Origin of the sequence: Amycolatopsis marina, from assembly GCF_900111885.1 — a bacterium.
GTDB lineage: Bacteria > Actinomycetota > Actinomycetes > Mycobacteriales > Pseudonocardiaceae > Amycolatopsis > Amycolatopsis marina.
The window spans coordinates 1-105,516 of the sequence record NZ_FOKG01000020.1; the positions used below are offsets into that span (position 1 = coordinate 1).

General features: G+C 66.0%; 115 protein-coding genes, 1 tRNA gene and 4 pseudogenes. 53 read left to right on the plus strand and 67 right to left on the minus strand.

Going from position 1 to position 105,516, the window contains the following annotated elements:
* Window positions 1-669: 669 nt before the first annotated feature.
* Together BM199_RS26255 and BM199_RS26260 are read left to right on the plus strand one after the other, a co-directional pair.
* Window positions 670-1,482, plus strand: a complete 813-nt coding sequence (locus BM199_RS26255; protein WP_425425598.1) for a class E sortase — start codon at window positions 670-672, stop codon at window positions 1,480-1,482.
* Window positions 1,482-1,664: a hypothetical protein gene (locus tag BM199_RS26260; protein WP_091676842.1), complete on the plus strand. Its 183-nt coding sequence runs from the start codon at window positions 1,482-1,484 to the stop codon at window positions 1,662-1,664. The genes BM199_RS26255 and BM199_RS26260 overlap by 1 nt, the downstream gene beginning before the upstream one ends.
* Window positions 1,665-1,974: 310 nt before the next feature.
* On the opposite strand, the gene BM199_RS26265 is transcribed toward BM199_RS26260, so the two are convergent.
* Window positions 1,975-2,322, minus strand: coding sequence for a four-helix bundle copper-binding protein (locus BM199_RS26265; protein ID WP_091676845.1), 348 nt, complete (start codon window positions 2,320-2,322; stop codon window positions 1,975-1,977).
* Window positions 2,323-2,588: 266 nt separating this feature from the next.
* Between BM199_RS26265 and BM199_RS26270 the strand changes: the two genes are divergently transcribed.
* Window positions 2,589-3,470 carry a F510_1955 family glycosylhydrolase gene (locus BM199_RS26270; RefSeq protein WP_091676849.1) on the plus strand — a complete coding sequence of 294 codons (882 nt, stop codon included), beginning with the start codon at window positions 2,589-2,591 and terminating at the stop codon, window positions 3,468-3,470.
* Between the two features lie 18 nt (window positions 3,471-3,488).
* Here BM199_RS26270 and BM199_RS26275 read toward each other — a convergent pair whose 3' ends face one another.
* The 11 genes from BM199_RS26275 to BM199_RS26335 all read right to left on the minus strand — a co-directional run bounded on the left by BM199_RS26275 (window position 3,489) and on the right by BM199_RS26335 (window position 16,092).
* A complete protein-coding gene (locus BM199_RS26275; protein ID WP_177242800.1) occupies window positions 3,489-4,583 on the minus strand; it encodes a M23 family metallopeptidase in 1,095 nt (364 codons plus the stop codon).
* A 1,005-nt stretch (window positions 4,584-5,588) separates the two neighbouring features.
* Window positions 5,589-6,998, minus strand: coding sequence for an NADH-quinone oxidoreductase subunit N (locus BM199_RS26285; RefSeq protein WP_245788728.1), 1,410 nt, complete (start codon window positions 6,996-6,998; stop codon window positions 5,589-5,591).
* 13 nt (window positions 6,999-7,011) lie between these two features.
* Window positions 7,012-8,508 (minus strand): complex I subunit 4 family protein, encoded by a 1,497-nt coding sequence (locus BM199_RS26290; protein ID WP_091677097.1) that lies wholly within the window; start codon window positions 8,506-8,508, stop codon window positions 7,012-7,014.
* Window positions 8,509-8,563: 55 nt separating this feature from the next.
* Window positions 8,564-10,411 (minus strand): proton-conducting transporter transmembrane domain-containing protein, encoded by a 1,848-nt coding sequence (locus BM199_RS26295; RefSeq protein ID WP_091676860.1) that lies wholly within the window; start codon window positions 10,409-10,411, stop codon window positions 8,564-8,566.
* A gap of 4 nt (window positions 10,412-10,415) precedes the next feature.
* The gene (gene nuoK / locus BM199_RS26300) at window positions 10,416-10,721 is read right to left on the minus strand and encodes an NADH-quinone oxidoreductase subunit NuoK (RefSeq protein WP_091676864.1); all 306 of its coding nucleotides are present in this window, start codon (window positions 10,719-10,721) and stop codon (window positions 10,416-10,418) included.
* Window positions 10,718-11,281, minus strand: coding sequence for an NADH-quinone oxidoreductase subunit J (locus tag BM199_RS26305; protein ID WP_091676867.1), 564 nt, complete (start codon window positions 11,279-11,281; stop codon window positions 10,718-10,720). The genes nuoK and BM199_RS26305 overlap by 4 nt, the downstream gene beginning before the upstream one ends.
* Before the next feature lie 12 nt (window positions 11,282-11,293).
* Window positions 11,294-12,220, minus strand: coding sequence for an NADH-quinone oxidoreductase subunit H (locus BM199_RS26310; protein ID WP_091676869.1), 927 nt, complete (start codon window positions 12,218-12,220; stop codon window positions 11,294-11,296).
* The gene (locus BM199_RS26315; protein ID WP_091676872.1) at window positions 12,213-13,433 is read right to left on the minus strand and encodes a hypothetical protein; all 1,221 of its coding nucleotides are present in this window, start codon (window positions 13,431-13,433) and stop codon (window positions 12,213-12,215) included. Before BM199_RS26315 ends, BM199_RS26310 begins: the two co-directional genes overlap by 8 nt.
* The gene (locus tag BM199_RS26320; RefSeq protein WP_091676875.1) at window positions 13,424-13,771 is read right to left on the minus strand and encodes an NADH-quinone oxidoreductase subunit A; all 348 of its coding nucleotides are present in this window, start codon (window positions 13,769-13,771) and stop codon (window positions 13,424-13,426) included. The genes BM199_RS26315 and BM199_RS26320 overlap by 10 nt, the downstream gene beginning before the upstream one ends.
* Window positions 13,772-13,975: 204 nt before the next feature.
* On the minus strand, window positions 13,976-15,292 hold the full coding sequence (locus BM199_RS26330) for an MFS transporter (RefSeq protein WP_091676881.1): 1,317 nt from the start codon (window positions 15,290-15,292) through the stop codon (window positions 13,976-13,978).
* A gap of 86 nt (window positions 15,293-15,378) precedes the next feature.
* Complete coding sequence (locus BM199_RS26335) at window positions 15,379-16,092, minus strand: hypothetical protein (protein WP_091676884.1); 714 nt, start codon at window positions 16,090-16,092, stop codon at window positions 15,379-15,381.
* 165 nt (window positions 16,093-16,257) lie between these two features.
* Here BM199_RS26335 and BM199_RS26340 point away from each other — a divergent pair, with 165 nt between their 5' ends.
* Window positions 16,258-17,022, plus strand: coding sequence for an alpha/beta hydrolase family protein (locus tag BM199_RS26340; protein ID WP_091676887.1), 765 nt, complete (start codon window positions 16,258-16,260; stop codon window positions 17,020-17,022).
* Window positions 17,023-17,081: 59 nt separating this feature from the next.
* Here the strand turns inward: BM199_RS26340 and BM199_RS26345 are convergent, their stop codons facing one another.
* From BM199_RS26345 to BM199_RS26360, 4 genes are all read right to left on the minus strand, one after another.
* Window positions 17,082-17,324 carry a CDGSH iron-sulfur domain-containing protein gene (locus tag BM199_RS26345; RefSeq protein ID WP_091676889.1) on the minus strand — a complete coding sequence of 81 codons (243 nt, stop codon included), beginning with the start codon at window positions 17,322-17,324 and terminating at the stop codon, window positions 17,082-17,084.
* Window positions 17,325-17,326: 2 nt separating this feature from the next.
* Window positions 17,327-17,533, minus strand: a complete 207-nt coding sequence (locus BM199_RS26350; protein WP_091676892.1) for a heavy-metal-associated domain-containing protein — start codon at window positions 17,531-17,533, stop codon at window positions 17,327-17,329.
* A 295-nt stretch (window positions 17,534-17,828) separates the two neighbouring features.
* Window positions 17,829-18,992 (minus strand): NAD(P)/FAD-dependent oxidoreductase, encoded by a 1,164-nt coding sequence (locus BM199_RS26355; RefSeq protein ID WP_091676895.1) that lies wholly within the window; start codon window positions 18,990-18,992, stop codon window positions 17,829-17,831.
* Window positions 18,989-19,189, minus strand: coding sequence for a ferredoxin (locus tag BM199_RS26360; RefSeq protein WP_091676898.1), 201 nt, complete (start codon window positions 19,187-19,189; stop codon window positions 18,989-18,991). The genes BM199_RS26355 and BM199_RS26360 overlap by 4 nt, the downstream gene beginning before the upstream one ends.
* A 132-nt stretch (window positions 19,190-19,321) precedes the next feature.
* On the opposite strand from BM199_RS26360, the gene BM199_RS26365 reads away from it, so the two are divergent.
* The 13 genes from BM199_RS26365 (at window position 19,322) to BM199_RS35015 (ending at window position 30,452) form a co-directional block, all read left to right on the plus strand.
* Entirely contained in the window at window positions 19,322-19,603 is a 282-nt protein-coding gene (locus BM199_RS26365) for a metal-sensitive transcriptional regulator (protein WP_091676901.1), read from the plus strand.
* A 39-nt stretch (window positions 19,604-19,642) separates the two neighbouring features.
* Complete coding sequence (locus BM199_RS26370; RefSeq protein WP_091676904.1) at window positions 19,643-19,849, plus strand: heavy-metal-associated domain-containing protein; 207 nt, start codon at window positions 19,643-19,645, stop codon at window positions 19,847-19,849.
* A 47-nt stretch (window positions 19,850-19,896) separates the two neighbouring features.
* Complete coding sequence (locus tag BM199_RS26375; protein WP_091676907.1) at window positions 19,897-20,796, plus strand: hypothetical protein; 900 nt, start codon at window positions 19,897-19,899, stop codon at window positions 20,794-20,796.
* 26 nt (window positions 20,797-20,822) lie between these two features.
* The gene (locus BM199_RS26380) at window positions 20,823-23,156 is read left to right on the plus strand and encodes a heavy metal translocating P-type ATPase (protein ID WP_091676910.1); all 2,334 of its coding nucleotides are present in this window, start codon (window positions 20,823-20,825) and stop codon (window positions 23,154-23,156) included.
* Between the two features lie 410 nt (window positions 23,157-23,566).
* The gene (locus tag BM199_RS35260; RefSeq protein WP_425425596.1) at window positions 23,567-24,262 is read left to right on the plus strand and encodes a class I SAM-dependent methyltransferase; all 696 of its coding nucleotides are present in this window, start codon (window positions 23,567-23,569) and stop codon (window positions 24,260-24,262) included.
* Between the two features lie 195 nt (window positions 24,263-24,457).
* On the plus strand, window positions 24,458-25,228 hold the full coding sequence (locus tag BM199_RS26390) for a M23 family metallopeptidase (protein WP_245788730.1): 771 nt from the start codon (window positions 24,458-24,460) through the stop codon (window positions 25,226-25,228).
* 229 nt (window positions 25,229-25,457) lie between these two features.
* Window positions 25,458-25,796, plus strand: a complete 339-nt coding sequence (locus BM199_RS26395) for a hypothetical protein (protein WP_245788732.1) — start codon at window positions 25,458-25,460, stop codon at window positions 25,794-25,796.
* 598 nt (window positions 25,797-26,394) lie between these two features.
* A complete protein-coding gene (locus BM199_RS26400; RefSeq protein ID WP_245788734.1) occupies window positions 26,395-27,129 on the plus strand; it encodes an ABC transporter substrate-binding protein in 735 nt (244 codons plus the stop codon).
* A gap of 10 nt (window positions 27,130-27,139) precedes the next feature.
* On the plus strand, window positions 27,140-27,787 hold the full coding sequence (locus BM199_RS26405; protein WP_091676916.1) for an amino acid ABC transporter permease: 648 nt from the start codon (window positions 27,140-27,142) through the stop codon (window positions 27,785-27,787).
* On the plus strand, window positions 27,784-28,596 hold the full coding sequence (locus tag BM199_RS26410; protein ID WP_091676919.1) for an amino acid ABC transporter ATP-binding protein: 813 nt from the start codon (window positions 27,784-27,786) through the stop codon (window positions 28,594-28,596). The genes BM199_RS26405 and BM199_RS26410 overlap by 4 nt, the downstream gene beginning before the upstream one ends.
* The gene (locus tag BM199_RS26415; RefSeq protein ID WP_091676921.1) at window positions 28,593-29,810 is read left to right on the plus strand and encodes an aminotransferase class V-fold PLP-dependent enzyme; all 1,218 of its coding nucleotides are present in this window, start codon (window positions 28,593-28,595) and stop codon (window positions 29,808-29,810) included. The genes BM199_RS26410 and BM199_RS26415 overlap by 4 nt, the downstream gene beginning before the upstream one ends.
* Before the next feature lie 329 nt (window positions 29,811-30,139).
* The gene (locus BM199_RS33465) at window positions 30,140-30,319 is read left to right on the plus strand and encodes a hypothetical protein (protein WP_143101924.1); all 180 of its coding nucleotides are present in this window, start codon (window positions 30,140-30,142) and stop codon (window positions 30,317-30,319) included.
* 10 nt (window positions 30,320-30,329) lie between these two features.
* Entirely contained in the window at window positions 30,330-30,452 is a 123-nt protein-coding gene (locus BM199_RS35015; protein WP_281245760.1) for a hypothetical protein, read from the plus strand.
* A gap of 96 nt (window positions 30,453-30,548) precedes the next feature.
* On the opposite strand, the gene BM199_RS26420 is transcribed toward BM199_RS35015, so the two are convergent.
* The 8 genes and pseudogenes from BM199_RS26420 to BM199_RS26455 form a co-directional block, all read right to left on the minus strand.
* Window positions 30,549-31,505, minus strand: coding sequence for a M56 family metallopeptidase (locus BM199_RS26420; protein WP_091676924.1), 957 nt, complete (start codon window positions 31,503-31,505; stop codon window positions 30,549-30,551).
* A complete protein-coding gene (locus BM199_RS26425) occupies window positions 31,502-31,864 on the minus strand; it encodes a BlaI/MecI/CopY family transcriptional regulator (RefSeq protein WP_091676926.1) in 363 nt (120 codons plus the stop codon). Before BM199_RS26425 ends, BM199_RS26420 begins: the two co-directional genes overlap by 4 nt.
* A 90-nt stretch (window positions 31,865-31,954) precedes the next feature.
* Window positions 31,955-32,272, minus strand: a complete 318-nt coding sequence (locus tag BM199_RS33470) for a hypothetical protein (protein ID WP_143101925.1) — start codon at window positions 32,270-32,272, stop codon at window positions 31,955-31,957.
* 285 nt (window positions 32,273-32,557) lie between these two features.
* The gene (locus BM199_RS26435) at window positions 32,558-33,724 is read right to left on the minus strand and encodes a VldE C-terminal domain-containing protein (protein WP_091676930.1); all 1,167 of its coding nucleotides are present in this window, start codon (window positions 33,722-33,724) and stop codon (window positions 32,558-32,560) included.
* Window positions 33,725-34,000: 276 nt separating this feature from the next.
* A pseudogene (locus BM199_RS34700) lies at window positions 34,001-34,219 on the minus strand (ergothioneine biosynthesis glutamate--cysteine ligase EgtA); the annotation flags it as partial.
* A 59-nt stretch (window positions 34,220-34,278) separates the two neighbouring features.
* Complete coding sequence (locus BM199_RS26445) at window positions 34,279-35,697, minus strand: multicopper oxidase family protein (protein ID WP_245788735.1); 1,419 nt, start codon at window positions 35,695-35,697, stop codon at window positions 34,279-34,281.
* Between the two features lie 283 nt (window positions 35,698-35,980).
* Window positions 35,981-37,753: an aa3-type cytochrome oxidase subunit I gene (ctaD, locus tag BM199_RS26450; protein ID WP_091676936.1), complete on the minus strand. Its 1,773-nt coding sequence runs from the start codon at window positions 37,751-37,753 to the stop codon at window positions 35,981-35,983.
* A 125-nt stretch (window positions 37,754-37,878) separates the two neighbouring features.
* Window positions 37,879-38,421 (minus strand): DUF2269 family protein, encoded by a 543-nt coding sequence (locus BM199_RS26455; protein WP_245788737.1) that lies wholly within the window; start codon window positions 38,419-38,421, stop codon window positions 37,879-37,881.
* Between the two features lie 129 nt (window positions 38,422-38,550).
* Between BM199_RS26455 and BM199_RS26465 the strand changes: the two genes are divergently transcribed.
* A complete protein-coding gene (locus BM199_RS26465; protein ID WP_245788739.1) occupies window positions 38,551-39,399 on the plus strand; it encodes a TetR/AcrR family transcriptional regulator in 849 nt (282 codons plus the stop codon).
* Between the two features lie 20 nt (window positions 39,400-39,419).
* Here the strand turns inward: BM199_RS26465 and BM199_RS26470 are convergent, their stop codons facing one another.
* From BM199_RS26470 to BM199_RS26480, 3 genes are all read right to left on the minus strand, one after another.
* Window positions 39,420-40,373: a M56 family metallopeptidase gene (locus BM199_RS26470; protein ID WP_091676944.1), complete on the minus strand. Its 954-nt coding sequence runs from the start codon at window positions 40,371-40,373 to the stop codon at window positions 39,420-39,422.
* Window positions 40,370-40,735 (minus strand): BlaI/MecI/CopY family transcriptional regulator, encoded by a 366-nt coding sequence (locus BM199_RS26475; RefSeq protein ID WP_091676947.1) that lies wholly within the window; start codon window positions 40,733-40,735, stop codon window positions 40,370-40,372. Before BM199_RS26475 ends, BM199_RS26470 begins: the two co-directional genes overlap by 4 nt.
* Window positions 40,736-41,076: 341 nt before the next feature.
* Window positions 41,077-41,877: a class I SAM-dependent methyltransferase gene (locus BM199_RS26480; RefSeq protein WP_091676949.1), complete on the minus strand. Its 801-nt coding sequence runs from the start codon at window positions 41,875-41,877 to the stop codon at window positions 41,077-41,079.
* 120 nt (window positions 41,878-41,997) lie between these two features.
* Here BM199_RS26480 and BM199_RS33480 point away from each other — a divergent pair, with 120 nt between their 5' ends.
* Window positions 41,998-42,321: a hypothetical protein gene (locus BM199_RS33480; protein ID WP_143101927.1), complete on the plus strand. Its 324-nt coding sequence runs from the start codon at window positions 41,998-42,000 to the stop codon at window positions 42,319-42,321.
* Between the two features lie 541 nt (window positions 42,322-42,862).
* Here the strand turns inward: BM199_RS33480 and BM199_RS26490 are convergent.
* The 5 genes from BM199_RS26490 to BM199_RS26510 form a co-directional block, all read right to left on the minus strand.
* Entirely contained in the window at window positions 42,863-43,912 is a 1,050-nt protein-coding gene (locus BM199_RS26490; protein ID WP_245788741.1) for a C40 family peptidase, read from the minus strand.
* Window positions 43,913-44,108: 196 nt separating this feature from the next.
* On the minus strand, window positions 44,109-44,720 hold the full coding sequence (locus BM199_RS26495) for a DUF305 domain-containing protein (RefSeq protein WP_342741741.1): 612 nt from the start codon (window positions 44,718-44,720) through the stop codon (window positions 44,109-44,111).
* A 474-nt stretch (window positions 44,721-45,194) separates the two neighbouring features.
* Window positions 45,195-46,496, minus strand: coding sequence for an MDR family MFS transporter (locus BM199_RS26500; RefSeq protein WP_091676957.1), 1,302 nt, complete (start codon window positions 46,494-46,496; stop codon window positions 45,195-45,197).
* Window positions 46,493-47,635, minus strand: coding sequence for a PLP-dependent cysteine synthase family protein (locus BM199_RS26505; protein ID WP_091676960.1), 1,143 nt, complete (start codon window positions 47,633-47,635; stop codon window positions 46,493-46,495). Before BM199_RS26505 ends, BM199_RS26500 begins: the two co-directional genes overlap by 4 nt.
* A gap of 1,029 nt (window positions 47,636-48,664) precedes the next feature.
* On the minus strand, window positions 48,665-49,462 hold the full coding sequence (locus BM199_RS26510; protein ID WP_091676962.1) for a helix-turn-helix transcriptional regulator: 798 nt from the start codon (window positions 49,460-49,462) through the stop codon (window positions 48,665-48,667).
* 149 nt (window positions 49,463-49,611) lie between these two features.
* Between BM199_RS26510 and BM199_RS26515 the strand changes: the two genes are divergently transcribed.
* Window positions 49,612-51,048 (plus strand): MFS transporter, encoded by a 1,437-nt coding sequence (locus tag BM199_RS26515; protein WP_091676965.1) that lies wholly within the window; start codon window positions 49,612-49,614, stop codon window positions 51,046-51,048.
* A gap of 199 nt (window positions 51,049-51,247) precedes the next feature.
* Here the strand turns inward: BM199_RS26515 and BM199_RS26520 are convergent.
* Together BM199_RS26520 and BM199_RS26525 are read right to left on the minus strand one after the other, a co-directional pair.
* Window positions 51,248-51,453 (minus strand): annotated as a pseudogene (locus BM199_RS26520) (metal-sensing transcriptional repressor).
* Window positions 51,454-51,496: 43 nt separating this feature from the next.
* Entirely contained in the window at window positions 51,497-53,404 is a 1,908-nt protein-coding gene (locus BM199_RS26525; RefSeq protein ID WP_245788745.1) for a heavy metal translocating P-type ATPase, read from the minus strand.
* On the opposite strand from BM199_RS26525, the gene BM199_RS34705 reads away from it, so the two are divergent.
* Window positions 53,393-53,635 carry a hypothetical protein gene (locus tag BM199_RS34705; RefSeq protein WP_245788747.1) on the plus strand — a complete coding sequence of 81 codons (243 nt, stop codon included), beginning with the start codon at window positions 53,393-53,395 and terminating at the stop codon, window positions 53,633-53,635. The genes BM199_RS26525 and BM199_RS34705 overlap by 12 nt on opposite strands.
* Before the next feature lie 130 nt (window positions 53,636-53,765).
* Here BM199_RS34705 and BM199_RS34710 read toward each other — a convergent pair whose 3' ends face one another.
* Window positions 53,766-54,188, minus strand: coding sequence for a YHS domain-containing protein (locus BM199_RS34710; RefSeq protein WP_245788749.1), 423 nt, complete (start codon window positions 54,186-54,188; stop codon window positions 53,766-53,768).
* Between the two features lie 86 nt (window positions 54,189-54,274).
* Here BM199_RS34710 and BM199_RS35020 point away from each other — a divergent pair, with 86 nt between their 5' ends.
* Window positions 54,275-54,397, plus strand: coding sequence for a hypothetical protein (locus BM199_RS35020; protein ID WP_281245761.1), 123 nt, complete (start codon window positions 54,275-54,277; stop codon window positions 54,395-54,397).
* A gap of 1,066 nt (window positions 54,398-55,463) precedes the next feature.
* On the opposite strand, the gene BM199_RS26540 is transcribed toward BM199_RS35020, so the two are convergent.
* The gene (locus BM199_RS26540; protein WP_091676969.1) at window positions 55,464-56,174 is read right to left on the minus strand and encodes a DUF6544 family protein; all 711 of its coding nucleotides are present in this window, start codon (window positions 56,172-56,174) and stop codon (window positions 55,464-55,466) included.
* Window positions 56,175-56,243: 69 nt separating this feature from the next.
* On the opposite strand from BM199_RS26540, the gene BM199_RS26545 reads away from it, so the two are divergent.
* Window positions 56,244-56,870 (plus strand): TetR/AcrR family transcriptional regulator, encoded by a 627-nt coding sequence (locus tag BM199_RS26545; protein WP_091676972.1) that lies wholly within the window; start codon window positions 56,244-56,246, stop codon window positions 56,868-56,870.
* A 766-nt stretch (window positions 56,871-57,636) separates the two neighbouring features.
* Here the strand turns inward: BM199_RS26545 and BM199_RS26555 are convergent.
* Complete coding sequence (locus BM199_RS26555) at window positions 57,637-59,025, minus strand: MFS transporter (RefSeq protein WP_245788751.1); 1,389 nt, start codon at window positions 59,023-59,025, stop codon at window positions 57,637-57,639.
* Window positions 59,026-59,036: 11 nt separating this feature from the next.
* Here BM199_RS26555 and BM199_RS26560 point away from each other — a divergent pair, with 11 nt between their 5' ends.
* Window positions 59,037-59,387 (plus strand): ArsR/SmtB family transcription factor, encoded by a 351-nt coding sequence (locus tag BM199_RS26560; protein ID WP_091676980.1) that lies wholly within the window; start codon window positions 59,037-59,039, stop codon window positions 59,385-59,387.
* A 307-nt stretch (window positions 59,388-59,694) separates the two neighbouring features.
* The gene (locus BM199_RS35265) at window positions 59,695-59,979 is read left to right on the plus strand and encodes a GNAT family N-acetyltransferase (RefSeq protein ID WP_091676983.1); all 285 of its coding nucleotides are present in this window, start codon (window positions 59,695-59,697) and stop codon (window positions 59,977-59,979) included.
* Window positions 59,980-59,982: 3 nt separating this feature from the next.
* Here the strand turns inward: BM199_RS35265 and BM199_RS34020 are convergent, their stop codons facing one another.
* Window positions 59,983-60,216, minus strand: a complete 234-nt coding sequence (locus BM199_RS34020) for a hypothetical protein (RefSeq protein ID WP_177242799.1) — start codon at window positions 60,214-60,216, stop codon at window positions 59,983-59,985.
* Complete coding sequence (locus BM199_RS34715; protein ID WP_245788752.1) at window positions 60,213-60,464, minus strand: ArsR/SmtB family transcription factor; 252 nt, start codon at window positions 60,462-60,464, stop codon at window positions 60,213-60,215. The genes BM199_RS34020 and BM199_RS34715 overlap by 4 nt, the downstream gene beginning before the upstream one ends.
* Before the next feature lie 46 nt (window positions 60,465-60,510).
* On the opposite strand from BM199_RS34715, the gene BM199_RS35270 reads away from it, so the two are divergent.
* The 8 genes and pseudogenes from BM199_RS35270 to BM199_RS35330 all read left to right on the plus strand — a co-directional run.
* The gene (locus BM199_RS35270; protein ID WP_245788754.1) at window positions 60,511-61,089 is read left to right on the plus strand and encodes an FAD-dependent oxidoreductase; all 579 of its coding nucleotides are present in this window, start codon (window positions 60,511-60,513) and stop codon (window positions 61,087-61,089) included.
* The gene (locus tag BM199_RS35275) at window positions 61,086-61,565 is read left to right on the plus strand and encodes an NAD(P)/FAD-dependent oxidoreductase (RefSeq protein ID WP_245788756.1); all 480 of its coding nucleotides are present in this window, start codon (window positions 61,086-61,088) and stop codon (window positions 61,563-61,565) included. The genes BM199_RS35270 and BM199_RS35275 overlap by 4 nt, the downstream gene beginning before the upstream one ends.
* Before the next feature lie 21 nt (window positions 61,566-61,586).
* The gene (gene merB, locus BM199_RS26580) at window positions 61,587-62,234 is read left to right on the plus strand and encodes an organomercurial lyase MerB (RefSeq protein ID WP_091676985.1); all 648 of its coding nucleotides are present in this window, start codon (window positions 61,587-61,589) and stop codon (window positions 62,232-62,234) included.
* A gap of 76 nt (window positions 62,235-62,310) precedes the next feature.
* Window positions 62,311-62,820, plus strand: coding sequence for a DUF1440 domain-containing protein (locus BM199_RS26585; protein ID WP_091676988.1), 510 nt, complete (start codon window positions 62,311-62,313; stop codon window positions 62,818-62,820).
* 116 nt (window positions 62,821-62,936) lie between these two features.
* Window positions 62,937-63,692 carry a MerR family transcriptional regulator gene (locus BM199_RS26590; protein WP_091676991.1) on the plus strand — a complete coding sequence of 252 codons (756 nt, stop codon included), beginning with the start codon at window positions 62,937-62,939 and terminating at the stop codon, window positions 63,690-63,692.
* Window positions 63,693-63,750: 58 nt separating this feature from the next.
* Window positions 63,751-64,083, plus strand: coding sequence for a YnfA family protein (locus BM199_RS26595; RefSeq protein WP_091677117.1), 333 nt, complete (start codon window positions 63,751-63,753; stop codon window positions 64,081-64,083).
* A 30-nt stretch (window positions 64,084-64,113) separates the two neighbouring features.
* Window positions 64,114-64,305, plus strand: a pseudogene (locus BM199_RS35325) (four-helix bundle copper-binding protein); the annotation flags it as partial.
* Window positions 64,244-64,390, plus strand: a pseudogene (locus BM199_RS35330) (four-helix bundle copper-binding protein); the annotation flags it as partial. The pseudogenes BM199_RS35325 and BM199_RS35330, both read left to right, overlap by 62 nt.
* Before the next feature lie 16 nt (window positions 64,391-64,406).
* Here the strand turns inward: BM199_RS35330 and BM199_RS26605 are convergent.
* Window positions 64,407-64,820: a MerR family transcriptional regulator gene (locus tag BM199_RS26605; protein ID WP_091676993.1), complete on the minus strand. Its 414-nt coding sequence runs from the start codon at window positions 64,818-64,820 to the stop codon at window positions 64,407-64,409.
* Between the two features lie 113 nt (window positions 64,821-64,933).
* On the opposite strand from BM199_RS26605, the gene BM199_RS26610 reads away from it, so the two are divergent.
* The 3 genes from BM199_RS26610 (at window position 64,934) to hypF (ending at window position 70,230) form a co-directional block, all read left to right on the plus strand.
* Complete coding sequence (locus BM199_RS26610; protein WP_091676995.1) at window positions 64,934-65,155, plus strand: heavy-metal-associated domain-containing protein; 222 nt, start codon at window positions 64,934-64,936, stop codon at window positions 65,153-65,155.
* Window positions 65,152-67,632 carry a heavy metal translocating P-type ATPase gene (locus BM199_RS26615; protein ID WP_091676998.1) on the plus strand — a complete coding sequence of 827 codons (2,481 nt, stop codon included), beginning with the start codon at window positions 65,152-65,154 and terminating at the stop codon, window positions 67,630-67,632. Before BM199_RS26610 ends, BM199_RS26615 begins: the two co-directional genes overlap by 4 nt.
* A 321-nt stretch (window positions 67,633-67,953) precedes the next feature.
* On the plus strand, window positions 67,954-70,230 hold the full coding sequence (gene hypF / locus BM199_RS26620) for a carbamoyltransferase HypF (protein ID WP_245788758.1): 2,277 nt from the start codon (window positions 67,954-67,956) through the stop codon (window positions 70,228-70,230).
* On the opposite strand, the gene hypE is transcribed toward hypF, so the two are convergent.
* From hypE to BM199_RS26660, 8 genes are all read right to left on the minus strand, one after another.
* Window positions 70,227-71,330, minus strand: a complete 1,104-nt coding sequence (hypE, locus tag BM199_RS26625) for a hydrogenase expression/formation protein HypE (RefSeq protein WP_091677000.1) — start codon at window positions 71,328-71,330, stop codon at window positions 70,227-70,229. The genes hypF and hypE overlap by 4 nt on opposite strands.
* Window positions 71,317-72,453, minus strand: a complete 1,137-nt coding sequence (gene hypD / locus BM199_RS26630) for a hydrogenase formation protein HypD (protein WP_091677003.1) — start codon at window positions 72,451-72,453, stop codon at window positions 71,317-71,319. The genes hypE and hypD overlap by 14 nt, the downstream gene beginning before the upstream one ends.
* Window positions 72,454-72,465: 12 nt before the next feature.
* On the minus strand, window positions 72,466-72,738 hold the full coding sequence (locus tag BM199_RS26635; protein ID WP_091677006.1) for a HypC/HybG/HupF family hydrogenase formation chaperone: 273 nt from the start codon (window positions 72,736-72,738) through the stop codon (window positions 72,466-72,468).
* Between the two features lie 5 nt (window positions 72,739-72,743).
* Window positions 72,744-73,448, minus strand: a complete 705-nt coding sequence (locus BM199_RS26640) for a D-sedoheptulose-7-phosphate isomerase (RefSeq protein ID WP_091677008.1) — start codon at window positions 73,446-73,448, stop codon at window positions 72,744-72,746.
* Window position 73,449: 1 nt separating this feature from the next.
* Complete coding sequence (locus tag BM199_RS26645; protein ID WP_177242801.1) at window positions 73,450-73,668, minus strand: HypC/HybG/HupF family hydrogenase formation chaperone; 219 nt, start codon at window positions 73,666-73,668, stop codon at window positions 73,450-73,452.
* Window positions 73,665-74,288 carry a D-sedoheptulose-7-phosphate isomerase gene (locus BM199_RS26650; protein ID WP_091677126.1) on the minus strand — a complete coding sequence of 208 codons (624 nt, stop codon included), beginning with the start codon at window positions 74,286-74,288 and terminating at the stop codon, window positions 73,665-73,667. Before BM199_RS26650 ends, BM199_RS26645 begins: the two co-directional genes overlap by 4 nt.
* A gap of 235 nt (window positions 74,289-74,523) precedes the next feature.
* Window positions 74,524-74,946, minus strand: coding sequence for a hypothetical protein (locus BM199_RS26655; protein ID WP_143101930.1), 423 nt, complete (start codon window positions 74,944-74,946; stop codon window positions 74,524-74,526).
* A gap of 16 nt (window positions 74,947-74,962) precedes the next feature.
* Window positions 74,963-75,403: a hypothetical protein gene (locus tag BM199_RS26660; protein WP_091677014.1), complete on the minus strand. Its 441-nt coding sequence runs from the start codon at window positions 75,401-75,403 to the stop codon at window positions 74,963-74,965.
* A gap of 188 nt (window positions 75,404-75,591) precedes the next feature.
* Here BM199_RS26660 and BM199_RS26665 point away from each other — a divergent pair, with 188 nt between their 5' ends.
* Both BM199_RS26665 and BM199_RS26670 read left to right on the plus strand, forming a co-directional pair.
* A complete protein-coding gene (locus BM199_RS26665; RefSeq protein ID WP_177242802.1) occupies window positions 75,592-76,473 on the plus strand; it encodes a nucleotide-binding protein in 882 nt (293 codons plus the stop codon).
* A 9-nt stretch (window positions 76,474-76,482) separates the two neighbouring features.
* Window positions 76,483-77,226 carry a nucleotide-binding protein gene (locus BM199_RS26670; RefSeq protein ID WP_091677020.1) on the plus strand — a complete coding sequence of 248 codons (744 nt, stop codon included), beginning with the start codon at window positions 76,483-76,485 and terminating at the stop codon, window positions 77,224-77,226.
* 182 nt (window positions 77,227-77,408) lie between these two features.
* Here BM199_RS26670 and BM199_RS26675 read toward each other — a convergent pair whose 3' ends face one another.
* Window positions 77,409-78,182, minus strand: a complete 774-nt coding sequence (locus tag BM199_RS26675) for a nucleotide-binding protein (RefSeq protein ID WP_091677022.1) — start codon at window positions 78,180-78,182, stop codon at window positions 77,409-77,411.
* 115 nt (window positions 78,183-78,297) lie between these two features.
* On the opposite strand from BM199_RS26675, the gene BM199_RS26680 reads away from it, so the two are divergent.
* Window positions 78,298-79,062: an ATP-binding protein gene (locus BM199_RS26680; protein ID WP_177242803.1), complete on the plus strand. Its 765-nt coding sequence runs from the start codon at window positions 78,298-78,300 to the stop codon at window positions 79,060-79,062.
* Between the two features lie 8 nt (window positions 79,063-79,070).
* Here the strand turns inward: BM199_RS26680 and BM199_RS26685 are convergent, their stop codons facing one another.
* Genes BM199_RS26685 through BM199_RS26695 form a run of 3 tightly spaced genes read right to left on the minus strand, consistent with a single transcriptional unit; the run spans window position 79,071 to window position 79,929 of the window.
* Window positions 79,071-79,358 (minus strand): hypothetical protein, encoded by a 288-nt coding sequence (locus BM199_RS26685; protein ID WP_091677026.1) that lies wholly within the window; start codon window positions 79,356-79,358, stop codon window positions 79,071-79,073.
* On the minus strand, window positions 79,355-79,669 hold the full coding sequence (locus BM199_RS26690) for a hypothetical protein (protein WP_091677029.1): 315 nt from the start codon (window positions 79,667-79,669) through the stop codon (window positions 79,355-79,357). Before BM199_RS26690 ends, BM199_RS26685 begins: the two co-directional genes overlap by 4 nt.
* A 2-nt stretch (window positions 79,670-79,671) precedes the next feature.
* Window positions 79,672-79,929: a hypothetical protein gene (locus tag BM199_RS26695; RefSeq protein WP_091677032.1), complete on the minus strand. Its 258-nt coding sequence runs from the start codon at window positions 79,927-79,929 to the stop codon at window positions 79,672-79,674.
* 169 nt (window positions 79,930-80,098) lie between these two features.
* Here BM199_RS26695 and BM199_RS26700 point away from each other — a divergent pair, with 169 nt between their 5' ends.
* From BM199_RS26700 to BM199_RS26710, 3 genes are read left to right on the plus strand one after another with little or no spacing between them, the layout of a single operon-like run.
* On the plus strand, window positions 80,099-81,475 hold the full coding sequence (locus BM199_RS26700; RefSeq protein ID WP_245788760.1) for an NADH-quinone oxidoreductase subunit B family protein: 1,377 nt from the start codon (window positions 80,099-80,101) through the stop codon (window positions 81,473-81,475).
* Between the two features lie 11 nt (window positions 81,476-81,486).
* On the plus strand, window positions 81,487-83,385 hold the full coding sequence (locus BM199_RS26705) for a nickel-dependent hydrogenase large subunit (protein ID WP_091677034.1): 1,899 nt from the start codon (window positions 81,487-81,489) through the stop codon (window positions 83,383-83,385).
* A 7-nt stretch (window positions 83,386-83,392) separates the two neighbouring features.
* Entirely contained in the window at window positions 83,393-84,142 is a 750-nt protein-coding gene (locus tag BM199_RS26710; protein ID WP_091677037.1) for a hypothetical protein, read from the plus strand.
* On the opposite strand, the gene BM199_RS26715 is transcribed toward BM199_RS26710, so the two are convergent.
* On the minus strand, window positions 84,139-84,876 hold the full coding sequence (locus BM199_RS26715; RefSeq protein WP_091677039.1) for a biotin--[acetyl-CoA-carboxylase] ligase: 738 nt from the start codon (window positions 84,874-84,876) through the stop codon (window positions 84,139-84,141). The two genes, BM199_RS26710 and BM199_RS26715, sit on opposite strands and share 4 nt — an antisense overlap.
* A complete protein-coding gene (locus BM199_RS26720) occupies window positions 84,867-86,093 on the minus strand; it encodes a tetratricopeptide repeat protein (RefSeq protein WP_091677042.1) in 1,227 nt (408 codons plus the stop codon). Before BM199_RS26720 ends, BM199_RS26715 begins: the two co-directional genes overlap by 10 nt.
* Window positions 86,094-86,114: 21 nt before the next feature.
* Here BM199_RS26720 and BM199_RS26725 point away from each other — a divergent pair, with 21 nt between their 5' ends.
* Window positions 86,115-86,609 (plus strand): hydrogenase maturation protease, encoded by a 495-nt coding sequence (locus BM199_RS26725; protein WP_177242804.1) that lies wholly within the window; start codon window positions 86,115-86,117, stop codon window positions 86,607-86,609.
* Here the strand turns inward: BM199_RS26725 and BM199_RS26730 are convergent, their stop codons facing one another.
* From BM199_RS26730 to BM199_RS26745, 4 genes are all read right to left on the minus strand, one after another.
* Window positions 86,610-86,795: a DUF1059 domain-containing protein gene (locus BM199_RS26730; protein WP_091677045.1), complete on the minus strand. Its 186-nt coding sequence runs from the start codon at window positions 86,793-86,795 to the stop codon at window positions 86,610-86,612.
* Window positions 86,796-87,059 carry a hypothetical protein gene (locus BM199_RS26735; RefSeq protein ID WP_091677048.1) on the minus strand — a complete coding sequence of 88 codons (264 nt, stop codon included), beginning with the start codon at window positions 87,057-87,059 and terminating at the stop codon, window positions 86,796-86,798.
* The gene (locus tag BM199_RS26740; RefSeq protein ID WP_091677052.1) at window positions 87,056-87,343 is read right to left on the minus strand and encodes a hypothetical protein; all 288 of its coding nucleotides are present in this window, start codon (window positions 87,341-87,343) and stop codon (window positions 87,056-87,058) included. The genes BM199_RS26735 and BM199_RS26740 overlap by 4 nt, the downstream gene beginning before the upstream one ends.
* Before the next feature lie 83 nt (window positions 87,344-87,426).
* Window positions 87,427-87,963, minus strand: coding sequence for a NifU family protein (locus BM199_RS26745; RefSeq protein WP_091677055.1), 537 nt, complete (start codon window positions 87,961-87,963; stop codon window positions 87,427-87,429).
* 77 nt (window positions 87,964-88,040) lie between these two features.
* Between BM199_RS26745 and BM199_RS26750 the strand changes: the two genes are divergently transcribed.
* Complete coding sequence (locus BM199_RS26750) at window positions 88,041-88,475, plus strand: non-structural maintenance of chromosomes element 1 family protein (RefSeq protein WP_091677057.1); 435 nt, start codon at window positions 88,041-88,043, stop codon at window positions 88,473-88,475.
* 8 nt (window positions 88,476-88,483) lie between these two features.
* Window positions 88,484-88,855, plus strand: a complete 372-nt coding sequence (locus BM199_RS26755; protein WP_143101931.1) for a PadR family transcriptional regulator — start codon at window positions 88,484-88,486, stop codon at window positions 88,853-88,855.
* An 87-nt stretch (window positions 88,856-88,942) separates the two neighbouring features.
* Here the strand turns inward: BM199_RS26755 and BM199_RS26760 are convergent, their stop codons facing one another.
* The gene (locus tag BM199_RS26760) at window positions 88,943-89,176 is read right to left on the minus strand and encodes a hypothetical protein (protein ID WP_143101932.1); all 234 of its coding nucleotides are present in this window, start codon (window positions 89,174-89,176) and stop codon (window positions 88,943-88,945) included.
* A 534-nt stretch (window positions 89,177-89,710) separates the two neighbouring features.
* Here BM199_RS26760 and BM199_RS26765 point away from each other — a divergent pair.
* Window positions 89,711-91,006 (plus strand): IS256 family transposase, encoded by a 1,296-nt coding sequence (locus BM199_RS26765; protein ID WP_091677065.1) that lies wholly within the window; start codon window positions 89,711-89,713, stop codon window positions 91,004-91,006.
* A 337-nt stretch (window positions 91,007-91,343) separates the two neighbouring features.
* Here the strand turns inward: BM199_RS26765 and BM199_RS26770 are convergent, their stop codons facing one another.
* The 3 genes from BM199_RS26770 to BM199_RS26780 are packed head-to-tail and all read right to left on the minus strand — an operon-like array spanning window position 91,344 to window position 94,011.
* The gene (locus BM199_RS26770) at window positions 91,344-91,652 is read right to left on the minus strand and encodes a hypothetical protein (RefSeq protein ID WP_091677067.1); all 309 of its coding nucleotides are present in this window, start codon (window positions 91,650-91,652) and stop codon (window positions 91,344-91,346) included.
* On the minus strand, window positions 91,649-93,619 hold the full coding sequence (locus BM199_RS26775; protein ID WP_091677070.1) for a heavy metal translocating P-type ATPase: 1,971 nt from the start codon (window positions 93,617-93,619) through the stop codon (window positions 91,649-91,651). Before BM199_RS26775 ends, BM199_RS26770 begins: the two co-directional genes overlap by 4 nt.
* Window positions 93,616-94,011, minus strand: coding sequence for an ArsR/SmtB family transcription factor (locus BM199_RS26780; protein WP_091677073.1), 396 nt, complete (start codon window positions 94,009-94,011; stop codon window positions 93,616-93,618). The genes BM199_RS26775 and BM199_RS26780 overlap by 4 nt, the downstream gene beginning before the upstream one ends.
* 48 nt (window positions 94,012-94,059) lie before the next feature.
* Here BM199_RS26780 and BM199_RS26785 point away from each other — a divergent pair, with 48 nt between their 5' ends.
* On the plus strand, window positions 94,060-94,677 hold the full coding sequence (locus tag BM199_RS26785; protein WP_091677075.1) for a class I SAM-dependent methyltransferase: 618 nt from the start codon (window positions 94,060-94,062) through the stop codon (window positions 94,675-94,677).
* Window positions 94,678-94,961: 284 nt separating this feature from the next.
* Entirely contained in the window at window positions 94,962-95,192 is a 231-nt protein-coding gene (locus tag BM199_RS26790) for a DUF305 domain-containing protein (protein WP_091677078.1), read from the plus strand.
* A gap of 400 nt (window positions 95,193-95,592) precedes the next feature.
* Here BM199_RS26790 and BM199_RS26795 read toward each other — a convergent pair whose 3' ends face one another.
* Window positions 95,593-96,648: a tyrosine-type recombinase/integrase gene (locus BM199_RS26795; protein ID WP_218160447.1), complete on the minus strand. Its 1,056-nt coding sequence runs from the start codon at window positions 96,646-96,648 to the stop codon at window positions 95,593-95,595.
* Window positions 96,649-97,231: 583 nt separating this feature from the next.
* Window positions 97,232-97,318 (minus strand) — tRNA-Leu (locus BM199_RS26800).
* 145 nt (window positions 97,319-97,463) lie between these two features.
* On the opposite strand from BM199_RS26800, the gene BM199_RS26805 reads away from it, so the two are divergent.
* Window positions 97,464-98,786: a M20/M25/M40 family metallo-hydrolase gene (locus tag BM199_RS26805; protein ID WP_091677083.1), complete on the plus strand. Its 1,323-nt coding sequence runs from the start codon at window positions 97,464-97,466 to the stop codon at window positions 98,784-98,786.
* Between the two features lie 7 nt (window positions 98,787-98,793).
* Here the strand turns inward: BM199_RS26805 and BM199_RS26810 are convergent, their stop codons facing one another.
* The 3 genes from BM199_RS26810 to BM199_RS26820 all read right to left on the minus strand — a co-directional run bounded on the left by BM199_RS26810 (window position 98,794) and on the right by BM199_RS26820 (window position 101,099).
* On the minus strand, window positions 98,794-99,027 hold the full coding sequence (locus BM199_RS26810; RefSeq protein WP_091677086.1) for a DUF5703 family protein: 234 nt from the start codon (window positions 99,025-99,027) through the stop codon (window positions 98,794-98,796).
* Entirely contained in the window at window positions 99,024-100,040 is a 1,017-nt protein-coding gene (locus tag BM199_RS26815; RefSeq protein WP_091677134.1) for a YncE family protein, read from the minus strand. Before BM199_RS26815 ends, BM199_RS26810 begins: the two co-directional genes overlap by 4 nt.
* Before the next feature lie 93 nt (window positions 100,041-100,133).
* A complete protein-coding gene (locus tag BM199_RS26820) occupies window positions 100,134-101,099 on the minus strand; it encodes an aldo/keto reductase (RefSeq protein WP_177242806.1) in 966 nt (321 codons plus the stop codon).
* A 165-nt stretch (window positions 101,100-101,264) separates the two neighbouring features.
* Between BM199_RS26820 and BM199_RS26825 the strand changes: the two genes are divergently transcribed.
* The 4 genes from BM199_RS26825 to BM199_RS26840 all read left to right on the plus strand — a co-directional run.
* Complete coding sequence (locus BM199_RS26825; RefSeq protein WP_091677089.1) at window positions 101,265-102,101, plus strand: undecaprenyl-diphosphate phosphatase; 837 nt, start codon at window positions 101,265-101,267, stop codon at window positions 102,099-102,101.
* 47 nt (window positions 102,102-102,148) lie between these two features.
* Window positions 102,149-102,865: a histidine phosphatase family protein gene (locus BM199_RS26830; RefSeq protein ID WP_091677139.1), complete on the plus strand. Its 717-nt coding sequence runs from the start codon at window positions 102,149-102,151 to the stop codon at window positions 102,863-102,865.
* The gene (locus tag BM199_RS26835) at window positions 102,862-104,919 is read left to right on the plus strand and encodes a M3 family metallopeptidase (RefSeq protein WP_091677092.1); all 2,058 of its coding nucleotides are present in this window, start codon (window positions 102,862-102,864) and stop codon (window positions 104,917-104,919) included. Before BM199_RS26830 ends, BM199_RS26835 begins: the two co-directional genes overlap by 4 nt.
* A 125-nt stretch (window positions 104,920-105,044) precedes the next feature.
* Window positions 105,045-105,516: transposase (locus BM199_RS26840; protein WP_483860449.1), on the plus strand; the 472-nt coding region annotated here is incomplete at its 3' end.

Here is a 105,516-nt window from a genome sequence, read left to right on the forward strand (position 1 = left end):
CACCGGCACGAAGGACAAGTGCAGCAGCACGATTCGCCATGCCGCATTCTGACACTCAACCAACCGTCAAACAACTAACGACACGCGACACTAGCTTGACATTCCAGTGTGATGGAAGGTTCAGGATGGGGATAGGCGGCATCGAGCCGTCGGCACGCTGGTTGGAGGCAAAGATGAAGGGCGATGTTGCGCCGGAGGATGGGCTGGTTCGCTGGCTGGTGGTCCTGTGTGGGGTTGGGTTTCCGGCGCTGTTCGCGACGGGCCTGGTGTGGCACTTGCTTGTCGCCGCTGGCTGGACGACTCTCGGAGCCAGCCTCATGTCCCTCCTGGGGTTGACGGTACTGCTTGGAGCGGTGGGATTGGCAGTGGTGACGGTTGACCGCGATCCGCGCGAACTTCGTAGGCCGTAGGCGGTCCGGGGAGGTCGGCCATCTGCAAACGTCTAGCCGGACGTCAGAGTGAGAACAGACTGCGTCGCTCCAGCAGTTGCCGCAACACTTCACCTGCTAGCACATCGGTTGCGCATCACATCTAGGTAGCACTGAGGGGCAGTCAATAGCCAACTACTATTCAGGGTAGTGGTAGCCTCGCGCGGTCGACCGTTGCTCCGGAGGAGGACACTTGCGGAGGCACGAGGAACCGTTTCCTCGCCACTCGGGCACACTGCCTGTGGCCGCACAGGAACCGGCGTCACAGTCCGCGGGATTCGGTCGCAAGGCCGCTCGAACCGTCGCAGAACTACTGATCACGGTCGGCCTCGTCATGCTGCTCTTCGTCGTGTACGCGCTGTACGTCACAAACTGGACGTCGGCGCGGTTGCAGCAGGAGGCCAGTTCCGAGCTCGACAAGCGATGGTCCCAGGAGCGACAGACACGCAGCGAGCCGATTGACGGCAAGGCATTCGGCCGGATCTACATCCCATCCTTCGGCGCCGACTACCGATTCACGATTCAGCAAGGTGTCGACGCCGCAGCGCTGGAGGTTGGTCCCGGCCACTACAAGGACACCGCTATGCCCGGCAAACTCGGCAATTTCGGCCTCGCCGGACACCGGGTCGGCAAGGGCGCGCCGTTCAACGACCTGGACCTGCTGAACTCCTGCGACGCGATCGTCATCGAGACGGCCGACACATTCTTCGTCTACCGAGTGCTGCCGATGAAGCAGGAGATAGCCGACTGGGAAAGCGGCAAGAAACTTGACCGGAAATGTACTGGCGTGTCACCGCTCGACGCACCCTACGACGCCACGTTCGGCCGGGTAATCGTTACGCCAGACCGTCGCGACGCAGTATCGCCCGTACCGTACAAGCCCGCGGGCGTCCTGGCGAAGGAATCGCACCTACCGCTGCTCTCGTTGACGACGTGTCACCCATGGTTCTCCGAACGAGAGCGACTGATCATCCACGCAGTACTCACGGATCAGTACGAGAAAACTCCAGGAGCCGGGTACGTGGATCTGCTCCAGACCATAGGAGAGACGTGATGTACACCTGGCTGTGGCGGCATCTGCCGGGACCGCTGGGCGTACGTGTCGCGACCGCAGCCGTGCTAGCGCTCGGGGCGGTCGCGCTGTTGATGCTGGTCGTCTTTCCGGCAGTCGAGCCCATGCTGCCGTTCAACGACGTCGCCGTAGAAGAAAGCGTGGTCGATCAGGTCGAACGTTGAAATTGCTTCCATTAAGGGTGGCTCCTCGCAGGGAGCTGCTGCCCGTGTGCTGTCTGAACGGAGTTGCGCCAATGGCCGATCGATGTAGACCGGAGGGACACGCTTGTCCTTGTGTGGCAAGCAAAGGACGGCTGGCCGGTCGAGTTCGTGCGAAGCGAATCCACGTGTCCGCATTCGGTTAGACGTCAGGAGGGTGCGAACGGCAGGCGGTGGGATCGCCGCGTGAAGGAGTCCGAATACTGGTCGGTGAGGCCATCGTGTGCCCGCCCGGTGGCGTCGGACGGGCACACGAAGATCACCTGTCGGCCTGTCAGCCGAGCGAGGAGATCAGGTCGCGGCATGCCTGCTCGCAACGCCTGCACGCCTCCGCGCAGATGCGGCAATGATCGTGCATGCCGCCGTGTCGGTCGCACTCGTCGCCGCAGGACTTGCATGCCTGCGCGCAGGCTTCTAGTACGGATCGGGTCAGGTTGGCGTCGTAGCCAGTGTGCCTGGACAGCACGCGGGCGGTGTCACAGACGTCCGCGCAGTCTGCGTTGGCACGGATGCACTTGGTCAACTCGGCGACGGCGTCGTCGCTCAAACAGGCGTCAGCGCACGCCGTGCACGCCTGCGCGCACTCGACACACGCCTCGATGCACTCAACGGTATTCTCCACCCGTGCCGCCTCCGGCTAAACCGCTCGCGACGAACTAACTACTATCGGCACTCGGAGACTCGGCCGATACCCGGCCGCTCGTCCTCTCGAATGGGCCTGCCTCTCTCGCGCTGCCACTCGACAAGGTTGTCGACGCCGGATCTTGCCTGGCCTCGTAGCACCATATAGTGAGGGCCTGGGTCCTACGTGTGGCTACTTCGGGCTCGTGCTCTGTCCCGGCGTACTACAAGTACTAGTACATGTGACCGACTGAGAAGGAAGCATTGATGGACAAGCGATTCGTCGGGTGCGGGCGCTGCTGGCGCCGTAGGTCCGTGGCGTCTGCACTCGTGGTTGCCGCGGTGGCCCTGGTGGCCTCTTGTGGTGGGACTGACGAGGTGCCGCCAGGTAGCGGGGCGGATACGTCCGACCCGGGTCTGGCTCATGTACACGGTCTGGGAGTTGAACCTGGCAGCGGAGTGCTCTACGCGGCAAGCCACTACGGAGTGTTCCGCGTACCGGCTGATGGTCCACCAGAACGGGTCGCGGATCGCCGCCAGGACACGATGGGGTTCACCATCGTCGGTCAGGAACACTTCCTCGGCAGCGGCCATCCCGATCCTGAGGAGGCGGACCAGCCGAACCCGCTCGGGCTGATCGAGAGCACTGATGGCGGGCGGACCTGGGAAAGCGTGTCGCTGGCAGGTGAAGTCGACTTCCACGCGCTGGAGGCCGAGCACGGGCTGGTGTACGGCTACGACAGCCAGAGTCAACAGGTGATGGTCAGCAATGATCGCGAAAACTGGGACCGCAGGGCCAGCCTTGCCATGGCTGACTTTGCAGTACACCCCGGCGACCCGGAGGAGCTGCTGGCCACCACCCAGCAGGGACTCGCTCGCAGCACCGACGGTGGTCGGACCTTCGCACCTGTTCCCGGCGCGCCGCTAATGGTAATGGTCGACTGGTCGGCAGAGGGCGGCGTGGTTGGAGTGGACCCGGACGGCGGCGTACACAGCAGCTCCGACGGCGGTACCACGTGGGCGCAGAGAGGTCAGGTAGGCGGTGCCCCGCAGGCAGTTAGTACCAGCGGTCCAGCCGACGTCTACGTTGCCACCGAATCCGGCATTCACGCCTCTCAGGATGCAGGCCGCACCTTCACTCTGCGCTGACCGCAAGTCTGTTCCAGCTCAGATGGAGACACCGTTGCTGCGCAGCCACAACAGTGGGTCGATCTTACGCCCACCTTTGTGGACTTCGAAGTGCAAGTGCGGTCCCGTCGACTGGCCGCGACTTCCGACTGTGGCAATCCGCTGACCGACGTCGACACGTTGGCCAACGGTGACCAGAGTTTCGTTGATATGACCGTACACAGTGACGACGCCGTTGTCGTGGCGCACTCGAACCCACAGCCCGAACCCACTGGCGGGGCCGGATGAGATGACTCGGCCGTCCAACACGGACACGATGGGGGTGCCGATGCTGTTGGCTATGTCGAGGCCGTAGTGGATGCTGCCCCAGCGTGGCCCGTAGGTTGAGGTGATCGTTCCTGTGGTTGGCGCCAATGCCCGGCCGGGCCCCTGCCCTGTCCCGGATGTGGCCGGACTGGGTGTGAGAGCGGCACTCTCACCATCTTGTGTCGGCTGCGACGGTGCTTGTCGCGTTGCCTGCTGAGCATCCTCCCAGTTGTCGAACGTGTTGCGCTGGCCTTGTAAGCCGGCGAGGCTGCGCCGTGCGTCGGCAAGTTGCTGCTCGAGTTCGTCCTGATCGGAGAGTAGCTCAGCAGCGCGGTTCTGAGCAGCGGCCTCGGCGGCCACCGCGGTTTCGTATGCCGCTGTCGCCGCGGCTTCGGCTTCCTCGGCTTGCTGCTGCCGCGTGCGGGCTTCCGCAAACGCGGCACGAGCTGCCGAGCTCAGGTTCGCCTTGTCAACGAGGGCGCGACTCATCGTGTCGAGCGCGTCGAGTTCTGCGCCACCTACTGCGTTCAGCAACTCGGCTCGAGCAAGGAGGTCTTTCGGGCTCTCGGCGCCCAGGTACGCGCTGATCGACCCGATCGCACTTCCCTGCCGGTAGCTTGCGGCAGCGAACTTGTCGACCTGCCGTTGTGCCCGTTGGATATGCGCACCCACGGCTTCGACTTCGACTCGGGCGCTTTCGGCAGCCGCTTGTGCGGCGTCTGCTGTTTCTCGCGTTACTTTCTGCTGCCGCTGCGCCACGGTGACGTTGTCGTACTTGGTGGCCAGTTCGAGTTGTGCTGCATCCAGCGCCGCTCCCGCTGCAGCCACCCGACTCGCCAGGACGCCAACTTGTTCGGCTGCGGTCTGCACCGCTGTGCGGCCTTCCGCGAGTTCCCCGTCACTCGGGTTCGGCGGAGGTGGGGTTGCGAAAGCCGGTCCAGGCGAACCGGTGAGCGGGAGTATCACAATCGACATGGCCCCAGCAACACGCACAAAAGGTCTGCGTGGGCTCATGACCTACTCCTGTCTCGCTACCAACTACCAGAGCTAGTACGTGTCGGGAGTGTATACTTTGGCCACAATTGTCTCAACTGCAACTGCTGTCCCAGCAGTCACGGCGGAGTGTCGCTGCCGATCCGACGGTCCTACTATCTGATATAGTACGAAGAGGGGTTGTGCGTTGCCTGCGTGCGGCCCCACCGCCGGCTCCCGAACCGGCGCGCCGCGGGCGCGGCGCTCCTTCCCGCGCCCGCGGCACCTAGCTGCTTAGGAGTCGAGCCGACAAGTAAGGATGAAGCGCACTTCTAGTGGCGAGCGTGCCGTGGCTGCCGTTATACGACTGGGTGAGGTGGGCCATGAGTCAGACGCCGATCTACGACATGCTCGTGAAAGCCATACAGGAAGTCGACTTTTCGCACGCCAGGAGGTCACGGCTTACCGAAGTCGCATCGACGGACCGACAGCGCGCGGCGCTCCCTGGAAACGCACTCGCGCGCGGAAGACATCGTCGCGTCGTCCACGAGGATTCGTAGCCGGACATGCGCTGAAGCTGCAGCACGAGTTGTGATGCAGCCACGCGTTGCGCCGCTTCCAGTCGCACTCATAGGTCACTGCGTCGAAAGCGGATACGGGGTGGTCGGCGACGATGGCATTGCGCGCCATCTCGATCCCGCCGCGACCCGTAAGGTCCTGAATGTACTAGTCGTGCTGGTGTTCGGTTACGAGACACAGTCGCACTTGGCATACCCACGCCGCTGTTTATGCACGTCGCAGGTCGTGCGTTCGCGTGGACGCCCCCTCAGGCTAGCGACAGATAAGTGCCGCGTCCGCCGGTCAAGAGAGGACGAGGTTTCCCTCGAACGCGGTCAGGATGAGTCCGGCCAGCGGGCCGATGGCGAGTGAGACCGGCGCCGCTATGTAGGCCGTGACTGCGGGCCACCGGTTCACCTGGTCGAAGGTGCCCGGTTCGCTGCGCGTCGTCGGTGCGATCCAGCGCAAGTAGTAGAAGAGGCTGGCGACGGTGTTGATGATCGCCAGGACGACGAGCCAGCCGAAGCCCGCGTCGAACGCTGCGGTGAACACGGTGAGCTTGCCGACGAATACGCCGGTTGGGGGTGTGCCGACGAGCCCGAGCAGGCAGACCACCAGGCTGAGCGCGAGCCAGCGATGTCGGCGCAGTAGCCCGCGGTAGTCAGTGATGGTCTCGGCGCGGGGGAGGGCGCAGACGACGGCGAACGCGCCGAGGTTGGTGACGGCGTAGGCGGCGAGGTAGAGCAGCAGGCCGGGCAGGGCGAGTGGTGCGCTTCCTGCGGCCGCGACTGCCATGAGCAGGTAGCCGACCTGGCTGATCGTCGAGTAGGCCAGCAGCCGTCGGACGTTGTCCTGGAAGAAGGCGGCAAGGTTGCCCAGTGTCATCGTGAGGGCCGCGAGTACCGCGATCAACAGCCCCCAGTCCAGCGCCGTTGGGGCGAGGGCCGCCGAGACGAATCGATAGATCGCGACGACGGCGCCGACCTTGGGGATGGTGGTGATCAGGGCGGCGACCGGCGGGCGAGATCCTTCGGTGACGTCGGGTACCCAGAAGTGCACCGGTACGGCGCCGGCTTTGAACAGCGGCCCAGCCAGGAGCAGGAGGGCACCGACCGCGACTGCGCCCCCAGCGGCGGACGGCAGCGACTCGGACAGTTGCGGATACGCAGTGGAACGAGCGACGCCGAACAGGGTCATCAGCCCGAACAGCATCGTCACACCCACCAGCGCACCCATGAGGTAGTACTTCATGCTCGCTTCGGTGCCCGAAGAGTCCTTGGCGAACGCGGTCAGCGCATAGAGCGGCACACTGGCCAAGAGGTAGGCGGCCGCGAGCAGCAGGAGGTCGTTGGCGCCGGCGAGCAGCACGGCGCCGAGCGCGCCGAGCAGCAGCAGGACGACGAACTCGGCTTCCCGCCGATCGTCACGAATTTCCGTGGCGGCCAGGCCCAGCACCAGCAGCACCGACACCAGCACCACCGCCCGGACAGCGTTGGTGGCCACATCGATCGAATAGGTGCCCTCGAACACCGTCATGCCCGCCCGCGACCAGTTGGCGACTGTGGCCGCGAGCCCACCCGCACATGCGGCTGCGGCAAGCGCACGAACGAGCCACTGCCACTGTCGGGGGAGGTAGGAACCCAGCAGCAAACCGAACACGGCTGCGCCGGCGAGGAACAGTTCGGGGAGCAGAAAGGTCAGCTCCTGAGTCATCGAAGCTTCCATGTCAGCGACTCAGCAGGGAGCCGAGGGTATGGGCGGCGGGCTCGATGAGGTCCAGCAGGAAGCGTGGGAAGAGCCCGATCACGACGGCGAACACCATCAGCGGCACGATCGACACGGTTTCGGCGGCGGTCAGGTCAGTGGTACCGGTGCCGCTGCTGCCCGCTGATGGAGACCCCAGGAAGATCCGCTGGTACGCCCGCAGGAACAGCGCGGCCGTGATGAGGATGCCGAGGAATGCCAGTGCCGTGGCGACGGGCGCACCGCCGAGCGAGCCGGTGAAGATCTGGAACTCGGCGATGAACCCGGAGAACCCGGGCAAGCCCAGTGACGCGAAAGCGGCGGCGGCGGTCACCCCGGCAAACTTCGGGGCGTTGGCGGCCAGCCCGCCGTACGAGCTCATATCGTAGGTGTGCCCCCGCTCGTACAGCACACCCGCGAGCAGGAACAGCGCCCCCGTGATCAACCCGTGGCTCACCATCTGGGTCACCGCCCCTGTCACGGCGAGGTCATGTGCCTGCGAGTCCGACGAGGCGACGAGCCCGGCCGCGCCGAGCGCGAGGATGATGTAGCCCATGTGATTGACCGAGGTGTACGCGATCATTCGTTTGAAATCGCGCTGTGCCAGGGCGACCAGCGCGCCGTAGAGCACACTGACCACACCGACGATCACGATGACCGGAGCGTAGGTGCGCCAGGCGTCAGGCAACATCGGCATCGCGATCCGGACGAAACCGTATGTTCCCATTTTCAGCAGTACGCCGGCCAGGATCGCCGAGCCCGCGGCTGGTGCTTCGGTGTGCGCGGGGGGAAGCCAGGTGTGAAACGGCACCGTGGGTGTCTTGACCGCCAGGCCCACGACGAGCGCGAGCAGTACCAGAGCGCCAAAGGCGCCCTTGCCCGCGAGTGGGTTCTGCTCGCTCAACCGGACCATGTCGAACGTGCTGGGTTCGGCGGCGACGTAGAGGCCGATGAAGCCGAGCAGCAGCGCCAGCGAGCCCACGAAGGTGTAGAGGAAGAACTTCAGGGCGGCCCGTGCCGCATCCCGATGTCCCCAACCGGCGATCACGAAGTACATGCCCACAATGGACAGGTCGAAGAACACGAAGAAGAGAATGAGGTCCAGCGAGACGAACAGGCCGAGGCTGACTGTCTCCAGGAACAGGAACAGCGCTGCGAACGCGCGCACCCTGTGGGTCTGGCGCAGGGAGTAGATCGCGCAGGCAAGGAAGAGCACCGTGGTCACGCCCACCAACGGCAGGCTGAGTCCATCGACTCCGATGTGGTAGCCGGAGTTCACGGTCGGGATCCAACGCTGGTTGATCTCGTAACCGAACCCGGATTGGCCGGGGGAGTAGTTGACCCACAGCGCGACGACCATGGCGACTTCCGCCGCGCTGGCCGTAATCCAGGTCCAGCGCACCACGACGTCGCTGATCCGTGGCATGGCCAGCAGTCCGGCCGCGACCGCCAGCGGCAGGAATACCACAATGCTGAGCACGCTCACCTCACGTTCCAATCTGTGCTGGTGTCACTGCCAGGCGAAGAGTTACGCATCACAACACGACCAGCAGGACTGCCAGCGCCGCCAGAACGACGACGGCTTGGGCGTAGTAGTGATGGAGCTGACCGGTCTGGGGCCGCCGGGCCAATCTCCCGAGCTTGCGGAAGCCCTCGGCCAGTGCCCGCACGGTCGCCTCGACCGACCACTCCAGCCGCGCATCTACCGTGCCGGCGAACGAGGTGCCGACCGCGGCGGTAGCGCGCACTCCGCCGTCCACGACCCGGTCGTCGAACCGGGCCAGCATCTCGGCGGTCCGCTGAGCGGGAACTGCGACGCCGGCGCGCGCGAGCGCCTCCAGGCCGAGCCACTCTCCGAGACGTTGCTGCATCGGTACATCGCCTCGTTGCCACACCACGGCGGCCGCGGCGCCCGCGGCGATCAAGGCCACTGCTGTGGACAGGAGATACTCCCACCACACCGGCGTCGGCTCCTCGCCATCGGACACGATGGCGGCGAACTCCGACCAAACGCTGTGCACGGCGAGTACGCCGACCAGCGCCGCGCCGGCCGCCAACGGTGGCAGGGCGTTGCGCTGCCAGGGGGAGACCCGGCGAGTTCCCTGCCGATCGGTGTCCCACTCGGGGTCCGGGGCGGGCGCAGACCAGACGAGCACGGCGGCGCGCGCGGCGTAGGCGGCGCTGAGCGCGGCAGCCGCCAGCCCCAGTAGGTACAGCGGTGTCGACTCGTGCAGCGCTGCGGCCAGCACCTCGTCCTTGGTCGCCCAGATCGACAGCGGTGGGATCCCGGCGAGGGTCACCGCGCCGACGGTGAACGTGGCCCCGACGACCGGGTACCGTCTGGCGACCCCGCGCAGGTCGGGCAGGTTCTTCGTGCCCAGTGCGGCCAGCCAAGCCCCGGCGGCCAGGAACAGCAGACTTTTCGTGAGCGCGTGCGCCACCAGGTGAGCACTCCCGGCTGCTACGCCGCCCGCTCCGGCGGCGAGCACCATGAACCCGACCTGGGCGCATGTGGAGGCAGCCAGCAGCTGCTTGAGGTCGCGTTGCACCAGCGCTACCGCGCCAAGCGCGAGTGCGGTGAGCGCGCCGAGCCACGCGACGAGGACCGCCGCCCACGCGGTGGCCGAGAGCAGTGGTTCCAGCCGCAACAGCAGGTATGCCCCAGCCGCGACCATCGTCGCCGAGTGCAGTAGCGCCGACACCGGACTGGGGCCGTCCATGGCCCGAGACAGCCAGAAGCTGAACGGAAGCTGCGCAGACTTGCCCATCGCGGCAAGAACAACACCCGCGGCGACCACATCCCGCCAGCCGTCCGGTAGCCGTGCCAGCTCGCTGAGCTCGAGAGCACCCGCGCCACCCGCCAGCGCGGCGCCCGCCGCGAGATAGAGACCGAGATCGGCGGCCCTCGTGGTCAGGAACGCCACAGTTCCAGAGCTCGCGCGACCGGCGTCGCGCCACCAGAAGCCGATGAGCGCGTAGGACATCGCGCCCATCACTTCCCATGCCATCAACAGAGCGACCACGGTGCTGGCGGTGACCGTCACCAGCATCGCACCCGCGAACACCAGCATGAACCCGAAGAACCGCGCCCGCGCTTCCTCTGGGCCGAACTCGCCTGCCGCGAACACCAGCACCGCGAGCAGAACGACCGCGACGGTGATCACCATGACCGCCGACAGCCCGTCGACCCGCAGGCCGAACGCGACACCCTTCAGATAGGCCACCGAGATCGCGGGGCGTTCCACGGCCACGAGGATCGACGTGGCCAGCGTCAACACGGTGGCGCCGATCGCAACAGGTCCGGCGTACGGGTCGGCGCGGCGTCCGGGCAGGAGCAGGACTGTTCCCACGACCAGCGGAATCCCAACAAGCAACCAGAGCATGGCTTCAGTCCTTCAGATCCGCGGCCATGTCGGTCATGTCAACGTCTCTCGCTCGGAACACCGCCGTGGTCACCGCGAATCCGGCCGCCATCTCGATCGCCATGGCAGTGACGGCAAGCACCACGAACACCTGGCCGTCCGCACGAGTGGGTGAGGTGAAATACCAGAAGCCCGCACCGCCAACGATCACCGCGTTGATCATCAGCTCAAGTCCCATCATGATCATGACGATGGACTGCTGGGACAACGCGCCGTACAGCCCGACGCTGAACAGCGCCGCCGCCAGCAACAGGTAGTCCTGCAGGGTCATTGACCAACACCTCCCCGGACCGGGTCGTCGGGCCGCTTGCGATCCAATCGGTCACCGAAGCGGTCGTAGCGGCCTCGCTGCGTCGACAGCACAACGGTGGCGATGATCGTGGCGAAGAGGGCGAGGCCGAGGACGATCATGACGAGCATCTTCGAACCCATGAGCGCCTCGCCCAGCGCCAACGTCGGGTCCGGTGGCGGCTGCGCGGATGTGCTGGGCCAGTCGATCAGGAAGATTCCGGTGGCCAGTACGGCGAACGTTCCGATCGCGATCGCCAGCGAACCCTTCTGGTTGTGCACCATCGTCATCGGCATGAGCCCGGCGGGGTTCATCATGTACATCAGCATGAAGACCACCATGATGACCATCTCCATGATCATCATGAGGATGACGAGCACGCCCAGGTAGGTGAGCTCCACCAGCAGCAGCGTGACCCCGGCGAGTACGAACGACGCCAACAGCGAGAAGGTGGCTCGCGCCATGGAGTCCACACGGAACACCAGAACGCCGGTGATGACGGCACCAGCGGCGCACAACCAGAGCGCGATCTCAGACCACATATGTCTCACCCCTCACAGCACGACGACGGCCACGACCAGGGCCTGGAGCAGGGTCACGGGAATGAGCACGATCCAGGCGATCTCCTCGAACCGATCCATCCGGATGGTGGGCAGTCGCCGTCCGGCCCAGACGAGCGCGGCGAGCACTGCGGCTGTCTTCAGCACCGACCACAACCAGGCCGGTAGTAGGGGCCCCAGCCCGCCACCGAGGAACAGGGGTACTGCCATCGCCGCCCCGGACACCAGCAGCAGCCAGCGTCCCCCGACGAACACAAGTCTGTCCACACCGGACATCTCCGCCATAGCCCCACCTGCGATGTCATGGCTCACGGGGTGGTCGAACGGGCTGAAGAACGCCATCGCCAGCACCGAGACCAGAAACACGACAAACGCGACCGGCATCCAGACCACGAACCACAGGTCCTGCTGCGCGGCGACGATGTCCGCTATCCGTAGCGAGCCCGCACCGAGCGCCGCGGTCGTCAGCACGAACATGTGCGGCAGCTCGTACGCAAGCCCCTGGGCGAGGAACCGGTAGCCACCCACCAGGCCGAACGCCGAGTTGGCGCCCCACCCGGCCAACCACACCGCCGCCCACGCGACGATCTCCATGGCGTTGAACCACACGACCCCGACGGACAGGTCTCCCACGGCCCAGTGACCCAGCGGCGTGACGAACGAAGCCAGCACGGCCGCGGTCAGCAACACCACGCCGGAGCCCCGCCACAGCAAGGTGTCCGCGGCGAGAGTGCGTCGCCGCTGTTGCACGAGTAAGCCGGCGACGGATCGCAACGGTGCTGTCACGGTCGCACGGAAGTTGCCTCCACTTCCAGCCGCTCGTGCCGCGAGGCCGGTATCCAGCGCAGCGGCCGCCAGTGCGAACGCCACCAGCACCAACGGCAGTAGCAGCGCCCCGAGCCAGCCGGTCGCCTCAACCATGATGGATCTCGTGGTGCGTGAGTGTGTCGAGGTCGGGATCGAGGCTCGCCACGAGCAGACGGGCGTTGGCGAGTTCTTCGCCTTCGAGTAGAGCGGGCAGGACGCCCAGCGTCCACTGGGCCTCTCGAGCTCCGTCGAGTTCGGATTCGTGGACTTCGGCCAGCTTCGACTGATCGAACGCAGCTGACGCCGACGCGATCCAAGTGTGCAAGCGCGTTAGTGCGTCAGCTCCCAGTGCCGGGGGAGTGGACGGGTCGTCTGGAGTGGCTCCCACGCCCGCCAACGACCAGCGGAGCATGCGGGAGCGCCGCACCTGTCGGGCCCATCGTGCGAACGACTTGGCTGTCTCCGTGACGTGCTCTCCGCGTAAGACCTGGTCCCGTAGCCCGCGCGCCTGCGACGAGGCGTCAGGCCAGCCAGCGATGGACAGCAGCCTCGCACAGGAGTCCAGCCGTCGAGCAGCCACTCGGCGTGCTGCTTCCACCGGCGGTGAACTGCGGTCTGTCCAGAATGGTTCCCGCGGTGCGGCGCCGAGACCGACCACCTCGGCTGTCGCCTCCTGGATGACGTCGCCCTGCAGTGTCGTCCGGATCACGAGGCCGGCGGGCCACTCCGGCAACAATGGGCCGAGTGGGACGTGGAGCTGGTCGAGCATGAGGCCGTCGCGATCTTCTGCCCGGTCGGCCATCGGGACGCCGCCGGGCATTTCCATTTCGCCCATGTCGTGGCCGTGATGGTTGTGGCCTTGGTCGTCGGATTTCTCGTGCTGTTCGTGCTCACCAGAATGCTGCTCGTGCTGGCTGTGTTCGGACTGTCCTGAGTCGCCGTCCCCCTCGTGCTCGTCCTGTTCGTGCGCAGGCGCCTCGTGCGTGTCCTGCGTAGCGCGGATTGCTTGCTGGCGCTGCTGGTCGGCGTCTCGAAGCGTTCTTGCCGCCGCATTCAGTTCCGCCCGTGCGGCTGCCGCGGTGTCGACTTCGATGCGAACGCGCGGTGCCGGTACCAGTTTCCATACCTGTTGAACATATGGCTGCATCTGGTTTGTCACCGGGCCCGCCACGACCAGGATGTTCGCCTCGGCAGGGCTGCCTGCTACTCGCCAGCCGCGTTCCCGGATGACGCGTTCTACAGCGAGTCGCGCCTCGGTCCCACCGGGTGTGGTTGCCACCAGTGGGCGGGGCGGGGTGTGCCGCAACAGCCAAGAGGTCAGGTCCATCGCAGGGCTCCCTCTCGCCACGCGTAGACAACCCCTGCCATGAGGATCCCGAGGAAGACGAACATCTCGACGACCGACGAGACGCCCTTCTCGGCGACGACGAGTGTCCACGGGTACATGAACACCATCTCCATGTCGAACGCCAGGAGGATCATGGTGATGGCGTACCAGCGGACGTGGTAGCGGGATACCGCGTGCTCGGTCGGGTCGTGGCCGGAAAGGAACGGTCGTACCTCGGTCATCGTCCTGCCAAGCCGGACGAGAAAGGCGACGCCGTACAGACCCGAGGCGACGATGAACATCAGGACGAAGAGGAGAAGTGCGCCGCCGACATTCACCTTGGACCACACCTCCGACTCGGTCGCCGTCGAACTGCGACGTGTCTACTACCCACGATCGCAGAGGATATTCGTCTACGGGCTTCGCCGCAGGCTGGGTTGCATCCGATCCAGTCTGCTGGCGCTCCGGATGACGCCGAGTTTCAGCTCGACGCCGGTGAAGGTGGGCGCCCGGATGGTGGGCGCCCACCTTCAGCTTCGCTATCAGTGGTGATGTGCGACGGCAACCGGCTGCTCCTCGAAGGGCTGTGCCGGGATGATTCGGTCCAGCCACAGCGACGACACCGCGAACAGGAGGCCTGCGCCGCTGATGATGCCGCCGATCCAGTTCACCGAGGCCACCCCGAGCCCGGAGTCGATGGCAAGGCCTCCGAGCCAGATCCCGAGTGCGGAGCCGAGCGTGAACGCCGAGATGTTGGCGGCCGAGGCAACATCGGGTGCGTCACCCGCTTTGGTCATCACCCGCAGCTGGAGCGGGGCGACGACAGAGAACGCCGCGATCCCGTACAGCAGCACTCCAACGACAGCGGTGACCGGGTGCTGGATCAACAGCGTCATCGCGAACAACATCACCGTAAGACTGGCAACGGTACCGATAAGTGCGCCTCGTACATTACGGTCGGCGAACTTGCCGCCGAGCTGATTGCCGATGAACAGCCCTACACCGAACAGGAGGAACATCGGCGTGACCCACGCGTCACTGAGGCCAGTCGCCTCGGTGATCTGCGGCGCGAGGTAGACGTAGCTGGTGAACACTCCACCGTAGCCGAGTAACGTCGTCACCAGTCCGATGAGTACCGCTGGGCGTCGAAGTGCCCGCAGTTGGTCCTTCAACGGTGCGGAGATGCTCCCACCGCTTCCCATGTGCATTTTGGCGTGCGCGTCCAGTTCGGCTTCGTCTTCGCCGGGGTCGTGCTGGTGGTGTTGGTGACCACCGGGCGTGACTTCCCGGACTTTGGCTCTGCCGATACCCTTCGGTAGCAGGGTCACCAGGCCGACGAGGGCGATCGCCCCGAACACGACTAATGTGCCGAAGGTGGCCCGCCAACCCAGCGCCTTGCCGACCGCTGCACCGATCGGAGCGCCGAGAATGGTGGCGGCCGTCGCACCGGCGAAGACAGTGGCGACAGCACGCCCCTTCAACTTCGGGGCAACCAGTTCGGCGGCGAAGACCGCCGCGATGCCGAAGAAGGCGCCGTGCGCGAGCGCGGCGACGATCCGACCCGTCATGATCCAGCCGTAGTCCGGCCCGACCAACGAGATGACGTTACCGAACAGGAACACCCCCGCCGAGATAAGCAACATGGTGCGGCGTGAGGCTTTGCCGGCGAACACGGCAAACAACGGGGCACCGATCGCCACGCCGATCGCGTAGGCACTCTCGAACAGCCCCACCGCGCCGATCGTGGTGCCGAGCGCGTGGGCGATGTCCTGCACGACGCCGGCGACGATGAACTCGTCGGCGCCCATCGCGAAGGACGCTATAACCAGCGCCCAGATGGCCAGAGGCATGTTTCGCATGTCGATTTTCTCCTTCTGCTTAGGAAAGTGGGTGGTGGACGCGGGCGGTGGAAGCAAGCGCAACAGGGCATTCGGACCTCCTTGAGTCAGTTGGTGATGAGCGTGAACTCCGCGGTACGGACTCTGTCGTCGTGGCGGAAGTCGAGAAACAGCCGGTACGCACCGGCCTCGGCCACGTGGGCGTGGAACGCGATCTGCGGGCCTGGGGGTGTCACGCCGTCGTCAGGTGAACCATTCGGATGTACGTGCACATAGGCCAGATCGTCGGCGCGAACGGCCACCAGGTGGCCGTAGGAACCGAGGTGGGGTTGCAGGTCGGTCACCGGTTCTCCAGCGTGGCGCAGCGAAAAGGTGAGCCGGCTCTGTTGACCGGGCAACAGCGTTCCCTCGAGGTCCACCTCGTATTCCCCGATCACGAACGTCGGCGCCGGTGCTGGCAACGCCCGGTGTACCCCATCGCCGACAACGGTCAGGTCCGTGCCGACGGTGAGGCCGTGGCCGAGTTCGGAAGCCGAGAAATCAGCGAAGACACGGTACTGGCCCGGCTCCAGTCCCGGCAGTTGCACCGACCAAGTACCGTCACCGCCCTCGGTCGGATGTAGGTGCCAGTAGCCGGTGAGATCCCGTCGCACCACAATGAGGTGCACCTTCTTCTCGTGGACCTCGTCGAACGAGGTCACCGGCGTACCGTTGGGATCCGTGATGCGGAACCGGAACTCGGTCGGCACCCCTTCAGCTAGCTGCGTCTCCTCCGCGTCGAGCTGGTACGTGCTGTGGCTGGCATGTGCGGCGGTGTTCATGGCTCTCCTTACCCCCGGGGGGTATCGGTTGACGCGCTTGATGGTGCCATCGGGATTGGCGAAGCGCAATGTGACGTACACCCCTTCGGCGTTTCCTGAACACGCGGCTACAGTTCGTGACCATCGGCCGTGTCCGGTCGAAGTATCGTCACGAAGGGCGCGCTGATGGCGCAGAGCAGGAAACTGGAGTTCCCTGGATCGCTGGGTGCGCGGCTGTCGGCAAGGCTCGAGTTGCCCGAGGTGGCGCCGCGGGCCTACGCGTTGTTCGCGCACTGCTTCACGTGCGGCAAGGACAGCATTGCGGCAGCAAGAATCTCGCGTGCGCTAACGGAGTACGGGATCGCGGTTCTACGATTCGACTTCACCGGCCTTGGCCAGTCCGGTGGCGACTTTGGCAACACCGGCTTCAGATCGAACATCGATGACGTGGTGTCCGCCGCGAATCACCTGCGTGCCGTGCTCGCTGCTCCCGCCATCCTTATCGGACATTCGCTGGGAGGCGCAGCCGTGCTCGCGGCCACACCCCGGATACCGGAGGTGCGAGCTGTGGTGACCGTCGGCGCTCCAGCTGATCCTGGCCATGTCGCGCACCTGCTGGAGAATAGTCGTGCCGAGATCGAGCAGCGGGGTGAGGCCGATGTTCGGCTGGGCGGCAGGACTTTTCGAATTCGGCAGCAGTTCCTCGACGATATTGCGGGGCAGCAGCAGGTTGAGCGTATCCGGCGGCTCGGTGCGGCTCTGATGGTCATGCATTCGCCGATCGACGACATCGTCAGCGTGGACAACGCGCGCCAGATCTTCGATGCCGCTCGCCACCCCAAGGCTTTTATCGCGATCGACGGCGCGGACCACCTGCTCACGAAGTCGGCTGATGCCGAGTTCGTGGCGGCGGTGCTCGCACCCTGGGCGATCCGTTATGTCAAAGGGTGACGTGGTGATCCTGGTTGGCGGTGGGTGTGGTCGCGTCCGCGCCCACACCCACCGCCGGTCTACTTTTCGGCATTCAGAACGGACCGCTCGCTGGCCTGGAAGCCAGTCTTCGCGTGGGAACCGTCGCAGAACGGTTTCCTGGCGGACTGGCCGCAGCGGCAGAGCAACTGCGTGCGTCCTGGGCCGACCTCGAACGTGTTGTTGTCGTGGTCTACGACCTGGATTGGACCCTTGATCTGGTAGGGGCCGTTATCAACCGTCTTGATGACTACTGGCGCCTGGGACTGCTGTTCATCCGTCATACTCAGTCGACGAGCTCGTAGCCGGCGTTGTTGATGGCCGCACGAACGAGTTGGTTGTCGATCGGAACTTTACTGATGACAGTGACTTCGCCGTTGGAGATGTCGACGTCCACATCGTCGACACCTGCTACGGACGTCACTGCGGCTGTCACCTTGTTCATGCAGCCCGAGCAGGTCATGCCCTTCACTGTGTACACGTCAGTACTCATTATCTAGTCCTCTTCGTGTTCGACGGCTGATGCGGAGACGGTACCGGGGATGGGTATAGATTATCAAGGTACGTGGGCGTGGCAGGCGAGCTGAACAAGGCAGATCAGTCGCGTCTAGTGCAGGGAGGGGTCATCGAGACGCTCACCGCAGCGTCTATCGAAACTTGGCGACCGCGACGGTGGACACGCGCCCGCACCAGCGGCAGTAACATGCCGCAGCACAGGCGCACTATGGCCTCCGCCGAGATCGTCGAGCCGCGGACGCGCTTGTGGCGGCCTGCTTTCCACAGCTCCTTCATGTCGTCACGCCGAACTTGGCGATCTCCCGCTGCAGCACGGCCAGCCGCTGCGGCCAGTTCACCGCCACTGCACCGCTAAGGACGCCTGCGGTGTCGTAACGCACGCAGAAACCGCGCGGGCCTGGCTCCGGCTCGGACTCCGTGCCGGAAGGTAGGCAAAGGACCTGGACCCGGTCCTGGTAGACGTCTGTCCAGAAGACGGTCGGCAACTCGGGAGGTGGCTCCAGTCCAACGAGTACTGTTGCCGCGCGGCGCGCATCGGCCACCGCCGCAGTCCAGTGCTCCCAGCGGATCGCCCGGCCTCCTGTTAGCGCGGACGGAGTGCGTGCGACGTCGCCGATCGCCACGATGTCGCCGGCTACTGCGCCGTCCGCGGTCACCGCCCGTCGTCGCTCATCCGTGAGCACCCCGTCACTGACATCCAGTCCGGACGTTCCGAGCCACTCGGTGTTGGGCTTCGCTCCCAGACCCGTTACGACGGCGTCGGCCTCGAGTGCGGCACCGTTGTCGAGTGATACGTGCCATCGTGTGCCGGCCTTGTCGGTGGAGCGAACTGATTGGCCGAAGCGGGTGTGCACGCCCCGTGCCCGATGCTGTTCCCACAGCCATTGTGCGACGGCCGGTCCGAGCGCAGCGGCCAGCGGGGTGGCCTGAGCGTCGACCACAGTGACTTCCCAGTTCCTTGCGCGAGCGGCAACGGCGACCTCGGACCCGATGAATCCGGCGCCGATGATCACCAGATGTCCTGGAGCCTCGGCCAGGACGCCGCGCAATCGCTCTGCGTCCTCGACAGTGCGTAGTGACAGCGTCCTGTCCATGCCGGGAAGCGTGCGGGCTCGAACGCCAGTTGCGATGACGACGGCGTCGGACTCAATGAGTCTGCCGTCGTCCAGCCTCACATACGGACCTGCGAGGTCGAGGTCTACTGCCGCGGTACCGAAGTTCCAGCGCACATCTGTGGCCGAGCTGGCCAACACTTCGACCACGCCCGAGTTGTGGAGCGCAGCCTTGGACAGCGGAGGACGTGCGTATGGAGCGTGGTCTTCTGCGCCGATGCCGAGTAACTCACCGCTGAAGCCGTGGCCGCGCAGTGCTTCGGCAACGCGCAGACCTGCAACGCCACCCCCGACGATGACCACGCGCCCGGACGGGCGCCTCATGCTGGGCCCGCTGAGAGAAGCCGGACCGCGCGTGCCGGGCATTCCTGCACTGCACTGGTGACGTTGTCCCGCTCGTTTTCTGGTGGTTCGGCCACGAACTGGGTGTAGCCCTCATCGTCGATCCAGAAGACGGCCGGAGCGGCCAACGCGCAGAGGCCGTGTCCCTCGCACCTGTCGAAGTCGATCGTGACATGCATTGCTCGTCCCTTCCTTTGACTGCGGTACCCCCCTACGGTATACATAGAGGTGCGGTGAGGTCCACGGTTACTCGCCCAAATACGGGTAAGGGGTAACATTGGCTCGTCGGCATGAAGTAGAGGAGAAGTGACATGCGGGGATACTCCGGAGACAAGGAAAACCTGCTCAAGCGACTGCGTCGCATCGAAGGACAGGTTCGGGGACTGCAGCGGATGGTGGAGAACGACGAGTACTGCATCGACGTGCTCACGCAGATCTCGGCGGCCACCAAGGCACTGCAGTCGGTGTCGCTGGGCCTCATGGACGAGCACCTCAAGCACTGTGTGACCGAAGCGATCGAGCAAGGTGGTGACACTGCCACGGAGAAGGTTCGCGAAGCCAGTGAAGCGATCGCGCGCCTCGTGCGGTCGTGACGTTCGTCAAACAGAAACCAGAGATCGAAGGGAAGTGCCATGGCCGAGACCAATTACGCCGTCAAGGGGATGACCTGCGACCACTGCGTGCGTTCGGTGACCGAAGAGGTCAGTGAGATCGATGGTGTCACCGAGGTTCTGGTGGATCTGCCCACTGGAGCGGTCACCGTGAAGAGTGCCAAGGACATTGAGGTCGCCGACGTGCGCGCCGCTGTCGAAGAGGCTGGATACGAACTGACCGCCTGAGCGGTCGCTTCTGGATCTGCGGGCCATAGCCTGCGGTAAGGACGGACATGAACACAGCAGGGAAGCTCTCCGCCTACGGTGTAGCGCTCGTCCTGGTCGCCGGTGGCGGCTGGGCGGTCGGCACCGCTGTCGGTCCCTTCGCCGGTCAAGCCGGCGCGCGCGGCACCGAGGACGCCGGGCACGGGGACACTCACAGCGGCACCGTCGCGGAGGCCGCGCAACCCGACCAGCCCGGCGGGCTGGCGTCGTCCAGGGGCGAGTACACCCTCACGCCCACCAGCACGACGCTGAACCCCGGGACAACCGAAGAATTTTCCTTCCGCATCCTCGGTGGCGACGGCGAGGCACTGACCCGCTTCGACGTCGAGCACGAGAAACGCATGCACCTGATCGTCGTGCGGCGCGACACCGCCGGCTTCCAGCACGTTCATCCGGAGATGAGCACCGACGGCACCTGGACGGTCCCGCTCGAGCTCGCACAGGCCGGCAGTTACCGGGCGTTCGCCGACTTCGTGCCCGCAGGCGGCGAGGGCGTGACGCTGGGCGTTGACCTGGCTGCACCCGGCGATTACCAGCCGGTGAGTTACGAGCCGTCCAGAGTGTCGAACGTCGACGGATACCAGGTGCGTCTGAACGGCGACCTCGCGCCGGGACAGACCTCCGAGATGACCTTGACAGTGAGCAAGGACGGACGCGAAGTCAACGACCTGCAGCCCTACCTCGGCGCCTACGGGCACCTGGTTGCGCTGCGGCAAGGAGACCTGGCCTACCTGCACGTACACCCCGAAGGAACGCCGGGAGACGGCAGGACAACGCCCGGTCCCCGGGTCACCTTCTTCGCCGAGGTTCCCTCCGCAGGCACTTACCGCCTGTTTCTGGACTTTCGGCACGAGGGCAAGGTCCGTACCGCCGAGTTCACCGTCGCGACCGACGGCGACCACCACTGATCCCGGATCGAGGAAGGAAAATCACGATGACCTCTGACGTGACGAACTCGAAGCCGGATGCCGGTCGCGAGATCGAACTGGCGATCAGCGGCATGACGTGCGCGTCGTGCGCCATGCGGATCGAACGGAAGTTGAACAAGCTCGACGGGGTCAACGCCACTGTCAACTACGCCACCGAGAAGGCGAAGGTCAGCTTTGGTGAAGGGGTGGAAGCGGAGCAGCTGGTCGAACAGGTGGAGGCCGCAGGTTACTCCGCCGCGCTCCCCACGGTCCGAGGTGCGGAGTCAAATGCAGGCGAAGGCGGCGATGAGCCGGATGACCCGATCCGGTCGTTGCGGCAGCGGCTTATCGGGGCGATCGTGCTGTCGGTTCCGGTGATCCTGCTGGCGATGGTCCCGGCGTTGCAGTTCACCTACTGGCAGTGGATCTCGCTCACCCTGGCAGCGCCGGTGGTGGTGTGGGCCGCGTGGCCGTTCCACCGGGCGGCGTGGGCCAACCTGCGTCACGGTGCTGCGACGATGGACACACTCATCTCGATGGGCACCCTGGCGGCGCTGCTGTGGTCGGTGTACGCGCTGCTGTTCGGCAGCGCTGGTGTGCCGGGGATGACCCACGCGTTCGAGCTCACGGTCCAGCGCATGAGCGGCGACGGCAACATCTATCTTGAGGTGGCCGCCGGCGTGACGACGTTCATCCTCGCTGGCCGGTACTTCGAGGCACGCTCGAAGCGGCGCGCGGGCGCGGCCTTGCGGGCGCTGCTTGAGCTGGGTGCCAAGGAAGTCGCGGTGCTGCGGGGCGGCCGCGAAGAGCGCATCCCCACTGATCAACTGGCAGTGGGCGACCACTTCGTGATCCGGCCGGGCGAGAAGATCGCGACCGACGGCGTCGTCGAGGAAGGCAGCTCGGCCGTCGACGCGAGCATGCTCACCGGCGAGTCTGTCCCCGTCGAGATCGGTCCGGGCGACAAGGTTGTCGGCGCGACCGTGAACTCGGGTGGCCGCCTCGTCGTACGGGCCACTCGAGTCGGGTCCGACACCCAGTTGGCGCAGATGGCCAAGCTCGTGGAGGAGGCACAGACCGGCAAGGCGGCCGTACAGCGGCTGGCCGACCGGATCTCCGCGGTGTTCGTGCCCATCGTCATCGCCCTCGCCGTCGGTACGCTCGCGTTCTGGCTAGGGGCGAATGGCTCGGTGTCGGCGGCGTTCACCGCCGCGGTGGCCGTGCTCATCATCGCCTGCCCGTGCGCACTGGGCCTGGCCACGCCCACGGCTCTTCTCGTAGGAACCGGGCGCGGCGCCCAGTTGGGCATCCTCATCAAGGGGCCGGAGGTGCTGGAGTCCACGCGGCGAATCGACACCGTTGTCCTGGACAAGACCGGCACCGTCACGACCGGCAAGATGGCGCTGGTCGACGTGCACGTCGCCAACGAGGTAGCTGTCCAGGAAGTGCTGCGCCTCGCGGGTGCCTTGGAGAACGCCTCTGAGCACCCTATCGCGCAGGCCATCGCTCGCGGCGCCGAGGAACGCGTCGGGGAACTGGCTGCTGTCGAGGACTTCACGAACCTCGAGGGCCTTGGGGTCCAAGGCAACGTCGAAGGCCGGGCGGTCCTGGTCGGGCGTACCGCCCTGCTGGAGCAGTGGAGCCAGCACCTACCCGCTGAACTGGCCGAGGCCAAGGCTGCCGCGGAGAAGCAAGGCAAGACCGCGGTCGCCGTCGGTTGGGACGGGCAGGCGCGTGCCGTCCTCGTCGTCGCGGACACCGTGAAGGCGACCTCTCGGGAAGCCATCACCCAGCTGCGTGAGCTCGGGCTCACCCCGGTGCTCCTGACCGGGGACAACGAAGCGGTCGCCAAGTCTGTGGCCGCCGAGGTGGGCATCGACGAGGTCATCGCGGAAGTCCTGCCCCAGGAGAAGGTGGACGTGGTGACGCGCCTGCAGTCCGAGGGCAGGGTCGTGGCGATGGTCGGCGACGGAATCAACGACGCCGCCGCTCTCGCGCAGGCCGACCTCGGCCTCGCGATGGGTACCGGCACCGATGTCGCCATCGAGGCCAGCGACTTGACGTTGGTCCGTGGCGATCTCCGGGTGGCGGCCGACGCGATCCGGCTGGCTCGCAGGACCCTTGGCACCATCAAGGGCAACCTGTTCTGGGCCTTCGCCTACAACGTGGCGGCCCTGCCGCTGGCCGCAGCCGGTCTGCTGAACCCCATGATCGCCGGCGCGGCCATGGCGTTCAGCTCGGTGTTCGTCGTCAGCAACAGCCTCCGACTCCGCAGGTTCCGTGCCAGCGTGACGACAGACGCGATGACGCCGGGGACCACCGACGCCGTCACCGTCGAGGAGCCTGTCGCCGCCCGGTGATGCAGGAAACGGCAGGTGTGCCCGACGGCCGGGGTCGACGGGCACACCTTGTGGGCCCTCGGCAGCGAACGCTCGAAGTCTGTGTAGCGAGCCACGAATACCAGCGATGTACTATCGAATCTCGTATTAGAGATCATAGTAGATGTCGCCGTGCTCGTCGCAACTCGTGCTGTTCGAATGCTGCCGGAGGCAGATGTGTCACTCTTCCGCGTAAGGCGAGCCGGGCTCGCTTCACGTGCAGACGCCGTCGCGGTTCAGTTCAGGGATGCTGCCGACGCCGAGGGTATGCCACAGGGCATGAAGGCTGGAGCCCCTCCGCCCGGTACTTCCAATCCCGGCTTTACGCCGTACAACAGACACTTCGCTGCTGTCCCGGCGGCGACCTCCTCGATGTCGGTTGTGGTCCGGGCATGCTCGTCCGTCATCTGCTCGACACCCGCCTCGGCGACTTCCGTATCACAGCTAGTGACCAGTCACTGGCGATGGTGGAAGCGGTTGCCCACCAGAGCAGCGGCGCAGGTGGCGTCGAACTCGTGGTGTCGGGGATTGAGGACATGCCGTTTTCCGACGAGAGTTTCGACGTCGTCCTCGCGATGGGTGTACTCGAGTACGCGGATGCGGCTGGCGCACTTCGCGAACTGGCGCGTGTGGTTCGCCCTGGTGGTCTCGTCGTGATGACAATGCTCAACCCGGTCAGCCCGTACCGGTTGTTCGAGTGGTGTATCTACTGGCCGGCGCTCCGTGCACACGGGCGCGTTCAGGGCTTGCTCGGTACTCCGGCAGAACGTCGGTACGGAGCGCGACGTTCTGGTATCCGGGCGGTTCCCCACTCCCACTTGCGTCGGATGCTGTACGACGTCGGGCTATGCCCTCAGGAAGCAATCTACTACGACCTCACCCCGCTCGTTCCTCCGCTGGACAAACTGGTACGCCGCTGGAAACGGGACTGGCGTGTTAACCCCGAGAAAACGGTGGGCAGTGGGGTTCGCCGATGGCTGGGAACCGCCTACTTGGTGTCGGCCCACCGTCCAACGGTTCGCTTGAAGACGGTGGACGACGAGTTGAACCTGAGTTCTCACGCATCCCACCACACGCCTCTGCAGTGATATGGACCGTGTCACACCCCTAGCGACCTACTATGCGCAGTAGTGGTAACGTTCGCGCAACGGAGCCAGGGTCGCTGGCAACCCGACACGGAGAGGCAGCGCGTGCCCCGACACCGATCGTCCAGGCCTGCCGGCCTTCGGGACAAGCCCACAGCCACCACTGCAAGTACATACTCCGATGGAGTGCCACGTCTGGTGGTCTCGAGTCGGCGTGGACCCACGCCGAACCTGCGTGCGGCCGCAGTGGTCATCGGTGTCGCCGCAGGCGCCGGTGCCGCGGCCCTCCAATTCCTCGCCGAGCCGCCGATTACCCATCACGAGCCCCGAATCGCACTGCTCGCGATGGACACAGACGACCCGAGTGACAGGTCTGGCGTGGGCGGAGCTGGCACAGGAGCGGGCGTTTTCCTTTCACCGCAGACGATGCCCCCGCAGGATGAGGCGGCGCAACTCAAGGCTGCTGAGCAGGTTAGCAAGGAGCGAATCGCCCGAGAGACAGAAGAGAGGCGGCAGCGGGAGCGGGAAGCAGCGGAAGCGAAGAAGCGGCAGGAGCGGGAAGCGGCGGAAGAGGCCGCCCGCGGGCGCGTGGTGGCGCCTGTCCAGGGAAGGATCACCTCCAACTACGGGCCACGCTGGGGCACCACCCACTACGGCCTCGACATCGCCAACGAGATCGGGACGCCGATCCGCGCGGCCATGACGGGCGTCGTCCTCGACGCCGGGGCTGCAAGTGGGTTCGGACTGTGGGTTCGCCTTCAGCATGAGGACGGCAGTGTCACCGTCTACGGGCACATCAACTCGTACTCGGTGAGCGTAGGGGAGCGGGTCGAGGCAGGCGACGTGATCGCGGAGGTTGGGAATCGGGGCAGGTCCACCGGACCACATCTGCACTTCGAGGTCTGGGACCCGAGCGGTAAGAAGCTCAACCCGCTGGCCTGGCTTCGGGAGGCGGGCGCGGACATCTAACGACCGCAACCGGGTCTGAGCCTCCCAGGTGTACTAAGGTAGGTCGTAGTTGTGCGCGGGTAGCCGGAGACGAGGTTGTGTGCGGATGGGTCAGGTCCAGTTTCCGCTGTCTCGAGCTACTGTGGTCGTACCGTCCTGGCGATGGGGCAGGGGAGTCGGGGCGGCGCTCGTGAGTGCCGCGATCGTTGGCGTGCCTACCGACGTGATCGATACCGACTGGTTCACGAGGATGACTCCCGTTCGTTGGTGGGAGTACCCGGCGTTGGTGCTGACGGCCGGGCTGACCGGCCTGTGGTTCGCGATCGCCGTCCGGGGCTCCGCTGATGATCGCGGCCGCACACGTGTGCTCGGTTCCTCGCTGCTCTCCGCCCTCGCAGTCGGGTGCCCGATCTGCAACAAGATCGTCATCGGACTTCTCGGTGTCTCAGGTGCACTGGGACTGTGGGCACCGATCCAACCAGCCCTTGCGGTGCTCTCGCTGGCTGTCCTCGTCGTGGCGGTGGTCCTACAATGGCGGAACCGAACGTGCGCAACGGACACTTGCGCCGTCGAATCGGCTGCCGAATGAGTAACCGTGAGCGAAACGCGGGCTCGATCTTGTTACAAGACCGAGCCCGCGTTGTCGTCTCATGCGACTACGGACGGCCGCGACCACGCTCCTTCAACACGTAGAGACCGCCATTACGGTCCGAGGCGAAAATCCGAGGACTGTTCGGTGTCTTGTAGATGCCCCAGACGTCCTGCGGCCCCCGTTCTGTGCCTGGAAGGCTGCGGTGTCGCGCTGAACCGTGCCACCTCGCGCGGGATACTATGTGTAGTAGTAAGACTGGGCAGTCGTTCGACTGTAGACGATCACCTGCACGTCTCGACTGTTGCGCGAGCGCTACTTCTCGTCGTGTATCCCCGGCGGTCATTGACTGGATACCCAACGGGGGCATAGTGTTCACCTACTCGAGTGACGTGACGCGCGACTGAAATCAGGGCCCCGACCGAACACGGCGAAGTCGGCTCATTCCGTGCTAGGGCCGTCTCGTTAGCGGATTCATTGTCGAGGAGACGTCATGGGAATGTCACCAGTCCGAAGGCCACTTAGAGCGGCCATCTCACTACTTCTTGTTACGGCCAGCGCAGTTCTCGCCGGTTGTTCGGGTGGGGGCACCGACAACGTGCTACAGCGTGTTCAGGACAACGGCACACTGCGTGTCGCACTGACCCAGGCCAATCCGCCGTGGAACTACCTTGACGATGCGGGCAAGCCCGTCGGCTACGACGTGGACGTCGCGCACGAGATGGCTCGGCGGATAGGCGTCGAGGACGTAGAGTTCGTCGCCTCGAACTTCCAGAGCTTTATCGAAGGCGTCCGCGCCGGACGCTTCGACATCGTGATCTCCGGTCAGACGATCACCGATGAGCGGAAGAAGCAGGTTGACTTCTCCCGCCCTTACCAGGTCAACGGTGTCTCGATCTTTGTGCCCGCCGCAGGCGGTGCGGTCAGTTCCCTGGCAGACCTGGAGGGAAAGACAGTCGCAGTGTCTGCCGGCACCACCCAGGAAAAGTTCGCCAGGGAAGAAATCCCGGGCGTGCAGGTCAAGACGTACCAGAACGCGACACTGGGCCTTACCGACCTCTCCCGTGGCAACGCCGATGCGATGCTGGTCTCCCGCTTCCAGGGCACTTACCTCGCCAAGCAGAACCAGCTGCAGGTGAGGCCGGTCGGGAAGCTCCTGGAGAGCGAGGTCAACGCGATGTCGTTCCGCAAGGGCTCGACTGAGTTCAAGAAGGAGATCGACCAGGCGATCGCGGACATGATGGCGGATGGCACGTTGACCCGCATTTCACAACAGTGGCTCGACCTCGACATGACGCAAGAACTGCAGGCCCTGCCTGCCGAGCAGGGGTAGGAGCACCACAATGGACATGTTGGTCAACTCGTTCCCCATGGTGCTCCGCGGCTTGAGCGTCACGTTGCTGCTTGGCGTGGTGTCCTTTGTGTTGGGTTCCGCGCTTGGTGCGCTAGTCGCACTAGCACGAATCTCAGACTTCCCGATTCTCAGAGGTGCCGCGATCGCGTTCGTTTCGGTATTTCGGGGCACCCCTCTACTGATCCAGATAATGATCATCTACTTCGGGTTGCCGCAACTGGGTGTGCAACTCACACCGATACCGTCGGCGATTCTCGCCTTGAGCCTTTTCGGCGCGGCCTACCTGAGCGAGAACTTCCGCGGTGGAATTCTGGGAGTCGACAACGGACAGTGGGAGGCCGCATCATCCATCGGCATGCCCTACTGGCGGACCTTCCGCAGAATAGTCTTCCCACAAGCCATCCGGGTCGCGACCCCGGCGGTGGGCGGGCGCTTCATCGCACTAATGAAAGACACCTCGCTTGCGTCGGTGGTCACCGTGGTGGAGCTGACCAGGGTGGCGGAAAGCATCGGCAACGCGAACTTCCGTTACATGGAAGCGTTTCTGATGATCGGAGCAATTTACTGGATCATCAACTCGTTGCTGTCTGTGGGGCAGGGGATGCTCGAGAAGCGCATGGGAAAGGCGTACGTATGACTACCACCACGATTGAACTCAGCGGCATCTGCAAGGCATTCGGCGACCTGGAGGTGCTGCGTGGGGTCGACCTGTCCGTCGAGCGCGGCGAGGTCGTCGTGCTCATGGGCCCGTCCGGGTCGGGTAAGACCACGTTGGTGCGTTGTATGAACCTGCTCGAGGAGCCCGACGCCGGTCACGTCCGGATCTGCGACTGCGCGTTCGAGTGCGGTACACGCCGTGACCGTCGTGGACGCGCGAAGCTGATGCAACGCGCCCGGCAGCGGACGGGCATGGTGTTCCAGCAGTTCAACCTGTTCCCGCACATGACCGCACTGGGCAACGTGATCGAGGGGCCGCATCAGGTGCGGAAGCTGCCCATGCCCGAAGCGGTCGCCCTCGGTGAGCGGCTGCTGGAACGGGTAGGGCTGGCGGACAAGCGCGACGTGCATCCCTCGCGACTCTCCGGCGGGCAGAAGCAGCGGGTCGCGATCGCCCGAGCGCTCGCCATGGACCCGGAGGCGGTGCTCTTCGACGAACCGACCTCCGCTCTTGACCCGGAGCTGCACGCCGAGGTGCTCGAGGTGATCCAGGAGCTGGCGGCCGACGGCATGACGATGGTGATTGTCACCCACGAGACACACTTTGCCCGAGAGGTCGCGAACCGGATCGTGTTCATGGACGGTGGAGTGGTGGTGGAGGAAGCCTCGCCCGAGACCTTCTTCACCCGTCCGTCAAAGGAACGAGTGCGTTCGTTCCTCCGGCTGGTCGATCACTCCGGGGCGCTGGCGGACGCGCCTGCGCCCCGGGTCGGAGAGGAGGTCGTATGACGGCGACCGCTGTGCACACTTTCGACGTGGACCGGGCGCGGCGGGAAACCCCGGGTTGCGAGAACGTCGTCCACTTCAACAACGCCGGTGCCTCCCTGATGCCCGCACCGGTACTGGACAGCACCGTTGCGCACCTGCGGCTCGAGGCTCGCATCGGTGGCTACGAAGCTGCCGCGGCAGCCGAGGGCAAGATTGAGGCGGTGTACGGATCGGCCGCGCGCCTGCTCGGTTGCGGACCCGACGAGGTCGCCGTGGTCGACAGCGCGACACGCGCGTGGGACATGGCCTTCTACTCCATACCCTTCACTGCAGGCGATCGAATTCTGACGAGTGAGGCTGAGTACGCCAGCAACTTCATCGCCTACCTGCAACTTGCACAGCGGCACGACCTCCAGGTGGAAGTCGTGCCGAACGACGATGCCGGGCAGATCTCGGTGTCCAGACTGCGAGAGCTGATCGACGACCGGGTACGCCTCGTCTCGCTGACCCACATACCGACCAACGGAGGGCTCGTTAACCCCGCCGCAGAGGTGGGGAAGGTAGCCAGGGACGCTGGCGTGCTCTACCTGCTTGACGCGTGCCAGTCGGCCGGTCAGTTACCGCTCGATGTCGCCGAGATCGGCTGCGACATGCTGTCGGTAACGGGACGTAAGTACCTGCGCGGGCCGCGTGGCACGGGCTTGCTCTATGTGCGTCGCGACGTGCTCGACGAACTGTCGCCGCCGATGCTGGACCTGCATGCTGCGACATGGGTGGCACGAGACGAATACCGGATGCGGTCAGATGCCCGGCGTTTTGAGTCGTGGGAGTTCAACTACGCGGCCAAGATCGGGCTCGGCAGGGCCATCGACTACGCGCTCGGCTGGGGAGTCGAGCGTATTCGCGACCGGGTGTACGGGCTGGCCGAGGAACTGCGACGCGGCCTCGCCGAGGTGCCGGGAGTGACGCCGCAGGACGTCGGCGCAGAACTCTGCGGCATCGTGACATTCACGGTGGAGGGCGTTGCGCCCGAAGATGTGAAGACCTGGCTGGGGGTACGCGGCATCAACGTCAGCGTGTCCAGGGTGCCCTCCACAAGGCTCGACATGGAGAACCGCGGGATCGATGAGCTCGTGCGCGCTTCCGTGCACTACTACAACACGGAGCGGGAGATCCAGCTATTGCTCGAGGCGGTGCGGGAAACTGGATCAGGAACGGGAAGGTCTGGCGGATGACTCGGAATGTGTTGCCGATGCATTCGCCGGCGAGACGAGCAAGCCCAACGCTGCAGCGGCGAACGCACTGAGGACGACGAGGCCGAGCCAAAGCGATGGGGGCCAGCGGAGAGCGTCGGCCAACGCGAGTCCGGCAAGCTGACCGGACCAAATCGTGGTCGCCACCAGGGCGCCGAGGAGCGCGGGCCGCGCAGCGCCGCGGGCTGTTCGAACATGAAGGAGCCTCAGCGCCACGTCCACCACCGCGGATCCGGCGGCGGCGCCGGCCTGGGCACCAGGCGGCGGAGTTACCGGTAATCGCCGCGCTGGCCGGATATCTCGTGGCAACGGTGACGATCATCGTGCCGTTCCTGCTGATGCTGCGCAGCCACGCGGGCCTACCTCGCGGCGGAGGGACGCTACTCGTCACCACCGTCGCGGGGCCGTCGGTTGCCGTGGTCGACTTCCCGCCGGTCGCCGTAGGGAATTCTCCGGCGTGGGGACGAAGGGTTGGACCGGCGCCGGTGTAGGAACGGCGAGGTGTACAGCAGGAAGAAGGCGACCAGTGGCGTCGTCAACAGGAGCGAGAGCGATCTCGATGCCGAGTATTTCATGCAAGGCAAGGTCGGTGACGCGCCCAATTCCGAAGACAACGACGTCTAGGATGGCCGCGCGATAGCCGTGCGACCCGACGGCACTGTCTCCCGTAGCACGGGGCAGTTCACCGGCAAACACTGATTGAGCAGGTACCGCTACGAGCTAAGTTCCGGTGACCGGGCAAGCCAGCACCGCGATGGTCACGAGCAGTGACGCGCTGGTGAGGAACGGAACGGCTGTGGCCAGCGCTCCAGCCGCCCCACATGACAACGCACTGCGGGTACGCCCGGCAGTCAGCGTGGTGTGTTCCAGCCGCTCAAGCCGCAGGCTAACCGTGTCACGTCCCATGGCGAGCGCCACACCCGGCGCATCGTGACCGGACACGGTCAGCAGTGCCGTACGGACGGCCGCGGGTCCGCACGTACGAACAGCGGACATGTCCGCAGCGAGCTCGACAAGCTCGCGCATGGCGACGGGTGCCTGACGAAACAACGGGACGAACGGGATTGTGCGTCGCACGACCTCCGTGAACGCGATGAGTAAATGGTGCCGACCGCGCAAATGTGCTCGCTCGTGCGCCAGTACCGCCGCGACACCGGCCTCGGGCAGGTGCCGGGTAAGTCCCTCTGTCGCGATGATCACGCTGGGGCGACCAAGGAGGCTGAATGCCAACGGCCGGTCGTGCGCCAGCCAGAGGGTGCCGGGGGAGTCGTTGTCGGGACGGCCGGCCAGCCGCAACACTGCGAGACGCTGGCGGCTCTCCCGGCGTAGCCGTCGCAGCTCGCGGGCTCCGACAACGACGAACCGCAGAACCAAGGCGCCCAGCAGGGCGAAGCTCGCAAGGCCGATCAGCTCCTCGAACTGAGGCGGCGAGCCGTGCTGGAGTGCGGTCACGCACTGGTTGAGCGCCCACGTCAGCGGACCTTCAGCGCCGTGTTCTGGGGTCAGCAGTAGCACGACTCCGGACACCCCGGCTGCGCCGACGCCGATCATGGAAGCCAGCCAGGTGACAGTCAGTGTGCGCGGGTCCCGGCGGCGAAGGTCGATGCGCTGAAGTCGACGGGGTACTAACCAACCTGCCGTGATGGCTCCCAGCAACAATGCCAGAGCCACCGTCATGGGCGGTCCGTTTTCCGCGTGAGCGCAGTTCTCAAGAGATCTGCCTCCTGCTCAGACGCCGAGTCGAAGAAGTGCATCAGCGCCCCCTGAGGATTTCCCGAGGCATCCAGCGCCTCGCGCAGGGCACGGGCGGCGGCCTCTTCACGACTGAAGGCGGGCCGGTAGTAGTACGCCCGTCCTTCACGCTCCCGGGAGACCCAGCCTTTGCGGTGCAGGTTGTCCAGCACCGTCATGACCGTGGTGTAGGCCAGCTTCCTGCGCGGGCCGAGGAGTGGAAGAACGTCACGAACCTTGGCCGGCTTTTCCGCGTGCCACAGTACGTGCATCACCGCGCCTTCAAGCTCGCCAAGTCCGAACACAACACCTCCCCGTCACCTCGTAGCCAAGACTGTAGCAGTCACCTACTACTCACTTTAGTGGTCAGAGTCGGCCCTGTGAAGCACACCGCATCAGTCGCCCGGCTGGATACGTGCCGACTCCTGGGTAACCAGCCAGCGCCCGTCGGGCTGGCGGGCCAAGACGACAAAAGTGCTCCGCTGTTGGCCCGGCTCGGACGACTCGTCGGCCGCGATCGACCACCGTGCTTCGTAGGCGATCCGCCGCCCCGATTCGCTGGAGCCAACGACAGTGAGTTGGTCCATCGTCACCGTGAAGCGGCCCGTTGGTGGGGTTTCCGCGACGACCAGCCCGCGCGGGTTGGCCGGGTTGTCGGGTGCGAGGTACGGCAGAACCCGCCGGTTGGTCTTGCCCCGGTCGGCTGCAGTCACGGTATGTGCCGCGACGACGTAGGCGCGAGCGACAGCCTGCGGTTGCCGAAAGTCGACGTCTAGCGAAAGACTCGCGTCCGGTGTTCCTGGCAGTTGGTGCCGGGCGGACGCGGCGTCGCGCGCTTGCGGTCCGATCGGGCGGATTGTCGACTGGGTGGCCGAGGAGGAAGGCGAGGAACTGGTGGCATCGTTGGAGTCCTCGTTCGAGGCCAGGAGCCAGACCACACCACCTACGGAGAGCAGTGCAACCGCAGTGCCAATCGGACGTGCTCCCCACATTTCGAACTACTCCTTGAAGCTGACGTGAATGTGGTCGTAGTGCCCGCCAGTGGCGTCGTTAGCGTCATATACGCCGCCTCCCGTGTATGGCTCGCCCCATCCGCCTTGGTCTCCTGTGGTCGGATCCCAATACCGGCCCTGCCAGATCACGTACCTCACGCGGAGGGCCTCGGCGTGAACGCGCAACCACGCAGCGATCCGCCATCCGGCGTTTAGCTGTTCGCCACTGGGAAAGATGCCGGCTCGGTCAGGAAAGAGGTCGCAGCCCCGGCCCTTCGGGTGGTCACTGGTCGGATTCCACGGCCGCGGAGCCCAGCAGCCCGCAGATTGGATCTGCGAGCCGAAGGTCCGCTGGATTTCTCCTATGCCGTTTGCCGTGGCGGCGGTCAGGCACCCACTCGTAGTGGGATCGGGTTCAGTGCATTCGGTCGGTCCACCGGTGTATGCGTTCGGCGCCGACAGTTGACCGAGGTCGACTCCTGACGGCACAGCGCCTGCCGACCCACCGTTGTCGGGAGGGGGCATCCATTCACTCTCGTAACGATGAATGTTGTTGAGATACCGTCGAACGAGCGAGGCGCACTGCCCGCCGCACCCAGCTTCACCGGCTGTCGGGATCCCGGTGCGGCTACCCGTCACGCGGCTACATCCCGCTATGTGGCAGATGCTCATCGCATCCAGGGGATCGGTCGCCTTGCCACTTTGCTGCAGGTACTCGGTCATTGCACGGAGGTTGGTGCAGAGGAAGTCGATGCCGAAGGTCAGGTGCGTACTGGCGTCGAAGATGTCCGCGTCCACGGGTGGCGGGCTGCTGGTCCACGACTGACCACCTAGTCCGACCCAGTTCGCCTGGTTGATCTGCAGCAGACCTGCTGCTCCGCCGTTCACGTCAGCACTCCAGGCCTGTGGATTCCAGCCGGACTCCGCCTGTACCTCGGCGAGCACCCTGATCACGCTCAGTTCCGGACAGCGCTCGCTCACTCGCGTGGTGACGAGTGGCAGCATGCTCCTGGCCAGCGGTGGGAGCCTGGCTACCGCGACTCCCGCCCGTGACGGTGACGACTGCCCGGCGGCGGGCTGGACCGCGACGAGGACAGTCATGAAGGTAACCGGGACCACGATCAGGACAACGCCGAGCAGGCACAGCAGCAGGACGAGATGCCGTGCGCGCATCGCCCCTCCCGTACGGCTGCGTCAGCCGTCGCACAAAGCGGTGTCGTGCTCACCACGACTCGCAACTGTCCTGCTACCAACTGCATACTAGCTGTAGTAGTAGGTGTGGGCAACGCTGTGGAGACCGGTCCGCTCTCACCGCCTTGAGGTGGTCGCTGCTCTCTCTCCATGTGTTCGTCTCTGAACTGAGTAGGTGATGTCGGCGATCGTGGCGGCGGACAGATCGACGGCTTTCAGTGCGGCGCAGCCGAGATTAGCGATGGTCCGCGACGGGTGGCGAGGCGCGATGTCGACGCATACCTGCAGGGCCGCAATACTGCACATCATCGTGACACCGGAAGGACCCATCGGGGCGAACCGGCGTTCCATGGCGGCGTATTCGCTCGTCGACAGCAGTCGCGCGGGTGGACGGAATGGATTCATATCGCAGGTGCCAAGACGCAGACCGGAAAGGGCCAGCAGATCCGTGACGTAGGCGAGGTCGGAGTTCGCCACGACAGACGTTACCGGCGATGTTTAGCGCACCTATTAATCTACTATTATAGATAGGAGAGTTACTCCACGTACGACAGCACGGTCATCATCCCGGCTTCCCCGTGATAGACGTTGTGGCAGTGCGTCAGCCATTGGCCGGGGTTGTTGGCGTCGAAATCCACCTCGAGTGTCTTGCCGGGTAGCACTATCGCCGTGTCCTTGCGAGGTCCCCGCCCGTTCGGGCCGATCAACTGGAACGTGTGGCCGTGCACGTGCATGGGGTGGAACATCGTCGACTTGTTTTCGAATCGCAGTCGCACTCGTTGTTCTGCGCGGATCGGCAACCCATCGTCCGGCCGGTAGGCCTTGCCGTTGATGGTCCACTCGTACTTGGCCCCCGGCCCTTCGAGTACCAGGTTGTGGGTGACGTCCGGTGACCTCTTGGGCAGGCTGACCTCCTCAGTTGCCCTGAGGTCACCTGTGGCGAGCGCGGGGAGCGCGGCCAGTTGCTGTGCTGCCGCGTCGCTGGCTGTCGGGTCGCTTTCGCGTCCGCTCCGGATGAGGAGTTGTGCGTAGGATCCGCGTCCTTCCGCCAGGGCCAGCACCGGCACGGTTCGGTCCGGAACCGTGATCACCGCGTCGAGTCGCTCGCCCATTCCGAGAAGTACGGTGTCGGCCTGTTTGGGAACGACCGGGAAGCCGTCCGTGTGCGTGACTCGTAGCGGTATACCCGGGACTCCGACGCGGAAAGCGGTATCTGAGGCGGCGTTGATCAGCCGCAATCGAATCCGTTGTCCGGGTTTGGCGTTGACGGAGCGTGGGGCGGAGGAGATCCGACCGTTGACGAGTACATGTGGGTAGACGACGTCTCCCGCGTCGCCACCGAGCAGGGCGGACTGGGGCATTCCCATCCCGGTGTCCCCGTCCACTGGCCCGTGATCCATTCCAGGCATGCCGGCCATATGTGGTGCGCTCCGGTCGCCCATCACCATCCCGTTCTTCTTCAGGTTGGCCAGCGCCGTGTCCGGGTCACGGTCGAGTCCGTCGAGCCAGTCGTCGAGGACGACGACCAGTTCGCTGTCGTAGTCGGCGCCATCGGCTGGATCTTCCACGATGAGCGGTGCGTACAGTCCGCGGTCCAACTGGGCGCCCACGTGTGGGTGGAACCAGTGCGTTCCCGCGTCAGGGGCCACGAACTCGTAGATGAACTCGGCGCCTGGCGCGACTTCCGGTTGCGTCAGCACCGGTACCCCGTCCATGTCGTTACGCAGAGCCAAGCCATGCCAGTGGACGGTGGTCGGCTGAGGGAGCCCGTTGGACAGCCGGGCCCGGAGCGCGTCCCCGCGTTTGATCCGGATCTCCGTGCCCGGCAGCTCACCGTTGTACGTCCACGTCGTAACGGGAACGCCACCGAGGTCCACGTCGCTGATGCCTGCGTTGAGTACCGTCGAGGTCGTGCGGGTCGTTGCCGTTCGGCGGTCCCGCTCGGCGGCTGCCACCAATGGAGAAGTTGGCGCGACGCGGGTCGGGGTATTGGGTGCAGAACCCTGAGCGGTGCACGCGGCCAAGCTCGCCACGGCCGCTCCGGAGCCGAGGACGAGAAAGCCGCGACGGTTGAGGAGGCGGTCAGCGCGCGGCCGCCCAGGCAAAGCAGGTGCCATGGTTCCCTCGGAAAGGTTCGTGCCAACTTTCCTCGGCCGGCGGCCGAGTTCGGATTGACAGTTCGCTACGGTCTAGGCCTACTAGATCACATAGTAGTTGTTGCTCGCCACATACTGTGATCTATCGCGTGCGCTCCTCTTTCGCGTGGTCATCAGTGAGCTCGGCGAGCTGCTCGGACGGAGCCGCGCGGGCCTGGGACGGTGGCAGCGTCCGGCCGGTGAAGCTGATGTGTCCCTCGGATCCGAGGCGCTCCACCATATGCGGATAGTGCAGCTCGAAGGCGGGCCGCTCGGAACGGATCCGGGGCAGCTCGGTGAAGTTGTGCCGCGGGGGCGGGCAGGACGTCGCCCACTCGAGCGAGTTGCCGTAGCCCCACGGATCGTCCACCGTGACGACCTCGCCGTAGCGGTAGCTCTTGAAGATGTTCCAGATGAACGGCAGCGTCGACGCGCCGAGAATGTAGGCGCCGATCGTGGAGATCGTGTTCAGCGTCGTGAATCCGTCGCTGGCCAGGTAGTCGGCGTACCGGCGCGGCATGCCCTCGTTGCCCAGCCAGTGCTGCACGAGGAAGGTGCCGTGGAAACCGATGAATGTCAGCCAGAAGTGCAGCTTGCCCAGCGGCTCGTCCATCATCCGCCCGGTGATCTTCGGGAACCAGAAGTAGATCCCGGCGAAGGTCGCGAACACGATCGTGCCGTAGAGCACGTAGTGGAAGTGCGCCACGACAAAGTACGAATCGGACACTTGGAAGTCGATGGCCGGCGCGGCCAGCAGGACGCCCGACAGCCCGCCGAAGAGGAAGGTGACCAGGAAGCCGATGGAGAAGATCATCGGTGTCTCGAAGGTGAGCTGGCCCTTCCACATCGTGCCGATCCAGTTGAAGAACTTCACGCCGGTCGGCACCGCGATCAGGAACGTCAGGAAAGAGAAGAACGGCAGCAGCACGGCGCCGGTGGCGTACATGTGGTGCGCCCACACTGAGATCGAGAGAGCGGCGATGGCGAGCGTCGCCCAGACCAGGCCCTTGTAACCGAAGATCGGCTTGCGGCTGAACACCGGGAAGATCTCGGACACGATGCCGAAGAACGGCAGCGCCACGATGTAGACCTCGGGGTGGCCGAAGAACCAGAACAGGTGCTGCCACAGGATCACGCCACCGTTGGCAGGGTCGAACACGTGCGCCCCAAGGCGACGATCGGCCATCAACCCCATCAACGCCGCAGTGAGAATTGGGAACGCGATCAGGATCAGAATGCTTGTGACCAGGATGTTCCAGGTGAAGATCGGCATCCGCCACATCGTCATGCCGGGCGCACGAAGGCAGACCACCGTGGTGATCATGTTGACCGCACCGAGGATGGTGCCGAGACCGGACACGAGCAGCCCGGTGATCCACAGATCGGCGCCGACGCCGGGGGAGTAGATGGCGCTGGACAGTGGAGTGTAGGCGAACCAGCCGAAGTCGGCGGCCCCACCGGGGGTGAGGAAGCCGGCGACAACGGTCAGGCCACCGAAGAGGTACAGCCAGTAGGAGAACGCGTTCAGCCTCGGGAACGCGACGTCCGGCGACCCGATCTGCAGCGGCAGGATGAAGTTCGCGAAACCGAACAGGATCGGCGTCGCGTACAGCAGCAGCATGATCGTGCCGTGCATGGTGAAGAGCTGGTTGTACTGCTCCGCCGAAAGGAACTGCAGTCCCGGCCGGGCCAACTCCGTACGGATCAGCATCGCCATCGCGCCGCCTGCCATGAAGAAGGCGAACGACGTGACGAGGTACATGACGCCGATTTGCTTGTGGTCCGTCGTCCGCAACAGGGCCAGCAGGTAGGAACCTTTCGGTCGTTGCTGTACCGGCGCACGTTGCTCGGATACTGGTGCGGGCTGCACAACCATGCTGGAACTCCATCCGTGGATGACCGTTGAGCAAAGACTACTATCGCTGATAGTAGATATGTTTGCTGGGCCCGTGCATGAGATTCACGGCGGGAGGCGTCGTTGCTGAATCCGAAGGGTGGCAACTACTGCGTGGATGTCACGCGCTTCGCTCGCCGTCGCTGCTCGTCTTGCTTGCGCCGCCCGTACGAGGTCAATCCCCGCGGCTTGTACACCGCCAGCACGGTGCTCACGAGTAGCACCAGCAGAGCGAGCGCGGCATGGAGTTGAGGCGAGCCGGCCAGCGCCCGCAGATTCTCACCAGACAGTGTGCCCTCGGCCGCTGTGTCAGCGACGAAGTCGACGGTCTGCGTGTACACGAGCAGGACGACGGTGGCGATCAGGTTCAGCAGGAGCTTGAACAGGACCCAGTAGTGCTGGAACAGGCCCCAGGTGGTTCCCAGTGCTGAGACAAGCCCGGTGAGCAGCGAAGCGAAGGCCAGCGGGACGAGGACGAACCAGGTGATCGGCCGCATCACAAGGAGAGCGGCACGCACCAACTGGTCATCCTGGCTGGTCGAGCCGACGACAGCGAGAGCCAGGAAGGCAAACACCGCGCCGAGCCAGCCGACCGAGGAGATGACGTGCGCAGTGAGGGCCGCCTTGCGCGTTCGAGGCGACATCGTCATCGGTTGGGTCCGGCAGCTCGCGGAGGGCTGAAAGGCGCCTGCTGTTCGAGCTGCCCTATGGGCTGATTCGCGGACATGTGGCGTCCGGGGCCGTGTTCACCGAGTGGGCCACCGCCGACGAGGAGCACGATGACGATCAACAGGGCCAGGACGGCGAAAATCATCGCCGACACCTTTACCCAACGCGGGGTTCCGTTGGTCGATCCACGATCAGGTTCAGCGCTGGTGGCGGACTCGACGCCGGGGCGGCGGGACCTGTCACTCATGGTCTTCTCCTCGGTCGGCGCTCTCAGTTACCGAACTGAATGCTGGCGCAGTTTATCGATACAAAGTGTCGCTGTCTATTCAGAGTGTCGGGTTGTGGTCTTCGCGTATCGTGGGTTCGTGCCGAAGCTCTGGAGCGAGACGATCAAGGCGCATCGCCGGGAGGTGCAGGACACTATCCTGGAGACCGCCTCGGCACTGGTGGCCGAGCGCGGCCTGTTGTCGGTAACGATGTCGCAGATCGCCGAGAAGGCCGGTATCGGCCGTGCGACCCTGTACAAGTACTTCCCAGACGTCGAGGCGATCGTGCTCGCGTGGCACGAACGTCAGGTTGCACGCCACCTCGAGCACCTTGTCGAGGTCCGAGATCACGCCTCTGACGCCGGCCGTCGGCTCGAAGCCGTGCTCGATGCTTACGCTGTTATTCATCAACGGCGGGTACATCACCACCGGCACGAGCCTTACGGCAACGAGCTATCGACATTCGTACATCGGGATGAGCACGTTGCCCACGCCGAGCACCAGGTTCACCAACTGATCACCGAACTGCTCGTGGATGCGGTGGATGCCGGTAACGTGCGTGACGATGTGCCGGCTGCTGAGCTCGCAAGCTACTGTCTCCACGCGCTTGCCGCAGCAGGCAACCTGCGGTCAAAGGTAGATGTGCAACGCCTCGTGGCGGTCGTCCTGTCTGGTTTGCGTCCCGTACGCTGACGCGCTCGCCGTGTCTGCGATCACAACGGTGATGGGCAGCTGAACAGCGCGAGTCCGACGATTAGCCCTGTCCCGACGAGGAACGGGAGAGTTACGGCGGTCATGCCTGCCATGCCGCACGAGACCATCCGCTGGAGCTTTCCAGGGGGAGGAGGACCGCTCCGTAGACGGGCCATTCGCATGTCGACCGCATGCTGTGCCATTGCCAATGACGTGCTCGGTGCGCCGTGGCTCGTTACCACCTGCAAGGCAGACCGAACCGCGGCCCTGCCACAGTGACGCATAGCCGCGACATCTGCGGCCAACTCGATGAGTTCACTGATCGCCTGTGGGGCCTGGCGAAACAACGGAAGGAACGGCACTGCCGTGCGAAACGCCCCAGCAGTGGCGACGAGCAGATGGTGGCGTCCGGAGAGGTGGGCGCGCTCGTGCGCGAAGACGGCGTCGACCGCCGGGCGATCGAGGTGGCGAACGAGGCCCTCGGTCGCCACGACGACGCCGGGACGGCCGGCAAGGCTGAATGCGAGCGGCCGATCGTGCGCCAGCCATAACGTGCCGGGCGAACCGGACTCCGACCGTGCGGCAAGTCGGAGAACCGCGAGATGCTCGCGCCGTTTCCGGGCCCTACGGCGAACGCCGTGGACGAAGACGACGACTAGCCGGGCTGCGAAGGCGACCAGCAGTGCTGCTCCGAGCAGGCCGGCCAACTCCTCGACGCGGGGCGGTGAACCGTGCTGGATCGCCGACCAGCACTGATCGATGGCGGCCAGCAGCGTGGTGCTCGGACCGTGACTCGGAATCAGCAGCAGTACGATCCCCGTGGCGGCGCTGAGGAGAACGCCGACGATCGACACCAGCCACACCACGATCAGCAGCATGGGGTCGCGAGACCGAAGATCCGCACGACGAATTCCGGCCGGAGCGAGCCAGCCGACCGCGAACGCGCCTGCAAGCAACGCGAGAGCGGCTGTCATCGCCGACGGACACGCTTCCGGCGCAACGCACTGCGGAGCAGGTCGGTCTCGTCATCAGAGACCGAGGCAACGAAGTGCATCAGCACGGCTTCGGCGTCACCGGAGGCGTCAAGCACGTCACGCAGGGCCTGCGCAGCTGCTTCCTCACGGCTGAAGGTCGGTTCGTAGTAGTAGGCCTTGCCGTGCAGTTCGCGTTCGACCCACTCCTTCCGATAAAGATTGTCCAGCACGGTCATGACCGTGGTGTAAGCAAGTTGTCTACCGGTGTCGAGCTGCTCCAGAACATCGCGAACCTTGATCGGCTCCTCCGCGTGCCAGAGCACATCCATTACCGCGGCTTCGAGTTCACCGAGACCGTGCATGGCGCCTCCTCATGGAGGCCATCCTACGTCAGCTGTCCCTCTTGATAAGCGCAGCGTGGTACCTCGGGTGGTAGAGGCGGGGGCTGCAGCTGCCAAAGACCAGCGCTATCTACTATTCACGATAGAACCCGTGGTCGAGATGCGTGGAGTCGACTACCTCATGGTGGCGGTTCACCTGCCCGTCCTGCACTTGGGCTTCGTCGGGTTCACAGTGCCCTTCGCAGGCGCGACGTCGGCGTTGCTGCCGGTGCAAGGGCGGAGTCGATCGGCTACGGGGCGGGCTCGGCGAGTCAACCTCGTCGCGTGAGGCTGGGTTACCGCCAGTCTGGTCCTCGTACGGCCTACCTCTTTCTTATGACAAAGTACGCGTAACGCTCGTCCAGTTCGTTACGAGGCACCAGTTCTATGGACACTGGAGTGAGACCGCATCGTTCAACGAGTTGCCAGAACGCCGGAATCCGGTAGGTTGTCATCCCGGCCAGCTCTCGCCGATACTCCCGGCGCCGGGGTCGGGACAGCCACCGTCCGTCGTCGTACTTGATCTGAATCAAAGCTAGTCCGCCGGGGGTCAACAGGTCTCGCGCGATGTGCAGCAACCGCACCCCGTATTCAGGAGTTGGAATCAGCTCGAAGACGTAGAGACAAAGGAACACGTCACACGATCCGATGTCGACCATCGCTGTCTCCGGCTCCGCCACATCGACTGTCACGCCACGGAATGGAGTGTCGCATACCAATGCGACCTGTCGTCCGCATTCGGCCACGGTCTCTGCGGAGATGTCCACGCCGACAAGTTCTCCGGTGTGCGGGGCGAACGCCGCGGCGTTGGCACCACCACCGCATCCCCAGTCCACCACCCGCCGCCAGGGCCGTCCGGAACGTGCTGCCCACGCGCTCCGCTCCACCATGCCGAGGTGTTGCATTCCCATCCGGATCCATAGGTCGTTGTCGTCGAAGATTGGTGCTTCGCGCCAGTGGGAGTTGGCCATCCACCGCTTGCCGTGGGAACTCGTCCAGTACGCCTGGGAGTCGGCCGCGATCCTTGCCGTCGACTGACTGAGTCCGATGGCAGTCAGGGTTCGCTGCAGGACGCTCTCCGTGGTGCGGGCCCATCGTTTGAGGTGGGACGTCGACGCGGTCATACGGGCTCCGTCCAGCAGGGGAGTCTGGTGCACTAGTCAACTAGAGCAGGTAGTAGGTTTCAGGGTTTCCTTCGCATTACGACTCGCCGATGTTACTACTACCGCTCATAGTACTAAGTCGTGTCGGCATGGAAGGGAAGACAGCTTGGGAACAAGCCACGTAAGAAGGCGATTGGAAAGCAGACCGCTGACAAGGCAACAGTATCGATACTGCCGCCGAAGATCGCCAAAGCACCGCGCCCGACCGCGGCCGGCCTGCGTTTTGACGAGGAGCAGTACCCAGCCGGCGAGTGTGCTCCGGCCGTGCTCGGCGAAGCCGAGCTTCCGGGCGGCCTTGCGGTGACGTATTCGTTCGACACGGTGGAACTCGGCACGCCGTACGCGGTCGCGGTGCGCTTCGTCGGGGATACGCGTCGGAGTCAACGGCCTGCCGGATTCACGTGATCGTTTCGAGCGACTCGAGAGGATCGGCGGTCTCGTCGCGGGCATGGGTAGGGTCGTGATCACAGCTCACGTCCGGTGGATTCGCGCCGGTGAGTGGAAGGTGGTCGCCAGTCCTGGCGAGCACCTTGGTGCCAGCCCGGCAAACAACCAGCTGTGCCAGCGTGTCATTGTCACTCGAACGCAGGTCAGCCAGCTCGCTCAAGGACCTGCGGTCGGCGGGCCAGGGCGCTTCCCTGACCGGCAGGCTTCGGCGAAGCCGGAACTGCCCTGGTAATCGGCGTCGTCACACTGACACTGGTCCTGATTGTGCAACGGGAGATCCCAGGTGTGCTCTTCGTTGGTGCACGCGCGGCCCACACGATCGGCAGGCAGCCGCTGTTTCCACTGCGTACCGAGTCGCGAACGACCAAGGGACGCGCGGGTCACGATGATCGCGTGCGTCCTTGTCCTCGTGGCCGTCTTCGGGGCGTCCCTGCTTGCGTGACACCCCGAAGACGGCGTACGTGAGCCGACTCAGGCGCACGTACGGCTCGTTGGCTTGTCAGCCCACCATGCGACGTGCGCCGATCAGGTGGCCGTCGCCTTCCATGGAGCGAACGTCGACGAGTTGCCCCTCGGTGGGGGCGTCGACCATCTTGCCGCTGCCGACGAACATACCCACGTGGTGAATGGCGCCGGGGTTGCCGGTGCCGTCGTCGTAGAACAACAGATCTCCGGGCTGCAACTCATTGAGGCCGACCTGCTTACCGGCTTGGTACTGCTGTCGGCTGGTGCGGGGGATGGAGATGCCGGCTTGCCGGTAGGCCCAGGAGGTCAGGCCGGAGCAGTCGAACTCGCTGGGCCCGGTGGCGCCCCATTCGTACTCCGATCCTCGTCGGGACAGGGCTGCCTGGAGCGCGTCGTTGGCCGCGCCAGGCGGGCCGAGGTACGAACCGGTGTCCTGGACGGTGCCGAGTTCGGTGCGCTGCGCGGGGGCCAGGTCGTCCAGCGCGTTACGGACCTGCTGGATCTGGTCCTCAAGCTTAGTTTGGCGCTGTTCGACCTGATCAACGAGCTGTTGTGCAGCAGCAGTGGCTTGCTGCGCACGCTGTCGTGCCTCTGTGGCACTGGCCTGGGCCTGGCTCGCAGTGTCTTTGGCGTCGCTTAGCTGACCCAACGCGTTCGCCTTGTCGGCCGCCAGTAGTTCCAGTGCCGACATGCGGTCCAGGAGGTCGCTGCTCGAGTCGCTGGTGAGCACCACCGACATGCGGCTGAGCGGGGCGCCTTGCAGGGCTGCCGCGGCGAACTTGTCCACGTGCCCCCGGAACTGGCCCTCGGCCCCCTGGGCTTGTTCGTAGGCTGCTGTCGCGGCAGCGAGGTCGGCTTCGGCTGCGGCCTTTTCGCCCTGCTTGTCTTTGAGGTTCGCCTGGGCCTCGAGCAGGTCCTCGTCGGCCATGGCTGCCTGGGCCCCCAGCTCCTCGTAGCGCTCCATGGCATCGGAGTCGCTCGTCGGGGGCTGGGCATCGGCAGTCGTCGAACTCAACACCACGGCGAACGCCATCGCGGTGGCGGCCGACGCGCGCGTGGTGATACGGCGAGCATGGGGTTTCACGGGTACTGAATCTCCTCATGGCTGTGCGTGGATTGGCACCGGGACCGCCCCGCCGGCCCGCGCGGTCACACTAAGGTAACGACGCCCGCCTGTCCACTATCGGTCATAGTACGGCTCGATCCGTACTCAGTGGCGCGACTGGTCCTGCGGTGGGGCCGCATCGTCGCAAACCCCACCGCAGCACTGTGGACGGCGATTAATTGGTGGCGAGCAGATTACTCATCGTGGTGATCTCGACTTGCTGAGCATCGATGATCTGCTGGGCCAGTTCTTTCGCTTCGGCGTTGACGCCCTGCTGGAGTTGGGTGTTGGACATCTCGATCGCACCGTTGTGATGCTCGATCATCATCTCCAGCCACAGGCGGTCGAAGTCGGCGTCCTTGGCTTGCTCGAGCTCGGACATCACCTCGGACGTCATCATCCCGGGCATCTCGCCGTGATCCATCCCATCCATGTCGGGCATCGGCATGGGAGCGCCCCAGGCCTCGAGCCACGAAGTCATCTTCTCGATCTCCGGGGCCTGGGCCTGCTGGATTTGCGCTGCCAACTCGATGACCTTGGAGTTGGCCGTCCGCGACGCCACCATCTCGGCCATTTCGACGGCCTGCTGGTGGTGCGGAATCATCTGTTGGGCGAAGGCCGTATCGGCCTGGTTGAACTCCTGCTGTTGGGCTGATTCTGCAGCAGCAGTTGGGCCGGCTGTCGCTTCCGGAGAGGCGACAGGGGGCTCCTCTCCGGAGCAACCGGCCAGCAGGACACTTGCGGCGAACGCGGGCAGGGCGAACCGCAGAACTTTCTTTCGCAACACGATTTCCTCACTCAGTATGTGTTTTCGGGCAGACAAGGTCACGCACATGTGGCTGGGCAGGCGCGCACGCGTGGGTCTGTTACACCCGGAGAACACACACCGTGAGAAGAATTTCACGACCTCCGAAGGCCGGTGGATCACGAGCAGGTGTGGCGCAGCCACGTCGGCCCCGCGTGCGTCGCGGCGACACCATCGCGATCGGTCGCCACAACCGAGCCAGGACGAGAGCGGCAGCACCGATAAGAATTGCCAGACACAGATGGAGGAGGCTGTGCTCACCAGGTGGGGGTTGCTGCCCCTTGTCGTCGGGCTGCGTGGTCATAGCACCGTCGACGGCTGCGATCGCAGTGGCGCCATGTCCACTCGCTGCGTGATCGCCCTCGGTCGACACGGTGTGGTGCATGACGAGGACCCCCAGCACGAGGGCACACAGCGTCGCCCATCGTGCCCAGGTGCTGGCGGTGCCCTCGCGTGTCACGCCTGCACAATATCCGCTCCTCCTCGACTTGTGACGGCGGTGGTCGGGGGAGCCAACCGACCGGACCGGCTCAGTGTGCCTACTCCGAGTGCGCACGCGGCGCCGATGAGCATGAGAACGACCCACGGCAGCCAGGGAACACCACTGCTGCGCGCAAGATCGAGTGATGCCCCGGTGGCGAGGTTGCCGATGGCGATGCCGACACCACAGATGGTGTTGTAGAGCCCGTAGTGGGTTGCAACTAGACGCTCGCCCGCCAGCGAGACGATGGTGTCCATCTCGAATGGAAAGACCACGACGGTGCCCAAGGTGAGTATTGCGATCGAGACCAGCAGGGGCACAAAGGTCAACGTGGACACCAGTAGTCCTTCGTTACTGCTGGACGTGGACACAGTGGCCAGGGGGGCGGCGAACGCGAGTCCCATCAGGGCGAGGCCGGTGGTGATGCAGCGGCCGTTGCTCCATCGCGTCCGGCACCACGCCGTCACGCGGAGTTGCCCGACGATCGCGATGATGCCGGAGACGGCGAACAGCACCCCGACTTGTATCGTTCCGACGGTTTCCGACGGTGCGAGCCTGCGGGTCTCCAGTGGCAGTGCCAGATACACCTGGAACGACATCACGTAGGAGCCGATCATGGCCAGGGAGAACGCGAGGAACCGCCGGTTCCCCAGCGCCGTACGCCAGCCGCCGAACACGGATCCGCGTTCACTCTCGTCATCTGCCCGTCGGTCGGGCAGCGAGCGCACCTGCAACACTGTCAGTGCGGCGAACACCACTGCCGCGACCAGGCAGGTGAGTTGGAACGCGACTCCGGTGAGCAGCAGCCCGATCAGCGGGCCGAGCAGGATGCCGGACTGGTAGAACACGTTGAACATCGCGAATGCCTCGACCCGGCGGGGTCCGGCGTCCTTGGCGACATAGGCCCGCACTGCCGGGTTGAACAGGGCTCCGGCGAACCCGGTCGCCGCCGAGGCGATGACCAACGCGGGGACGGAGTTCACCAGCCCGAGCATCGCGAAGCCGGCGGTACGCAGTGCGCACCCTGCGACGATCAACGGTTTGTAGCCGAACCGGTCGGCCAGCGAACCGCCGAGCAGGAACATCCCCTGCTGGGAGAAGTTGCGCACGCCGAGGATGAGCCCGACCAGCCAACCCGCCAGTCCCAACTCCAGGGAGAGGTGTGCCGCGAGATACGGCATCAGCATGTAGAAGCCGATGTTGATGGTGAACTGATTGATGGCCAGCAGCTGCACCGACCGGTCGAAGGAGCGGAACTGCGTCAGTATGTTGGTCACGAGGCATCACTCGTCAGTGTCAGGTCGCGGTCGCTCAGCGGGTCCACCACCGTGGTGCACCGGGTCCAGCGCTGCACCTCACGGTCGGCAGGATGAGCGATCCTCTCCGGCTCGGCTGGGGGCGTAGCTGGATGCAGGCCGTGCAGCGCGCAGTACTCGTCGTTGTAGACGGTGTCGAAGTATCGCTGCGGCCCATCGGGAAATATGGCGGCGATGCGGGTTTCCGGCGGATGTGTCCGGGCGAGCCAGCCCGCGACCAGTGCCACTGCGCCCACACTCCAGCCACCGGAGGCGTACTGCGATTCGGCCAGTCGACGGCAGGTCGCCACAGATTCCGCGGGGCCTACCCAGTGGATTTCGTTGAAGGCCTCGTAGTCGACGTTGCGTGGGTAGATGCTGGATCCCAGCCCGCGCATCAGTCGGGGTCGGGCCTGCTGGCCGAAGATGGTCGAGCCGGTCGTGTCGACGCCCACCAGTCGCAGATCAGGGCAGAACTGTCGCAGTGTCCGGGACACTCCTGCCGAATGCCCTCCGGTGCCGACGGAGCAGACGAGTACGTCGACCCGTCCGAGTTGGCTCACGAGTTCGGTAGCCAGCGACTCGTACGCGTCGACATTATCCGGATTATGGTATTGATCAGGGCAGAACGATCCAGGGTTCTCGGCGAGTAATTGTGCGACGCGAACTCGTCGAGCCTCCTGCCAGCCGCCGGTTGGATGCGGCTGGTCGACGATGTCCACGCGAGTGCCGTAAGCGAGGAGAAGCCGGTGCACGATCGGCTCCATCCCCGGGTCTGCGACGAGAGCCACAGGATGGCCGTAGACGATGCCCGCCAACGCGAGTCCGAGCCCCAGGGTGCCGCTGGTGGACTCCACGATCAGCCCGCCCGGCTGCAACTCGCCGCGCTCCCGTGCACGAGCGACCATGTGCAACGCCGGCCGGTCCTTCATACCCCCGGGATTTTGGCCTTCCAGCTTCGCCCAGAAGCCACGTCCGTCGGTGGTGAAGGGCTTGTCCATCCACACCACGGGGGTATTCCCAACGATGCTTGCTTTACGCGCGCTGGCGGTTCCCAACTGCTCCTGCGCGGACGTCGACGAGAGTTGCCGAACAGGATGAATAAGTTCGTTCGAAAACATGTGTCCTACTCTGTGGTTAGGCGGCAGCCGCCATTCAGTAGAGATGCCAGGGTTCGTTCTGCAACGAAACCCAGAACTTGATCAGGGGAAAGGTCGCCTGATCAGCGCCGCATCACACAGAGAACACAGAGAACTGTTTTTCCTTGTCGTGCCAGTCTGGCGTCAGATGTCCGATTTATGCCGGCAGGCCTGAGTTTCCAGATACCAGACGAAGGAGTGAGAGCTGACAGTAGCGAGAGCAACAACGCCGACAGTGCGAGCCCGCTACCGTCAGCCGCTCGCGGGACGGCAAGGCAATGAGGATCGACCGATGCGTGAGTCGGAACGTGGTCACAATGCGAACCGCTCGGGTGATGGTGGGGTGCGTCGTCCGTCGCTTCGGTCGCGATTTGTGAGACTGAGAACTCGGTGGGCGATGGCTGCAAGTCGGAGTGGCCACTCGCGCATGGAAACGCGTGAAAAGCGAGGTAAACAACCAGAATGCACGTGACTAACAGGAAGTAGCCCAGTACACGCGAACGCTGCGCTGGCAGTGAAACCCTCACAATGCCGTCAATATACCGAGGACTCGCCGGCGATGCGCGCGCCGGTGAGTAGTTTCACCCGGACGTGGCGAGAGTGACGTACGGTCACATCGTCTGATGCGCATAGAGCATGTTATTTTTCCATCTGAAGTACCATTCAGGTAAAGTCTCTGTCAGAAGACTCCTTTTTGGCGACTGTGCAAACAATTCCGTTTGTGCACTCTGGAGACTCGGGCGCCTGGGCAGTTGGAGGCAACGAAACCCGTAGGTTGCGGTACCAGGCCGAAGAACAGTGCTCACATCGGCTTGTGTGCCGCTGCGTGCGAACGCAGTGACCGGGGCGCGAACGCGTGTGCTGCGTAGCAGCCTGACCTAGTGCAGCGGAAGGGGTGGGCACCTTCACGGCCAGCCGATCGGGACGTGCCGCACCGTCAAGATCAGCTGGAATGGCGACCGGATCAGCCAAACTGCAGGATTGTGTCGGGCAACTCGGGCGATCGTTGCGCTAGCGCGATGTTGTGTCATGCGCCTCGAAGAAGACGTTGCCGTTGAGGTAGTGCTTTGGGGAGGTGCCGACGACTCGGCGGAACGCCGCGAGAAAGGCGCTTGGTGTCGCGTATCCAACGGTGCGCGCGGCGCGGGACACGGATTGGCCTTCGGCGAGGAGGGGTAGTGCGGCTCGTAGCCGCATGTGGGTGCGCCAGCGATCGAAGCTCATGCCCGTGTCGTGGACGAAGAGCCGGGTCAGGGTGCGTCGACTCACGCCGATGGCCCGTGCGTGCGCCTCGAGGTTCCGCGGATCCGCGGGATCGGCAAGGAGTGCGTCGGCCACAGCGCAGACGCGTTCGTCCACGGGTTGCGGTACGTCGATCGGCATGATCGGCAACGGGTGCAGGAGATCCAGCACGACCGCCTCGGCCCGCAACCGCGCATCGTCGGCGAGGTCCTCTCGATTGAGGTGGTCGATCAGCTGGGCTAGCAACCCGTCGACACCGACCGCCGTCGGCTCTCGCCAGTTCAGATCACACCTGTCTTGTTCCAGGTAGAGGCTGCGTAGCACGGCGTCGCGGGTCGCGCCGGTTCGGTGGACGATCCCCGCGGGCAACCACAGCGCCCGGGTGGGCGGCAGGACCCAGTAGGTGTCGTCGACGGCGACGCCGAGCACGCCGCGCCGCGTCCAGGCCAGCTGGTGATGCTGTGGGTGGCTGTGCTCAGGTATCCACTGCCCGGACGACAGGGGGAAGTTCCCGACGACGATGGTCCCCACGCCGGATGGGACGGCGCCTGACACAGCCTCGCTCACGGTCTCCAGCCTATGTCCTCAACGCAACATGACCTGTCCCCGTAGCGGATTGTAGCCAGCGCAGCCGGTGCTTAGCGTCGTCGCATGCCGATCCATCCGCGCCTTCGGCGCTGTAGTACCCACGCGCCGGACGCGACAGGGCGCCTTTCATGACGACGGCGTCAATCTCCGTCGCAGGCCCTGGCCGCCGCCGACCCGCGCTCGTCGTGCTGTGTTTCGTGCAGTTCATGCTTGTCCTGGACGACACTGTGGTGAGTGTTGCCCTCCCCAGCATCCGGGACGATCTCGGATTCGCTGCCGTGGGCCTGGCTTGGGTCGTCAACGCGTACTTCCTTGCGTTCGGCGGGCTGCTATTGCTGTCCGGTCGCGCGGCCGACCTGCTGGGCCGTCGGCGGGTCTTCCTCGCCGGCGTGGCGCTGTTCGGCGTCGCGAGCCTTGCCTGCGGGCTTGCCCAGGAGCCCTGGCAGCTCGTGACCGGCCGATTTGTCCAGGGTGCGGGTGCGGCAATGGCCAGCCCGGCGGCACTGTCGCTGATCACGCTCATGTTCCCAGGCAACAACGAGCGCGCCAGGGCGCTGAGCATCTGGGGCGGCATCGCCGGGCTCGGCGGAACAACAGGCCTGGTGATCTCCGGTGCACTGACCGACCTCGCCTCATGGCGTTGGATCTTCCTGATCAACCTGCCTGTGACTGTGCTCGCCGTCGCGCTGGTCCCGCGACTGGTCGGCGAGAGCCGGGCGACCGTCAGAGCGCGCCTGGACGTGCCGGGCGCGGTGTTGGGCACAGGTGCCGTCGTGTCCCTGGTCTACGGCCTGCTTCAGGCCGGGGAATCGGGTTGGGATGGCGAGAAGGTTGTCGGTTCTTTGCTCGTTGCCGTCGCGCTTGCCGTCTCGTTCCTCGTGGTCGAGTCGCGTACGGCCCGGCCACTGGTGCCGTTGTCGTTCTTGGCCTTTCGCACCCGCGCCGTCGCCAACGGCGCGACACTGCTGTTCTCTGCCGCCTTCTTCGCGATGGCTTTCCTGCTGATGATCCATCTGCAAACCGTGCTCGGATATGGCCCGCTGCAGGCTGGCCTCGCCTATCTGCCCTACGGTGCCGGAATTCTCACAGGCATGTGGCTGTCCTCCCGCGCGGTGATCAGATTCGGGATGCGCCGCACGCTCGTCATATCGTTCCTGATCAGCTCTGCCGGGCTACTTCTACTGTCCGGCGTGGCGCCGAGCGACAGTTACGTGACCGGCGTGCTACCTGGCATGCTCGTCACCAGCCTCGGCTGCGGCCTGAGCCTGCCCGCATTGACGGTCGCCGCTGTCGCGGGCACCTCGGGAGAGGACGCCGGTCTTGGCGCGGCAGTCCTCAGCTCCGTTCAACAGATCGGTGGGGCTGTTGGCTTGGCGGTGCTGGTCACCCTGGCAGCCCGCCGAACCGACACCCTGGCCGACTCGACCGGTCCGCTCCTCGCCGCCACGGAAGGCTTCTCTTTCGCGCTCACCGTCGCGGCAGGGCTCCTAGCACTTGGCGCCTCCCTCATCGCCACGTTGCTCAGGAAGTGTTGCCCACCCGCAACTTTCGCCCCGAAAGTCTGAGGCGGTCCCGGTGACGAGTCCGGGCGAGCAAGGCCCGGCTTGAGGATGGAGCTGACGTTATCGGCGACTATTGGATGGCTTCGTGGTCGCGGTGACGACCCATCTCACGGCATTGCAGCAGCGGCTGACCGAGACTCTGACTTCGCTGGAGTCGAGGGCTGATCGCATCGCACGGCCGAAGGTTTTCATGTGTTCCTCCTCAGGACTTGACGAGTCTGGCGATGGCGTCGGAGGCTTCTTTGATCTTCTGGTCTGCCTCGGTTCCGCCGTTGTTGGTGGCCCTGGCGACATTCGGCGGATGCCACGGGCCTGGCCTTCGATGCGTCTGAGCCTTGCGAGGTAGCGATCCTTCTCGGTGATATAGCCGTGTGTGGCTTGGGCGGGGGTGGTGGTGAGGGTGTCCATGTCAGGTGACCTCCTGACGAATATTGGACTGGCTGATTGGTGGTCATGCTGAACGGTCGAGGATTTTGGTGGTGCTTGCCTCCGGAGTGAGGTCGAGCCGGCGTAGCAGCTGGGCATTGAGCGCGACGACGACGGTGGAGACGGACATGAGGATCGCGCCGATGCTCATCGGCAGTACGAACCCGATGGAGGCAAGAGCGCCCGCAGCCAACGGCACGGAGACGAGGTTGTATCCGGCCGCCCACCACAGGTTCTGCTTCATCTTCCGGAACGTTGCCCGGGAGAGCTCTATGACCGAGAGCACTGAACGTGGATCGGAGCTGGCGAGGATCACACCGGCCGAGCCGATCGCGACGTCGGTGCCGGCGCCGATCGCGATTCCCACGTCGGCTTGTGCGAGGGCGGGGGCGTCGTTGACGCCGTCGCCAACCATGGCGACTTTGCGGCCCTCGTCCTGGAGTTCGGCGACCTTGGCGGCTTTGTCCTCAGGCCTGACACCGGCGAAGACCCGGTCGATGCCGAGTTCCTTCGCGACGGTGTCGGCCACGGCCTGGGCGTCTCCGGTGATCATCACGACCTGTGCGCCGACAGAGTGCAAGGCGTCGACGGCGTAGCGTGATTCGGGTCGGATCTCGTCTGCGAGCCGCAGGGCACCAATGACCTCGCCATCGGCGAGGACGTGGAGGATGATCGCACCCTCACCGCGCCACCGATCGGCGACAGGAAGTTCCGCGGCCCCGCGCTGGTCGAGCAAGTAGGGGCCGCCGACCTCGATCACGGTACCGTCCACGGTCGCCTTCACTCCGACCGCAGGCGACGAGGAGAACTCCGACGCCGGGGGGACGCTCACCTCCCGGGTGCGGGCGGCGCCGACGATGGCTCTGGCCAGCGGGTGCTCGCTGTCGGCCTCGGCAGCGGCGGCCAGAACCAATACCTCGTCTTCGCCACGATCGCCAATGGGTTCGACTGCGGTGACGGTGGGCTCGCCCTTGGTCAGGGTTCCGGTCTTGTCGAACAGCACGGCGTCGACGGTGCGCATCGACTCCAGTGCTAGGCGGTCCTTGACCAGCACGCCGCCGCGGGCGGCACGTTCAGTCGCGATGGAGACGACCAACGGAATCGCCAGGCCCAGCGCGTGCGGGCAGGCGATGACCAGCACAGTGATCGTGCGGACCACCGCGTCATCGGGCATCCCGACGAGCGACCAGACGATCGCGGTGATCACCGCCGAGCCGAGGGCGAACCAGAACAGCCAGGCAGCCGCAGTATCCGCGATCCGTTGCGCGCGGGAAGACGAGGCTTGGGCATCGGTCACGAGCTTCTGGATTCCCGCCAGGGCCGTGTCCTCGCCGACCGCTGTGACCGCGACACGCAGCCCGGAGTCGGTAGCAACCGTGCCGGCGACGACCTGCTCACCGTTCTCACGCCGCACGGGTTTGGACTCCCCGGTGACCATCGATTCGTCCATTGAGGCCGAGCCGTCCACGATCTTCCCGTCTGCGGGTACCGAGGAGCCGGGGCGAACGACGACGACATCCCCGACCGCCAGGTCAGCTGGAGCGACCTTCACAACCTGGTCACCGTCGACCTTCTCGGCCTCATCGGGCAGCAGCGCCGCCAGGGAATCCAGCGCCGAGGTGGTCTGGGCCAGGGAGCGCATCTCGATCCAATGGCCCAGCAGCATGATGACCACCAGCAGCGCCAACTCCCACCAGAAGTTCAGCTCGTGGTCGAGGATATGCAAACTGGCCCCCCAGGACGCGAGGAACGCAACCGTGAGGGCGAGGGCGATAAGCAGCATCATGCCCGGTTTGCGGGAGCGGATCTCGCTCAGCCCACCGGTGAGGAAGGGCCAGCCACCCCAGAAGTAGACGGCGGTACCCAGCACGGGTGAGACCCACCAGACCCATTGAGATTCGGGCAGGTGGTAGCCGATGAGATGGGCGAACATGTCGTTGAACGCCACTACGGGGACGGCGAGGACGAGCATGATCCAGAACAGGCGACGGAACTGTCCGACGTGGTCTCCGTGGCCGCCATGCCCGTGATCGTGACCGCCATGGCTCGCTTGCGCGTCGTGACCATGGTCGCCCGAGGACTCGACGTGCTCCTGGTGGTGGGCGTGATGGCCGGCATGAGGGTCGGGCTCGTCGTGGTGCGCATGGTCGTGTGCCGCGGGTGATCGTGTCGCGGGATTTTGGCTCATGGTCGGCTCTTTTCGTTCGTCGTCCGGGCTGACGGGCGGGACCGGAGCGAAGGTTCCGCGCTCCCGCGAGAGCGTGTCTTTCGGGAGCGAGGAACCAGATGTTGTCTCAGGCGGCGGTGACGTAGCGTTCGGGATCGGCGTCGAACAGGGGGCCGCAGGAACTGCAGCACAGCCAGTACCGCTGACCGTTGTAATCGCGGTAGAGAGCGGCCGCCTCAGCCTCGGCCTTGACGACCGGGGTCCCAGCCATCACCGGGCATTCGGCCATGTCCTCGGCAGGGGTCTGTGCGACGGCGTCGGCGCTGGGTGCATGGCCGCAGCAGCTGCCACCTGTCGAGGCGTCGGTCAGGTTCAGGTTCTCGTGTGCAGTCATCAGTTTCCTTTCTGTTGTGTCGTTGACCGTGGTCAGGCGTTCACTGGCTCGCGGGCCGGTGCGGGGCTGGCAGGTGCCGGTGCTGTCGTCGCCCGCGTGGGCCTTGACAGTCCGCTGCCGCAGGCTGTTGCTCACCACGAACACGGGCTCTTTCATTGGCACGACTGTACCCTATGCCCCCAGGGGGTATGAGATCAAGGGGGTCGCGGCTTCATCAGCGGCCTGCTGCTCGTATCCGTGAAATGCACGAAGCCTCTGAGGCGCGTATGCGCGGTCTGCTCGAGCGGGGTCAGGCCGAAGGTGCCTTCCGGGCCGACCTGCCGACCTTCGCCGCCTCGGCCACCAGCCAGAGGGCGGCCTCCTGATGGATGGTCACACCCGCATCTCAGTCATCGGTCCCGGTGCGGCCGGCGGGTGCATGCACACGTCAAGTCCGACAAGATCATGCCCGGCCAACAGCGGCAACGGGAAAACGGCAAGACGCGGCGATTCCGCATCTCACACCGTACCCCCGCACACCATCTCAACTGGCTCTTACAACGCACACCCTCCTGGGAATTCGACCTACCTTTTGCCCAGACCGGGCCCTGCGTCCGGCCTACCGCCGGCAGCGCAACCACCGCGAGAGCAGAGAATCACAGCGCGCGAGACGCGGGAGTTCCGGAAGAACGGCGACGGGCCAGCCGTGGTGCTCACCACAGCGACCTTCGACGGCCGACTGCGCGTCACCGACTCGGACCTACCCCGCGAAAAACCTTCTCAGCGAGCTGTACCCGGACAAGGCCTACGGATTCGATCTTCTGACCCTCGCCCCACTGCCGGGATCCAGCCGTGCCTTAGCCCTGGTGGAAGACCACACCACATGACCGCACTCCGGCAGCCGCGCCTGGCTCCCGTCTCGACGAGAAGGGTGGTGGTTGTCCATCCAGGACCGTTCCCTAGATCAACTAGTACTCCAGTCGGACTTCGTGATGTCGTTGGTGGGCTGCTCGTAGACAGGTGCGGCCAGCAGTTGATCATGGTCGGTGTGTGGGCTAGACGGTATGGACGTCCTGGGCTGGGGCTTCCATGCCGCCTAGCCGCACATATCGTTGGATCATCTGTGGCGGGGCCCGAGTAGACCAAGGCACTAGTGGACGGCTAGTCATAGCGGGCACCGAACGCCTTCGCTGGACCCAGTCAGATCCTCATTTCCGGGTCACACCCCGCGACCATAGGGCTTCGCAACCGCACTACCAGCGGAAACGGACTCAAGTAGCATGATTCGCACGATGGCTAAAGTGGTGAACCTAACGTGTCAGCATACGAACCGGGAAGTGCTGGTCCAAGGCCCGGAGATCGGGATCTGGCCGGTGGATGCGCGTCGTCGGCCGGACCGCGCGGCAATGTGCGGGGCTTGACTCACCTCGGCTGGCGTCGGGTTGTTCTCGATCACGCTCGGAACTGCGCGTGCTCAACCGTTGCGTGGAAGAATTCGAACTCTCGCTCGGTGCCAGTTGCCCAGCTGGCCCTGATGTCGGAGGGGATCGTGTATCCGTCGAACGAGCGGTGTGCGTGGACCTTGGCGGAGAATGGCACCCAGCCGTATCGACCATCCTCAGTGAGGTTGCTCCAACGGAGTAGCCGCAGCTCAACTAGTTCACCCTCAGCGCCTAGATGGAGCACAGCCTCGATGTCCTCTCCGTCGATCGGCACCGTGATGTTCTCTCCATCGTCGCCGGCGGACCAGCGAGTGCCGTAGGCGGGTAGATACGCGGACGGAAGCCACGTGGACTCGACCACCAGACGGCCACGGGCAGAGCGGACAAGGTCTGCGCCGTCCTGTGAGCGCACCGGGATAATCCCCAGCACACGGACACGGGATCGGGCTCTTCCGGCGTCGTAGGTGTCCTCGATCTTTGCTCTCAGTGGACCACGCCGGGCGTGGGCGGTGACCCGGTAAGAGCGCCCAGCGTGAATGGTCTCGGTCGCCCGAAACGGCATCCATGGACCGGAGGGGTCCAGGCGGACCCGGCCCGAGAAGCTGATCACGGCCTCGTTCGCGACCGGTGTTCCCGGTCGGATGGCGTGGGTCAGGTAACGCAGCCCACCCGGGGTGACTTGCTCTGTGAGCGGGCCGGGATCAAAGGTGCTGATCTTCATCGTGCGCGCCTCTATTCGAAGACTTTGAGACTTTCACCGACTTGTCAGTCGGTAAGATAGCATGAGTCCGTGAAGTCGGAGACCATGCGAACGACGTTGCGGCAGCGCCAAGCCGCCCAGACCCGGGAGACACTTCTCGATGCAGCGGCACGGGTATTCGCCCGTCGCGGCTACAGCGAGGCGACGATTGACGACGTGGCCGAGGAGGCCGGAGCTTCCAAGGGCGCCGTCTACCATCACTTCGCGACCAAGCAGAAGCTTTTCCGGGCATTGCTCGCACATCGCGTCGCCGGATTGGATCCGTTGCGCGAGTTGGCCGAAGGGGCACTGTCGCTGGAAGCACTGATCGACGGTCTCGTAGGTCTGTGGTTCGATCGCGTGCGCGACCGCCCGGAAGCCGTCGTGCTGTCGTTGGAATCCCGGCTACAAGCCCTTCGTGAACCTGCCGCAGCTAACCTGTTGAACAGCTACTACGGCCAGTTACGTGCTACACACGACGAACTTCTCCGGAAGGCTGCGCGACGGTTCCACCTGGCACAACCCTCTCCGCACACTGCGTTGATCGTTTTCAGCCTGCTCGATGGCGCATGCCAGCAGGCGGCTCTCGATCCGCGACTTCTGGACGACGAAAACTTCAAGGGCGCCCTCGCTCACGCCGTCGCCAGCGCCCTCCGGCCGGAGCCCATGCCCGGGTAGCCCCCTGCAGCGCATGGCTGCGCGCAAGGTTGAGCCGGCGAGGCAAGGTGGGGTACTGGCTACTGCTGCCGATTGCGCTGGGCGACGAGGTCCGCGCGGAACTACTACCCGAAGACAAGACCGAGATCGTGCGCGACCTGCAGCCCGTCGCCGCCAAACGGGCGCCGGTCCGCTCGGAACCGGCAATCCCAGTACGATCCACTATGTCGGCGTGTTCGTCGCCGACGGCAAGATGGTCGACGCATCGATTGAGGGGCAACTCGTCGACGTCCGCTCGATGGAAGGCGACGGCCCCTCATTGGCGCACGACGCATGGTGGGCTGGCTGCCCGGTCTCAATTGCAAGGTGTCCTAAACGGACAATTTTTGGTCGACTCCAAAAGGTCACCTGCGACGCAAGCGTCCGGAGTTCATCTGGGCCTGCGACGACCTGGCCGACCTGGACGTCACGGTCGACCGGCAATTCCCCACGCGGTGGCATTGGTCGAGGCCGCATTCGCCGACCAGGTCAAGCGCAAGCACTTCTACGTCAAACGAGGTGGAGTGTCCTCCCGGATGCTGCTACTCCTGGAGTCCACGTTCAACAAGATCGCCACCGCCACCAATCGGTGTGGTCGACAGTGGTGGTGGAGGTGGAGGCCGAAGCCACGGTCGAGTCGTTCGCCAGTGGACTAAGGCCCCGGGTGTGTCGGCTCTGGCTCGACCTCAGCCCACCGTGAGCCGAGTGCAGGACGGCCCCTGCCCCTCGGCTCGTGCACGGTTTCAAGCTATTGGGTGGTGACGGGCCAGCGTGGGTGGGTGTCGTCGATGACGTAGGTGTGGGCGTGCTGCCACACGCCGGGTTCGACCTCGATCGCGTCGGCGAGGTGGTCGTGGTCGGCCAGCGGCGCGTGGTGGACGTGATCTAGTGATTCGGGTTCGTGCCGGGGCCAGGATCCCAGGGCCAGCCCGAGTCCGCTCGCGCCGAGCGCGGCGAGCACGAGCCAGGCCGTGGTGAATCCGGCGGCGGTGCCGAGCCAGCCGGCGATGGGGTAGGTCAGCAGCCAGCAGGCGTGGGCGAGGGAGAACTGGGCGGCGAAGATGGCCGGGCGGTCGCTGGGGGCGCTTGAGCGGCGCAACACTCGGCCCACGGGGGTGAGCACCAGGCCCGTTCCGGTACCGATCACCGCCCACACGACCAGTGCGATCGGCCACCGGGCACCGGCCGCACTCACTGTCGATAGGGTGATCACGGCGGCCAGCCCGACCAGCAGCACTATCCCACCGGATATCATGACCCGCCGCTCTGGTATTCGGTCCAACACCCGCGGCAGGCTCAGCGCGACCACTATGGTGCCGAGGCCGTTGGCCGCGAACAGCACCGCGACGTCGGTGTCGGATCGCCCGAGGGTGTCGAGGACGTAGTTGAAGGTGTTGACCATGACCACCGCTCCAACCGAGGCTACGACGAGGTTCAGGCCCATCAACCCGCGGAGCCGGGGTGTCGCTCGGTAGATCCGTGTCCCAGCGATGATGCGGTCCCACGCCTTCCGGTGGGCGGCGTTCAGGGCGTTCGGGATCGTGGTGGTCAGCACCAGGACCGCCGAGAGGACGAAACCGATCGAGGTGCCGGTGAACAACCAGTGGAAACTCACCACGCTCAGCACAGCGGCCGCCAGCACGGGGGACAGCAGGGTCTCCATAGTCGAGGCGAGTTGGGACGCCGACAACGCGCGCGTGTAGTCCCGCTCCTCCGGCAGAATGTCAGGTAACACGGCCTGGAATGTCGGGGTGAACGCGGCCGAGGCCGATTGCAGCACTACGATCAACACGTAGATCTGCCACACCTGATCGACGAACGGCAGCGCCAGCACCACTAGTGCCCGCACCGCGTCCAGGCCCACCAGCATCGCCCGCCGCGGGACCCGGCCGACATAGGCGCCAGCCAGCGGCGCCACGACCACGTACGTGAGCATTTTGATGGCCAGTGCTGTGCCCAGCACCGCTCCCGCATCCGCGCCAGCGAGTTCATAGGCCAGCAAACCCAGTGCCACGGTCGCCAGCCCGGTACCGAACAGCGCCACCACCTGGGCGGCGAACAGATGCCGGTAGTCACGATGAGCGAACAACGACACAGGGACCTCGACCTTCTTCATGGCAACGACGACTCGTGCCATTATAGGTTCTTATGTACGCACATGACATCACTGGCGAGCAGTGGGACCAGTTGCCGCCGCCCGAGCACATCGAGGCGGCCTCCACCGCACTGCGGATGCTGGCCGATCCCACCCGTATGCGGATGTTGTGGCTGCTCTGCGGCGACGAGTACGACGTCGCTTCGCTGTCCGCCGCGGTCCAGATCGCCCGCCCCGCAGTGTCACAGCACCTGGCCAAACTCAGACTCGTCGGACTGGTCAACCTGCGCCGCGACGGCCGTCGCGGCTACTACTGTGCGCGAGGTGGGCACGTCCGCCGCCTTCTCGCCGAAGCGCTCAATACCGCCGAGCACCACGTACATGACCTCCCCGACCATGACTGAGGCACGGCGCAACCAATTATCGAACTCGTCGTGCCGCCATTTAATTAACAAATCCTCCCGCATTTGATATTTCGAAACTTCCGTGATGAATCAAGCACGACTACCGCTTGATTCATGGATACGGCCATCATGCACGCCATACTTGACGATGTCGCCGAGCTCGTCACCTCCCCGCCGCTGGGTTGTTCGCTGAGGACGGTGGTGTCCACGACGCATTCATGGAAACCGCGTGGCCCGAGCGTGAAGGCGAGAAGTACACACAGACCTGGTCAACGACAGCACGACGTTGGTTGTGGGCGGCTCACCGATGCCGACGGGCCGGTCGTCGGGCACCTCGTCGGTCGGTGGCGCCCCGATCCCCTTCCCCCGCGGCGCGGTAACGGCAATTCTAGAAAGCATGCGCGTCATCGAAGAGCAACGACGAAAAAGGATCGGGGTTGAATTGGTACCGGCGTTTCTCGCGTGGGCAGGTGCCGAAGGGGCGAATCAAGCCACGGTCACTGCGTACGCCTCCGATGACGCCGCAAGCGGACTCTACCGCTCACACGGATTCGAGTCGTTCGAACTCACCATGCGCCGCACACTCCGGTAGTTGTCAAGTCAATTGAGACAGGTTGCGTTTATGCGGCGGGTTGTGGCTGGTCGATAGGCTGATTAATCCATGGTCGTCAGTCCACTTCGAGCCCTCCTCGGCGTCGCAGCAACGCTGTAGCTCGTCGAGAATCCTTACCACGGCGAGCACGACCGCGACGACGCCCCACGAACCGGGCCTGGTTTGTTGTTGGTGACGTTGATGAGCAGGGTCGGGAGGCTGGTCGGCAGCGTTCATCGTGTGACTGTCTTGGTCGGTGTGGGGTCGATTCGTGGGCAGTTCGCCAGTGGGTCGAGACCCGGCCCTGGGCCAGCCCGACCTCGGCGACGCAAGTCGCTGACCGAGTGCTCGTCGTGCAGGAGGAACTCCGGTAACCGCAGCCGGGTCGGATCACCCAGAGCGCGGAAGAACTTCGCCACCACGGCCACATGCTCGCTGTCCTCAGGTAGCAGCGACATGGATGCGGTCTGTGAGTTCAGCGTCACGGGCTTCCTCCATTCAATCCAGCACGTATCCGGCAATGAAGATACGATGACCGACGGGCCGGCTCTCGACGTCGCTCGACGGTGGGTCGCGGCCGAGCACTACCTGGTGGCCACCGGTTCGGCTCCGTGGGCACCGCCGATCCAGGGGCTTGGCGAGGTGGACTACCTGACCTCGACCACGGCGATGGAGCTGGCGGAGCGACCGCGTTCGATGCTGGTGGTGGGAGGCAACTACATCGGCCTGGAGCAGGGCCAGCTGTTCGCCCGTCTGGGCACGGAGGTGACAGTGGTGGAGGCGCTGGAGCGACTCGCTCCGGCCGAGGAACCGGAGATCTCCGCCGGGATCGAACGCATTTTCATGGACGAGGGCATCGCGGTGCATACCGGCGCGATGGTGCGCTCGGTGCGCCGAGAACAGGGCCAGGTCGTCGCCACGATCGAGGACAGCGCCGGGCAGGACCGTGAGGTGCGGGCCGAGCAGTTGCTGATCGCGACCGGGCGGCGACCGGTCACCGGCGGACTTGGCTTGGAGTCGGTGGGGGTCCAGCTCGGTGCCCTCGGGCAGATCGTGGTTGACGATGGGCTGCGGACCGCCAATCCGCGCATCTGGCGGCCGGGGACGTGACCGGGCGCCCGCAGTTCGTCTACGTCGCCGGTGCTCACGGCGCCGTGGTGGTCGACAACGCCTTCAACCACGCTGGGCGAACCCTGGACTATCACCACCTGCCGCGCGTGACCTTCACCAGCCCCAGCATCGCCGCCGCCGGGCTGACCGACGCCCAGGCCGAGGAGGCGGGCTACGACTGCGAATGCCGGGTCCTGCCGCTGGAACACGTGCCCCGCGCGATCGTCAACCACGACACCCGTGGCCTGGTCAAACTCGTCACCGAGCGCGACACCGGGCGGCTGATGGGCGCACACGTGCTCGCCGAGGGCGCCGGGGACGTCATCGCCACCGCCGTCTACGCCCTGCACCACCACATGACCGTGCAGGAGATGGGGGAGCTGTGGTGCCCCTACCTGACGATGGCCGAGACTCTCAAACTCGCCGCGCAAACCTTCACCCGTGACGTATCCAAACTGTCCTGCTGCGCCGCCTGACACCTCCGGAGAACACCCGACATGACTCACGATCTGACACCCGTAGGCGGAGCACTGGGTGATGCGCTGAAGTCGACCCTCAACGACTCGACACTGCCGTGGCTGTGGCGACCGCTGCTGCAGCTGCTCGCCCGCGGGGAACCCGTCACAGTGGATGACCTCGCGCAGGCCACGGGCCGCGATGCCGACGAGGTCCGCCGCACCGTGGCGGCCCTGCCTGATACCGAGTACGACGAGCAAGGCCGCATCCTCGGCTACGGCCTCACCCAGCGCCCCACCTCGCACCGATTCTGCATCGGCGGCCGCCAGCTGTTCGCCTGGTGCGCGCTGGACACGCTGATGTTTCCCACCGTGCTCGACCGCACCGCCCACGTCGAATCCCCCTGCCACGCCACCGGCGATCCGATCCGCGCCCACGTGGCGCCCGGCGCGCTGCTCAGCGTCGAACCCGCCAGCGCCGTCGTCTCGATCGTCACCCCCGAGCAGTGCACCTCCATCCGTGCGGACTTCTGCGACCAGGTCCACTTCTTCACCTCAGCCCAGGCCGCTCAACCCTGGCTGGACGAGCACCCCGACGCCACCGTGCTCCCCGTGGCCGAGGCATTGACCCTCGGCCACCAACTCGCCCAAGGCCACCTCAGCGACGACGACACAGCCGGCTGCTGCTAGCCACCACGCATCCGCACGCCCCGCCTGCAGTGCTGGCCCGGAGACGAGAACACCGACGAACGAAAGGATCAGCATCATGGGCAAAACCGGCACCGTGCTCGAAGACCTGGCCGTCAGTGCGCTGGCCGGCTCTCTGGGCACCAAGGCGATGGAGCCGGTCAGCATGAAGCTCTACCAGCTGGAGCCCGAGCAAGCCCGGACACAGGAGGACGAGGTCCGCCCCGGCGCTCCCTTCCAGATCGCCGCGGAAAAGACCACCCGCCTGCTTGGGCTGGACCTCAACGACCAGCAAATGCAGAAAGCCTCGATGGCTTTCCACTACGGGCTCGCGATCAGCTGGGCACCGCTGTATGCGCTGCTGCGCCGCCGAGGGCAGCTGCGCCCGATCTCCGCCGGACTGGCCATGGGCTCGGCGATGAGCCTGATCGCCGACGAAATGCTCACGCCCGCTCTGGGCTTTTCCGCACCCAACCGCGCCTACCCCCTCGTCACCCACGTCCGCGGCTATGTCGCGCACCTCGCCTTCGGCCTGGCCGTCGCCGGAGTCACCGAAGCCAGCTGGTATCTCCGCCGGCGCTGCCCCTGACGGTCACCACTGTTGCTGGCACGTCATCACCTGTCGTCATCGCACCAGAGCATTTCGAGGAACGTGGCTGATCAGCACTTGACCTTCGAGTCGACTCGAAGGTTTACCGTCGTGGAGTGACGACCTTTCACATCTCCCAGTTGGCCGAGCGGGCCGGGGTGAAACCGACGACGCTGCGGTTCTATGAGCAGGCCGGGCTGTTGCCAGCGCGGCGGTCGGAGTCGGGGTATCGGCTCTACGACGACGAGGCGGTCGAGCGGTTGGAGTTCATCGCCTCCGGTAAGCATCTGGGCCTGCCACTGGACGAGATCCGCGACCTGCTGACCGTGTGGGAGGACGGGCTGTGCACCGATGTGCGGTCTCGGCTACGGCCGATGTTGCTGGCCCGCATCGCCGACGCGCAGCAGCGAGCGGCGGAGCTGGAGGCGTTCACCGACCGGCTGCGGGACGCGCTGGCCGAGGTCGATGGCCCACCTCGCCCCGGCCGATGCGATCCGAGCTGCGGGTTCTTGCACCAGCACCAGCACTCGCCGGCACCGGCGCCGGTCGAGTTCAGCCTGCGCAGGCCCCCGGTGATGTCTGAGCCCGCGCCAATCGCGTGCACCTTGACCGGCGGCGAGCAGGCTGAGCGCATCGCGCAGTGGCAGCAGCTGCTCGACGGCGCCGAACGGGAGAGCATCGACGGTGGTCTGCTGTTGCGCCTCCCCGCCGAACTTGCCGGGCCAGTGGCCGACCTCGCCGCGGCCGAGCAGCACTGCTGCGCCTTCTTCGAATTCACCCTACGGCTGCTCAGCGGTGGTATGGAGCTCGAGGTGCGGGCACCGGCCGAGGCCGCACCGCTGCTGGCCGACGTGTTCGGCACCGCCGACTGAACCCCACTTGCAGGGTTCTGCTGCTTGTTGCCCGTCTCTGATCGTGATGAGGTTGTTCGTGCTCGTCCTGCGTTCGATCGCCCTGTTCGTGCTGGCCGCCATCGCGGAGATCGGGGGCGCCTGGCTCGTGTGGCAAGGCGTCCGCGAGCACCGCGGGTGGATATGGATCGGCGCCGGGGTGATCGCGCTGGGCCTGTACGGGTTCGTGGCGACACTGCAGCCCGACGCACACTTCGGGCGCATCCTGGCCGCCTACGGCGGTGTCTTCGTCGCTGGCTCGTTGGCCTGGGGCATGGTCGCCGACGGCTACCGGCCCGACCGATTCGACGTAGTCGGCGCCGCGATTTGTCTCGCCGGGGTCGCCGTCATCATGTACGCCCCGCGGGGCTAAGCCCTCATGCCCTGATATGCCGAGTGCCAGCAGGCGTGTGAGGCCTGCGCTTACACCTGTTGGGTGAACGATGGACAGATGGCGCAGTGCGCGCGGTTGTGTCTGGATTGCGCGGCGATCTGTGCGTTGTGCGTGACGTTGCTGGTGCGCGGGCTCGCCGTGGGCGGCGCAGGCGTGCCGGTTGTGTGCGGAGATGTGCGAAGCGTGCGCCGCGGAATGTGAGCGCTTCGATGCCGAGGCGTGCCGGACCTGCGCGCAGGCGTGTCGCCGGTGTGCCGAGCAGTGCCGTGCGATGGCTGGGGCATAAGCCCAGGACGGGTTCGTCAGGCGTCGGTGTCGGCGGTTTCGATGATGCGGCAGATGACGGCGTCCTCGCCGCGGCGTTGGCTGTCGCGGGCGGCGCGGCGGACTTCGATCAGGGTGCGGCGCATCGAGCGCAGGTCGGAGAGTTTGCGGTCGATCTCTGTGATGTGGGCGTCGAGCAGTGTGGTGACCTGCCCGCAGGGTGCGGCGCCGTGGCGTTGCAGGTCGAGGATGTCCTTGATCTCGCCCAGGGTGAGATCCAGCGCCTTGGCCTGGCGGATGAACCGCAGCACGTCCACCTCGTCGTGTGTGAACGTCCGGTAGCCGGCCTCGGTTCGCTGCGCGGGTGGCAGCAGACCCTTGGATTCCCAGAGCCGGACCGCCTTGGCGCTGACTCCGGCAGCCTCGGCGGCAGCACCGACAGTCATCTCCATGACAGGGCCTCCTCTCGACGAGAACTCCATCCTTGACCTTACCCCAAGGGCAAGGTCCTAGCGTGGTCGAACAGAGAGAAAGAGCAGTTCACGACCCTGGAGGAGGACCAGTCATGGAGTCACGGGTGTGGCAGGTTGAGGGGATGTCGTGCGCCGGGTGCGAGCAGCGGGTCGGCAACGTGTTACGTCGCCTGGAGGGCGTATCGGGGGTGACGGCCGACCACTCGTGCGGCCGGGTCGAGGTGCGAGTCGATCCTGCCGTCGTCGACCGCAGCCTGCTGGTGGAACGGATCGAGACCGCCGGTTACCGCGTCGCCGAGGAGGTGACGCGATGAGCACCGTTGCCGAGCAGCGTCCGCAGCTGTGGGAATCAGAGCCCAGCGCGACGCCGGGGCATGAGCGGATCCGGGCGCGGATCGCCGGCCTGCACTGCTCGTTGTGCACGGGCACGATCGAGAAGGCGCTGGGCCGGATGGATGGCGTGGGACAGGTGTCGGTGAGCCTGACCCACGAGCAGGCCCTGGTCGACTTCGACCCGCAGCGTGTCGCTCCGGAGGAAATCCTCGGGACGTTGCGCGATGTCGGTTACGAGCTGTACGACCCGCGCAAGCTGCGGTCTTTCGAGGACGAGGAACGCGATCTCGTCCGGGAGGGCATGCGGCTGCTGGCGGCGATCGCGGCCAGCCTGACCGCGATCGGGTTGATCGCCACGGTCACCGGAATCTGGTCGGTGCTGGTGCCTGCCTCGGTGGTGGTGGTGATGGTGCCGCTGTCGTATGCGCTACTGCGCCCGATCGGGCACCTGAAGGCTCTCGGTGGTGCGGTGGCGATCGTGGCCCCAGGGGTCGCAGCGCTGCTGCTACGCGCGGCCGGGGTGCTGGCCGAACCGGTGATCGGGTGGCTGGCCGCGGCCCTGGCGGTCGGGGTCGTGTTCGGGGTGGCCACGCACATTCTGCGGATGGCGTATCAGTCCGGGCGCCGCGGCATTCTCAACCAGCATGTGCTGCTGGAGGTCGGTGCGTTCGCCGGCATCGCCGGTGGCGTCATCGGCCTGACCGGTGTGTTGGCGGGCTATCCGACGGCGGCGTTTTTCGCGGTGAGTGTGCTGGTGGTGAACTACCACATCTTCTCTGAATGGCTGTCGCTGCTGGTCAAGACCCGCTCCAGCCAGTCGGTCAAGAAGCTGCTCGATCTGCAGCCTGACCTGGCCCGTCTCGTCGACTCGGACGGCACCGAGTCTGAGGTTCCGGTCGAGGAAGTGGCGATCGCGCAGGTGGTGCGGGTGCGCCCCGGCGAACGCATCCCGCTGGATGGACGGATCCGCTCCGGGCATTCCGCGATCGACCTGTCCCTGGTCACCGGCGAACCGGTCCCGGCCGAACACGGGCCCGGTGAGGACGTCGTGGGAGGGTCGATCAACGGCACCGGCAGTCTCCTGATCGAGGTCACCGCCACCAGCGCCGAGGGTTTCCTGGCCCAGGTGGTGCGGCATGTGGAGGATGCCCGCGCGCTCAAACCCGGCATCCTGCACCTGGTCGACCGGGTGCTGCGCGTCTACACCCCTACCGTGCTCACGATCTCCGCGCTGGCCCTGATCGGCTGGCTGGCTGGCAGCTGGGCGCTGACCGGTGAGCCGGATGTGCGGCGGGGCGTGTTCGCCGCGCTGGCGGTGCTGGTGATGGGCTACCCCTGCGCTGTCGGGATCGCCGCGCCGCTGGCCATCGTCCGCGGTACCGGTGCCGCCGCCGACAGTGGCATCGTCATGCGCACCGGTGAGGCGTTCCAAACCTTCCGGCTCGTGCGACGCATCGTGCTGGACAAGACCGGCACCCTCACCCAGGGCCGACCGACCGTCCGCGCCGTCGAGGCCGTCGACGGCGACACCGAGGCGCTGCTGGAGGTGGCCGCGGGAGCGGAGAGCCCATCGGAACACCCGCTCGCCCGTGCTGTGGTGACGGCCGCGCGCGAGCGCGGCTTGAGGGTTCCCGACGCACAGGAGTTCCACTCGGTCACCGGCTCCGGAGTCCGCGCCACCGTGCACGGGCAGGCGGTGCTGGTCGGCCAACCCGCCTTCCTCACCGACAACGGCGTTGATCTCACCACCGTGACCGCCCGCATCGATCAGCAACAGGCCGCCGGGCACACCGTGGTCGTCATCGCCGTGGCCGGCGCCGTCCACGGGCTGATCGCGCTTGGGGACCAGTTGCGCGCCGATGCCGCCGACGCGGTCGCTCGGATGCGTGCCGCCGGGCTGGACCCGGTACTGGTCACCGGGGACAACGAACGGGCCGCGCGACGGGTCGCCGACGAGCTCGGCATCACGCAGGTGCGGGCCGGGGTACGCCCGGAAGGCAAGGCCGAGATCGTCCGCGAACTGCAGGCCGACAACACGCGCGTGGCCATGGTCGGCGACGGCATCAACGACGCCCCCGCCCTGATGCAAGCCGATGTCGGCATCGCCGCCGGAGGCGGCACCGACATCGCCGTGGAATCCGCCGACATCGTGCTCCTGCGGGACGAGGTCACCGCGGCACTCGACGCCCGCGAGATCAGCACCCGCTCCTACCATCGCACCCGCACCAACGTAGGACTGGCGTTCGTCTTCAACGGCATCGGCGTCCCGCTCGCGACCACCGGGCTCGTCTACCCCGTGTGGGCCATGGTCGCCATGGCCGCCTCGGTCACCACCATCTTCCTCAACTCCATCGGCGCCCGCCCCTCCCTGCTGGTCCAAGCCATCAGCAGCGTCGGCACCCAAGGACGCCAACGGGACGCCGAACAGGCCGACGCCGAGCATGAGCGGACCGCCTAGCGACGACAGGTCCGCACACGGGGCGATCACGTCGAGCTAGCCACAGCGGAATGGGTCGACTGGTTCAACCACCGACGACTCGACGCGTACTGCGGCGACCTCCCACCCGCCGAACTCGAAGCCGCCTACTACGCTCAACAACCCGCAGAGCTGTCACGCCAGTAAGTCTCCGGACTCGACGGGTCGGTCCACCGGCGCTGTTGTCCCCAGGGGTAGGTCCACCCCGTGCCGGGTTGGGCGCAGCGCAACCGTGCGTTGGCACATTTCGAGAGTCTGCGAACTCGGCTCGACTGATCGGCATGCAAGGTTGACACTTGAGGTGTGGCAGAGCATGTCCGGCTGGCCGTCCGGGTCGAAGGTGTCGTGCAAGGCGTCGGCTTCCGGCCCTTTATCTATGGTTTGGCGCATCGGCTGGGCCTGTCCGGGCACGTCGGTAACGACGCTCGGGGCGTGTTCGCGGAAATCGAGGGCACCGCGCACGCGACCGAGGCGTTTCTCGTTGCGGTGCGTACTGAAGCCCCGCCGCTGTCGTTCGTGGACACTGTGCGGGCTCGGCCGATGGACGCTGCCGGCACGGCCGGGTTCAGCATCGTGACAAGTTGGGCCGGGGGAGAGGTCGGGACATCTGTTCCCGCTGACAGCGCGACCTGCGAAGATTGTCTCACCGAACTGGCTGATCCCAGCGACCGGCGCTACCGTTATCCGTTCGTCAACTGCACCAACTGCGGGCCGCGATTCACGATCGTGCGAGGCGTGCCCTACGACAGGGCGCTGACTACAATGGCTCGTTTCGCCATGTGCGCCGACTGTGCCCGCGAGTATCACAACCCAGGCAACCGTCGCTTCCATGCGCAACCGGTGTGTTGTCCGGCGTGCGGTCCCAGGCTCCGCCTCGTGATGGGCGAGCGCGAGGTTCACGGAGACGCGGTGTCGTCCACAGTAGAGCTGCTGCGGGCGGGCGCGGTGGTGGCGCTCAAGGGGCTTGGGGGCTACCACCTCGCGGTGGACGCGGGCAGCGAGTCTGCGACGGCGGCATTGCGCAGTCGCAAGCACCGGGAGGACAAGCCTTTCGCGGTGATGGTGCCGGACCTGACCAGTGCACGGCGGCTGTGTGCGGTCAACGAGGTTGCACAACGTCTGCTCACCGGCTGGCGCAGACCGATCGTGCTGTTACCTCGACTGCGCGACGCCCCGATCGCACCGTCGCTGGCGCCGGGCAATCGGCAACTGGGGCTCATGCTCCCGTACACGCCGCTGCACCATCTGCTGCTCGCCGATCTGGCCGGGCCGATCGTGTTGACCAGCGCGAACGTATCCGACGAGCCGATCGTCCATCGCGACACTGACGTGTTCGAGCGGCTGCGCGGGATTGCGGATGCCGTTCTCTGTCACGACCGAGCCATCCACATCCGCACCGACGACTCGGTCGTGCGCCCTTTCCGCGGCCGTGAGCAGGTGCAGCGCCGCTCGCGCGGCTATGTGCCGGAGCCGGTCACCGTCGAGCAGGACTTTCCTCGCCACGTGTTGGGCTGCGGTGCCGAATTGAAGAACACCTTCTGCCTCGCCAAAGGAGGTACCGCTTTCCTCTCTCAGCACATCGGCGATCTGGAGAACTACGAGACGCTGCGCTCCTACACTGACGGAATTGAGCATCTGCGCACACTGCTCGACATCGACCCGGTGCTCGTCGCGCACGACCTGCACCCGGAATACCTTTCCACCAAGTACGCCCGCGACCTCGACGATGTTGAACTCCTCGGCGTGCAGCACCACCACGCCCACATCGCGTCCTGCCTGGTGGACAACCGCGAGCGAGGCCCGGTGCTCGGCGTCGCGTTCGACGGTCTCGGCTACGGGCCGGACGGCTCCATCTGGGGCGGAGAGTTCCTACTGGCCGACCTGGCAGGCTTTCGGCGCGTCGGGCACCTCGCGCCGGTGCCGATGCCCGGCGGCACCGCCGCGATCAAACAGCCATGGCGGATGGCCGCGTCCTACCTCGACGCTGGTTATGCCAGCGGCCCACCAGCGACCTTGGACGTGGTGCGACGTCACGAGGCCCGGTGGTCAGACGTTGTCGCGCTGGCTCGTGGCGCAGTGAACTCGCCGATGACCTCCAGTGCGGGCAGGCTACTCGACGCTATCTCGGCGATCCTGGGCGTGCGGGACACGGTCAACTACGAAGGACAGGCCGCGATCGAGTTGGAACAGTACGCCGACCCTGACGAAAGTGGTGTGTACCGCGTGGATCTGCGCGGGGATGAGCCGATCGTGGTGTCCGGTGTAGATCTCGTGCGGTCCTGTGTGGATGACCTGCGAGCGGGCGTCCCCCGGCCGGTGATCGCCGCACGAGTGCACAATGGCATGGTGGATGCGATCACCCGCACGTGCGTCCGGCTACGAGACGCGACCGGTGTGGAAGTGGTGGCGCTGTCCGGTGGAGTGTTCCAGAACCTGCTCCTTCTTGACCGGACGGTCGAGGCGTTGCAGAGCGCCGGACTGCGGGTGTTGACGCACTCCCGGGTTCCGACAAACGACGGCGGTATCAGCCTCGGTCAGGTGGCGGTCGCAGGCGAGCACGATCGGCGGTACACGCGCTAGCAGATCCGGGGGAGTGGGTCCCCGACGAGAAGGTCGACGATTCGGGTTCCCCCGAAGGTGGTGTTCAGTAGCACCAGCCCCGGCGGGTCCTGGGCGATACGCCCGATCACCGCGGCATTCGCGCCGAGGGGGTGCCGACGCATGACCTCGAGCGCGTCCTCTGCCGCGTCGCCGTCGACCACGACGACGATCCGGCCCTCGCACGCGACGTAAAGCGGGTCGATGCCCAGCAGTTCGGAGGCGCCGCGCACCTCGTCGATCACCGGCACCGCCTTCTCGTCCACCACTACCGCGACCTCGGCTGCCTTGGCCACCTCGTTCAGGATGGTCGCGACCCCGCCGCGGGTCGCGTCGCGCAGGGCGCGGACACCGGGTACGGCGTCAAGCAGGCTGGCGACGAGGCCGTGCACCGCCGCTGTGTCGGATTCGAGGTCGGCGTCGATGTCCAGTTCGCCGCGGGCGAGCATGATCGTGATGCCGTGCTCGCCGATGGGTCCGGACACCAGCACCACGTCGCCCGGTTGTGCCGTGGCGATCCCGAGCGTGCCCTGACGCTCGATCACCCCGACACCGGCGGTGTTGATGTAGCAGCCGTCGGCCTTGCCGCGCTGCACGACTTTGGTGTCCCCGGTGACCACCTGCACGCCCGCGATCTCGGCGGCCCGTCGCATTGAATCCACGATCCGGGTGAGGTCGGCGACCTCGAATCCTTCCTCGAGGATGAAGCCCGCGGTGAGGTAGAGCGGGGTCGCGCCGGAGACCGCGAGATCGTTGACCGTCCCGTTCACCGCGAGGTCGCCGATGTCACCGCCGGGAAAGAACAGCGGAGACACCACGAACGAATCCGTGGTCAGCGCCATCCGCGCACCGTTGATCGTGAATTCGGCGGCGTCCTCCAGCGGTTCCAGCAGGGGGTTGCGGAAGGCGTCGAGGAAGATCGCCTCCACCAGCGTCTGGGTCGCCTTGCCTCCCGACCCGTGTGACAGGGTGATTCGCTCCTCGCGGACCTTCGGCCTGCGCCTGCGAGCCTTGTCGATCCGGTCGAGGACCTGTTGTTCCCGCTCGTTCGGGAGTGCGGGGGTGTGCTCACGCGTGCTCATGCAGACTTGCCTCCCGTACTCGGCTGCGGCTGAACCGGCCGAAGTTGTAGTAGGCCGCACAGGCTCCCTCAGGCGAGACCATGCACGTCCCGATCGGGGTCTCCGGGGTGCATGCGGTGCCGAACACCTTGCACTCCCACGGTTTCAGCACACCCTTGAGCACCTCGCCACACTGGCAGGCCTTTGGGTCGGCCACCCGCACTCCGGGCAGCGAAAAGATCCGCTCCGCGTCGTAGCTCGCGTACTTCTCCCGGATTCTCATGGCGGAGTGCGTGATGAATCCCAGGCCGCGCCACTCGAAGTAGGGTCGTAGCTCCATCACCTCGCTCATGGCGTGCAGTGCGACGGCGTTGCCGTTCCACGGCACTACCCGCGTGTACTGGTTCTCGACCTCCGACCGGTTCTGCGTCAGTTGCAGCATCAACATGTAGATCGACTGCAGGATGTCCAACGGCTCGAACCCGGCCACCACGAGGGGTTTGCCGTAGTCGCGGGAGATGAACTCGTACGGTCGGCAGCCGATGACCGTGGAAACATGGCCAGGTCCGATGAAGCCGTCCAGTCGTAGGTCCGGCGAGTCCAGGATGGCCTTGATCGCGGGAATGATCGTCACGTGATTACAGAAGACGGAGAAGTTCGTGAGGCCTTCCTGCGCGGCCCGCAGCACGGTCATCGCCGTGGACGGCGTGGTGGTCTCGAATCCGATCGCCATGAACACAACGCGCAGATCAGGGTTCTGCCGCGCGATCTTCAGTGAGTCCAATGGCGAGTACACCATGCGGATGTTCGTGCCCTCGGCATTGGAGTCGAAGAAGTTCCCGCCGCTGCCGGGAACCCGCATCATGTCACCGAAGGAGGTCATCAACACGTCCGGTTGCCGGGCGATATGAATCGAGTCGTCCACCCTGCCCATCGGGATCACACACACCGGGCAGCCCGGGCCGTGCACCAGCTGGATGTTCTCCGGCAGGTAATCCTCCAACCCGTGCTTGTAGATCGTGTGCGTGTGCCCGCCGCATACCTCCATGAACTTGTAGCGCCTGCCGGGCTCGCACAAACTGGTGATCTTGGCGGACAACGCGCGCGCCTTGTCGGCGTCGCGGAACTCATCGACGAACCGCATGTCACCTTCCTCCTACTCGATCGACGAATCCCGCAGCGCGGCCAACTCGTCCTCGTAGGACTGCCCGATGCCTTCCAGGAAGTCCAGCACGGCCTGTGCCTCGGATTCGTCGATCTTGGACAGGGCGAACCCGACGTGGATCAGAATCCAATCGCCGGGCAGGGGCGGATCGTCCTCGAGCAGGCCGATGTTGATGGTCCGCTTCACCCCGCTCACCGAGACCTTCGCAAGATCCGGCTGGTCTCGGTTGATCTCGATGATCTCACCGGGAATGCCCAGGCACATGAGCGTCAACTCCCTGCTTCCGAACGTTTCGCCGGATACCCTGGCTCACGTTCGAGTGCTTCCAGGGTCAGCTCCCACAACGCGTGGTAGATCGTGGTCTGGGCTTCCTGGATCCGATGCACCGACGAGGACGGCACCACGAACAGGTAATCGAGGGTGTCCAGTTCGGCCATCTTCCCGCCGTCGTACCCCGCGATGCCGACGGTGAGCAGGCCGCGAGCCGTCGCGGTGTCGAAGGCGCGAAGCAGGTTGGCCGAGTTGCCGCTCGTGGACAACCCGACGGCGATGTCCTGGTCCCGAGCGAACGCGCTGATCTGGCGGGAGAAGATGACATCGAAACCGATGTCGTTGCACAGGGCGGTGAGCACCGCGACGTCGTTGGTCAGCCCGAAGGCGGGCAGCGGTCGCTGCCCGCCTTCGGGGCTCAGGAACGCCCTGGCCAGGTCCTGCGAGTCCGTGGAACTGCCGCCGTTACCGAAGGCCAGCAGCCGGCCCCCGGCCGTGAAGCGTTCCGCCATCCGGTGGGAACACTCGAGAAGCCGTGTGCCGTCGCGTTCCAGCACCGTGCTGCGCAGCGAGGTGATCTCCCTGGCCTTGGCTACCGTCGACTGGCGCACCTCGTCCAGCACGGCGTCCACGTCGGACTCTTCCGAGTACAGGAAGGGATAGAGAAAACCGAAGTCCTCGTCACCGTCCGCCTGCCGAGTCACGTCATGTCCTCACTACGGCGATCGCTTCTCCCGCATGGACGAGGATTGTGTCTCCCACCGCAGCGGACACCAGGGCGACACTCACCTCTTCCGTACCGGATCCGGTGTCGACCACGGCCAGGCCGTCGGCAAGGAGGCGTCGCACCGTCACTTCCATTGCGTGGTCCGAGCACGTGATACACACCTCGTCGTGGCACACGCTGGTGTTGTCGCTGTTCATGGCTTCGCCGATTCCCGACTGAGCACCCCTGGGTGCTCGAAGAACACATGCACCAGTTCCCACAACACGTGATAGGTCGTGACGTGTATTTCCTTCACAACCTGCGCATCCGAAGACCGCGCGATGAGCACGTGATCGGCAGCCCGGCTGTTCGCGATCGCACCGCCGTCACCTCCGACGAGCGCGAGCGTGAGCATTCCCAGCTCTCTGGCGCACTCGAGCCCCCGCAGCACGCTGACCCCGTTGCCGTCGGTGGACAGGCCGAGCGCGATATCGGCCTGATTGCCCAGGCACCGGATCTGGTGCGCGAAAACGTCGCTGTAACCGGACCGGTTCGCGATCCCGGTCAGGGTCGCGATGTCGGAGGTCAGCGACACCGCCGGAAGTGCACGTTTGCCTACGATCACCGGATGGACGAATTCGACAGCGACGTGCTGAGCGTCCGTGCACGATCCGCCGTTACCGAAGACCACGAGCTGCCCGCCGAGGTGAAACCGGACGGCCATCGCGTAGCAGGCCCTGGCCACGTCTTCGGCGTGCTCGGCCAGGTCCTGCACCGGCAACACGCGCCGTTCGAACAGCGCGGCGACCGAGTCGCCGCCGTCGGCCGGAGCGTGCATGCCGATCATCTCCCACTAGATGCAAAACGCACCCTCCGACCGTACGACTGTTGGCCGGGTCGCACAATGCCGTCGACGAGTGTTGCCGGCGCGACTCCGGCCGCGGGGCGGTGATGAGAACAGTGCACGGCGCGGCCGGAGTGCGAGGGGTGGAACGGCGGTAAGTGGGTGTCTGGGGAACGGTCGATTGCGTGGTCATGGTGATCCGAGTTCCTCAGACAGGCGGTAAGTGCGGTTACGGCCTGAACTGCCCCATATCGGCACCTCCGGTGATGAACAGCAGAGGCAGGACGAACTGCATGAGCACGAAGTAGGTCACGGCAGTGGTCATCACGGTGACGAACAGAGCCCGGCGCGTTGCCGCACGTGACGCATCGTGGGACAAGTGCCGCGTCCGGCGACGCAGCAGCAGCCAGGTGAGCCCGATGGCGAGCAGGAAGGCTCCGATAATGAGCAGCGGGCGCGACCCGATCGGTGAGATCTCGTCCAATGCGGTGAAGCCCGCCGCGACCCCGGCGCCGTAGGTGGCGGCGCCGAGCAGTCCGACGCTGCAGCACACCGTTCCCAGCGCGCCGGCGCCGACTCCGCAGGCTACGGGCATTCCATTGGGGGCAGTACCGACGGATGTTGCTGATTTCTGCGAGAACGTAGCGGTCATCAGTGGCACTCCCTCGCTACATCTTCGGGTATTCGAACCCGATCAAGGTGAGAACGCTCCCGGCGATGATGTAGAAGGCGAAGTAGCCACCGAGAGCCCAGGCGCCGAGCACCAGAACGGTGCGACCGTAGAGATAACGTGCCTCGTCTTGCGCCAGGCCCGCCCTGGCCCTGCGGCTCACCACCGCCGCGAGGGCGAGCACCGCGAGGATGGCCAAAGTTGACGCGATCAGGGTGATGCCTTGCATGTCCACCCAGGACCGCATGAAGACCGCGGCGCCGGTGGCGCCGATGACGGTGGCACCAACCGCAATCAGTCCGCCGCCACAGCACACGGCACCGAGCAACCCTGCGCCTGCGGCACATATCTTGCTGCCGCTGGCAGGTGGGGACATTTCAGGGGATCGGGCAGTGGCGGAATCGTCGCGCAGTTCCGCCTGGATCGGTATCTCGGACATTCGTACCTCCTCGCTGTGCTGCGAGGTATCGAGGGACCGGCTAACTAGGCGCGGTGCCCCAGCCCGTCAGGCGGGGGCCCGACAATACGAGATGCCGCCGAAGCGACCGAGTGTAAGGGTATGGTCCTCTATAGGTAATCGTCAGGTAAGTGCAGTAGTCACCTACTGGCCGAATCGCCCGCCCGATCGTGTGCGTCGAGCTGCTGGAGGGGGCCGAGGCTCCTAGGCTGGACTGTGACGCGTCGCGTCACGAGACGGTCCGGGACGGGGTGATCGCGATCAGGCTGGCGCTGATCGGCAAGGGCGGCGCTGGGAAGTCCGCCCTTGCCGGCACTCTCGCTCGGATACTCGCCCGCCGGGGCGAGCGGGTACTCGCGGTGGACTGCGACCCGATGCCGGGTCTGTCGCTGTCGCTGGGCCTCGGGGTGGTGGATGTGCGAATTCCTGACGACGCGACCGAGGAGCGTCCCGAAGGGGAGGACGGCCCGCGGTACCGGCTCCGTCGCGGCCTCTCCGCGGAGCGGGCGGTCGAGATGTACGCGGTGCCCGGGCCGGATGGTGTGCGGTACCTGCAGTTCGGCAAGCTGCGCGAGCGCACGCCGCAGCTGATGCGGGCCCAGTTCGCCTTCCGGCAGATCCTCGACGAGCTCTCGTCCAGCGAGCGAACCGTGGTGGGTGACCTTGCCGGCGGCACCCGGCAACCGTTCTTCGGCTGGGGTCGTTACGCCGAACTGCTGATCGTCGTGGTCGAGCCGACCGCGAAAGGGGTGCTTTCCGCGCGCCGGTTGGCGAGGTTGGCTTCCCTGACTGCCGGACAGGAGCGTCCTGGGGGCCAGCGGGTCGCGGCGGTGGTGACCAAGGCAGGCGCGCCGGACGACGCGGCGCTGGTCACCGAGCGCACCGGGTTGGAGGTACTGGCCGCTGTCCCGTGGGACCGCGCTGTCTGCGACGCGGAGCGGTATGGCATCTCGGTGCTGGACCACGCGCCGGGCTCGCCCGCCGTAGCGGCGATCACCGCACTGGCTGATCGGCTCGCCGAGCACCGGCCGGCGTTGGCCTCGTTGAGCTAGGAGGACCGGGTGAAGCTCGCGGTAGTCGGCAAAGGTGGGTCGGGCAAGACCACCACCGAGGCGGTGATCGCGCGTGCCGTGGCTCGCACCGGGGTGCGGGTCGTCGCGCTGGACTGCGACACGAACCCGAACCTCGGGATCTCGCTGGGCCTCGGGGACGACGAGACCGAGCGTCTGGCCGGGATGCGCCAGGCGATCGACGAGGGTGCGCAGGAGCATGCTCCCAGCTGGGACGAGCTGCTCGATGTGTTCGGTGCCGATGCTCCGGACGGGGTGCGCCTCGCCGTGGTCAGCGCGATCGAGAACCCCGAGCCAGGCTGCCCGTGCTGTGGGCTGTCCCCGGAACAGTTGTTGCGTTCCGCCGACTTCGGAGAGGACGTTGTGATCGCCGACTTCGAGGCCGGTCTTGGCACGCTGACCCGCCTCGAAGGAAGCCACGTCGACGTGGTTCTTGTGGTCCTCGAGGCGACCGCGAAATCGGTCGAGGTGGGGGAGCGGGCGGCTGATCTGGTCCGAAGGCACGGCATCGGCAGGTTGATCGTGGTTGCCAACCAGGTGCACGACGACGCTGATCTTGCCGCCGTCCGGCGGCGATTCCCAGAGACGGAGATCGTCGTGGTCCCGTACGACGACAGCATTGTGGAAGCCGATCGCCGCGGTGCAGCTCCACTCGACCTCAGGCCCGACGCGCCAGCCGTCCGCGCGCTTGCCGAACTCGCCGGAAGGCTGGCCACCCCGGCTCACCAGTCCTAACCGGATGCTCGGACACCTGCCCGCTCAGTGTTGTCTGTGAACTCGGGTCCGCGATCGAATCGCAGGGGCTCTGACTCCCAAGGACTGTCCAGTTCTGTGGCTTGACGCCCTGCCGCCTCGATAGCGGGACTTCGTCAGCCGAGTTCCACCGATCACCATGACCTCGCAATCCGCCGTTCTCGTCACGCCCCCTGAGAGGACGGGAGGGTCCATGCGCTCTCGAGTTCGGCCAGCACCTGGTCCAGCGCGTCCTGGATGGTCGCTCCGCTGTCTGCGCCCAGATCTGTTCCGTCCCGGTCGGCAGCCCGGACGCCGTCGTCATAGGGGAGGACGCCGGCAAGGGGAACGTCGTACTCGGCGCACAGATCCGCGAAGAAGCCCTCGTCCGCGGGCAGGCGCGCCTTGTTGCCCAGACCAAAGATCCGGTCGATCCCCAGCTCGTGCGCCAGTGTCACGGTGCGTGCGGCGGTGATCACCGATTTGCGGCTGGGCTCCATGACCACCAGCAGTACGTCGGTGTGAGCCAGCGTCCCGCCCGAGCGGCTCAGATGCTCCAATCCGGCTTCCATGTCCACCAGAGTGACGTCGGCGTGCTCGGCCATCACCTGCCCGAGCAGGCTGCGTACCGTGGCGTGTCCGGAACAGGTGCAGCCGCCACCCGCTTGCGTCACCTTGATGGCGGAGATCATGGTGACCCCGTCCGGTGTCGGCCTGCCGTATTCGGCGAGGAGCTGCTCGGCGGTGAGCGAGCTGGGCGAGCCGACGATCAGCGCACGCGGCAGCACCGGAATCGCCTCGTTGTCCTCTGGGGACAGTCCCAGTGAGACGGCCAGGTTGGGGTTGGAATCGGTGTCGATCGCGACAACGCGTTCGCCTCGCCGGGCATAGGTTCGCGCCAGCATTGCGCAAACCGTGGTCTTGCCAACCCCGCCCTTGCCGACCACTCCGAGTTTCATCCTGAACTCCTCGTGCGGTTGTTCTCCAAGCCGTGACCGCCACACAATGGGTCACCATACGTCGCGCCGAGACGGTGAGCCATCGCAGCGGGCGCCGTCCGAGGAGAGGCCGATCATGAGAATTGCCCTGGCCGGCAAGGGTGGCGCCGGAAAGACCACGATCGCTGCCACGCTTGCCCGGCTCACCGCACGGACGGGTGCCCGCGTGCTGGCGATCGATGCCGACTCGAACCCGAACCTCGGTGCCGCCCTCGGTATCGACGCCGCACGCACCGCACCGGTCGCGCACCTCCCTGCCGCGCTCGTGTCCCGGCGATTGGACGGTGCCGCACTGACGGTGCCGGTGGAGGAGCTGATCCATACGCACGGTCTGCCCGGCCCAGACGGCGTCGACCTCGTGTGTATGGGGGCTCCGGAACATGCCGGCGAAGGCTGCCTGTGCTCGGCACACGCCACGGTGAGCGCGCTGCTCGCCGACCTGGGTTCGTTCCCCGCTACCGTGGCTGTGGTGGACATGGAAGCTTCGCCCGAGCAGCTCAGCCGGGGAACCGTCCAGCACGCCGATGTGCTGCTGCTGATCGCCGAGCCCTACTTCCGGTCGCTGGAGACGGTTCGCCGGCTCGCCGCACTGAGTGCCGAACTATCCATTGCCGAGGTGGCCGTCGTGGCCAACAAGCTACGTTCGGCGGCCGACCGTGAGGCGATCTCCGAGTTCTGCGAGCGGCACGGGTTGCGGTGCTGGGGTGAGGTGCCGTGGAGCGAAAAGGTGGTCCGGGCCGACCTTGCCGCACGCCCGCTCCTCGACGCGGCACCCGAGGGGGCCGCAGTATCCGCGATCGCGCAACTTTCCACTCGACTGGGTGATCTCGAGCTGGCCTAAACTCCCTCTCACCGCTGACCGGTGCCGGGAACCCCGCGAGCCGCTACGGCCGCGTTCGCCTTGTCGGTCAGCGGTCCGAGCGCGGAGTCGATCTCGCTCAGTGTTTCGTTGATGTGCACAACGGACGGCCCGATGGACGCGGTCTGGCTCTCCACCGCGCGCACCCCGAAAGCGATCTTGCCCAGGTGCGTGGACACGACCCGCAACCGGCGGTCGATCAGGACGAGGTAGGTCGCGAGCACACCGACGACCAGCGCGATCTCCACGACGGTCAGGGTCACCAGCAGCGCGGTCATGACCAGGACTCCGTTCGGTTCAGCGGCTCCTGCCTCGATCGCCCGTCGGTGGACAGCAGCGCGTCGTGGCGCATCGCCTCGGTCTTGATCGCATCCAAGGCCTCGCCGGTGCTGGCGAGCTGCCAGCTCGTCGCGGTGTTGCGCGCCACGGAGGTTGCCGTGTTCCACAGGACGATCACGTTCCGCTCGACCTGCTTGACCGCTCGCAGCAGTGCGTGCAGCAACGCCACCACGACCACGGCGACCACAGCCCCCAATCCCAGCGTGATCCACCAGATCGTCTTGGTCTCGGCAGCCAGCGCGACAACCATGCTCAGCCTCCCAGCGCCCGGCGAGCCTCGGCGGCGCCGTCGAGAATCTCCTTCGCCATCCGGTTGGTCGTCTCGACCTGCCAGAGGACCTCGGTGCGCTCGCGCGTCCGGCGCAGTGAGCCGGTCGCATCGTCGGCTACGGCGGCGATCCGGCGAACCGTCAGGACGATCAGTATCAGCAGGGCTGCGACGACCAGCACCACGGGCACGCCGATCGCGTAGCCCACCCACCAGCCGGTGAGATCCGCAGCGAGAGCCATAACTCACCTCATGTGCCCGGCACTAGATGTATCGAGCATACAGCGGATGGTGATCATCAGAAAGTTTCACGATCTCGTGCACTTTCGGCAACGGCGCCAAGGGGTTACGGTAGATGAGATCATCACATAGCGATCGGTTCCCCGCCACCGACCCGGAGGCGAGACGCGAATGGCTGCACACGCGCCCGCGAAGACCCCCGCGGAACGACTCCTCGACGCTCTCGGTCCGGTGGACCGGTTCCACGATCCCAGCGACATCGGCGACTTCGGGATGCCCAGCAGGGCGTCGTTGGAGGACATGCTCGATCCGGTCGCGAGGACGGATCCGACCAGGCGGATCGGTCCACTAGAGAAGGTGCACGTGTTCTGGTTCGCCGGGATGAGCTGCGACGGCTGCTCGGTCTCGGTGACCGGCGCCCAGGCACCGTCGGTGGAGAGCCTGCTCCTCGGCGCGCACCCTGGTCTGCCCCAGGTGGTCCTGCACCATCCCGTGATCAACATGGAGTCCGGCCCCAAGTACATGCGCGCGGCCGAGCTCGCGGTGCAGGGCAAGCTCGGTGCCCCGTACACGATCGTCCTCGAAGGCTCCATCACCGACGAGACGGTGGCCATGCAAACAGGCGGCTACTGGGTGGGACAGGGCGAGGAACCGTGGGGGCCCGACGGTGAGCTGCGCACCGTCACCACGGATGAGTGGATCGCCCGTCTCGCGCCGGGAGCGGCGGCGTCGCTCGCTATCGGCACCTGCGCCACCTGGGGTGGGATTCCCGCCGCGAACGGCAACCCCACCGGGGCGATGAGCCTGATGGACTTCCTCGGTAAGGACTACCGCAGTGCCTTCGGTCTGCCGGTGGTCAACGTTCCAGGCTGTGCACCTGTCGGGGACAACTTCACCGAGACCGTCGCCGCGATTCTCTACTTCCTGCAGGGTTTCGGGCCGCTCCCGGAGTTCGACGAGCTCGGCAGGCCCGCCTGGCTGTTCGGTGAGACCGTGCACCGGCATTGCGTGCGCGGCGCCTACTACGAGGAAGGCACCTACGCCGCGGAGTTCGGTGACAAGGAATGCCTCGTGGAGATCGGCTGCTGGGGTCCGGTGGTCAATTGCAACATCACGTCTCGTGGCGCGATCAATCACGTCGGCGGCTGCATGAACGCGGGCGGGGCTTGCATCGGCTGCACGATGCCTGGCTTCCCGGACAAGTTCACCCCGTTCTACAAAACACCGCCGGGATCGAAGGTGTCCACGACGGCGTCCCGGATTCTGGGTGGGCTGATCAAACCCCTGCGGAAGTATTCGAACAATCACCTCAATCGCGAAGTGCGGTGGGACCTGCACAAGGAGACACCCAGCGGGTGGGCCCGGGAGAAGTCGGAGCCCAGCTACCTCGCCGAGGTCGGGCATCGCTTCTATGACCGGATGCGCCGATCCGACGACACCGGGAAGAACCCGGGCGAGGCCTGGGGCAAACGTACCGAGTGGACATACGAGCGCGATCCGGGCACCGAAAAACGGTTGCCCGGCGGGACCGCCCACGACGGCAAGTAGGGAGTTCACACGTGTGCTTCAAGAACCTCCCGATCGAGTTCGACGCCGATGGCAACGCTCGGCTGAAGGAGGGCATCGCCGACCCGTATGCGGTTGCCACCAGTCGCCCACAGGTGAGCAGGAACGACGCCGACCGGGAAGCCGAGATCCAACGGCTGATGGCCGCCAACGGCCACATCAAGGACATCAACATGGACCCGGTCACGCGGGTGGCCGGTGCGCTTGCGGTGAACGTGACCGCAGACCTGCGGGGTCGCCGGTACCTCGATGCCCGGTCCCAGGCCACGTTGTTCCGCGGCTACGAGGTCATCCTGATGGGACGGGATCCACGGGATGCGATCTTCGTGTCCTCCCGCGCCTGCGGAGTGTGCGGGGGAGTGCACTCCCACTGCTCGGCGTACGCCATTGAGATGGCGATGGGTCTGACCCCGCCACCGTTGGGCACGGTCGTACGCAACATGCAGGAAGCCGCGGAGATGGGCTACGACAACCCGCTGCATCTCTACCTGCTTGCCGGGCCCGACTACTCGGAGGCGGTCGTCAAGGCGGTCAATCCGGAACTGTGGCCCAAGGCCGAGCAGTGGCGCTGCCCGAACGAGCGCACGCACGGCTTCAAGACGATGGCCGAGCTGATGACCGAACTGAACCCGCTCACCGGAAAGCTGTACCGGGAAGGGCTCGACTTCACCCGGCTGTCCAGGGAGATGTTCTCCGTGCTGGCCGGTAAGTACCCGCACCCGCAGACCGTGGTGCCCGGAGGTGTGTCGTCCACGGTGACGATGCAGACCCTCAACGAGTACCACGCAAAGCTCGGCAGGCTCTTCGACTACGCCCAGAAGATGCTCGGAGTCTGGAACGACATCCCCCAGTTCTTCTACGAATGCGACGAGCGATACATGCAGGTCGGCACCAGGCCGATGAACCTCATCGACCCCGGCTACTGGGACGACCCCTACGCCTACGACGCCAGCTACGAGAACTGCAACGCCTGGGGAGAGCGCCGCTGGTCCACGCCCGGGGTGCTGATCGATGGTGAACTGGTCACCACGCGGCTCACCGACATCAACATCGGCTGGGAAGAGTTCGTCGAGCACTCCTACTACGAGCAATGGGCCGGAGATCGCTACACCACCGACCCGCTCGGGAACCCGATCGGGCCGTACCACCCTTGGAACAAGCGCACCCTGCCCATGCCGACCGGCAAGAGCTGGAAGGACAAGTACACCTGGGCCTGCACCCCGCGCTGGGACCGCAAAGTCGTCGAGGCGGGCGCGTACGCGCGGTTGTTCACCACCGCGATGGCGCAGAAGCAGCCGGCCAACGACTTCATCGAGGCGACCGGGCACAGCCTGCGGATGCGCATCCCCAAAGGCACCTCGCCGCAGTCCGAAGTGGAGTGGCAGGTGCCCGAGGTCTGGAACGCCTTCGAGCGCAACCGAGGCCGCGCCTACCATTACCTCTTCTCCCAGCTGGTGGGGCTCATCAATCTGCTCGAGGCCTACGACCTGTTCAAGAAGGGCGAGCATCGGGTTGCCGCGGTACCGCCCGACAAGCTCGACGAGCACATTCCCAAGGATGAGCGGCGGGGTTTGGGCTGGTGGGGTGCCGGCCGGGGAATGCTCATCCATCATCTGGTGATGGATGGCGGCAAGATCGCCAACTACCAGATCTGTACCCCGTCGACGATCAATGCCTCCCCCCGCGACCCTTGGGATCAGCCAGGCCCGTACGAGGAGGCGGTGATGAACACACCGATCATCGAGGACCCGGACCCGGCGAAGTTCACCTCGATCGACATGCTGCGCACCATCCGTAGTTTCGACCCCTGCATGCCATGCACCACCCACGTCCACACCGGCAGCGGAACCGTGGTGCGCGAGGTGAACACCTGCTCCTGCGGTACAGACTGAAACGACGGTGACCGTACTCGTCGGCGGCGTCGGTCAGCTCTATCAGGGCGACCTCGATCTTGGGCGGCACGCGGCCGAGCGACTCGCCGCAGCGAGCCTCGGCAAGGAGGTCGTCGTCGAGGAGCTGCACTACGGTGCGGTCGCGGTCACCCAGCGACTCTCGGAGCTGGGGGTGCGCGAGCTGATCGTCGTCGGCGCGGCGCAGCGAGGTGACCTGCCTGGTTCCGTGCGGCGCAGGCGGGTGCACGCCGTGGACCTCCCGCCGGAGCGCGTGGCCGAATCGGTGCGCGACGCCGTCACCGGCTACGTGACGATCGATCTGCTGCTCGACGTCGCCTCGGGTCTCGGCACCCTGCCTGCCAGGACAGTCTCGATCGAGGTGGAACCCGCGTGGACCCAGCCCGGCGAGTATCTGTCCGCCGAGGCGTCCACCGGCCTTGAGCTGGCGCTTCAGCTGGTCACCGCGGAAGTGGGCCGGCTCCCGCTGCTGGAGCTGGTCGACCGGCTCCGTCCGCTCACCAGCACCGACCGGCTCGAATTCGCTCCCGCACTGCGGACCATCCGTATGGTGCTCGACGAGTTGGAAACTCTCGACGACGCAGCCCGGTGGGGCGCCACGTTCTCCCTGCGCGACCGGCTGCGCGACGACATCGCGAATGGACAGACACCCGAGGGGATGGACCACCAGGACTGGGCGTTGTGGTGGGCCCTGATCGAGGAGCTGGACCGCTGCCAGGTGCGGGAGGCCGCCGGTTAGGAGCCGTCCGCGTCCTCGTCCAGGCCGTCCAGGACGCCGAGATTCTGCGGCCGCACGGCGACTCGGTTCCCCTGCGCTGTATGGAGAACAAGCGACCCGTCGGACAGGACGTCCACGGCCGTTCCGCGCACCCGTGGCCCGGCCGGTCCCATGGGGATCATGTGGGCGAGTACCTGCCGTCCGAGGGTTCGGCAGCGCCGCCGGTAGTCGTCGAGCACCGATGCCGGTGTCGCGTCGATCCGAGTTTCGATCGCGTCGACGGCGCGCGCCAGGGTCGGGGTGCGTGGGACGGTGGCCGTGGGCAGCAGCACGTTCAGCACCGTCCACAGCACACCCTCGGAACCGAGTTCCACCCACGCCCCGACGGCCGCGACCCGGCGGCCGAGCGCGTGGACCTCGTCCGGCCAGGTGATCATCGCGTCCGCACCGCAGGTGTCGGCCAGCGCACTGACGGCGGCCGCGTAGATCCACCCTTCACGGGCCGAGGGAAGCTCGGGCCGCAGTACCAGGGAGAATCCGAGGCCGCTGCCCTCGGGAAGTTCCCAGGGCAGTCCGGCCCGCCCGCGTGGGGAGGCCTGGTATCCGGCGACGACGACCGAGCCGTGCGGTGCGCCTTGCCGCGCCCAGGCCAGCGCGGCGGCCTCGGTGGAGACCAGGGCGGGGTAGCTGCGGGCTTGCCGCCGTGGCATCGCCTCGGCCAGCGCCTCGTCCGAGAGATCGTCGGCTAGGCCCACGAAGCCTCCTGCCCGAGCTCGGTGGCGACGGCGTTGAAGGTTTCCGTCAGCCGCATCCACTGTGGAACGTGGAAGCGGACCACAGCGCGAGCCACCACGGCGCGGAAGGACTCGGAGGTACCGGAATCGCGCTCGGCGAGCGCCTCGAGTGTCGCGCGGACGATGGCGATCATGGATTCGGGCGGAAGTTCGAGCAGTCCACCCAGCCATACCTCGGTCAGTTCGACGGCTGATGCCCGGCGCCGCACCTGCCCGTCCACCCATGCACCGGCTGCGGCGCGCCGCTCCACCGGGTCGGCATCCACCCAGCGCGCCAGGTCCTCACGCACCAGCGCCGGCCAACGTCGCTCAGGTTCAAGGTCGAGCACGGCCAGCAGGGCGCCTTCTCTCGGGCCAAGGCGGGCGAGCAGTTCGCCGGCCTGGACTCGCACGGGCTCCGGAGACCCCGGTGTGCCGAGTGCCTGCGCGGCAGCGAGCCAGGCGTGTTCGTGCGCGGCGAGCTGCTCGTACCCCAGCGCCAGATTCGCTTTGGCCATTGCGTACTCGCCTGGTCGTATCGATCGTGGGTGCGAGGCACTGGCGTCCTGGAACGCCTCGACGGCGTCGGCGGGACGATCGGCGGCGAGGTGGCAGAGACCGAGCAAATTGGCCGTCGCGCCGCGGCTCGCGTGGTCTCCGGCGTCCGCGGCCAGCCGAAGGGCGGATTCCAGCACCTCGATCGCCGTGTCCTGCTGCCCGGTGGTCAGCAGCGACGAACCCAACTCGCGGGCCGCCGCCGCGGCCTCAGCGGGTGCGCTCGCCGGGTCCAGCAGGTCACGTGCCTGGGAGAAGTACCCGACGGCCGCGGCGTCGTCCCGCCGGTCGCGGCACACCAGCCCGCGGTTGTACAGCACCGCACCCCTCTCTAGCGATAGCCCGGCGTCGGAGAACAGCGCGGCGGCCCTGCCGAACGCGGCGTCGGCCCGCTGAAGGTCGCCGCCGAGCCGGTGTGCCGCGCCGAGCGCGTTGAGCGCCTTGGCGTGCTCGACGGGAAGCCGTTCAGGGTCGAACAGCCGACTCGCGATCGCCAGCGCGACGGCGGCGTCGTGCAGCCGCCCCGCGCCGGTCAGCAGGCCGCCGAGATGGAACTGAGCAGTGGCGTGCTGCATCGGATAGTGCTCGGGCGAATAGCGCGCCAGCCTCTGTTCGAGGTCGGCGATCGCGTCCTGTTCGTCCATGTTCGGCGCTATCCTTCACCAGTGACGGTATTGGTCGCGGGAGTGGGAAACCTGCTTCGGGGCGACGACGGCTTCGGTGTCGTCGTGGCGGAGCGGCTGCTGGAGTGCGGGGTACCCGAGCAGGTTCGCGTGATCGACACCGGCATCGGCGGCATTCACCTGGTTCAGGAACTCATGTCCGGCGTGGACGGTCTGATCGTGGTCGACGCGATCGACCTCGAGCGTGCATCCGGCACCGTCCTCGTGGTGCGTCCGGACATCCTCGATGTCGGGACGCTGCCACCGCAGCGCCGCAGGGACGAACTCGCCGACGTGCATTACGCGACTCCCGAACGGGCGTTCATGCTCGCCCAGGCGCTGGGGGTGTTGCCGGCCGAGACGTGGGTCGTGGGTTGCCAGCCTGCCGATGCCGACCGGCTCGGCCCCGGGCTGCACGACTCGGTCGAAGCCGCCGTCGACGTCGCCGTCGCCGAGGTACGCCGGTTGGTGCGCACGCTGGGGGTGCCGTGGGGGTAGTCAACGATCGGGGCGTTGGCCGGTAACCGCGACGAGGTGATCGAGCAGCGTGTCGTTCGGCTGCTGCACGTCGTGCTTCTCGAGATGCCGGATGAGCTTCGAGCGGAGTTCTTCCTCGCTGTCGGCCTTGATGTGTCCACGGCAGGACGGTGCTCCGGCGTCGACGCAGCGAAACTCGTATCGCATTCACACCACTTCCTTGCCGCGTTCGCGGTTGCTGCCCAGCGCGTCGGACATCGCGCGGTTGGCTGCCGCGAGATCGGAGTTCACGTCGGCCAGCACGGGTTCCAGCGGCTCCACCCGGCGGGCGATGGCGCGCAGGCCGACGTTGACGGTTCCCAGGGTGAACAGGATGGTGCGCAGCCGCAGCAGGATCGCGATCAGTACCAGTGCGAGTGCCGCAACGAGCAGCCCGACGGCGATCAGCGTCACGATGACGAGCAGTGTCATCGTTGCCCCCCGTTCAGAAGACGGCCTGTGGCACTGGCGTACTGGTCGAGTCGCGCCCCGAGGGCCTTGATCAAGTGTTGAGTCTGCAACAGCGCGGGCACCGGGGCGACGTTCTCGGTGACACCGACACCGTGTGTGCGGATGTCGGCGGCGTAGTCCCTGATCTCGCGCAGGTGGCGCAGTACCCGCTGCGACAGGATCAGCACGAGCGGGATGACGACGAGGACGAGGACCGCGATTCCGATCCACCACAGAACGGCGCCACCGGTAGAGATTTGCTCCATGTGCACCTCGCAGGGTCGCTGCTGGTGGGCGTCCTTCATCGTACTATGGGATCTTTGCATCTAGCATGGTGAACGGACGCTGATCAACGCCAGTTCTCTGGCGGAACGCGTTGGATCTCGACCGGGACGGGTCCAGGTCCCGGTGGCGGATGCGGTTCGGCCTGGTCTTCCTCCGCCTCGATCCGGGCGAAACCGGGCACATGCTCGCGCATGGCCTGCTCCACCCCGTCGGTGAGCGTTGCCGCGGACGCGGTGCAGCCGGCACACGCCCCGGACATTCGCAGCCGCACGACACCGCCGCTCACCCCGAGAATCTCCACTCTGCCGCCGTGGGACTGGATGTAGGGGTGCACCTGTGCCAGGGCCCGCTCGGCCGCTGCGTGCTGGTCCACTCCGATCCCGTATGCGTCGAACAGCCAGTTCACTGCATCGTTGTCGTGGCGAAGACGCTCGATCGTGTCGGGTGCGAGCCCCTCGGCCACCTGGGCGAGGGCGTGCCGGTGCAGCGTGTCGATGCCGTCGAGAAGCTCGAACACGGCTCGGCGGTCCTCGTCACCGAGTTGGTCGAGAACGCCGAGCAGTTCCTCCATGCGCTGCAACAACGACTCGAGCGGACTCATGCACCGAGTCTAAATCTCACCACGCACCGATCGCTCGCCATTGTCACGTATGATCTCCATTGGCGAGATGCCAGCAGATGTCGGCAGAGAACGACGGGTCGGAGGCGGGTATGGACCAGCTGCACGAACCGAAGTCCGAGGCTCTGCGCGCCCTCTACTGGCGGGACGAAATACTCCAGCTCATGTTCTGGATCAAGGGCGAGGGCCTCGGCGAGCGAGTGGACCCGGAACTGCTCGACCGATTTCTCGGCGTACAGACCACTGTCGGGATTCGTTATCTGGACAGACTCGTGGATGAGGGATTGCTCGACCGCGACCCCGACGGTCGGTACGGGTTGACCGAGCAAGGGCACCAGCACGGTGCGCGGGTGTTTGCCCACGAGTTCGCCGACCTGACCCAGCCCGGCCACGGCGAATGCGGACCAGACTGCTGGTGTCACATGTCGGTCGCGGAAGCCGAAGCCTGTCTCGACGGCCGGTCGGGAACCGGTGAACGCGGAGCGGGGGGCTGAGCGTGCCGATGCCACGCGCGAGCGACGATCCGCTCGCGGGTCTGCCGCGAAACTTCCAGCGACCCTGCCTGCTGCTCCTGATCGGCGAAAAGCCGTCACACGGCTACGACCTCCTCGACCGGCTCCGCGACCTCGGCTTCAAGCAGGCCGATCCAGGCCTGCTCTACCGCTCCCTGCGGGCAATGGAGCAGGAAGGGCTCGTCAAGTCCGATTGGGAAGTCTCCGAACTCGGCCCTCCGCGTCGCAGGTACGAACTCAGTGACGAGGGCAAGGACTGGTTACACGCGTGGGCGGGAAGTCTGCGCGAAACGGAGCGAATGTTGGACCGCTTCCTGCATCGCTACGCGCTGTTCACTCGCACCAATTTACGCATCAAATAGCCATCCTGGCGGACTGATCGACGCAGTAGGAACGAAGGGTTCCAGTGGGTGGGTGAGGCGTCCCGTCGGGCCGAGGGAAGCGACACCTCAAGCATCCGCCTGGCCCTTCGCATGCTCGATCTGCGTCTTGACCGTCTCGGGCAGCTTGTCCCACAGCGCGCTGGTCTGCCGAGGGCGCGTGATCAGCTCATCGACCAGATGGTTGGCCGCGTCCAGTAGTAACTCCACCATTGCCGGGCCGGTCTCGTCATCGTGGGCGATGGCGACGATCTCAGCGGGCTCGTCCTCGACGTGCAGCATCTTGTTCCCTGTGAAGCGCACGAGGTCCAGCAACTCACCAGGGGCGTGCTGACCCGTGGCCGCACCCTACCGATGCGCTCATCCAGCCTCGCGCATTTCGGCGCCTCCGGGTCCACCAACTCATGCTTCAGCAGCCTTTCCACCGTCGCGCGCGCCAAGGCCGCACCCGCTCGCCGGGACACCGCCGCCACCGACGCGGCCTCCACATAGAGTTCACGCACCTCACTCGGCGTGTCCTCATGCGGTGCCGCTCCCAACCGCGCCAGCGGATCAACCATCCGGTTGAGATACCATCGACCATGCCTTGCAGCTCATGCAGCGAGCAGCCCTCCACACGCTGTCGCGCAGCCCTTGCCGCTCTGCATCCGCCTCCATAGCGCTCCCCACGCTGGGAGCGGGGGAAGCGTAAGTTCCAGATAAGTCCACCCATCCTCGTCCTCGTCATGACCCAAGTCGACCCACCGCTATTGAGCGAAGGCGGAGGGTCTGTCTCAGGATCGGTGTCTTTGGCTCGGACACGCCGGACTGGTTCCGGCGGGATGGGCACAGTGAGTGATGACATCTGATGTTGTGAGCGCTGAGGAGAAGACCACCAGGCCGGCGAGGACGTCGTCGGCGCAGGAGCAGTTGGCGGCCGCGATGGTCGCTCAGGCGCAGGAGCAGGGCTTGGCCCTGACCGGCCCGGACGGGCTGCTGAAGCAGCTGACCAAGACGGTCCTGGAGACCGCGTTGAACGCGGAGATGACCGACCACCTCGGGCATGCCAAGCACCAGGATGAGCCCGGTCGCGTCGGCAGGAACAAACGCAACGGCGTTCGGTCGAAGACCGTGGTGTCGGACGCGGTGGGCGAAGTCGAGGTGGCGGTGCCGCGGGACCGGGAGGGGTCGTTTGACCCGGTGATCGTGAAGAAGCGGCAGCGCAGGCTCGGCAGTGTTGATGAGATTGTATTGTCGTTGTATGCGAAAGGGTTGACGACCGGGGAAATTTCCGCGCATTTCGGCGAGATCTATGGTGCTTCGGTCAGCAAGGAGACGGTGTCGCGAATTACCGATGCCGTCGTTGGCGAGATGGCTGAATGGCAGAGTCGTCCTCTCGATGAAGCGTATGCAGCCGTGTTTATCGATGCTGTGATGGTGAAGGTTCGGGACGGCCAGGTCGCCAACCGTGCATTTTACGCGGCGATCGGGGTGACGCTGGAAGGTCGCAAGGACGTGCTCGGGTTGTGGTCCGGCCCTGGTGGCGAGGGCGCGAAGTTCTGGCTGCAGGTGCTGCAGGACTTGAAGAACAGGGGCATGAAGGACGTGTTCTTCGTGGTCTGCGACGGCCTCAAAGGTTTACCGGATGTGGTGGTGGACGTGTGGCCGCAAGCTCGGGTCCAGACCTGCGTGATCCACTTGATCAGGAATTCGTTCCGGATCGCGTCGAGGCGGGACTGGGACGCATTGAAGAAGGATCTGAAACCGGTTTATTCCGCCGCAACCGTGGGTGCTGCGGAGGTGGCGTTGGACGAACTAGATGAGAAATGGGGTGGCAAGTATTCGGCACTGATTCGCTTGTGGCGTAACGCATGGGAGGAGTTCACGCCGTTCCTCGACTACGATGTGGAGATACGGCGCGTGTTGTGCTCCACGAACGCAATCGAATCGCTGAACGCGCGGTACCGTAAAGCCGTGCGAGCGCGAGGTCATTTCCCTACCGAGCAAGCAGCACTAAAGTGCCTCTACATGGTCACCAGGTCCCTGGACCCGACCGGAAGAGGGCAAGCCCGGTGGACCATGCGATGGAAACCCGCATTGAACGCGTTCGCCAACACGTTCGGTGACCGCTGGCCGGGCGCCGAGAAGTACTAACCACGAACGCCGAAAACACCGTTCCTGTTACAGACCCAAGGCGGAACATTCCGGGCACACAAATCGAGGGCGGTTCAGAGCAGGGTGACAGGACGATCCACCAGCAACGGTCATGCCGGTGACTGTAGCGGCGGGTCCGACAGGATGGCCGGTTGATACACCAGGTGATCACCCTGTCACTCGGGTTGTAAGGCGAGGCTCCGAGTAGCAGGTTCCGCCCAGCCGGTAGGCTCACTGCCGTCGACAGACGGGCCCGCTCGATGTGGCGGAAAGGGGTCCGTACAGGTCCCGTGCGATCGCCGGGTGAAGTGGTGCGGATTGGCGGACTTCGACTGGCCTACGGAACACCACGAGTCCGCGACGACTGTTCGGCTCGGCAACGGGTGTTCGCGGACCGGTGGAGGTGTCGGTGTTCGCGTGGGTTATCGGCGCATACGCCGTCGTTGTCCTGGTCCTGCTCGCCGCTGCGGGGTTCACCGCGATCCGCGTCCCCGACGCCGAGCATCGCAATGACGCCTGCCGCGTCCTCAAACTCATCCTTCCCCACCGTCACCAGCGCCGACGCCGACGGCGCGGCCGTGGCCAGCGTCAGGATGATCTGTATTCTGGACGCCGCGAACGGGAACGTGGCACGTGGTGCCGTCATGCTCCCACCCGGCTCGGCGACGCCTCGCTGTCTTCGGCTGCTGTGACTGCGGGGATGCTCACGCCACGAGTGCGCCCGGCGCGAACACCGTTGGCGATGACGATCACCTCGGCGAGTTCGTGGACCAGCACAACCGCGGCAAGGCCCAGGATTCCGAGCAGTGCCAGAGGCATCAGGATGGTGATGATCGCCAGGGAGAGTCCGATGTTCTGCAGCATGATCCGCCGCGACCGGCGAGCGTGCTGCAGTGCCTGCGGCAGGTGGCGCAGGTCTTCGCCCATCAGTGCGACGTCGGCGGTTTCGATCGCCACGTCCGTGCCCATCGCTCCCATCGCGATACCAAGATCGGCAGTGGCGAGGGCGGGAGCGTCGTTGATGCCATCGCCCACCATCGCGGTCGAGCGCTCGGAGCGCAGCTGACCGACAAGCGTTGCCTTGTCTTCCGGGCGCAGTTCGGCGTGCACGGCTTCGGGGTCGATCCCGGCCTGAGTAGCCAGAGCGCCAGCGGTGCGTGGGTTGTCGCCGGTGAGCATGGCGACGTGGTAGCCATCGCGGCGCAGCCCGGCAACGACTTCGGTGGCCTCGGGGCGGAGCTCGTCGCGGACGGCGATCGCTCCTAGCACGGTGCCGTCGCGCTCGACCAGAACGGCGGTCGCGCCCTGCTCCTGCATCCGGGAAACGTCCTCGGAGAGGTCACCGGCGTCGAGCCACCCGGGTCGGCCCAGCCGCAGGGCATGACCGTCGAGATGGCCGGTGAGCCCGGCGCCGGTGACCGCTTCGACCTCACTGGCCGGTCTGGGAGTGGCGACGGCGGCGAGGATCGCTTTCGCCAGGGGATGATCGCTGCGCGCTTCCAGCGCTGCCGCCACCGTGAGGACGTCATCGCGTGTGGCGCCGGCGGTCGTGGTGACCTCGACGACCGTGGGCTGGTTACGGGTGAGGGTGCCGGTTTTGTCCAGCGCCACACCGCGGATCCGCCCGAGGCTTTCCAGGGCAGCTCCTCCCTTGATCAGAACCCCGAGTTTGCTCGCGGCCCCGATCGCCGCGACGACCGTGACCGGCACGGCGATGGCCAGTGCACAGGGTGATGCGGCGACCAGTACGACCAGGGCTCGTTCGATCCAGGTGCGCGGGTCGCCGAACAGGCTTCCGATCGCCGCGATCAGCGTGGCCGCGATCATGATGGCCGGCACCAAGGGCCGGGCGATTCGGTCGGCAAGTCGCTGACTCGCGCCCTTGCGCGCCTGCTCGGCCTCCACGATCCGCACGATCCGAGCCAGGGAGTTGTCCTCGGCGGTGGTCGTGACCTCGACCTCCAGGACTCCGGTGCCATTGATCGCTCCGGCGAACACCTCGTCCCCGGGGCCTGCCTCGACCGGCACCGATTCCCCGGTGATCGCGGCCAGGTCAAGCGCAGTGCGCCCGGTCTGGACGATTCCGTCGGTGGCGACGCGCTCACCCGGCTTGACCACCAGCACGTCGCCGACCCGCAACTCGGCGGGTGGAATCACCTGCTCGGTGCCGGCGTGCAGCACGACTGCTTCGTCGGGGACCAGGGACAGAAGGGCGCGTAGGCCGCGGCGGGTGCGTGCGAGGGAGTATTCCTCCAGACCTTCGCTGATCGAGAACAGGAACGCCAGCATCGCGGCCTCGCCCACCTCGCCGAGCAGGACCGCACCGATCGCCGCGATCGTCATCAGCGTCCCCACACCGATCTTGGCCTTCAGCAAGCTCTTCACTGTGGAGGGAACAAACGTGTACGCGCCGACCACCAGGGCCAGGACGTCGAGGATCAGCTCGGCCGGGTCCGGCGCGTCGGTCCATCCGGCGATCAACGCGGCCAGCAGGAACACACCAGAGGCAGCGGCGAAGCGCAGCTCGTGGACGTCCCATAACCGTTCTGGCTCGTGGGTCTCGGCATCGTCGCTGGAGCGCGGTTCGTCATGCCCGCAGCACGCGTCGCTCACCGTGCCACCTCCTGTGTCTCGGTGGTGGCGGCGTCGGCGCCGTAGTTCGGGCACAGCGCGACCGCGTTTCCGGTCGCCGCCAGCAGCGTCTCCGCCGCCGTGAACAGGTCCAGCAGCTCCAGGCGGGTCAGGCTGTAGAACACCTGCCGGCCCTGGGGGCGACCCTCCACCAAGCCACAGTCACGCAGACACGCCACATGCGCCGACACCGTGGACTGCGCCAGACCGAGTTCGGCGACCAGGTCCGCCACCCGCGCTTCGCCACTAGCCAGGCGTCGCGTGATCGTCAGCCGGGTGCCGTCCGACAAGCTGTGGAACAACGCCACGGCCGCCTCCAGACCGGAGAAACCGGTGCTCGACGCTGGGCATCCGTCACCGCCATTAATCGTCATACAGCGATGATACCGGTTGTGGTCGATTATTGAGAAGGGTAGGCCCTGATGTTGATGAACGGAATCGAGACCATGTTGGTGAACTCTTTGCCGCGGCGGTGGCTGCAGCGGTTCTACGAACTTTCTGTGTTTCGGCGGCTCGGTGGCAGCGTGCTGGCCGGAGGGCGAGTGCTGGAATTGGGTTGTGGGGCCGGGTACGGAACTCAGCTGATCCTGGACAACTTCGAGGCCGGGCAGGTGGCCGCAATCGACCTCGATCCGGCGATGGTCACCCGGGCCCGCCGCCGTCTGGCGGGCTACGGCGAGCGGGTACGCGTGAGCTGTGGCAGCGCCACCGATCTCCGTGGCGTACTGGGAGCGGACGAGGACACCTACGACACCGTGTTCGACTTCGCGATCATCCACCACATCCCAGACTGGCGCGCCGCGCTCGACGAGGTCTCCCGTGTACTGAAACCCGGCGGGGCGTTCGTCTTCGACGAGGTCACCGCCATCGCGCTCGCGTCCCGGACCTACCGACTGCTGTTCGACCACCCCGAACACGACCGGTTCACCGCCGCGGACTTCGTCAGCGCACTGGCCGATCGCGGCCTGCACGTTGGCGGCCGTGTGCGCATGCACCGCGGTGGGCGCTACCTCTTGGGGGTCGCCCGGTCGCGAACGTAACCGCAAGTTGCTCTTGGTAGACAGCTGAATCGCAGGTGACCGGGGGCCATGCACCGCCACAGTCGCTGACCCCTGCCGTTGCTGAATCCACCATAAATACTATGTGCCTTAGTATTTATACTGCTGCGCTGTCGCTGCGGTGATCGATGTGATCAGGGATTGTTCACGGGCGCCTACCTGGGGCAACTCCTTGTGCTGTCGGCGTTCGGTTTCGCCCTGGTCCTTATTGGAGCGGTGAGCGGAGCCGCTTCGCACGAGTACGGAACGGACCTCGCACCCCCGACGTGCCCTCCTGGATCGGGCTGGTTCGGGAGTTGTCCGCCCATCAGGCGCAGGCAATGCGGCTCGCGGAACTGGCGCAGGACCACAGCGGCAACAGAAACCTGCACCGCTACGTGTTCGATGCCGCGAGCGAGCACGCACAACGCCTCGGACGCATCGCCGGTTGGCTGGAACTGTGGAACTCGCCGGAACGCGGCCCCTGCGGCATCGCTGCCCGGCGACGGGGAGGCTGACAGAGCGCCGCGGGTGATGAGCGAGGGGGACCTCGCCCACCTGCACACGCTCGCCGGTCCAACATAAAATGCGATACAACGCAAGTGGCTATGGCACCACGAGGCGGCGGCGCGCAGGTCTTGGTGGACTGCGGCGGACGCAGGCCGATGCCGGTCTCCGATTGGGCTCCGTTGCTCACAGAGCGCCCGATACGCCGCGACACTGCCCGATACAAATGCTGACTAAAAATGCCGCCGACCTGCACGGATATACCCTCACTGATACTATCCGGCACTCATTGGCACAGCATTTCCACCGATTAAAAGTCCGCAGGCGCCAACAGGTAAGACGGCGATCCCATCCGCTGTCGCGCTTCTCCTCGCTGGGGCCGCAGGGCTGCTGAGCAGTTCATATCGGGAGCTACTTTTGACCGTTCAGAGGTTCGGTGAGCGGATGTGCTTCGCCGGTGAGCGTGGCCAGGGCGATAGCGACTTCGTTGAGGTTGGCGCGGATGTAGGTTGTGGTGGTTCCTGCGTCTCCACCACTGGTGGCGTGTCCTGCATAGGCGCGGGCGACACCGTAGCCGAAGTTGCGCTCGACCCAGGTGAGGGTGGTATGTCGCAGCCAGTGTGTGCTGATTCCTTGCGTGGCCACCCACGGCAGATGTGCGCCGAGGCGTTCCCACAGGTAGTCATAGCGGCGCCGGCTGATGGGAGCACCACTGCTGTGCCGCAGAACCTGGTCGTTAGCGTGAGCGGCTTGGCGATCTCGAGCGTGCCCCTGCAGGTGTGTCATCAGGGTGGGAGAGACCGGTTGCCACCGCATCGTGTCTCCCTTCTCCCGCAACAAAATCAGGCACTGGTTCGGGTCGAGGTCCCGCATCCGTAGCAAGAGGGCGCCGCCGCGACGACAGGCGGTCTCCGTATGCAACCGGAGCAGTAGGGAATCCAGCTCGGGATCATTGCCGGTCGTGGCGGCAACCTGGTTGATCTCGGCGAGGCGGGTATCGGGTACTGCGCGGCGGGTGGACGGCAGCCGCCGCGGCTTGGCCACTTTCCGCGCTGGATCGTCGGCATGCTGAATCAAGCCGTCTGCGACCGCATGCCGATATAGGCACCGCAGGGCGGCAATAAAATGCTCCGAGGCGCTGCGCCCGCCCCGGGCATTGCGCCGCTGCACCACGCGGGCGCGCAGATGTTCAGCGAGCTGTTGGATTTCCGAGGGAGTGGGCTCATCCAAGCGACGCGGACCCCAATGTTCCACCACACGCGTCCAGTACGAGCCGTACACCCGCCGCGAGCCCGCGGAGACCGCGGCGGCCACCACCGGCACATACTCGGCAAAAGTCGGCAGCGGCGGCTTCTGTACGGGGTTGTCCATCAGATCGGCGGGGGAGACACCCATCCGAGCCAGCAGCAAACGGGCAGCGTCAAGCTCGGCTGTGCGGTCAGCGTGACAACTATCAGAACGTGACATCGTCATGAGGTGTGCTCCTCCAGGCAGGCGCGGGTCAGCAGGTTGTGCAGCAGCGGCATCGGGTAGACAACCAGGCTGTCGCTGGCCGGGATAGCGGTCAGCAACACCATGTCGCCGGGACGAATACGACACCGGGCCCGCGGTAAGGCCGGGATCTGTATGCGCTGATAAGCCGGTAGCGCGAACGCCCCATCTGGGTCTCGGCGGATAAGTACCGCTCCCGAGTCGGTGGTAGCAGTGATTGTTTCCCCCGGCTTCCACCCGAGCTTTCGCAGAACGGTGCGGTCGCAGACGCGTCCGGCGGAGTCGACCCTGCACAGCGAGTACACGAGCGGCTCGTCGGTTACAGGTGCGAGCAGAGCCGCGAGTGGCAGCGCTGCCGCTGTGGCGCGGTCAGGGCGAGACCGAACCGGTCCCGATGACGGCATCCCGCTCGCGGGAACGATCGCGGTAATCGGAGGGCGACTCACCGCGCCTCCGCGTACAGCCAGAGCGCCGGAACAGGATGAGGATTTGGCTTGCGGCGAGGCCGCCAGCAGCAGGTGTTCAAGTACGTGTCAGCGGCGGAGCCCACTCCGTACCTTGGTGTCCGAGGGGGGACTTGAACCCCCACGCCCGTTAAGGGCACTAGCACCTCAAGCTAGCGCGTCTGCCATTCCGCCACTCGGACTTGCTGGGAACACAGTATACGAGCCTGCCGAAGCGCTTGAAGGTGGGGGTGACTCACGGTGGCGGTCTGAGTGTTTGCCCTGGCAATGGTAGGAATGCCAGGTAGTGAGCACACCGAACGATCGAACAGGGGCGGGTCCAGCACCGTGAGTGAGCAGAACCAGATCGAGACAGCCGCGGACGACGCGGTCACGCTGACCAGCGAGCTGATTCGGATCGACACCACCAACACGGGCGATCCGGACACCCTGGTAGGCGAGCGGGCGGCCGCGGAGTACGTCGCGGAGAAGCTGACCGAGGCCGGCTACGAGATCGAGTACGTCGAGTCCGGTGGCAAGAATCGGCACAACGTCATCGCCCGGCTGCCCGGGGCCGACCCCTCGCGGGGCGCCCTGCTCATCCACGGTCACCTCGACGTCGTGCCCGCCGACGCCTCCGAGTGGTCCGTGCACCCGTTCTCCGGCGCCGTGCAGGACGGCTACGTGTGGGGTCGCGGCGCCGTCGACATGAAGGACATGGTGGGCATGACGCTCGCCCTGGCCTGCCACTACAAGCGCAACGGCATTGTCCCACCGCGCGACCTGATCTTCGCCTTCGTCGCCGACGAGGAGGCGGGCGGCAAATACGGCGCCCAGTGGCTCGTTGAGCACCGGCCCGACCTGTTCGAGGGCGCCACGGAGGCGATCAGCGAGGTCGGGGGCTTCTCCATCACCCTCAAGGACGACGTCCGTGCTTACCTGATCGAGACCGCCGAGAAGGGCATCCGGTGGATGAAGCTGCGCGTGCGCGGCACCGCGGGACACGGCTCGATGATCCACCGCGACAACGCCGTCACCAAGCTGTCCGAGGCCGTCGCCCGCCTCGGCAACCACCGCTTCCCCCTGGTCCTCACCGACTCCGTGCGTGAGTTCCTCGCAGGCGTCACCGAGATCACCGGCTGGGACTTCCCCGAGGACGACATCGACGGCGCCGTCGCCAAGCTCGGCAACATCTCCCGAATGATCGGCGCCACCCTCCGGGACACGGCCAACCCCACCATGCTCACAGCCGGCTACAAGTCCAACGTCATCCCGTCGACCGCGGAGGCCGCCGTCGACTGCCGCATCCTGCCCGGCAGGTTGGAGGCGTTCGACCGGGAGCTCGATGCCATCCTCGGCCCGGACATCGAGAAGGAGTGGATGGAGCTTCCCCCGGTCGAGACCACCTTCGACGGCGCACTCGTCGACGCCATGACCGCCTCGGTACTTGCCGAGGACCCCGGCGCGCGGACCCTGCCCTACATGCTCTCCGGCGGGACCGACGCGAAGGCCTTTCAGACCCTCGGCATCCGCAACTTCGGCTTCGCGCCCCTCAAGCTCCCCGCTGAGTTGGACTTCTCCGCCCTGTTCCACGGCGTGGACGAGCGGGTTCCGGTCGACGCCCTGCGCTTCGGCACCCGGGTGCTCGACCGCTTCCTGCGTGCCTCGTGACCAGGACTCAGATGATCGGGCCCGGCAGGCCGGCGGCAGCGAGGGTTCGGCGCCTGCGCAGCCACACCCGTCTCGTGCCGTCCGCATACAGGCGCACGTTCGACAGTTCCCACCCGGAGAACTCCGCCTGAATGGAGAGTTGGACCGCTGCGGAGAGACGGGAGACACCCGGTGGCAGCTGAAGCCGCCGGTACTCCCATTTCTCCGTGAAAGAACTCTCCTCGCTGTCCTCTCCGCTCATGGCGCGATCACCTGAATCCCTTCTCCAGCCGCCGAGCCGACCACCACCTGCCCGGTGCGGTCGTCCACGGCCACCGAGTTCGGCTGCCGAACTGTGGGGAACCGGTACTTCTCCTCTGGCTCACCGCCGCGCAGGTCGAAACCGACGACCTCGTTCCGCCCGGTCAGGGTGACCCAGGCCAGCTTCCGTTTCGCGTCGCTGGCGATCGCGTACACGCCCCCCGGCACCGGATACCGCTGCCGCAGCAAAAGCGGTTCGGTCGAGAACGCGAGCAGCGATCCCGCCCTCGTGTCGGTGACCAGCACCCGGCCGAACGGATCGGCCACCGCGTTCGTCGCGCCCTGACCCGCCCGCAGTCCCACGTCCACGGTGCCCGCCTCGACGTCCACCTCGAACAACGCCGTCCGTAGCCGGTCCAGCACCACCGTGTGTCCGCCGGCGGTGACAACCTGGTCCGCGCTGTACAACTCCCCGGAGATCGTCTTCGTCACCGTCTCGCCGTCAAGGACCTCGATCGCCTTGCGGTCCCGCACCGCCACCAGGGAACGACCGTCGTGGCTTGCAGACGCCACCGGTGCGCCGGCCACTTCGGCCGTCCTGACCGTGGTACCGGACGGCTCGAACCACACCACGCTGCCCGCGCCCGGCACACTCGCAACGAACTGGCCTTCTTGCACGGCGAGGCTCGCGGCCTGGCCGGGCAAGGACACGGTGCGGGGTTTCGCGCCGGGGGCATCCAGATCGTGGAGCAGGACCGACGGCGGCTGTTGCACCGCCACCGCCAGCGTCCGGCTTCCCGAGTCGACCGCCAGCGCGGTGACCTTCTCGGCAGGCAGCACCGTTCCCTCGGGCTCGGCGGTCGTGGCGGGCGAGACCGCAGCAGTCGCGGCCACCGGGTCGGCCACCACCTGCAACGCGTCGCCGCCGCCTTCCTTGACCTCCGAACACCCGCTGAGCACCAGCGCGCAGGCAAGGCCGATCGCGACCAGTGGGACGGAGGCGATGTGCTTCACCGAGTGACCTTCCGGTTCGTGGCCGACGTTCTCTCCAGCATCCCCCACCAGCCCTGTCTCGTCACGTGAGCGTCATCTCGATGACCGACACCGTTACCGGGGCCACCGCTCCGGGTAACCGAAGTCGATCGCGGACACGTCGTCCAGGGCCGCCTTGATCGCAGGCGGGAGAGACAGTTCCTCCGTGGCCAATGACCCGGTCAGCTGCCCCGTGTCCCGCGCACCGACCACGGGCGCGACGACCCCGGGACGGTCCCGCACCCAGGCCAGCGCCACGACCAGTGGCGAGGTGCCGAGTCCGTCCGCCGCCGTCGCGACAGCCTCGACGATCCGCCCCGCCCTGTCCGTCCGGTGCTGCTCGACGTACCCCGCGTACGTCGTCGATGCGCCCCGCGAGTCGGCCGGGGTGCCGGAACGATACTTCCCGGTGAGCACGCCCCGGCCCAGCGGTGCCCAGGGCAGCACGCCGATACCGTGATGCGCGGCCGCGGGCACCACCTCACGTTCGATCCCGCGTTCCAGCAGCGAGTACTCCATCTGGGTCGACACGATGCACGTGTCTCGTGAGAGCGTCGCCGCCGTCGCGAGTTGCCAGCCCGAGTAGTTCGACACCCCGGCGTAGCGGACCTTGCCGCTGCTGATCGCGAGGTCCAGCGCCGACAGCGTCTCCTCCAGCGGCACATGGCTGTCCCAGGCGTGCAGCTGCCACAGATCGAGATGGTCCACTCCGAGCCTGCGCAGCGAGCTGTCGAGCGCGCAGAGCAGGGCACCCCTGGACGCGCCACCACCGAACGGCCCCTCGGTCCGCCGCGCGACGGCCTTCGTGGCGAGCACGATGTCCTCACGGGGCACCAGGTCGGACAGCAGGGAACCGAGAATCCGCTCGCTCTCGCCACTGCTGTAGATGTCGGCGGTGTCCACCAGCGTGCCGCCCGCGTCGACGAACGCGACGAGCTGACTCGCGGCCTCCTCGGCGTCGGTTTCGGTACCCCAGGACATGGTGCCGAGAGCCATCCTGGAGACCCTCAGGCCAGAGGCGCCGAGCTGCCGAGCTTCCATGGCCCTCTACCTTAACCTTCGTCGGATCACGTACTTGACCAAGGCGCGTTAAGCCGTGATCACTCGCCCGATAGTGTCGGCGCCCGTGCGAATGGTTCTCGATTTCGACAAGTGTGACGCCCTCGGCACGCTCCGGCGCGCCATCCGTCCCGGGGGAGTGCTGACGTGAGCTGGTTCGAAGCGATCGTGCTCGGCCTTGTCCAGGGGCTGACCGAATTCCTGCCGATCTCGTCCAGTGCTCACCTGCGCATCACCGCCGCCTTCGCGGGCTGGGACGACCCCGGCGCGGCGTTCACCGCGGTCACACAACTCGGCACCGAGGCCGCCGTGGTCCTCTACTTCGGCAAGAAGATCGTCAACATCCTGTCCGCCTGGTTCTTCTCCCTCTACAAGCCGGAGTACCGCAGCCATCCCGATGCGCGGATGGGCTGGCTGATCATCGTCGGTTCGCTGCCCATCGTCGTCCTCGGGCTGCTGTTCCAGGAGAAGATCGAGCACGCGTTCCGCGACCTGCGGCTGATCGCCACCACGCTCATCGTGTTCGGCATCCTGCTCTGGATCGCCGACCGGATCGGGCGCAAGGACCGCGACCTCGACCACCTGACCGTCCCGCACGGTCTCGGATACGGCTTCGCGCAGGCACTCGCCCTGATTCCCGGGGTGTCCCGCTCCGGCGGCACGATCACCGGTGGTCTGTTGCTCGGATACAATCGTGCCGACGCGGCCGAGTACTCCTTCCTGCTGGCCATCCCCGCGGTGCTGGGTTCGGGCTTCTACAAGCTCACCGACATCGGGGAAGGGCAGGGACCCGCGGTCGGGCCGACGATTCTGGCCACGATCGTCGCCTTCGGCGTCGGCTACGTCGTGATCGCCTGGCTGATGGCCTTCATCAAGAAGCGCACGTTCGTCCCGTTCGTGTTGTACCGGATCGCGCTGGGCATCCTGTTGTTCGTCCTGGTCTTCAGCGGGGTCCTCGACCCGGAGGCCGGCCCGGTCGTTTAGCGGCCAACCGGGTGTCTGGAGGTCGACCGGCACGTAGTGTGGCGGCCGTGGGTACCGTCATCCTCCTGCGGCACGGCCGCTCCACCGCGAACGGTTCTGGTGTGCTCGCCGGGCGTTCGCCCGGGGTCGATCTCGACAGCACCGGGCGAGCACAGGCCGAGGCACTCGTCCAGCGACTCGCCGGAATCCCGTTGGCCGCGCTGGTCGCGTCCCCGCTGCAACGCTGCGCGCAGACCCTCGCACCGCTGGCCGAGGCCCGTGGCCTGACACCGGAAACCGACCCGGAACTGTCCGAGGTGGACTACGGCGACTGGACCGGCCGCGAACTCAAGGACCTGGCGAGCGAGCCGCTCTGGCGGGTGGTGCAGGCACACCCTTCCGCCGCGGTGTTTCCGGGCGGCGAGGGACTGGCGGCCATGCAGAGCCGCGCGGTCGGCGCCGTCCGGCGGCAGGACGAACGGATCACCGCGGAGCACGGCGCGCACGCGGTATGGATCGCGTGCACCCATGGCGACATGATCAAGTCCGTGCTCGCCGACGCCCTCGGTCAGCACCTGGACTCCTTCCAGCGCATCGTCGTCGAGCCCGGCTCGGTCTCGGTGATCCGCTACACCGAACTGCGTCCGTTCGTGCTCAGGATGAACGACCACGGGGCCGACCTCGGCGGCATCGTGCCGCCGGAGCCCGAGAGCGGCAAGGAGGGAGACCCGGCGTCGTCCGACGCCGCGGTCGGGGGATCGACAGGACGAAAGGACCGCGAGTGAGCACTGGGGCCAATCCCTTCGACGTGCCGAGCGAGCTGCCCTACGGGCTGCCACCGTTCGACCGCATCACCGAAGAGCACTTCCTGCCCGCCTTCGAGGCGGGCATCACCGAGCACGCCGCCGAGATCGACCGGATCGCCACCGATCCCCAGCCTCCGACGGTGGAGAACACGCTCGTCGCGCTGGAACGGTCCGGTCGGCTGCTCGGGCGCGTGTCCGCGGTGTTCTTCAACCTCGCGGGTTCGGACTCGACCCCACGGATCCAGGAGATCCAGGCCGACATCGCGCCCCGGCTGGCCGCGCACGCCGACGCCATCCACCTCGACCCGCGCTTGTTCGCCAGGATCGACGACCTGTACTCGCGCCGCGACGCACTCGACCTCGATCCGGAGACGGCGTGGCTGCTGGAGCGCTACCGCCTGGAGTTCCAGCGGGCAGGCGCCGGACTTCCCGAGCCGGACCAGGAACGTCTGCGCGCGCTCAACGAGGAACTGTCCTCACTGAGCACCCGGTTCCAGAACAACCTGCTCTCCGACACCAACGACCTGGCCGTGCTTGTTTCCGACGCCGCCGAGCTGGCCGGGCTGTCCGAGGACACGATCGCCGCGGCTGCCGAGGCAGCCACCGCCCGCGGCAACGACGGCGCCTACCTGCTCAAGCTCGGCCTCCCGACGGCCCAGCCCGTGCTGGCCGCGCTGCGCGACCGGGGACTGCGCGAGCGGATCCACGCCGCGTCGGTCAGCCGGGGCGCGCGCGGCAACGAACACGACAACTCGACGACGCTGGCCCGGATCACCGAGTTGCGGGCGGAACGCGCACGCCTGCTCGGTTTCCCCGACCACGCGGCATACATGATCGCCGACCAGACCGCTGGTACCGCGGACGCCGCCCTCGCCCTGCTGCGGCAGCTCGCGCCGGTCGCCGCCCGCAACGCACAGGCCGAGCGGGAGGAGCTGCAGCAGGTCGCCGCCGCGGACCCGGCGCACAGCGGCCAGCTCGCGCCCTGGGACTGGGCCTACTACGCGGAGCAGGTCCGCAAGGAACGGTTCGACATCGACACCGCCGCCCTGCGGCCGTACTTCGAACTGGAACGGGTCCTGATCGACGGCGTCTTCCACGCCGCGGGCCGCCTCTACGGGCTGACCTTCACCGAACGCCACGACCTCCCGGTCTACCACCCCGAGGTCAGGGTGTTCGAGGTTCACGACGCCGACGGCAGCGGACTGGGCCTGTTCCTCGGCGACTACTACACCCGCGACACCAAACGCGGCGGTGCGTGGATGAACAACTTCGTCGAGCAGTCCCGCCTGCTGGGCGAACGCCCGGTGGTGGTGAACAACCTCAACATCGTCCGGCCACCGGAGGGCGAGCCGACGCTGCTCACCTTCGACGAGGTCATCACCGCGTTCCACGAATTCGGCCACGCACTGCACGGTCTGCTGTCCGATGTGCACTACCCGAAGTTCTCCGGGGCGAACGTCCCACGCGACTTCGTGGAGTTTCCCTCACAGGTCAACGAGATGTGGGCGCTGTGGCCGGAGGTGCTGGCGAACTACGCGAAGCACCACCGCACGGGAGAGCCGCTACCGCAGGAGCTGGTGGACCGGTTCGTGGAGTCACAGCACCACGGTGAGGGATTCCGCACCACCGAGTACCTCGGCGCGTCGTTGCTGGACCAGGCCTGGCACGCGCTGGCGCCTGGGGAGCGGATCGAGGCGGGCGACGTGGCCCGGTTCGAGGCCGAGGCGCTGGAGAAGGAAGGCGTGGCCTTGCTCGCCGTTCCGCCGCGATACCGCAGCACTTACTTCGCGCACATCTTCAGCGGTGGGTACAGCGCCGGCTACTACTCCTACATCTGGAGCGAGGTGCTCGACGCCGACTCGGTGGAGTGGTTCCGCGAGAACGGTGGCCTGACCAGGGCCAACGGGGACCACTTCCGGTCGAAGCTCCTGGCGCGCGGCGGCAGCATCGACTCCATGCGGGCCTTCCGCGAATTCCGCGGCAGGGACCCGGAGCTCGAGCCGCTCCTGCGCCGCCACAACTTCATCGGCTAGGGGAGTTCCCGAATGCCACATTGAGGTTTTCTCAGTGGGTTGATCTTGGGGTGTGTGGTAGGCGGAGAGCCTCTGGTAGTGACTGGGTTTGCTGAAGACCAAGTCTGAGGAACCAGAGGCTCTCCGTGATTACGTATCGTGCCACGCTGGATGTCGCGCGCCCGATCGGGCAGTTTGTGGCGCAGTTGCTGACCGAGCATCGCCGGGCGGTGGGGACCCGGCGGGGGCGCCGTGCGCTGGGGCCCTTCGCCCAGGCGGTGCTGGTCCTGCGCTGGTTCCGTGACGCCACCCCGGTAGCGCGGCTGGCTACCGATTCCGGGATCGGTGTCGCCACCGCTTACCGCTACCTGCACGAAGGCATCACCGTGCTCGCCGCCCAGACCCACGACCTGCCCGAGGTACTCACCGAACGGCTGGCCGCCGGAGACACCCACCTCATCCTGGACGGCACCCTGATCCGCACCACCCGCGTCGCCGGGACCGTGATCAAAACCAAAGGCCGCACCGCCGGACAACCAGTACACCGCTGGTACTCCGGTAAACACCGCGCCTTCGGCGGCAACATCCAGTTCCTCGCCACCGCCGACGGATTCCCCC

Excerpts from the sequence above, each read along its gene's own strand:
- BM199_RS26735 (WP_091677048.1), bottom strand. The coding sequence starts at position 87,059 with ATGACACTGCTCGTCATCGTGACGCTGATCGCCGTCGGGCTGCTCGTT.
- BM199_RS35020 (WP_281245761.1), top strand. The coding sequence starts at position 54,275 with ATGCACGAAGCCTCTGAGGCGCGTATGCGCGGTCTGCTCGAGCGGGGT.
- BM199_RS35270 (WP_245788754.1), top strand. The coding sequence starts at position 60,511 with ATGACCGACGGGCCGGCTCTCGACGTCGCTCGACGGTGGGTCGCGGCC.
- BM199_RS26560 (WP_091676980.1), top strand. The coding sequence starts at position 59,037 with ATGTACGCACATGACATCACTGGCGAGCAGTGGGACCAGTTGCCGCCG.
- BM199_RS34705 (WP_245788747.1), top strand. The coding sequence starts at position 53,393 with ATGGGCGAACATGTCGTTGAACGCCACTACGGGGACGGCGAGGACGAG.
- BM199_RS26755 (WP_143101931.1), top strand. The coding sequence starts at position 88,484 with ATGCCACGCGCGAGCGACGATCCGCTCGCGGGTCTGCCGCGAAACTTC.
- BM199_RS26435 (WP_091676930.1), bottom strand. The coding sequence starts at position 33,724 with ATGCGCGCACGGCATCTCGTCCTGCTGCTGTGCCTGCTCGGCGTTGTC.
- BM199_RS26465 (WP_245788739.1), top strand. The coding sequence starts at position 38,551 with ATGACGATCAACAGGGCCAGGACGGCGAAAATCATCGCCGACACCTTT.
- BM199_RS26810 (WP_091677086.1), bottom strand. The coding sequence starts at position 99,027 with ATGAGCGGAGAGGACAGCGAGGAGAGTTCTTTCACGGAGAAATGGGAG.
- BM199_RS26315 (WP_091676872.1), bottom strand. The coding sequence starts at position 13,433 with ATGGACCTGACCTCTTGGCTGTTGCGGCACACCCCGCCCCGCCCACTG.
- BM199_RS26650 (WP_091677126.1), bottom strand. The coding sequence starts at position 74,288 with ATGCACGCTCCGGCCGACGGCGGCGACTCGGTCGCCGCGCTGTTCGAA.
- BM199_RS26720 (WP_091677042.1), bottom strand. The coding sequence starts at position 86,093 with ATGGACGAACAGGACGCGATCGCCGACCTCGAACAGAGGCTGGCGCGC.
- BM199_RS26295 (WP_091676860.1), bottom strand. The coding sequence starts at position 10,411 with ATGCTCTGGTTGCTTGTTGGGATTCCGCTGGTCGTGGGAACAGTCCTG.
- BM199_RS26380 (WP_091676910.1), top strand. The coding sequence starts at position 20,823 with ATGACCTCTGACGTGACGAACTCGAAGCCGGATGCCGGTCGCGAGATC.
- BM199_RS26395 (WP_245788732.1), top strand. The coding sequence starts at position 25,458 with ATGACTCCCGTTCGTTGGTGGGAGTACCCGGCGTTGGTGCTGACGGCC.
- BM199_RS34020 (WP_177242799.1), bottom strand. The coding sequence starts at position 60,216 with ATGAACGCTGCCGACCAGCCTCCCGACCCTGCTCATCAACGTCACCAA.
- BM199_RS26540 (WP_091676969.1), bottom strand. The coding sequence starts at position 56,174 with ATGAAGATCAGCACCTTTGATCCCGGCCCGCTCACAGAGCAAGTCACC.
- BM199_RS26475 (WP_091676947.1), bottom strand. The coding sequence starts at position 40,735 with ATGCACGGTCTCGGTGAACTCGAAGCCGCGGTAATGGATGTGCTCTGG.
- nuoK (WP_091676864.1), bottom strand. The coding sequence starts at position 10,721 with ATGACCCTGCAGGACTACCTGTTGCTGGCGGCGGCGCTGTTCAGCGTC.
- BM199_RS26410 (WP_091676919.1), top strand. The coding sequence starts at position 27,784 with ATGACTACCACCACGATTGAACTCAGCGGCATCTGCAAGGCATTCGGC.
- BM199_RS26260 (WP_091676842.1), top strand. The coding sequence starts at position 1,482 with ATGTACACCTGGCTGTGGCGGCATCTGCCGGGACCGCTGGGCGTACGT.
- BM199_RS26405 (WP_091676916.1), top strand. The coding sequence starts at position 27,140 with ATGGACATGTTGGTCAACTCGTTCCCCATGGTGCTCCGCGGCTTGAGC.
- BM199_RS26360 (WP_091676898.1), bottom strand. The coding sequence starts at position 19,189 with ATGCATGTCACGATCGACTTCGACAGGTGCGAGGGACACGGCCTCTGC.
- BM199_RS26680 (WP_177242803.1), top strand. The coding sequence starts at position 78,298 with ATGAGAATTGCCCTGGCCGGCAAGGGTGGCGCCGGAAAGACCACGATC.
- BM199_RS34710 (WP_245788749.1), bottom strand. The coding sequence starts at position 54,188 with ATGAAAGAGCCCGTGTTCGTGGTGAGCAACAGCCTGCGGCAGCGGACT.
- BM199_RS26345 (WP_091676889.1), bottom strand. The coding sequence starts at position 17,324 with ATGACGGATGAACAGCAGTCCCAGGCGCCAGTAGTCATCAAGACGGTT.
- BM199_RS26675 (WP_091677022.1), bottom strand. The coding sequence starts at position 78,182 with ATGAAACTCGGAGTGGTCGGCAAGGGCGGGGTTGGCAAGACCACGGTT.
- BM199_RS26635 (WP_091677006.1), bottom strand. The coding sequence starts at position 72,738 with ATGTGCCTGGGCATTCCCGGTGAGATCATCGAGATCAACCGAGACCAG.
- BM199_RS26525 (WP_245788745.1), bottom strand. The coding sequence starts at position 53,404 with ATGTTCGCCCATCTCATCGGCTACCACCTGCCCGAATCTCAATGGGTC.
- BM199_RS26780 (WP_091677073.1), bottom strand. The coding sequence starts at position 94,011 with ATGACGATTAATGGCGGTGACGGATGCCCAGCGTCGAGCACCGGTTTC.
- BM199_RS26615 (WP_091676998.1), top strand. The coding sequence starts at position 65,152 with ATGAGCACCGTTGCCGAGCAGCGTCCGCAGCTGTGGGAATCAGAGCCC.
- BM199_RS26770 (WP_091677067.1), bottom strand. The coding sequence starts at position 91,652 with ATGACGGCACCACGTGCCACGTTCCCGTTCGCGGCGTCCAGAATACAG.
- BM199_RS26795 (WP_218160447.1), bottom strand. The coding sequence starts at position 96,648 with ATGTCACGTTCTGATAGTTGTCACGCTGACCGCACAGCCGAGCTTGAC.
- BM199_RS26740 (WP_091677052.1), bottom strand. The coding sequence starts at position 87,343 with ATGGAGCAAATCTCTACCGGTGGCGCCGTTCTGTGGTGGATCGGAATC.
- BM199_RS26610 (WP_091676995.1), top strand. The coding sequence starts at position 64,934 with ATGGAGTCACGGGTGTGGCAGGTTGAGGGGATGTCGTGCGCCGGGTGC.
- BM199_RS26375 (WP_091676907.1), top strand. The coding sequence starts at position 19,897 with ATGAACACAGCAGGGAAGCTCTCCGCCTACGGTGTAGCGCTCGTCCTG.
- BM199_RS26470 (WP_091676944.1), bottom strand. The coding sequence starts at position 40,373 with ATGACAGCCGCTCTCGCGTTGCTTGCAGGCGCGTTCGCGGTCGGCTGG.
- BM199_RS26350 (WP_091676892.1), bottom strand. The coding sequence starts at position 17,533 with ATGAGTACTGACGTGTACACAGTGAAGGGCATGACCTGCTCGGGCTGC.
- BM199_RS26415 (WP_091676921.1), top strand. The coding sequence starts at position 28,593 with ATGACGGCGACCGCTGTGCACACTTTCGACGTGGACCGGGCGCGGCGG.
- BM199_RS26505 (WP_091676960.1), bottom strand. The coding sequence starts at position 47,635 with ATGTTTTCGAACGAACTTATTCATCCTGTTCGGCAACTCTCGTCGACG.
- BM199_RS35260 (WP_425425596.1), top strand. The coding sequence starts at position 23,567 with ATGCTCGTCCGTCATCTGCTCGACACCCGCCTCGGCGACTTCCGTATC.
- BM199_RS26285 (WP_245788728.1), bottom strand. The coding sequence starts at position 6,998 with ATGACTCAGGAGCTGACCTTTCTGCTCCCCGAACTGTTCCTCGCCGGC.
- BM199_RS26480 (WP_091676949.1), bottom strand. The coding sequence starts at position 41,877 with ATGACCGCGTCGACGTCCCACCTCAAACGATGGGCCCGCACCACGGAG.
- BM199_RS26340 (WP_091676887.1), top strand. The coding sequence starts at position 16,258 with ATGGCGCAGAGCAGGAAACTGGAGTTCCCTGGATCGCTGGGTGCGCGG.
- BM199_RS26685 (WP_091677026.1), bottom strand. The coding sequence starts at position 79,358 with ATGACCGCGCTGCTGGTGACCCTGACCGTCGTGGAGATCGCGCTGGTC.
- BM199_RS26695 (WP_091677032.1), bottom strand. The coding sequence starts at position 79,929 with ATGGCTCTCGCTGCGGATCTCACCGGCTGGTGGGTGGGCTACGCGATC.
- BM199_RS26365 (WP_091676901.1), top strand. The coding sequence starts at position 19,322 with ATGCGGGGATACTCCGGAGACAAGGAAAACCTGCTCAAGCGACTGCGT.
- BM199_RS26355 (WP_091676895.1), bottom strand. The coding sequence starts at position 18,992 with ATGAGGCGCCCGTCCGGGCGCGTGGTCATCGTCGGGGGTGGCGTTGCA.
- BM199_RS26270 (WP_091676849.1), top strand. The coding sequence starts at position 2,589 with ATGGACAAGCGATTCGTCGGGTGCGGGCGCTGCTGGCGCCGTAGGTCC.
- BM199_RS26700 (WP_245788760.1), top strand. The coding sequence starts at position 80,099 with ATGGCTGCACACGCGCCCGCGAAGACCCCCGCGGAACGACTCCTCGAC.
- BM199_RS26420 (WP_091676924.1), bottom strand. The coding sequence starts at position 31,505 with ATGACGGTGGCTCTGGCATTGTTGCTGGGAGCCATCACGGCAGGTTGG.
- BM199_RS26515 (WP_091676965.1), top strand. The coding sequence starts at position 49,612 with ATGACGACGGCGTCAATCTCCGTCGCAGGCCCTGGCCGCCGCCGACCC.
- BM199_RS26455 (WP_245788737.1), bottom strand. The coding sequence starts at position 38,421 with ATGACGATGTCGCCTCGAACGCGCAAGGCGGCCCTCACTGCGCACGTC.
- BM199_RS26555 (WP_245788751.1), bottom strand. The coding sequence starts at position 59,025 with ATGGCACGAGTCGTCGTTGCCATGAAGAAGGTCGAGGTCCCTGTGTCG.
- BM199_RS26750 (WP_091677057.1), top strand. The coding sequence starts at position 88,041 with ATGTCGGCAGAGAACGACGGGTCGGAGGCGGGTATGGACCAGCTGCAC.
- BM199_RS26645 (WP_177242801.1), bottom strand. The coding sequence starts at position 73,668 with ATGAACAGCGACAACACCAGCGTGTGCCACGACGAGGTGTGTATCACG.
- BM199_RS26655 (WP_143101930.1), bottom strand. The coding sequence starts at position 74,946 with ATGACCGCTACGTTCTCGCAGAAATCAGCAACATCCGTCGGTACTGCC.
- BM199_RS26820 (WP_177242806.1), bottom strand. The coding sequence starts at position 101,099 with ATGGAAGCTCGGCAGCTCGGCGCCTCTGGCCTGAGGGTCTCCAGGATG.
- BM199_RS26370 (WP_091676904.1), top strand. The coding sequence starts at position 19,643 with ATGGCCGAGACCAATTACGCCGTCAAGGGGATGACCTGCGACCACTGC.
- BM199_RS26745 (WP_091677055.1), bottom strand. The coding sequence starts at position 87,963 with ATGAGTCCGCTCGAGTCGTTGTTGCAGCGCATGGAGGAACTGCTCGGC.
- BM199_RS26690 (WP_091677029.1), bottom strand. The coding sequence starts at position 79,669 with ATGGTTGTCGCGCTGGCTGCCGAGACCAAGACGATCTGGTGGATCACG.
- ctaD (WP_091676936.1), bottom strand. The coding sequence starts at position 37,753 with ATGGTTGTGCAGCCCGCACCAGTATCCGAGCAACGTGCGCCGGTACAG.
- hypE (WP_091677000.1), bottom strand. The coding sequence starts at position 71,330 with ATGAGCACGCGTGAGCACACCCCCGCACTCCCGAACGAGCGGGAACAA.
- BM199_RS26335 (WP_091676884.1), bottom strand. The coding sequence starts at position 16,092 with ATGAACACCGCCGCACATGCCAGCCACAGCACGTACCAGCTCGACGCG.
- hypD (WP_091677003.1), bottom strand. The coding sequence starts at position 72,453 with ATGCGGTTCGTCGATGAGTTCCGCGACGCCGACAAGGCGCGCGCGTTG.
- BM199_RS26310 (WP_091676869.1), bottom strand. The coding sequence starts at position 12,220 with ATGGTTGAGGCGACCGGCTGGCTCGGGGCGCTGCTACTGCCGTTGGTG.
- BM199_RS26585 (WP_091676988.1), top strand. The coding sequence starts at position 62,311 with ATGGGCAAAACCGGCACCGTGCTCGAAGACCTGGCCGTCAGTGCGCTG.
- merB (WP_091676985.1), top strand. The coding sequence starts at position 61,587 with ATGACTCACGATCTGACACCCGTAGGCGGAGCACTGGGTGATGCGCTG.
- BM199_RS26785 (WP_091677075.1), top strand. The coding sequence starts at position 94,060 with ATGTTGATGAACGGAATCGAGACCATGTTGGTGAACTCTTTGCCGCGG.
- BM199_RS26730 (WP_091677045.1), bottom strand. The coding sequence starts at position 86,795 with ATGCGATACGAGTTTCGCTGCGTCGACGCCGGAGCACCGTCCTGCCGT.
- BM199_RS26305 (WP_091676867.1), bottom strand. The coding sequence starts at position 11,281 with ATGTGGTCTGAGATCGCGCTCTGGTTGTGCGCCGCTGGTGCCGTCATC.
- BM199_RS35265 (WP_091676983.1), top strand. The coding sequence starts at position 59,695 with ATGCCGACGGGCCGGTCGTCGGGCACCTCGTCGGTCGGTGGCGCCCCG.
- BM199_RS26660 (WP_091677014.1), bottom strand. The coding sequence starts at position 75,403 with ATGTCCGAGATACCGATCCAGGCGGAACTGCGCGACGATTCCGCCACT.
- BM199_RS26330 (WP_091676881.1), bottom strand. The coding sequence starts at position 15,292 with ATGCGAAACATGCCTCTGGCCATCTGGGCGCTGGTTATAGCGTCCTTC.
- BM199_RS26605 (WP_091676993.1), bottom strand. The coding sequence starts at position 64,820 with ATGGAGATGACTGTCGGTGCTGCCGCCGAGGCTGCCGGAGTCAGCGCC.
- BM199_RS26765 (WP_091677065.1), top strand. The coding sequence starts at position 89,711 with ATGACATCTGATGTTGTGAGCGCTGAGGAGAAGACCACCAGGCCGGCG.